The sequence below is a fragment of the Sphingomonas sp. genome, from assembly GCF_017744835.1.
In the GTDB taxonomy this organism is placed as follows: Bacteria; Pseudomonadota; Alphaproteobacteria; order Sphingomonadales; family Sphingomonadaceae; genus Sphingomonas.
Genome location: NZ_JAGIAM010000003.1, coordinates 1 through 113,356, shown reverse-complemented (window position 1 = coordinate 113,356; position 113,356 = coordinate 1). Strand labels below are relative to the sequence as shown.

General features: G+C 67.6%; 106 protein-coding genes and 1 other RNA gene (1 of these 107 cut by a window edge). 41 read left to right on the top strand and 66 right to left on the bottom strand.

Translation table 11 applies throughout. From position 1 onward, the window contains the following. From J7500_RS08395 to J7500_RS08360, 8 genes are all read right to left on the bottom strand, one after another. Positions 1–965 carry the start of a translocation/assembly module TamB domain-containing protein gene (locus tag J7500_RS08395; protein WP_294061257.1) on the bottom strand. Its footprint begins 3,292 nt before the window's first position, so the window shows 965 of its 4,257 coding nt (coding positions 1–965); the start codon lies at positions 963–965; its stop codon lies off the left edge, out of view. Further along, entirely contained in the window at positions 965–3,136 is a 2,172-nt protein-coding gene (locus J7500_RS08390) for an autotransporter assembly complex family protein (RefSeq protein WP_294061256.1), read from the bottom strand. Before J7500_RS08390 ends, J7500_RS08395 begins: the two co-directional genes overlap by 1 nt. 187 nt (positions 3,137–3,323) lie before the next feature. After that, entirely contained in the window at positions 3,324–5,423 is a 2,100-nt protein-coding gene (locus J7500_RS08385; RefSeq protein ID WP_294061255.1) for a malate synthase G, read from the bottom strand. A gap of 75 nt (positions 5,424–5,498) precedes the next feature. Then, complete coding sequence (locus J7500_RS08380; RefSeq protein ID WP_294061254.1) at positions 5,499–5,948, bottom strand: MarR family winged helix-turn-helix transcriptional regulator; 450 nt, start codon at positions 5,946–5,948, stop codon at positions 5,499–5,501. A gap of 223 nt (positions 5,949–6,171) precedes the next feature. Beyond that, positions 6,172–6,405, bottom strand: coding sequence for a hypothetical protein (locus J7500_RS08375; protein WP_294061253.1), 234 nt, complete (start codon positions 6,403–6,405; stop codon positions 6,172–6,174). A 4-nt stretch (positions 6,406–6,409) separates the two neighbouring features. Further along, positions 6,410–7,819 carry a coniferyl aldehyde dehydrogenase gene (locus J7500_RS08370; protein ID WP_294061251.1) on the bottom strand — a complete coding sequence of 470 codons (1,410 nt, stop codon included), beginning with the start codon at positions 7,817–7,819 and terminating at the stop codon, positions 6,410–6,412. A 9-nt stretch (positions 7,820–7,828) separates the two neighbouring features. Then, positions 7,829–8,635 (bottom strand): A24 family peptidase, encoded by an 807-nt coding sequence (locus J7500_RS08365; protein WP_294061249.1) that lies wholly within the window; start codon positions 8,633–8,635, stop codon positions 7,829–7,831. Then, positions 8,625–8,885: a hypothetical protein gene (locus J7500_RS08360; protein WP_294061248.1), complete on the bottom strand. Its 261-nt coding sequence runs from the start codon at positions 8,883–8,885 to the stop codon at positions 8,625–8,627. The genes J7500_RS08365 and J7500_RS08360 overlap by 11 nt, the downstream gene beginning before the upstream one ends. A gap of 358 nt (positions 8,886–9,243) precedes the next feature. Here J7500_RS08360 and J7500_RS08355 point away from each other — a divergent pair, with 358 nt between their 5' ends. Both J7500_RS08355 and J7500_RS08350 read left to right on the top strand, forming a co-directional pair. Next, on the top strand, positions 9,244–10,431 hold the full coding sequence (locus J7500_RS08355) for an acetyl-CoA C-acyltransferase (RefSeq protein ID WP_294061247.1): 1,188 nt from the start codon (positions 9,244–9,246) through the stop codon (positions 10,429–10,431). After that, on the top strand, positions 10,431–10,715 hold the full coding sequence (locus J7500_RS08350; RefSeq protein WP_294061246.1) for a hypothetical protein: 285 nt from the start codon (positions 10,431–10,433) through the stop codon (positions 10,713–10,715). Before J7500_RS08355 ends, J7500_RS08350 begins: the two co-directional genes overlap by 1 nt. A gap of 4 nt (positions 10,716–10,719) precedes the next feature. Here J7500_RS08350 and J7500_RS08345 read toward each other — a convergent pair whose 3' ends face one another. Further along, complete coding sequence (locus J7500_RS08345) at positions 10,720–11,196, bottom strand: SH3 domain-containing protein (protein ID WP_294061245.1); 477 nt, start codon at positions 11,194–11,196, stop codon at positions 10,720–10,722. Positions 11,197–11,286: 90 nt separating this feature from the next. On the opposite strand from J7500_RS08345, the gene J7500_RS08340 reads away from it, so the two are divergent. Both J7500_RS08340 and J7500_RS08335 read left to right on the top strand, forming a co-directional pair. Then, complete coding sequence (locus J7500_RS08340) at positions 11,287–12,285, top strand: D-glycerate dehydrogenase (protein WP_294061244.1); 999 nt, start codon at positions 11,287–11,289, stop codon at positions 12,283–12,285. A 96-nt stretch (positions 12,286–12,381) separates the two neighbouring features. Beyond that, positions 12,382–12,813, top strand: a complete 432-nt coding sequence (locus tag J7500_RS08335) for a DUF6766 family protein (RefSeq protein ID WP_294061243.1) — start codon at positions 12,382–12,384, stop codon at positions 12,811–12,813. A 6-nt stretch (positions 12,814–12,819) separates the two neighbouring features. On the opposite strand, the gene J7500_RS08330 is transcribed toward J7500_RS08335, so the two are convergent. From J7500_RS08330 to J7500_RS08315, 4 genes are all read right to left on the bottom strand, one after another. Then, on the bottom strand, positions 12,820–13,515 hold the full coding sequence (locus J7500_RS08330; protein ID WP_294061242.1) for a glutamine amidotransferase: 696 nt from the start codon (positions 13,513–13,515) through the stop codon (positions 12,820–12,822). Between the two features lie 67 nt (positions 13,516–13,582). Continuing rightward, the gene (locus J7500_RS08325; RefSeq protein ID WP_294061241.1) at positions 13,583–14,986 is read right to left on the bottom strand and encodes a nitronate monooxygenase; all 1,404 of its coding nucleotides are present in this window, start codon (positions 14,984–14,986) and stop codon (positions 13,583–13,585) included. A 64-nt stretch (positions 14,987–15,050) separates the two neighbouring features. After that, complete coding sequence (locus tag J7500_RS08320) at positions 15,051–16,184, bottom strand: glycosyltransferase family 4 protein (RefSeq protein WP_294061240.1); 1,134 nt, start codon at positions 16,182–16,184, stop codon at positions 15,051–15,053. Positions 16,185–16,348: 164 nt separating this feature from the next. Further along, positions 16,349–17,212, bottom strand: a complete 864-nt coding sequence (locus tag J7500_RS08315) for an alpha/beta hydrolase (protein ID WP_294062142.1) — start codon at positions 17,210–17,212, stop codon at positions 16,349–16,351. Between the two features lie 18 nt (positions 17,213–17,230). On the opposite strand from J7500_RS08315, the gene J7500_RS08310 reads away from it, so the two are divergent. The 15 genes from J7500_RS08310 (at position 17,231) to J7500_RS08240 (ending at position 30,359) form a co-directional block, all read left to right on the top strand. Further along, the gene (locus J7500_RS08310) at positions 17,231–18,583 is read left to right on the top strand and encodes a protein adenylyltransferase SelO family protein (RefSeq protein ID WP_294061238.1); all 1,353 of its coding nucleotides are present in this window, start codon (positions 17,231–17,233) and stop codon (positions 18,581–18,583) included. Positions 18,584–18,657: 74 nt separating this feature from the next. Then, complete coding sequence (gene astD / locus J7500_RS08305) at positions 18,658–20,073, top strand: succinylglutamate-semialdehyde dehydrogenase (RefSeq protein WP_294061236.1); 1,416 nt, start codon at positions 18,658–18,660, stop codon at positions 20,071–20,073. A gap of 188 nt (positions 20,074–20,261) precedes the next feature. Beyond that, complete coding sequence (locus J7500_RS08300) at positions 20,262–20,483, top strand: DUF465 domain-containing protein (RefSeq protein ID WP_294061235.1); 222 nt, start codon at positions 20,262–20,264, stop codon at positions 20,481–20,483. An 89-nt stretch (positions 20,484–20,572) separates the two neighbouring features. Further along, the gene (locus tag J7500_RS08295; protein ID WP_294062141.1) at positions 20,573–21,211 is read left to right on the top strand and encodes a Bax inhibitor-1/YccA family protein; all 639 of its coding nucleotides are present in this window, start codon (positions 20,573–20,575) and stop codon (positions 21,209–21,211) included. Positions 21,212–21,214: 3 nt separating this feature from the next. Further along, positions 21,215–21,508 carry a zf-TFIIB domain-containing protein gene (locus J7500_RS08290; protein ID WP_294061234.1) on the top strand — a complete coding sequence of 98 codons (294 nt, stop codon included), beginning with the start codon at positions 21,215–21,217 and terminating at the stop codon, positions 21,506–21,508. 153 nt (positions 21,509–21,661) lie between these two features. Beyond that, complete coding sequence (locus J7500_RS08285) at positions 21,662–22,645, top strand: TerC family protein (protein WP_294061232.1); 984 nt, start codon at positions 21,662–21,664, stop codon at positions 22,643–22,645. 82 nt (positions 22,646–22,727) lie between these two features. Continuing rightward, entirely contained in the window at positions 22,728–24,071 is a 1,344-nt protein-coding gene (locus J7500_RS08280; RefSeq protein WP_294061230.1) for a cellulase family glycosylhydrolase, read from the top strand. 257 nt (positions 24,072–24,328) lie between these two features. Beyond that, positions 24,329–24,685 carry a hypothetical protein gene (locus J7500_RS08275; protein ID WP_294061229.1) on the top strand — a complete coding sequence of 119 codons (357 nt, stop codon included), beginning with the start codon at positions 24,329–24,331 and terminating at the stop codon, positions 24,683–24,685. Positions 24,686–24,759: 74 nt separating this feature from the next. Next, a complete protein-coding gene (cobA, locus tag J7500_RS08270; protein WP_294061228.1) occupies positions 24,760–25,545 on the top strand; it encodes a uroporphyrinogen-III C-methyltransferase in 786 nt (261 codons plus the stop codon). Beyond that, positions 25,542–25,838 carry a DUF2849 domain-containing protein gene (locus J7500_RS08265; RefSeq protein WP_294061227.1) on the top strand — a complete coding sequence of 99 codons (297 nt, stop codon included), beginning with the start codon at positions 25,542–25,544 and terminating at the stop codon, positions 25,836–25,838. Before cobA ends, J7500_RS08265 begins: the two co-directional genes overlap by 4 nt. A 1-nt stretch (position 25,839) precedes the next feature. Continuing rightward, entirely contained in the window at positions 25,840–27,474 is a 1,635-nt protein-coding gene (locus J7500_RS08260; RefSeq protein WP_294061226.1) for a nitrite/sulfite reductase, read from the top strand. After that, on the top strand, positions 27,467–27,892 hold the full coding sequence (locus J7500_RS08255; RefSeq protein WP_294061225.1) for a DUF934 domain-containing protein: 426 nt from the start codon (positions 27,467–27,469) through the stop codon (positions 27,890–27,892). The genes J7500_RS08260 and J7500_RS08255 overlap by 8 nt, the downstream gene beginning before the upstream one ends. Continuing rightward, entirely contained in the window at positions 27,885–28,664 is a 780-nt protein-coding gene (locus J7500_RS08250; RefSeq protein WP_294061224.1) for a phosphoadenylyl-sulfate reductase, read from the top strand. Before J7500_RS08255 ends, J7500_RS08250 begins: the two co-directional genes overlap by 8 nt. Before the next feature lie 111 nt (positions 28,665–28,775). Beyond that, positions 28,776–30,086, top strand: a complete 1,311-nt coding sequence (locus J7500_RS08245; protein ID WP_294061223.1) for an amidohydrolase — start codon at positions 28,776–28,778, stop codon at positions 30,084–30,086. 72 nt (positions 30,087–30,158) lie between these two features. Then, positions 30,159–30,359: a hypothetical protein gene (locus J7500_RS08240; protein WP_294061222.1), complete on the top strand. Its 201-nt coding sequence runs from the start codon at positions 30,159–30,161 to the stop codon at positions 30,357–30,359. Positions 30,360–30,368: 9 nt separating this feature from the next. Here J7500_RS08240 and J7500_RS08235 read toward each other — a convergent pair whose 3' ends face one another. From J7500_RS08235 to J7500_RS08210, 6 genes are all read right to left on the bottom strand, one after another. Continuing rightward, positions 30,369–31,418, bottom strand: coding sequence for a LacI family DNA-binding transcriptional regulator (locus tag J7500_RS08235; RefSeq protein ID WP_294061221.1), 1,050 nt, complete (start codon positions 31,416–31,418; stop codon positions 30,369–30,371). A 33-nt stretch (positions 31,419–31,451) separates the two neighbouring features. Beyond that, positions 31,452–32,957, bottom strand: coding sequence for a tryptophan halogenase family protein (locus J7500_RS08230; RefSeq protein ID WP_294061220.1), 1,506 nt, complete (start codon positions 32,955–32,957; stop codon positions 31,452–31,454). Beyond that, positions 32,954–33,985 carry a cupin-like domain-containing protein gene (locus J7500_RS08225; RefSeq protein ID WP_294061219.1) on the bottom strand — a complete coding sequence of 344 codons (1,032 nt, stop codon included), beginning with the start codon at positions 33,983–33,985 and terminating at the stop codon, positions 32,954–32,956. Before J7500_RS08225 ends, J7500_RS08230 begins: the two co-directional genes overlap by 4 nt. Beyond that, on the bottom strand, positions 33,978–34,697 hold the full coding sequence (locus J7500_RS08220; protein ID WP_294061218.1) for a SapC family protein: 720 nt from the start codon (positions 34,695–34,697) through the stop codon (positions 33,978–33,980). The genes J7500_RS08225 and J7500_RS08220 overlap by 8 nt, the downstream gene beginning before the upstream one ends. Beyond that, on the bottom strand, positions 34,697–36,259 hold the full coding sequence (locus J7500_RS08215; protein ID WP_294061217.1) for a tryptophan halogenase family protein: 1,563 nt from the start codon (positions 36,257–36,259) through the stop codon (positions 34,697–34,699). Before J7500_RS08215 ends, J7500_RS08220 begins: the two co-directional genes overlap by 1 nt. Positions 36,260–36,371: 112 nt before the next feature. After that, a complete protein-coding gene (locus tag J7500_RS08210; RefSeq protein WP_294061216.1) occupies positions 36,372–39,374 on the bottom strand; it encodes a TonB-dependent receptor in 3,003 nt (1,000 codons plus the stop codon). 205 nt (positions 39,375–39,579) lie between these two features. Between J7500_RS08210 and J7500_RS08205 the strand changes: the two genes are divergently transcribed. Together J7500_RS08205 and J7500_RS08200 are read left to right on the top strand one after the other, a co-directional pair. Then, the gene (locus J7500_RS08205) at positions 39,580–41,820 is read left to right on the top strand and encodes a beta-glucosidase (RefSeq protein WP_294061215.1); all 2,241 of its coding nucleotides are present in this window, start codon (positions 39,580–39,582) and stop codon (positions 41,818–41,820) included. 713 nt (positions 41,821–42,533) lie between these two features. Further along, on the top strand, positions 42,534–43,769 hold the full coding sequence (locus tag J7500_RS08200; protein ID WP_294061214.1) for an MFS transporter: 1,236 nt from the start codon (positions 42,534–42,536) through the stop codon (positions 43,767–43,769). Between the two features lie 36 nt (positions 43,770–43,805). On the opposite strand, the gene J7500_RS08195 is transcribed toward J7500_RS08200, so the two are convergent. The 3 genes from J7500_RS08195 to J7500_RS08185 form a co-directional block, all read right to left on the bottom strand. Continuing rightward, positions 43,806–44,756, bottom strand: a complete 951-nt coding sequence (locus J7500_RS08195) for a cation diffusion facilitator family transporter (RefSeq protein ID WP_294061212.1) — start codon at positions 44,754–44,756, stop codon at positions 43,806–43,808. 12 nt (positions 44,757–44,768) lie between these two features. Then, positions 44,769–45,104, bottom strand: a complete 336-nt coding sequence (locus J7500_RS08190; protein WP_294061211.1) for a hypothetical protein — start codon at positions 45,102–45,104, stop codon at positions 44,769–44,771. Positions 45,105–45,237: 133 nt separating this feature from the next. Then, positions 45,238–45,999 carry a Bax inhibitor-1/YccA family protein gene (locus J7500_RS08185; RefSeq protein WP_294061210.1) on the bottom strand — a complete coding sequence of 254 codons (762 nt, stop codon included), beginning with the start codon at positions 45,997–45,999 and terminating at the stop codon, positions 45,238–45,240. Positions 46,000–46,113: 114 nt separating this feature from the next. Here J7500_RS08185 and thpR point away from each other — a divergent pair, with 114 nt between their 5' ends. Continuing rightward, positions 46,114–46,650, top strand: coding sequence for an RNA 2',3'-cyclic phosphodiesterase (thpR, locus tag J7500_RS08180; RefSeq protein ID WP_294061209.1), 537 nt, complete (start codon positions 46,114–46,116; stop codon positions 46,648–46,650). Positions 46,651–46,652: 2 nt separating this feature from the next. On the opposite strand, the gene J7500_RS08175 is transcribed toward thpR, so the two are convergent. From J7500_RS08175 to J7500_RS08165, 3 genes are all read right to left on the bottom strand, one after another. Continuing rightward, complete coding sequence (locus tag J7500_RS08175; protein WP_294061208.1) at positions 46,653–47,174, bottom strand: superoxide dismutase family protein; 522 nt, start codon at positions 47,172–47,174, stop codon at positions 46,653–46,655. A 106-nt stretch (positions 47,175–47,280) separates the two neighbouring features. Further along, positions 47,281–47,925, bottom strand: coding sequence for a histidine phosphotransferase family protein (locus J7500_RS08170; protein ID WP_294061207.1), 645 nt, complete (start codon positions 47,923–47,925; stop codon positions 47,281–47,283). A 78-nt stretch (positions 47,926–48,003) separates the two neighbouring features. Beyond that, on the bottom strand, positions 48,004–48,150 hold the full coding sequence (locus J7500_RS08165) for a lmo0937 family membrane protein (RefSeq protein ID WP_294061206.1): 147 nt from the start codon (positions 48,148–48,150) through the stop codon (positions 48,004–48,006). 100 nt (positions 48,151–48,250) lie between these two features. Between J7500_RS08165 and J7500_RS08160 the strand changes: the two genes are divergently transcribed. Beyond that, the gene (locus J7500_RS08160; protein ID WP_294061205.1) at positions 48,251–49,480 is read left to right on the top strand and encodes an FAD-dependent oxidoreductase; all 1,230 of its coding nucleotides are present in this window, start codon (positions 48,251–48,253) and stop codon (positions 49,478–49,480) included. A 298-nt stretch (positions 49,481–49,778) separates the two neighbouring features. On the opposite strand, the gene msrB is transcribed toward J7500_RS08160, so the two are convergent. The 4 genes from msrB to J7500_RS08140 all read right to left on the bottom strand — a co-directional run bounded on the left by msrB (position 49,779) and on the right by J7500_RS08140 (position 53,139). Further along, entirely contained in the window at positions 49,779–50,270 is a 492-nt protein-coding gene (gene msrB / locus J7500_RS08155) for a peptide-methionine (R)-S-oxide reductase MsrB (protein ID WP_294061203.1), read from the bottom strand. 165 nt (positions 50,271–50,435) lie between these two features. Continuing rightward, positions 50,436–51,698 (bottom strand): reverse transcriptase domain-containing protein, encoded by a 1,263-nt coding sequence (locus J7500_RS08150; protein ID WP_294061201.1) that lies wholly within the window; start codon positions 51,696–51,698, stop codon positions 50,436–50,438. Positions 51,699–52,149: 451 nt separating this feature from the next. Further along, positions 52,150–52,650, bottom strand: coding sequence for an AAA family ATPase (locus J7500_RS08145; protein WP_294062140.1), 501 nt, complete (start codon positions 52,648–52,650; stop codon positions 52,150–52,152). Positions 52,651–52,734: 84 nt separating this feature from the next. After that, complete coding sequence (locus tag J7500_RS08140; RefSeq protein WP_294061199.1) at positions 52,735–53,139, bottom strand: M67 family metallopeptidase; 405 nt, start codon at positions 53,137–53,139, stop codon at positions 52,735–52,737. Between the two features lie 19 nt (positions 53,140–53,158). On the opposite strand from J7500_RS08140, the gene J7500_RS08135 reads away from it, so the two are divergent. From J7500_RS08135 to mtgA, 3 genes are all read left to right on the top strand, one after another. Next, positions 53,159–54,109: an RluA family pseudouridine synthase gene (locus J7500_RS08135; protein WP_294061197.1), complete on the top strand. Its 951-nt coding sequence runs from the start codon at positions 53,159–53,161 to the stop codon at positions 54,107–54,109. A gap of 55 nt (positions 54,110–54,164) precedes the next feature. Further along, positions 54,165–55,070: an RNA polymerase sigma factor RpoH gene (gene rpoH / locus J7500_RS08130; RefSeq protein WP_294061195.1), complete on the top strand. Its 906-nt coding sequence runs from the start codon at positions 54,165–54,167 to the stop codon at positions 55,068–55,070. A gap of 193 nt (positions 55,071–55,263) precedes the next feature. After that, on the top strand, positions 55,264–55,926 hold the full coding sequence (gene mtgA / locus J7500_RS08125; protein WP_294062139.1) for a monofunctional biosynthetic peptidoglycan transglycosylase: 663 nt from the start codon (positions 55,264–55,266) through the stop codon (positions 55,924–55,926). Here the strand turns inward: mtgA and J7500_RS08120 are convergent, their stop codons facing one another. From J7500_RS08120 to J7500_RS08070, 11 genes are all read right to left on the bottom strand, one after another. After that, entirely contained in the window at positions 55,927–56,217 is a 291-nt protein-coding gene (locus J7500_RS08120) for a hypothetical protein (RefSeq protein WP_294061194.1), read from the bottom strand. It lies immediately after the preceding gene. Positions 56,218–56,287: 70 nt separating this feature from the next. Then, positions 56,288–56,608 carry a YbaB/EbfC family nucleoid-associated protein gene (locus tag J7500_RS08115; protein WP_294061192.1) on the bottom strand — a complete coding sequence of 107 codons (321 nt, stop codon included), beginning with the start codon at positions 56,606–56,608 and terminating at the stop codon, positions 56,288–56,290. 1 nt (position 56,609) lies between these two features. After that, positions 56,610–58,256 carry a DNA polymerase III subunit gamma/tau gene (locus J7500_RS08110; RefSeq protein ID WP_294061190.1) on the bottom strand — a complete coding sequence of 549 codons (1,647 nt, stop codon included), beginning with the start codon at positions 58,254–58,256 and terminating at the stop codon, positions 56,610–56,612. A gap of 41 nt (positions 58,257–58,297) precedes the next feature. Next, a complete protein-coding gene (locus J7500_RS08105; RefSeq protein ID WP_294061188.1) occupies positions 58,298–58,588 on the bottom strand; it encodes a type II toxin-antitoxin system RelE/ParE family toxin in 291 nt (96 codons plus the stop codon). After that, on the bottom strand, positions 58,585–58,833 hold the full coding sequence (locus J7500_RS08100; protein ID WP_294061186.1) for a hypothetical protein: 249 nt from the start codon (positions 58,831–58,833) through the stop codon (positions 58,585–58,587). Before J7500_RS08100 ends, J7500_RS08105 begins: the two co-directional genes overlap by 4 nt. Positions 58,834–58,876: 43 nt before the next feature. Beyond that, an RNA gene (gene ffs / locus J7500_RS08095) (signal recognition particle sRNA small type) lies at positions 58,877–58,974 on the bottom strand. Positions 58,975–59,042: 68 nt separating this feature from the next. Then, positions 59,043–59,327 (bottom strand): hypothetical protein, encoded by a 285-nt coding sequence (locus tag J7500_RS08090; RefSeq protein WP_294061185.1) that lies wholly within the window; start codon positions 59,325–59,327, stop codon positions 59,043–59,045. 71 nt (positions 59,328–59,398) lie between these two features. After that, entirely contained in the window at positions 59,399–59,812 is a 414-nt protein-coding gene (locus J7500_RS08085) for a low affinity iron permease family protein (RefSeq protein ID WP_294061183.1), read from the bottom strand. Between the two features lie 38 nt (positions 59,813–59,850). Continuing rightward, positions 59,851–60,186, bottom strand: coding sequence for a 2Fe-2S iron-sulfur cluster-binding protein (locus tag J7500_RS08080; RefSeq protein WP_294061182.1), 336 nt, complete (start codon positions 60,184–60,186; stop codon positions 59,851–59,853). Then, positions 60,183–61,277, bottom strand: a complete 1,095-nt coding sequence (locus J7500_RS08075) for a cysteine desulfurase family protein (protein ID WP_294061180.1) — start codon at positions 61,275–61,277, stop codon at positions 60,183–60,185. The genes J7500_RS08080 and J7500_RS08075 overlap by 4 nt, the downstream gene beginning before the upstream one ends. Then, on the bottom strand, positions 61,274–62,350 hold the full coding sequence (locus tag J7500_RS08070; RefSeq protein ID WP_294061179.1) for an aminotransferase class V-fold PLP-dependent enzyme: 1,077 nt from the start codon (positions 62,348–62,350) through the stop codon (positions 61,274–61,276). The genes J7500_RS08075 and J7500_RS08070 overlap by 4 nt, the downstream gene beginning before the upstream one ends. 92 nt (positions 62,351–62,442) lie before the next feature. On the opposite strand from J7500_RS08070, the gene J7500_RS08065 reads away from it, so the two are divergent. Beyond that, a complete protein-coding gene (locus J7500_RS08065) occupies positions 62,443–63,099 on the top strand; it encodes an alpha/beta hydrolase (protein ID WP_294061177.1) in 657 nt (218 codons plus the stop codon). Positions 63,100–63,148: 49 nt separating this feature from the next. Here the strand turns inward: J7500_RS08065 and J7500_RS08060 are convergent, their stop codons facing one another. From J7500_RS08060 to J7500_RS08050, 3 genes are read right to left on the bottom strand one after another with little or no spacing between them, the layout of a single operon-like run. Beyond that, positions 63,149–63,316, bottom strand: coding sequence for a hypothetical protein (locus J7500_RS08060; RefSeq protein ID WP_294061176.1), 168 nt, complete (start codon positions 63,314–63,316; stop codon positions 63,149–63,151). Then, positions 63,317–63,496: a hypothetical protein gene (locus tag J7500_RS08055; RefSeq protein WP_294061175.1), complete on the bottom strand. Its 180-nt coding sequence runs from the start codon at positions 63,494–63,496 to the stop codon at positions 63,317–63,319. Next, positions 63,496–64,464, bottom strand: a complete 969-nt coding sequence (locus J7500_RS08050; RefSeq protein WP_294061174.1) for a threonine/serine dehydratase — start codon at positions 64,462–64,464, stop codon at positions 63,496–63,498. Before J7500_RS08050 ends, J7500_RS08055 begins: the two co-directional genes overlap by 1 nt. A 152-nt stretch (positions 64,465–64,616) precedes the next feature. On the opposite strand from J7500_RS08050, the gene J7500_RS08045 reads away from it, so the two are divergent. Beyond that, a complete protein-coding gene (locus J7500_RS08045; protein ID WP_294061173.1) occupies positions 64,617–65,807 on the top strand; it encodes a type III PLP-dependent enzyme in 1,191 nt (396 codons plus the stop codon). 237 nt (positions 65,808–66,044) lie between these two features. Then, complete coding sequence (locus tag J7500_RS08040) at positions 66,045–67,124, top strand: deoxyhypusine synthase (RefSeq protein WP_294061171.1); 1,080 nt, start codon at positions 66,045–66,047, stop codon at positions 67,122–67,124. 158 nt (positions 67,125–67,282) lie between these two features. Here J7500_RS08040 and J7500_RS08035 read toward each other — a convergent pair whose 3' ends face one another. Next, complete coding sequence (locus tag J7500_RS08035; RefSeq protein ID WP_294061169.1) at positions 67,283–68,044, bottom strand: SDR family oxidoreductase; 762 nt, start codon at positions 68,042–68,044, stop codon at positions 67,283–67,285. A gap of 106 nt (positions 68,045–68,150) precedes the next feature. On the opposite strand from J7500_RS08035, the gene J7500_RS08030 reads away from it, so the two are divergent. Beyond that, on the top strand, positions 68,151–68,552 hold the full coding sequence (locus tag J7500_RS08030) for a helix-turn-helix domain-containing protein (protein ID WP_294061168.1): 402 nt from the start codon (positions 68,151–68,153) through the stop codon (positions 68,550–68,552). A 34-nt stretch (positions 68,553–68,586) separates the two neighbouring features. On the opposite strand, the gene J7500_RS08025 is transcribed toward J7500_RS08030, so the two are convergent. Beyond that, entirely contained in the window at positions 68,587–69,264 is a 678-nt protein-coding gene (locus J7500_RS08025; RefSeq protein WP_294061167.1) for a L,D-transpeptidase family protein, read from the bottom strand. A 208-nt stretch (positions 69,265–69,472) separates the two neighbouring features. After that, positions 69,473–69,622, bottom strand: coding sequence for a hypothetical protein (locus J7500_RS08020; RefSeq protein WP_294061166.1), 150 nt, complete (start codon positions 69,620–69,622; stop codon positions 69,473–69,475). On the opposite strand from J7500_RS08020, the gene J7500_RS08015 reads away from it, so the two are divergent. The 3 genes from J7500_RS08015 to J7500_RS08005 all read left to right on the top strand — a co-directional run bounded on the left by J7500_RS08015 (position 69,621) and on the right by J7500_RS08005 (position 72,851). Beyond that, positions 69,621–70,220 (top strand): murein L,D-transpeptidase catalytic domain family protein, encoded by a 600-nt coding sequence (locus J7500_RS08015; RefSeq protein WP_294061165.1) that lies wholly within the window; start codon positions 69,621–69,623, stop codon positions 70,218–70,220. The two genes, J7500_RS08020 and J7500_RS08015, sit on opposite strands and share 2 nt — an antisense overlap. 76 nt (positions 70,221–70,296) lie before the next feature. Continuing rightward, positions 70,297–70,800 carry a CinA family protein gene (locus J7500_RS08010; protein WP_294061164.1) on the top strand — a complete coding sequence of 168 codons (504 nt, stop codon included), beginning with the start codon at positions 70,297–70,299 and terminating at the stop codon, positions 70,798–70,800. Then, entirely contained in the window at positions 70,800–72,851 is a 2,052-nt protein-coding gene (locus tag J7500_RS08005; RefSeq protein ID WP_294061162.1) for an NAD(+) synthase, read from the top strand. The genes J7500_RS08010 and J7500_RS08005 overlap by 1 nt, the downstream gene beginning before the upstream one ends. Before the next feature lie 474 nt (positions 72,852–73,325). Here the strand turns inward: J7500_RS08005 and J7500_RS08000 are convergent, their stop codons facing one another. Then, positions 73,326–74,912, bottom strand: coding sequence for a response regulator (locus J7500_RS08000; protein WP_294061161.1), 1,587 nt, complete (start codon positions 74,910–74,912; stop codon positions 73,326–73,328). 249 nt (positions 74,913–75,161) lie between these two features. Here J7500_RS08000 and J7500_RS07995 point away from each other — a divergent pair, with 249 nt between their 5' ends. Next, positions 75,162–77,717, top strand: a complete 2,556-nt coding sequence (locus J7500_RS07995) for a cellulase N-terminal Ig-like domain-containing protein (RefSeq protein ID WP_294061160.1) — start codon at positions 75,162–75,164, stop codon at positions 77,715–77,717. 33 nt (positions 77,718–77,750) lie between these two features. On the opposite strand, the gene J7500_RS07990 is transcribed toward J7500_RS07995, so the two are convergent. The 5 genes from J7500_RS07990 to J7500_RS07970 all read right to left on the bottom strand — a co-directional run bounded on the left by J7500_RS07990 (position 77,751) and on the right by J7500_RS07970 (position 83,971). After that, complete coding sequence (locus J7500_RS07990; RefSeq protein WP_294061159.1) at positions 77,751–78,773, bottom strand: oxidoreductase; 1,023 nt, start codon at positions 78,771–78,773, stop codon at positions 77,751–77,753. Between the two features lie 181 nt (positions 78,774–78,954). Continuing rightward, on the bottom strand, positions 78,955–80,307 hold the full coding sequence (locus J7500_RS07985) for a Gfo/Idh/MocA family oxidoreductase (protein WP_294061158.1): 1,353 nt from the start codon (positions 80,305–80,307) through the stop codon (positions 78,955–78,957). Positions 80,308–80,323: 16 nt separating this feature from the next. Further along, positions 80,324–81,490, bottom strand: a complete 1,167-nt coding sequence (locus tag J7500_RS07980; RefSeq protein WP_294061157.1) for a Gfo/Idh/MocA family oxidoreductase — start codon at positions 81,488–81,490, stop codon at positions 80,324–80,326. Positions 81,491–81,649: 159 nt separating this feature from the next. Then, positions 81,650–82,453, bottom strand: coding sequence for a GDSL-type esterase/lipase family protein (locus J7500_RS07975; RefSeq protein WP_294061156.1), 804 nt, complete (start codon positions 82,451–82,453; stop codon positions 81,650–81,652). 165 nt (positions 82,454–82,618) lie between these two features. Next, positions 82,619–83,971 carry an MFS transporter gene (locus tag J7500_RS07970; RefSeq protein WP_294061155.1) on the bottom strand — a complete coding sequence of 451 codons (1,353 nt, stop codon included), beginning with the start codon at positions 83,969–83,971 and terminating at the stop codon, positions 82,619–82,621. A 271-nt stretch (positions 83,972–84,242) separates the two neighbouring features. On the opposite strand from J7500_RS07970, the gene J7500_RS07965 reads away from it, so the two are divergent. The 3 genes from J7500_RS07965 to J7500_RS07955 all read left to right on the top strand — a co-directional run bounded on the left by J7500_RS07965 (position 84,243) and on the right by J7500_RS07955 (position 87,129). Then, complete coding sequence (locus J7500_RS07965; protein ID WP_294061154.1) at positions 84,243–85,730, top strand: L,D-transpeptidase family protein; 1,488 nt, start codon at positions 84,243–84,245, stop codon at positions 85,728–85,730. A 14-nt stretch (positions 85,731–85,744) separates the two neighbouring features. After that, positions 85,745–86,077: a hypothetical protein gene (locus J7500_RS07960; RefSeq protein WP_294061153.1), complete on the top strand. Its 333-nt coding sequence runs from the start codon at positions 85,745–85,747 to the stop codon at positions 86,075–86,077. Between the two features lie 80 nt (positions 86,078–86,157). Next, complete coding sequence (locus J7500_RS07955; RefSeq protein ID WP_294061152.1) at positions 86,158–87,129, top strand: alpha/beta hydrolase; 972 nt, start codon at positions 86,158–86,160, stop codon at positions 87,127–87,129. 154 nt (positions 87,130–87,283) lie between these two features. On the opposite strand, the gene J7500_RS07950 is transcribed toward J7500_RS07955, so the two are convergent. The 6 genes from J7500_RS07950 to J7500_RS07925 all read right to left on the bottom strand — a co-directional run bounded on the left by J7500_RS07950 (position 87,284) and on the right by J7500_RS07925 (position 95,405). Next, positions 87,284–87,724: a hypothetical protein gene (locus tag J7500_RS07950; protein ID WP_294061151.1), complete on the bottom strand. Its 441-nt coding sequence runs from the start codon at positions 87,722–87,724 to the stop codon at positions 87,284–87,286. A 266-nt stretch (positions 87,725–87,990) separates the two neighbouring features. Then, on the bottom strand, positions 87,991–88,440 hold the full coding sequence (locus J7500_RS07945) for a hypothetical protein (protein WP_294061150.1): 450 nt from the start codon (positions 88,438–88,440) through the stop codon (positions 87,991–87,993). Between the two features lie 427 nt (positions 88,441–88,867). Next, on the bottom strand, positions 88,868–90,361 hold the full coding sequence (locus tag J7500_RS07940; RefSeq protein ID WP_294061149.1) for a tryptophan halogenase family protein: 1,494 nt from the start codon (positions 90,359–90,361) through the stop codon (positions 88,868–88,870). 11 nt (positions 90,362–90,372) lie between these two features. Next, complete coding sequence (locus tag J7500_RS07935; protein WP_294061148.1) at positions 90,373–91,404, bottom strand: cupin-like domain-containing protein; 1,032 nt, start codon at positions 91,402–91,404, stop codon at positions 90,373–90,375. 4 nt (positions 91,405–91,408) lie between these two features. Beyond that, positions 91,409–92,128, bottom strand: coding sequence for a SapC family protein (locus tag J7500_RS07930; protein WP_294061147.1), 720 nt, complete (start codon positions 92,126–92,128; stop codon positions 91,409–91,411). A gap of 130 nt (positions 92,129–92,258) precedes the next feature. After that, positions 92,259–95,405, bottom strand: coding sequence for a TonB-dependent receptor (locus J7500_RS07925; protein ID WP_294061146.1), 3,147 nt, complete (start codon positions 95,403–95,405; stop codon positions 92,259–92,261). Between the two features lie 365 nt (positions 95,406–95,770). Between J7500_RS07925 and J7500_RS07920 the strand changes: the two genes are divergently transcribed. Further along, positions 95,771–96,685, top strand: a complete 915-nt coding sequence (locus J7500_RS07920) for a DMT family transporter (RefSeq protein ID WP_294061145.1) — start codon at positions 95,771–95,773, stop codon at positions 96,683–96,685. Here J7500_RS07920 and J7500_RS07915 read toward each other — a convergent pair. Genes J7500_RS07915 through J7500_RS07900 form a run of 4 tightly spaced genes read right to left on the bottom strand, consistent with a single transcriptional unit; the run spans position 96,679 to position 101,986 of the window. Further along, entirely contained in the window at positions 96,679–98,247 is a 1,569-nt protein-coding gene (locus J7500_RS07915) for a glycoside hydrolase family 28 protein (RefSeq protein ID WP_294061144.1), read from the bottom strand. The genes J7500_RS07920 and J7500_RS07915 overlap by 7 nt on opposite strands. Next, positions 98,244–99,833, bottom strand: a complete 1,590-nt coding sequence (locus J7500_RS07910) for a glycoside hydrolase 43 family protein (RefSeq protein ID WP_294061143.1) — start codon at positions 99,831–99,833, stop codon at positions 98,244–98,246. The genes J7500_RS07915 and J7500_RS07910 overlap by 4 nt, the downstream gene beginning before the upstream one ends. Next, positions 99,830–101,077: an MFS transporter gene (locus J7500_RS07905; RefSeq protein ID WP_294061142.1), complete on the bottom strand. Its 1,248-nt coding sequence runs from the start codon at positions 101,075–101,077 to the stop codon at positions 99,830–99,832. The genes J7500_RS07910 and J7500_RS07905 overlap by 4 nt, the downstream gene beginning before the upstream one ends. Before the next feature lie 12 nt (positions 101,078–101,089). Beyond that, positions 101,090–101,986 carry an amidohydrolase gene (locus J7500_RS07900; RefSeq protein WP_294061141.1) on the bottom strand — a complete coding sequence of 299 codons (897 nt, stop codon included), beginning with the start codon at positions 101,984–101,986 and terminating at the stop codon, positions 101,090–101,092. Positions 101,987–102,163: 177 nt separating this feature from the next. Here J7500_RS07900 and J7500_RS07895 point away from each other — a divergent pair, with 177 nt between their 5' ends. Together J7500_RS07895 and J7500_RS07890 are read left to right on the top strand one after the other, a co-directional pair. Next, on the top strand, positions 102,164–103,630 hold the full coding sequence (locus tag J7500_RS07895) for a Gfo/Idh/MocA family oxidoreductase (RefSeq protein WP_294061139.1): 1,467 nt from the start codon (positions 102,164–102,166) through the stop codon (positions 103,628–103,630). Between the two features lie 105 nt (positions 103,631–103,735). Then, positions 103,736–105,931, top strand: coding sequence for a hypothetical protein (locus J7500_RS07890; RefSeq protein WP_294061138.1), 2,196 nt, complete (start codon positions 103,736–103,738; stop codon positions 105,929–105,931). A gap of 533 nt (positions 105,932–106,464) precedes the next feature. Here J7500_RS07890 and J7500_RS07885 read toward each other — a convergent pair. Beyond that, entirely contained in the window at positions 106,465–106,899 is a 435-nt protein-coding gene (locus J7500_RS07885) for a VOC family protein (protein ID WP_294061137.1), read from the bottom strand. Between the two features lie 161 nt (positions 106,900–107,060). Between J7500_RS07885 and J7500_RS07880 the strand changes: the two genes are divergently transcribed. Then, positions 107,061–107,621 carry a hypothetical protein gene (locus J7500_RS07880; RefSeq protein WP_294061136.1) on the top strand — a complete coding sequence of 187 codons (561 nt, stop codon included), beginning with the start codon at positions 107,061–107,063 and terminating at the stop codon, positions 107,619–107,621. A 162-nt stretch (positions 107,622–107,783) separates the two neighbouring features. Here the strand turns inward: J7500_RS07880 and J7500_RS07875 are convergent, their stop codons facing one another. The 3 genes from J7500_RS07875 to J7500_RS07865 all read right to left on the bottom strand — a co-directional run bounded on the left by J7500_RS07875 (position 107,784) and on the right by J7500_RS07865 (position 112,712). After that, positions 107,784–108,335: a hypothetical protein gene (locus J7500_RS07875; RefSeq protein ID WP_294061135.1), complete on the bottom strand. Its 552-nt coding sequence runs from the start codon at positions 108,333–108,335 to the stop codon at positions 107,784–107,786. Positions 108,336–108,950: 615 nt separating this feature from the next. Further along, positions 108,951–112,016: a TonB-dependent receptor gene (locus J7500_RS07870; protein WP_294061134.1), complete on the bottom strand. Its 3,066-nt coding sequence runs from the start codon at positions 112,014–112,016 to the stop codon at positions 108,951–108,953. A 231-nt stretch (positions 112,017–112,247) separates the two neighbouring features. Next, positions 112,248–112,712 carry a hypothetical protein gene (locus tag J7500_RS07865; protein ID WP_294061132.1) on the bottom strand — a complete coding sequence of 155 codons (465 nt, stop codon included), beginning with the start codon at positions 112,710–112,712 and terminating at the stop codon, positions 112,248–112,250. Between the last annotated feature and the right edge of the window lie 644 nt (positions 112,713–113,356).

The window sequence follows — 113,356 nt, the reverse complement described above, 5'->3', positions numbered from 1 at the left end:
TCGAGCGCGATGTCGAGCCGGGGCGAGGCGAGCCGCTCGACGGGCCCCTGCATCCAAAGGCCAGGATTGGTGGGGCCGCGCAGCTGGAAGCGGCCGTTGCTGGCCAGCACGTCGAGGTTGGCCAGTTCCTTGCCGCCGAGCGTCGAGACCGCGCGGCCCTTCCAGCTCGCCCAGCTCCCCTGCCCCGCCACTGCGAGCGTGATCGGGGTCTGGACGCCCGCGAGGCCGGCGACGAGCCCCTGCGCGGGAGCATCGAGCTTGAGGTCAATGTCGAGCCGGTTCTTCTCGGGCACGGCGTCGAGCTTGAGCGCGAGCCGATCGCCCCCGGCGACGCCCGGCGCGGCGATGGTGCCGGCGTCGGCGACGATCTGCGCGCGCCCGCCCGCGAGATGCACCGTGCCGGCGAGCCGCGCGATATGGTGGCGGCCGGTCACCACCGGCGCGACGTCGATCCGCGCGACCTCGAGCCGGTCTATGTCTAGATTGATGTTGGGCAGCAGCGGGGCGTTGGGATCGGTCGAAGGCTTGAGCGCGGGCAAGCGCAACAAGCGCACTTCGGGGCTGGCGAGCCGGCGGATGTCGACGCGGTTGCGCAGATAGCTCATCGGGCGCCAGTCGAGCTCGATCTGCTGCGCGGTGGCGAACACGCCCTTGGTGTCGCGCACCTCGACGTCGTGGAGCGTCATCCCGCCATAGAGCGAGCCTTCGATCCGGCCGACGCGGAAGTTCAGCCCCGAGGCGAGCTCGAGCCGGTTGATCTGGTCGACGACGAAGCGCCGGCCCATGTCGGTGTTGAGCGCGAGCACGAGCAGGCTGAGCGCCAGCGCCACCGCGCCGATCGTGAGCCCGACCCATTTGACGATGCGCTGCCACAGCGGCGGCTGGACGACGACGTGCCGGACCGGCTCCTCGGCGGGAAGCTCGGCGGGTTCGGCCGGCGGGCCCGAGGGCGGCTCGGTCGCCATCAGAAGGCCTGCCCGATCGAGATGTAGAGCGAGATGCGCGATTCGCCCGGCTTGCGCGCGATCGGGGTCGCGACATCGACGCGCAGCGGACCGAAATTGGTGTACATCCGCCCGCCGATCCCGGCGCCGAAGCGCAGGTTCTGGCCGGTCGGATAAATGCCCTCATAGACCTGGCCGGCATCGACGAAGGGCACGATGCCGAAATTGCCGAAGCGATAGCGCGCCTCGAGCGCGAATTCATTGAAGGCGCGGCCGCCGACCGGGCGTCCGTCGGGCGCGCGGGGGCCGAGCTCCTGATAGCCGAAGCCGCGCACCGACCCGCCGCCGCCGGCATAATAGCGCCTGGACGGCGGCAGATCGTTGCGTGCGATCCCCGGGATCGAGCCGACGCGCGCGCGGCCGGCGATCACGATGCTGCTCGTCACCGGATAATAGGCGGTGCCCTCCACCATCAGCCGGGCATAGGGCCGCGCCGCGCCGCGCACCGATGTTTCAGGGCTGACGTTCCCCTTGAGGCGGAAGCCGCGCGTGGGATTCAGCAGATTGTCCGAACTGTCATAGCCGAGCAAGGTCGGCAGCGCAGCGATCAGCCAGGTGCCGCGATCGCGCTGGTTGGTGTCGAAGTTCCAGCGGTCCTCGTTCGATCCGACGACTTCGGCGCCGTAGAAATAGGTCCATTTCTTTTGCCAGATCGGCGTGGAATCGCGCGACCAGCGCACCGCGAGCGCGCCGGTGTAGGATTCGAACGCGGCGTAATCCTGGTGGTTGAGCTCGGCGTGGATCTGGAAGGTGCGGTCGCGCTGGCCGGCGTTCGAGCGGCGGAAGGTGCCGGCGATGCCCTGTTCCTGCGTCCCCAGGATCGCGCGGCCGATCAGCGCGCCTTCGGGCGGGAAGAGGTTGCGATGCGTCCAGCTGCCTTCGAGGCGGATGCCCTGGCCGGTGCTGTAGCCCGCCTCGCCGGCCAGCGTGCGCGGGCGGCCCGCGTTCTGGCGGACGAGCAGGTTGACCACCTCGGTGCCGTCGGGGCCCGGCTGGTTGGTCCGCACCGGCTCGACCGAGACGGTGGAGAAGAGGCTGGTGGCGATCAGCGCGTCGCGCAGATCGTCGACCATGCGGCTGTCGTAGAGCTGGCCAGGCTTGTAGCGGCGCAGGATGTTGATGTGGTCGACGCCGAACACCGGGCGGCGCCCCTGGGTGACGATCTCGCCGAAGCTCGACCGCGGACCGAGCGTGACCGGCAGCGTATAGTCGCCGAAGTGCGTCTGATCGTCGAGCAGGATGTCGCGGTCGCCGAGCGCGATGAAGGGATAGCCCTGCTGCGGCAGGCGCAGCTTCAGATTGGCTTCGGCGCCCTGGATGCGGATAGCCTCGATCGGGTCGCCGGGATTGAGGTTGAGCTCCTTGTCGAGGAGGCCCGGCGGAACGGTGGGATCGCTGACGATCGACACCGAGCCCAGCCGGTAGAGCGGGCCCGGCGTGGCGCTGATCGTCGCGCGGACATTGCCCGAATTCTTGGGGTTCTGCTCGATCGTCGAGATCGCGGTGCCGTCGTAATAGCCGAGCGAGCGCATCAGCCGCACGGCAAGGTGCTCGTCCTCGCGGGCACGCGCGGCGACCATCGCGGCATTGGCGGCCTTGCCGTCGCCTTCCTCGAGCGCGGACAGGTCGCGGAACTGGTCTTCGAGCCCGATCTTGTCCAGTCCCTCGACCGCGGTGGTGTAGCGGATCTGGGCGACTTTCTCGTCGTCGATGCCTTCGATCTTGACCGGCTCGACCTTGAACTCGCTGAGCGCGGGCAGCGGCTGGGCGAATTCGGGCGCCTCGGGCGGGGGCGCGGCGAATTCGGTTTCCTCGGCGGGGACGGTGGGCGCGCCGGGGATCGGCTGGACCGTCCGGGGCGGCGGGGCCGGCGTGGGAGTCGGGGTCTGGAAGCCCTCGAGCGGCTCGAGCGGGGCGTTGGGATCGTTGCTGAGGCTGGGCAGCGCGGCGTTGAATTCCTGGTCGGAGACGATCGTCTCGTCCTGCGGGGCGGGCGCAGGCGTGGGACCCGGCGCGGACGTGGGGGCGCCCTGCCCCGGCTTGGGGTCCGAAATCTGCGCGAGAGCGACGCCCGGCAGGAACGCCGTCCCCGCGAGCGCGGCAATCCAGACCGCGTTTACCCCTTTGACCACGCGCCTCCTCGGGAGCCGCGTTCACCCCGGCCCTCTCGCAAGCGTAACGACCGAGGCCGGCTTTGGCTCCGTGCCGGGACGAAACGCCCATGATTTCAGCGGCTAGCGCTCGCACTGCCGGGGCGTTCTATCGGATATTCCTTCCGCAGGCGCAACGACTCATGCCTTCGCGCGGTGACGGTAAGAATTACCGCCCCTTCGCCTCCGCGCGGAAGCGGTGGAGCAAGGGTTCGGTGTAGCCGTTGGGCTGGGCCGCGCCTTCGAAGATGAGCGCGCGGGCGGCCTGGAAGGCGAGGCTCGTTTCCTCGTTGCCCGCCATCGGCCGGTAGAGCGGGTCGCCGGCGTTCTGCGCGTCGACCTTGGCGGCCATGCGGCGCAGCGCGGCCTCGACGTCATGGGCAGTGGCGACACCATGGAGCAGCCAGTTGGCGATGTGCTGCGACGAGATGCGCAGCGTCGCGCGGTCCTCCATCAGGCCCACGTCGTGGATGTCGGGGACCTTGGAGCAGCCCACGCCCTGATCGATCCAGCGCACGACATAGCCGAGGATGCCCTGGGCGTTGTTGTCGAGCTCGCGCGCGACTTCGTCCGGGCTCCAGTTGCGGCCGCGCGCGACGGGAATGGTGAGCAGCGGCGCGAGGCCGGGCACCGGCTCGGCGGCGAGCTCGCGCTGGCGGGCGAAGACGTCGGTGGCGTGATAGTGGAGCGCGTGGAGCGTCGCGGCGGTGGGCGACGGCACCCAGGCGGTGTTGGCACCCGCGAGCGGGTGCGCGCCCTTCTGCGCTAGCATGTCCGCCATGCGATCGGGCGCGGCCCACATGCCCTTGCCGATCTGCGCCTTGCCCGAGAGCCCGCAGGCGAGGCCCAGCCGCACGTTGCGGTCCTCATAGGCCTGGATCCAGGCGCTGGACTTCATCTCGCCCTTGGGGACCATCGGGCCGGCACGCATGCTGGTGTGGATCTCGTCGCCGGTGCGATCGAGGAAGCCCGTGTTGATGAAGACGATCCGGTCGCGCACTGCGTGGATGCAGGCGGCGAGATTGGCCGAGGTGCGGCGCTCCTCGTCCATCACGCCGACCTTGATCGTGTGGCGCGCGAGGCCGAGCAGATCCTCCGCCGCGTCGAAGAGCCGGTTGGTGAAGGCGCATTCCTCAGGCCCGTGCATCTTGGGCTTGACGATGTAGATGCTGCCGGCGCGGCTGTTGCGGTGCCTGCCGAGACCGCGCAAGTCGTGGACGCCGATCGCGCTGGTGACGATCGCGTCGAGGATGCCCTCGGGTGCCTGCTGCCCGTCGGGGAGCAGCACCGCGGGGGTGGTCATCAGATGGCCGACGTTGCGGACGAACAGCAGGGCGCGGCCGGGGAGCGCCATGTCGCTAGTCCCCGGGACCTGATAGACGCGGTCGTCGGCGAGGTGGCGAGTGATCGTGCGTCCGCCCTTGTCGAAGCGTTCCTCCAGATCGCCGCGCATCAGGCCGAGCCAATTGGCATAGGCCGCGACCTTGTCCTCCGCGTCGACCGCGGCGACCGAATCCTCGAGATCGACGATGGTCGTCAGCGCAGCCTCGAGCACCACGTCGGCGATGCCCGCGGGATCGCGGTGGCCGATCGGATGGGCACGGTCGATCACGACTTCGATGTGCAGGCCGTTGTGGCGGAACAGCAGGGATTCGCCGTTGTGGCCGACGAACTGGCCGAGATCGGCCAGCGGCAGCTCGCCCGAAGTGAAATCGGCCCAGCGCATGTCCCTGAGCGGCACCACCTCGTCGAGGAAGGCCTTGGCGCGGGCGATCACCTGCGCGCCGCGCTCGGGGTCATAGCCGCCCGGCTTCGCCGCTCCCGGCAGCGCGTCGGTGCCGTAGAGCGCGTCGTAGAGGCTGCCCCAGCGGGCGTTGGCGGCGTTGAGCACGAAACGCGCGTTGAGCGCGGGGACCACCAGCTGCGGCCCGGCCATGCGCGCGATCTCGTCGTCGACGTTGGTCGTGCCGATGACGAAGGGTTCGGGCTCGGGGACGAGATAGCCGATCGAGCGCAGGAAACGCACCTGTTCGACGGGATCGGCGGCGCGGGCGGGATCGTCGGCGCACCAGGCGTCGATCTGCGCCTGGAGATCGTCGCGACGGGCGAGCAGCGCGCGATTCTCGGGCGCGAACCGCGCGAAGATGTCCGCCGCGCCGGTCCAGAAGGCATCGGCCGCGACGCCGAGATCGGGCAGCACGCGCTGCTCGACGAAGCGCGCGAGCGGCTCGGCGACCTTCAGACCGGCACGATCGAGATAAGCGGACATGGATGTTCCTCCTGGCAAGCGTCACTCATCGCCTGGGGAGGGCATCGCCGGATTAGTCCAGCGGGGGCGCCGCGATCAAGCCCCGGCTTCGAGTTGCTTCACCGATTCCTCGATCCGGTCGAGCATCGAGCGGAGCTGGGCGCGCTCCTCGGCGGTGAAGCCGGCGAAGACCCGGCGTTCGAGCTCGAGCGCCTTGGGCGCGACCTGCTTGTAGAGCGCGCGGCCCTCGGGCGAGAGCGTGAGCAGATGCGAGCGCTGGTCGCCCGGATTGCTCGCGCGCACGATCAGCCCGCGCTCGGCAAGCGCGATCGCGGCGCGGCTCACCGTCACCTTGTCCATGCGCGTGCGCCCGCACAGCGCCTGCTGGCTCATCGCCCCGCCCTCGGCGAGGACCGTCACCAGCCGCCATTCGGGGATGCGCAGGCCGAACAACGTGCGATAGGCGGTGGCGACGGCGTCCGACACGGCATTGGACGCGATCGACAGCCGATAGGGCAGGAATTCGTCGAGCTTGAGCGTGGACATGGCCTAGGTGTTTCCTCCTGTTCCTCCTGACGCAAGTGACAACGTTGTAGGTGCACTTTTTGCAATGATAACGGTAACATTTCGCACTTGCAACATAACAGGGCGTGACCCAAATAAGCCCTGCCTTTCAGGCATCCTCTCCTAAAACTTTTCACAGGCCGTCCCCCGGGGCGGCCTTTTTTTTCGTTCCGCTCGCGCCGCGAGGGTGCCGGGCACCGCCGCTCTAATCGAGCAGCTCGCCCTGCCCGGCCTGCTCTGCGCGGCTCTTCTCGTCCTCGACATTTTCCATCGCCTCGCGCTGGGCGGGATCGAGGAATGCGGAGAAGGCGAGGCCGAGCGCCATCGCGACGCCGCCCATCCGTCCCTTGCCGCCCGAGCTTTTCGCCCAGCGGACGATCCACGGCATCGCCGCCAGGAATCCGACGATCAAAACGATCGCGACCAGCCATTCGGTCATGCCCCTACCCCTTCATCTGCCGCTTGATCGTCGCCCAGGTCGCCTTGCCATAGGGCGGCTTCATGCCGGCGAGCTTCGCCACGTCGAGCCGCGACTGGCGAAAGATCGCGCGGGCGTGGCTGAAGGTGCGGAAGCCGATCTCGCCGTGATAGGCGCCCATGCCCGAGGGGCCGACGCCGCCGAAGGGTAGTTCCTCCTGCCCGACGTGGAAGATCACGTCGTCGAGCGTCACGCCGCCCGAGACGGTGCGATCGAGCACGCGGCGGCGCTCGGCTGCGTCGCGGCCGAAATAATAGAGGGCGAGCGGGCGGTCGCGTCGGTTCACTTCGTCGATCGCGTCTTCGATCGCCGCATAGGAGCGGACCGGCAGGACGGGCCCGAAGATCTCCTCCTGCATCACCTTCATGCTGTCGGTCGCGCCGCGGATGATGTGGAGCGGGAGCTTCCGCGAATTGGAGGCGGAGAAGTCTTCGTTGGCCGGATTGACTGCGATCACTTCGGCGCCCTGTGCGCGCGCGTCCTCGATCCAGTCGGTGAGGCGCTGATAGTGGCGATCGTTGATGACGGCAGTGTAATCGGGGTTGGCGAGCAGGCTGGGGTACATCGCCGTGGCGGCGCGGGTCAGGCCGGCGACCGCCGCTGCCTCCTGCTCCTCGGGCACCAGCATGTAATCGGGGGCGAGGCAGATCTGACCGGCGTTTAGCATCTTGCCCATCGCCACGCGCTCGGTCGCACGCGCGACATCGGCCGAGCGGCCGAGGATCACCGGCGACTTGCCGCCGAGCTCGAGCGTGACGGGGACGAGATTGTCCGCCGCGGCGTGGAGGATGTGGCGCGCGATGCCGGTGGCGCCGGTGAAGAGCAAGTGATCGAAGGGCAGCTCGGCAAAGATCTTGCCGACCTCGGGACCGCCGCTGACGAAGGCGAGCTCGTCGGCGGCGAAATAGCGCGGGGCAAGCTCCTCGAACAAGGCGGCGGTGACGGGCGTGAACTCGCTGGTCTTGACCATCGCGCGATTGCCCGCGGCGAAGATGCCGGCGAGCGGCGCCATCACCAGGTTCACCGGGAAATTCCACGGCGCGATCACGCCGACCACGCCCTTGGGCTGATATTCGATGCGGGCCCGCGCGCCGAGCAGGCCGAGCGGGAACATCGTCGGCTTGCGCTCAGGCCGCGCCCAGCGATCGACCTGCTTGCGCGCATGACGGAGCGAACCGACCGAGGCGGCGATGTCGGTGATCATCGACTGCTCGCGGCTGCGGTGGCCGAAATCCTCGCTCAGCGCATCGCAGAAGCGCGTCGCATTGTCGGCGAGCATCGCGGTGGCACGATCGAGCCGATCCTTTCGCACCGCGACCGGCACGGGCAGCTCGGCCATGAACGCCCTGCGCTGGGCCTCCAGTATCTCGCGCATCGCCCTCCCCTATTCCTGATTCTCAGGCACCAGATATATCACTGTTCCCGGCGGGAACCGCGGCGTCGAGGCCTCGGCCAGCCAGACACCGAAAGCCGCGACGGCGAGCATGACTCCGAAGGGCAGCCGCGAGCTGCCGTGCAGCCGCCTGCCGCCGAGGATCAACATCAGCACCGCCGCCAGCCCGACGAAGCAGGCGCCGAGCACCACCAGCGGCAGTGCCTGCCAACCGAGCCACGGGCCGATGCCGCCGAGCATCTTGGGGTCGCCGCCGCCGAGCCCGTGTCGGCCGCGCAGCGCGCGATAGAGCATCGCGACAAGCCAGAGCGTGCCGAAGCCGGCGAGGCCGCCGATCAGCCGGTCGGTGAGCGGCGGCGGCACGTCGGCGAGCAGGCCGACGGCGAGGCCCGTGGCGGCAAGCGCTCCGGTAAGTGCATTGGGAAGCCAGAAAGCGGCGAAGTCGATCGCGGCAAGCGCGAGCAGCAGCCAGCCGAACACCGCGCCGCACGCGCCCTCCACGCCCGGCGCGACCAGCCCCGCACTCACGCCGATCGCGCCGCCGATCAGCTCGGTGACCAGATGCGAGGGCGCGATCGCGGCGCCGCACGCCCGGCAGCGGCCACGCTGGAGGACATAGCTCAGCACCGGCACCAGCTCGCGCGCGCCCAGTCCCTTGCCGCAGCCGTCGCACTGCGAGCGGCCCTTGAGCGCCGAGCGCTCCTGCGGCCAGCGGATCGCGAGCGTGGCGATGAAGCTGCCGAATACGAGCCCGAGCACGCCCAGCAATATCGGCCAGAGCCAGGCCTCAGTCGTCATCGCGCGGGCGACGCTTGCGGATCAGGTAACGATAGACGCCGAAGCAATTGATGCCGAACAGCACGAGGTTCTGCGTCCACAGCGGCTCGTCGTCGGACATCAGCGCGCCGCTGATCCAGCAGATGCTCGACGCGACGAACAAGGCGAAGCCCCAGCCGGTGACGCGGCGACCGAGGTCGAGCGATACCATGAACGCGGCGATCATCCCGCTGATCGATGCGGACCATTTGAGGATGTCGACGAGAGCCATGCGGAACCTTTCATGCGGGCGCGACCCGGCTTTTGCAAACCGTCTCCGCCGATACCAAGGGTCCAGACCCATGAGCGGCAACGGTCATGATTGCCCTGTCGTGTTCGTCCGGCAAGGAGCGACGCGCAGCACGTAGCGGCGCTACGCGCAAGGGCCGCGACGCCGCCGGCGGGCACGACAGGGCAACCGCGAAGCGGCGGGCGGATTTTGGCGCATGGAGGGCGTCGCTCGTCGGTCACGATGCTTCGGCATCGCTCCCTCCTCGCTCCTACCCATGCGCCAAAATCCGCTCCGTCATGACCATTGCCGCTCATGGGTCTGGACCCTAGATCGGGCCCAACACCCGAGAGGAGCCCTTATGTCCGCCGACGACGTCGTGATCGTTTCCTATGCCCGCACCCCGATGGGCAGCTTCCAGGGCAGCCTGGCCGATGCCAGCGCCACCGAGCTGGGCGCCACCGCGGTAGGCGCGGCGGTCGAGCGCGCGGGGCTGAAGGGCGACGCGATCGAGCGCATCTACATGGGCTGCGTGCTCCCCGCCGGGCTAGGCCAGGCGCCCGCGCGCCAGGCCGCGCTCAAGACCGGGCTGCCGCACCACATCGAGGCGACGACGATCAACAAGATGTGCGGATCGGGCATGCAGGCCGCGATCATGGCGGCCGACGCGCTCGCCGCGGGTTCGGCCGAGCTGATCGTCGCCGGCGGCATGGAGAGCATGACCAACGCCCCCTATCTGTCGCTCCGCCACCGCTCGGGCGCGCGGATCGGGCACGACGTGCTCAAGGACCATATGTATCTCGACGGGCTCGAGGATGCCTATGAGCCCGGCCGGCTGATGGGCAGCTTCGCCGAGGAAGTGGCGCAGGAATATCAGTTCACGCGCGCCGCGCAGGACGATTTCGCGATCGCCAGCCTCGAGCGCGCCAAGAAGGCGCAGACCAGCGGCGCGTTCGATCGCGAGATCGTCCCCGTCGAAGTGACGGGCCGCAAGGGCACCACCACGATCGCGCTCGACGAGCAGCCCGCCAAGGGCGATCCCGCCAAGATCCCGACGCTCAAGGCCGCCTTCGCCAAGGACGGGACGATCACCGCCGCCAACGCCTCCTCGATCTCGGACGGCGCGGCGGCGCTGGTTATGACGCGCGCGAGCGTCGCCGAGCGGCTCGGCCTCACCCCGCGCGCGCGGATCGTCGCGCACGCCGCGCACGCGCACCTGCCCGCGCGCTTCACCACCGCGCCGGTGTTCGCGATGCAGAAGGCGCTCGACAAGGCGGGCTGGACGACGGGCGACGTCGACCTGTTCGAAGTCAACGAAGCCTTCGCCTGCGTGGCGATGATCGCGATGAAGGAGCTGGGGTTGAGCCACGACACGCTCAACATCCACGGCGGCGCCTGCGCGCTCGGCCATCCGGTGGGCGCGAGCGGCGCGCGAATCCTGGCGACCTTGATCTCGGCGCTGGAGACGACCGGCGGGCGGCGCGGGCTGGCGTCGCTGTGCATCGGCGGAGGCGAGGCGACCGCGGTGGCGGTCGAACTCATCGACTGATGGTCTGGGACCTTCGAGGCGCGCTGCTCAAGAAGGGCGAAGTCGAGTCCGCGCGCCTCGATGCGTTCGAATTCAAGCTGCGGGCGCGCACGATGCGGCTGCTCGCGCCCGTGCTCGGGCTGGAGGCCGACGCGCTGGTCGAGCGGATCGCGGTCGAGCCCGACGAGGCGATCCTCGGGACGCTGGACGGCGAAGGACAGGCTGCCTGGTCGCGCTGCCGCGCCGAGGCATATCGCCAGCTCGTCGAGGAATTGGGCGACCCGACGCCGGTGAAGCTGGCCTAGGCGCCTAGTCCATCACTTCGCCCGGGGCAGTGCCCCAGAGGTGCGACTGTTCGACATAGCCGCCGCGGTTGCCGACCTGGAACCAGCACCAGCCGGTCGCGCATTTGCTGATCGTGCCGATCACGCCGGGCGCCGCGCGCCAGTTGACGCGGGCGCCGAGATCCGGGGCGGCGCGCATCTCGACGATCGTGCCCGTCACATAGGCGGTGCGCTCCTCGTCGAGCAGGTTGGAAAGCATCCAGCCCTGGGTGCCGCCGGGATCTTCCACCCGCCGCCACTCGCCGAAGACGGTCACCACCTTGAGCGGCAGCCCGCGGCGCTTGTAGAGCCAGGTCGCCGGATAGTTGCGCCCAGGCCCCGCGCGCATCAGCGCCTTGCCGGCCTTGATCGAGACGAAATAGGGCGGCTTGCGCTGCGCCCATGCAGGCGCCGCCAGCCCGAGCGCGAGCGCGCCGAGCACCATCCAACCCCAGAACCGCATGCCTGCCCCTTCCATCCCTGCCCTCTACCGCGCAGCGGCGGCGGGCATCAAGCCGTTGACTGGCGTCGCCGGGACGGCCAATCCGCCATCATGGTACAGGCGCCGCGCCCCTCCCGGCCCCGGGTGATCGTAACCCGCTCGCTGCCCGATCCGATCGAGGCGCGGATGACCGAGCTGTTCGATGTGGTGCTCAGTCCCGACGATCGTGCGATGCATGCCGATGCGCTCGCCGCCGCGATGGCCGACGCGGACGTGCTCGTCCCCACCGTCACCGACCGGATAGACGCCGCGCTGATCGAAGCGGCGCCCGAGCGGCTGCGGCTGATCGCCAACTACGGCGCGGGCGTGGGGCATATCGACCTCAAGGCGGCGCGCGCGCGCGGGATCGTGGTCACCAACACGCCGGGCGTGCTGACCGAGGATACCGCCGACATGGCGATGGCGCTGATTCTCGCCGCGCCGCGCCGGCTGGTCGAGGGCGACAAGCTGGTGCGATCGGGCGAATGGACCGGCTGGTGCCCCACCGGCATGCGCGGGCACCGGATCGGCGGGCGCAAGCTGGGCATCCTCGGCATGGGGCGGATCGGCCAGGCGGTGGCGGCGCGCGCCCGCGCCTTCGGGCTGCAGGTCCATTACCACAACCGCCAGCGCATCCCCGAAGTCGCCGAGGCGCAACTGGGCGCGACCTTCCACGCCGATCTCGATGCGATGCTTGCGGCGGTGGACATCCTCACCATCCACGCGCCGCATACCGAGAGCACGACCGGGCTGATCGATGCGCGGCGGCTCAACCTGCTCGGGCCCGACGGCTGGCTGATCAACACCGCGCGCGGCGAGATCGTAGATCCCGAGGCGCTGGTGACGGCGCTCCAGACCGGGCGGATCGCCGGCGCCGGGCTCGACGTCTATGTGAACGAGCCCGCGGTCGACCCGCGGCTGTTCGCGCTGCCCAATGTCGTGCTGCTCCCGCACCTCGGTTCGGCGACCTTCGAGGGGCGCGAGGCAATGGGGCTCAAGGTAATCGCCAACATCCGCTCCTGGTCCGACGGCCACCGCCCACCCGACCAGGTGCTGGAGGGGTGGCTCTAAAATCCTCCCCCGGCGAGCTCGGGGAGATTAATAACGCCCCATTACGCCTCCGGAACCGCCCCCTCCCCGCCGGGTTCTGCCCGCACGGAGGATGCGATGAAAAAATATGGCTATGCCTGGCTGACGCTGGGCTTTTTCCTGGTCTCGCTGGCGCTGCACTGGGTGTTCGGCTGGAACGCCTTCGTCGACGAGGCGCGCGAGCATGGGCAGGTGGCGGAATTTTCCGGCTATCTAAACGAGATGCTGCGCGACACCTTCGAGAATTGGCAGTCCGAGTTCCTCCAGCTGCTGTGGCAGGTCGTCGGCCTCGCCTATTTCCTCTACGTCGGCTCGCCCTCGTCCAAGGAGAATGACGACCGGATGGAGGCGAAGATCGATTCGCTGCTGCGGCTCCACGCCGGCGTCGACCGCGGTCAGGAGATCATCGACGAACTCGACGACCGTTATCTGCGCGTCGGCGGCCATGCCAAGCCGCACGCGCACGGGATGGACCCGGTGGTCGCCGACGACAAGGAAGACGCCGCCTGAGTTGGGTCAGAGGCCGCGCAGCCACTCCGCGATCATCGCCTGCCCGGCACTGACCGCGGCGGGGCCCTTCGCCGCATGCTCGGCGCGCAGCCGGTCGGGCGTGGTGCCCGCCTCGGCGACGAAGCCGGGGCCGTTCTCGAGCCAGGCCTCGAAGCGCGGGTCCTCGCCCATCTCGGCATGGAACTGGAGCGCGAGCAGCTCGGGGCCGCGGCGGAAGGCCTGGTGGGCATAGGCCGCGGTCGAGGCGAGCAGCTCGACGCCGTCGGGCAGGCCGAAGGTGTCGCCGTGCCAGTGGAGGACAGGCACGTCCGCCACATGGCGAAGCGGCGAGTCCGCGCCCGCGGAGTTGAGCGCCAGCGGCGAGAAGCCGACTTCCTTGACCGGGCCGGGCCGCACCTCCGCCCCCATCGCCGCCGCGATCATCTGCGCGCCCAGGCAGACGCCGAGCGTCGGCAGCCCGCGCGCGATCCGCTCGGCGAGCCGCTCCACTTCGTGGGCGATCCACGGATGCGTCTCGCGCTCGTAGACGCCCATCGGGCCGCCCATCATCAGCAGCAGATCGGGCGCGTCGAAATCGAGGTCGGCGAAGGCGGGATCGGTGACGTCGATGCGATCGAGCACATAGCCCGCCGCCTCGATCGGCTCGCGGAAGCCGGCGATGCCTTCGTACGGGGTGTGACGGATGATGAGACCGGTTTTCATGGGGAGAGCCTAGCCGCGCGATCTCCCATCGCGAGACTAGGCTTTCTTGAATGCGGCCAAGCGGGGCTCAATCCCCAGTCAGGATCCGGTCGACGAGCTGCTTCACCGTCGGGACGAAGCCGTTCGAATAGAAGGGGTCGCGCTTGAAGTTGTAGGCGCCGTGGCCCGCGAACATCAGGTTCTGGTCCACCGGGCCGCCATGCGCGATGTCCTGCAGCGTCTTCTGGATGCAGAAGCTGCGCGGGTCGGCGAGACGGCCGGTCGAGTTGGTCTCGGTGTCCGCCCAGGACGAGAACTGGCACTGGCTGAGGCAGCCCATGCAGTCGGCCTGGTCCTTGCGGATCACGGCCTTCTCTTCCTCGGTCACGAAGACGAGCGTGTTGTCCGGGGTCTTGAGCGCCGAAGTGAAGCCCAGGCCGAACCATTCGCGCGCGCGCAGCAGGTCGTTGCGGGTCACCCAGAAGTTCTTGCCCTTCACGCCCACGTCGAGCTGGAAGGTGTGATCGCCGGCGTGCTCGGTCGAATAGGGGATCTGCCGCTCGCTGCGCGCCTCGAGGCTGCGCAGGAAGGGATTGCGCACCGCCGAGGAATAGAAGCCGGTGGGCGAGAAGCGGTGGAGCAGGATGTCGCCCTCCTCCAGCTTCATCAGCTCGGCCTTCCAGCCTTCGGGGATCGGGCTTTCCTGCGTGAGCAGCGGGCGCGTGCCGAACTGGAAGGCGATCTTGCCCAGCTCGGGATTGTCGATCCAGTCGTTCCAGTCGCGCAGGTACCAGACGCCGCCGGCCATCACGATCGGCACGTCGTCCGAGATGCCGCCCTCGCGCATCGTCGCGCGCAGGTCGCGGACGCGGGGATACGGGTCCTGCGGGACCAGCGGATCCTCGGCGTTCGACAGGCCGTTGTGGCCGCCGGCGAGCCAGGGATCCTCATAGACCACCGCGGCCAGCCAGTCGGCCGCCTTGGAATAGGCGCGCTTCCACAGCGCGCGGAAGGCGCGGCCCGAGCTGACGATCGGCAGGTACGAGACATTGTACGACGCCGCGATCTCGCTGAGCTTGTAGGGCATGCCCGCGCCGCAGGTGACGCCCGCCACCATGCCCTTGGTGCGTTCGAGCACGCCGTGGAGCACGCGCTGCGCGCCGCCCATTTCCCAGAGCACGTTGATGTTGATCGCGCCCTTGCCGCCGGCGATCTCGAACGCCTTCTTGACCTGCTGGACGGCGCCTTCGATCGCGTACTGGATCAGCTCTTCGTGGCGCTCGCGCCGGGTGAGCGCGTGGTACACCTGCGGGATGATCTTGCCCTCGGCGTCGTAGCTGTCGGCATTGACCGCGCTGACCGTGCCGATGCCCCCGGCCGCGGCCCAGGCACCGGCGCTCGCGTGGTTGGTGGCCGCTACGCCCTTACCCCCTTCAACCAGCGGCCAAACCTCACGGCCGTTGTACACGATGGGCGTCAGACCCTTGAACAAATCTACCTCCGGAAAAATTTGCGGGACGCTAGACGCATTGCCCGCAACAAGCGAGACGCAATCGTTATTGCAGTGCGTCAGGGCGGCCCATGGCCTCGCCGTAAAGCCGCGCATAGGACGCGATCATTGCGGCTTCATCGAACAACGCGCGGGCGCGTTCACGGTTCTGCGCGCCGATGTAGTGGCGGGACTCCGCATGGCCGGCGAGCGTCTCGATCCGGTCGCGGATGTCGACTTCGTTGCGGCGGGGGGCGAGGAAGGCGTCGTTCTCGGGCGCGACCATCACCGGTATGTCGCCGACGCGCGGCGCCACCACCGGCAGGCCGGCGGCCATCGCCTCGATCACCGAGATCGGCGCCTGCTCGCTTTTCGACGAGAGCGCGAAGATGTCGAACAGGCCCATATATTTGTGCGGCTCGCTCAGATAGCCGGGGAGGAAGACCTGGTCCTCGATCGCCATGCTCTCGGCGGCGTCGAGGATGTTCTGCCGCTCGGGCCCCTCGCCCAGGATCACCAGCTTGAAGCGTGTGTTGAGCCCGCCGCAGGCACGCACCAGCAGCGGCAGGTCCTTGACCTCGCGAAGCCCGGCGACGCAGCCGATGAATATCTCGCCCTCGCGGCGCTTCTGGAGCGCCGGGATCAGCCGCGGATCGGTCCTGCCGGTATAGAGCGCGGTGGCGACGCCGTTCGGGATGCGCCGCAGCCGCGCGGCGGGCTGGTGCCAGTGCTTGAGCGCGATCTTCTCGAGGATGTGGCTCGGCACCACCAGCGCATTGGCGGCGGGCAGCGCGATGCGGCGGTACATGTTGCGCACCGGGTTGAGGCGCCTGGCCTCGTCCTCGTTGAACCCATCCTCGTGATGGATGACCGGGGGAAGCCCCTTGCCGAACACCCGCGCCGCCATCACCCCGTCGATCGCGCCCCAATTATAGGTGAGGACGAGGTCGAAGCGCCGCATGAACCGCGCGATCTCCTCGTAGCGCCTGACCGAGGGCTTGCCGGTGAGCGGCGGCGGGTTCTGCGCGATCTCGTACTTGATGCCCTTGGCGATCAGGTCGCGCGCGCCCAACTGGTCGGGCATCGCCGAGACGATCGTGTGCCGCGCCTTGTCGCCGAACGCATTCATCAGGCGGACGGCGCGCGCTTCCTTGCCGCCCGGCGCGAAGGTGGAATGGAGGTGAAGGATGTGGATGGGCATTGCGGATCGGTCCGATAGCCGATCACTTGCCGGCCGTCATCCCCGCGCACTACCGCCACCCCGCGCCCCCCAGCCGTCACCCCCGCGAAGGCGGGAGCCCAGAGTCGCGGGCGACACCGCTTGCCATTCCTGGGTCCCCGCCTTCGCGGGGATGACGTGGGAGCCTAGATCTTCCCCAGCAGCCGATCGATCCCCGCCGCGGCCTCGGTTTCCTCGAGCGTGGGCGCGTGGCCGACGCCGGGCACGGTCACCAGCTCGCCCTGGGGCAGCCGCGCCAGCATCTTCTCGGCCGTGCCCGCGCTCAATATGTCCGATCGCTCGCCGCGCACGACCAGCACCGGCCGGCCCTTGAGCGCGTCGATCGTCGGCCACATATCAGGGCCCGCTTCGTTGCCCGGCACGCGGAAGGGCTCGGCGATCTTCATGTCGTAATCGAGCACGATCCGGCCCGAGCTGTTCACGCGATAAAGGCGCTTGGCCATGCGCAGCCAATCCTCGATCGCATAGGCCGGATAGACGTCGCCATTGCCTTCGGCGACGCCGCGCGCCGCGTGCATCCAGGTGGGGTACCAGACCGGCTTGCCGACATAGGTGCGGATCCGCGCCAGCCCGGCGGGATTGAGCTCGGGGCCGACGTCGTTGAGCACCACGCCCGCCAGCCGCTCCGCCCCCGTCGCGGCAAGCAGCATGGTGACGATGCCGCCGAGCGAGGTGCCGACCGCGACGAACCTTCCGATGCCCAGCTCGGCGAGCAGCGCCTCGACGTCCTGCAGATAGGTCAGCGGGACATAGGTCATCGGGTCCTTGGCATAGGCGCTCTCGCCGCGGCCGCGGAACTCGACGCAGAGCACGCGCCACTCGCCCGCCAGCCGCGCGGCGAGCCCTTCATAGTCGCGCGCGTTGCGCGTCAGCCCCGGGAAGCAGAGGATCGGCGGCTTGTCGGCCGGTCCCGCATAATCGCGGTAATGCAGCCGCAGCCCGTCCTTGGACCACCAATAGCCATCACTGTAGTTGCGCCGCTCGCCCATCGGCCCCCATATCGCCGCATGGCCTTCACTCCGCAACAGGCGATCCTCGAGCTCGGCTCCGCCTTCTACGATCCGGTCACGCCGGCACGATTTCCGCAGACGATCCTGCGCTTCCGCAACGACCGCGCGGCGGCGAGCGTGGGGCTCGACGGGCTCAGCGACGTCGAGTGGATCGCGCATTTCGGCCGCTTCGAGCCGCTGCCCGGCAGCCTGACCCAGCCGCTGGCGCTGCGCTATCACGGCCACCAGTTCCGCGTGTACAATCCCGAGATCGGCGACGGTCGCGGCTTCCTGTTCGCGCAGATGACCGATGCGCGCGGGCGGCTGCTCGACCTGGGCACCAAGGGATCGGGGCAGACGCCATACAGCCGCTTCGGCGACGGGCGGCTGACGCTCAAGGGCGGCGTGCGCGAGATCCTCGCGACCGAGATGCTCGAGGCGCTGGGCGTCGAGACGTCGAAGACCTTCTCGCTGATCGAGACGGGCGAGGAGCTCCAGCGCAACGACGAGCCCTCCCCCACCCGCTCGGCGGTGCTGGTTCGGCTCAACCACGGGCATATCCGCATCGGCACCTTCCAGCGGCTCGCCTATCTGCAGGAGCCCGACGCGATCCGGCAGCTCACCGACTATGTGCTGCGCCACTATTACGGCGAGGGACCCGGGGACGACGCGCCGCAGCGGCTGCTCGCGCATGTCGCGGCGCGGACGGCACGGATGGCGGGGCAGTTCATGGCCGCGGGCTTCGTCCACGGCGTGCTCAACAGCGACAATATCAACGTGACCGGCGAGAGCTTCGACTATGGCCCCTGGCGGTTCGCGCCGAGCTGGTCGCCGGGATTCACCGCGGCTTATTTCGACCATGCCGGCCTCTATGCCTTCGGCCGCCAGCCCGAGGCGATCTATTGGGACGTGATGCAGCTCGCCAGCGCGCTGCGGCTGATCGCCGAGGAAGAGCCGCTGATCGAGGCGCTCGACGGCTTCCCGGAGGCATTCCAGCGCGAGGTCGCGGAGGCGCTGCTGTGGCGGCTGGGGGTGACGCCGCGCGGGGCCGAGCATGACCGGCCGCTGGTCCAGGCGATGGAGCGCGCGCTCTCGGGCACCGAGACGCCGATCGACCGATTCTTCTTCGACGCCTTCGGGGGCAGGCTTCCGGCCAGCTATGGCGAGCCTTTCGCCGAGCTTCGCGCGCAGCTGGAGCACTATCGCCCGCGCAAGCGGCGCGCGCATGATTATTGGACGGACGCGAAACCCTGCGCGATGCTGATCGACGAAGTCGAGGCGATCTGGGCGGCCATCGCCGCGGACGACGACTGGACGCCGCTCGAGGCCAAGGTGAACGCGATCCGGCGGATGGGCGAGGCGCTCGCCTAGTCTCGGGGCTTGGCAAGCTTTCCCCATTTCGTGCAAGAGCAGGCAGAGTTTCCCGGGGGTTCAAGACCAAAGCAATGGCGGCACAGGAAATCATCTCGACCGAGCCCGCCACGGGCGCGGTGCTGTGGCGCCAGCAGGTGGGCGACGCCGACGCCGAAGTGGCGATCGCACGCGCGAGCTGGGCCGAATGGGCCGCGCGCCCGCTCGCCTATCGCATCGAGGCGCTGCGCCGCTTCGCGAACGTCGTGCGCCAGAAGGCCGACGCCTTCACCGATCTGCTCGCGCGCGAGACCGGCAAGCCGATCTGGGAAGCGCGAACCGAAGTCGAGACAGTGATCGCCAAGGTCGACATCTCGGTCACCGCCTATTCGGAGCGCACCGGCCAACGCCGGATCGAGGCGCCGATGAACACGCGGCTGGCGCTACGCCACAAGCCGCACGGCGTGCTGGCGGTGCTGGGACCGTACAATTTCCCCGCGCACCTGCCCAACGGCCACATCGTCCCCGCGCTGCTCGCGGGCAATGCCGTGGTGTTCAAGCCCTCGGAGAAGACGCCGGCGTCGGGCGCCTTCCTGGTCGACTGCTTCCGCAGCGCAGGCGTGCCCGAGGGCTGCATCCGGCTGCTGATCGGCGGCCCCGAGCAGGGCAAGGCACTCGCCGGCCATCCCGATATCGACGGGCTGCTTTTCACCGGATCGGCCAACACCGGAATCGCACTCAACCGCCAGTTCGCGACGCGGCCCGAGAAGATCCTGGCGCTCGAGATGGGCGGCAACAATCCGATCCTGGTGTGGGACACGCCCGACCTCTATTCGGCCGCGGTGCTCGTGGTGCAGTCCGCCTTCACCACCGCCGGCCAGCGCTGCACCGCGGCGCGGCGGCTGATCGTCGACCAGAAGCTCTACGATCCGCTGATCGAGGAAGTGAACAAGTTGATCGGCCGGCTGATCATCGGCGAACCGCATGCGGACCCCGCGCCCTTCATGGGGCCGGTGATCGACAACGACACCGCCGACATGTTGACCGAGAGCTTCCTCGCGCTGCTCACGCGGGGCGGCCGGCCGCTCAGGCACATGGAGCGGCCGATCGAGGGCCGCCCCTTCCTCACCCCGGGCCTCATCGACATGACCGAGGCGCGCGAGAAGCCCGACGTCGAGCTGTTCGGCCCGATCCTGCAGGTGATTCGCGCGAACAGCTTCGACGAGGCGATCGTCGAGGCGAACGACACCCGCTACGGCCTCTCCGCCAGCCTGGTGAGCCAGGATCCCAAGCTCTACGACCGTTTCTGGGCGAACATCCGCGCGGGCATCGTCAACTGGAACCGCCCGACCAACGGCGCTTCCTCCGCCGCGCCCTTCGGCGGCGTGGGCTGGAGCGGCAACCACCGGCCAAGCGCCTATTATGCCGCCGACTATTGCGCCTATCCGGTGGTCTCGTCGGAGTCCGAGCAATCGCGCGCAGCGATCGGGCTGGGGTTGCGCGACGCCTGACGCCCCTTGAAAGCGGCGCGAACACCGCCTAATCTCTAGCTGCGGACCGGGCCCCTCTGGCGAGGGCTTACAAAGCCCTCGTGATGTCGGACCGCATCGAGCGCGCTCGGTGCAGGTGACGGCGGCCCAAGCCCAAACTCCCCCAAGCCAGCGCCTCGATCGATGCAACATCGATGACGAGAGGCTTTATGACCCAGATGATCGAACGGCTCATCGCCGCCCACTGGATGCTCAATCGCGAGATCCGGCGCGAACGCGCGCGCCGTACCCCGGACCAGTTCCGGCTGACGCGGCTCAAGAAGGAGCGGCTCGCCGTCAAGGACCGGCTGTTCCGACACATCCCCGACGCCGCCGAGATGCGCCGCATGGCCCGCGCCGTGCTGCGCCGGGCGCGTCCTGCACATGCTTGATGGAGAAAATCATGGCTGACCCGATAAACTACTTCAACGCCCATGCCGCCGCCGGCGCCGCCGCGCGGCACGAAGGGCTGCGCCGCTACATGCTCGGCATCTACCGCAACATGGGGCTGGGCCTGCTGCTCACCGGCGCAGTGGCGGCGCTCGTCGCGAGTTCGCCTGCGCTCGTCGGCCTGATCTTCGGCACGCCGCTCAAATGGGTGGCGATGCTGGCGCCGCTGGCCTTCGTCTTCTTCTTCACCTTCCGAATCGAGAAGATGACGACCGCGGGCGCCTGGACGGCCTTCTTCGCCTTCGCGGGCGTGATGGGCCTGTCGATGGCGAGCATCTTCCTGGTCTTCACCGCCACCAGCATCGCGGGCGCCTTCTTCGCCGCCTCGGCGATCTTCCTGGCGATGAGCCTGTGGGGATATACGACCAAGACCGATCTCACCCGCTTCTCGACCTTTCTGATGATCGGGCTGATCGGCGTGGTGCTGGCGAGCCTGGTCAACATCTTCCTCGGCTCGTCGATGCTCCAGATGGTGCTCTCGATCGCCGGCATCGTGGTGTTCACCGGCCTCACCGCCTGGGACACGCAGCGGCTGAAGAGCGAGTATCTCGCCTATGCCGGCACCCAGGCGACCGAGAAGCTCGCGGTGATGGGCGCGCTGTCGCTCTACTTGAACCTGATCAACCTGTTCCAGCTGCTGCTGAGCCTGTTCGGCCAGCAGGAGGAGTAAGCGATGACCGGCAGTTTCACTTGCCCCGTCGACGGCACCAGGCTGGTGCCGATCGAGCGCGCAGGGATCGAGATCGACCATTGCCCGGCGTGCCGGGGCGTGTGGCTCGACCGCGGCGAGCTCGACAAGATCATCGAGCGAAGCAGCGCGGCAGTCTCGCCTGCTCCGGTGCCGACGGCGCCGCGCGAGAGCTACGGCGCCCCGCCGCAGCCCTATGACGCGCGCGCCTATGGCCAGAAGCACGGCCATTATCCGCACAAGCGGCGCAAATCGTTCCTCGAGGAGCTGTTCGACTAGCCCCCAAGTCCCCCGAACGGCTCCGATCCTGCCCGCCGCCGCGGTCCTCCGGCCCGGCGGCGGGCCATTGTCCCAACCTGATCCGGCCTCCTCCGGCGACGGAGCGAGAAGGCTGCGCTGTGCCTTGCCGCGATCGACTGAAGGTTTCGTCTGATGGATTTCCTGCTCACGGCCTTCCTGGGCAAGCCGCTGTGGATGTGGGCCGCCTTCCTCCTGGTGGTGGCCGCGCTGCTCGCCTTCGATCTCGGCGTGCTTCATCGCAAGAAGCAGGAGATCGGCGTGCGCGAGAGCCTGAAGCTCTCCGCTTTCTACATCGCGGTGGGCCTGGCCTATGGCGGATGGATATGGTGGTCGCTCGGCAGCGGCGCCGGTCTCGACTATCTGACCGGCTTCGTCGTCGAGAAGTCGCTCGCGCTCGACAATGTCTTCGTGATCGCGACGATCTTCGGCTATTTCGCCGTGCCGCGGCAGTATCAGCACCGCGTGCTCTTCTGGGGCATATTGGGCGTGATCGTGCTGCGCGCGGTGATGATCGGCGTCGGCGCGGCGCTCGTCACGCGCTTCGAATGGGTGCTCTACCTCTTCGCCGCATTCCTGGTCTTCACCGGCATCAAGATGCTCGTCCGGCCGCCGGGCGACTATTCGGTCGGCGATCAGCCGGTGCTCGCCTTCGCGCGCCGCAAGCTGCGCGTGACCGAGGGTTTCGAAGGCGGCCGCTTCCTGGTGCGGCGCGTCAGCCCGGAAACCGGGCGCGTCGCGCTCCAGGCAACGCCCTTGTTCCTCGCGCTGGTGCTGATCGAGTTCGCCGACGTGGTGTTCGCAGTGGACTCGGTCCCGGCGATCTTCGCGATCACCACCGACCCGTTCATCGTCTACACGTCGAACATCTTCGCGGTGCTGGGCCTGCGGGCGCTCTACTTCGCGGTCGCGGCGATGATCCACCGCTTCCACTACCTCAAATATGCGCTCGCGGTGCTGCTGGTGTTCATCGGCTCCAAGGTGTTCGTCGCCGGCGCGCTCGACATCGAGAAATTCCCGCCGCTGGTGTCGCTCGGCGCCACCTTCGCGATATTGGGTGCGGGGATCGCCTATTCGCTGCACCGCACGCGGCGCGATGCGAGGCTCGCGGCCGGCTGACCGGCGCGGCTCCCGGCGGCTTCCCAAGCGCCGTGGAGCCGCTATGGTCGGCATTGAATAAAGAAATTCGGGAGCGGGATTGATGGTCACTCGCCGGTCGCTGCTCGGGGCAGGCGGCGCGCTCGCGTCGAGCCTCGCGCTTCCCGCTCCGCTCTTGGCGGCGCCGGCGGGGACCTTCGTCCGGCGCAGCGGCACGGGCTTCACGCTGGGCGGCGCGCCCTATCGCTTCGTCGGCGCCAACATCTGGTACGGCGCCTGGCTGGGCGCCAGCGCCGATTTCGGCGATCGCGAGCGGCTCAAGCGCGAGCTCGACACGCTCGCCGCGATGGGCGTGACCAATTTGCGCATCCTCGCCTCGGCCGAGGAAGGGCCGCTCAAGAATTCGGTCAAGCCGGGCTTCCGCCAGCAGCGCGGGCCATGGAACGCGGCGCTGCTCGACGGGCTCGACTTTTGCCTTGCCGAAATGACCAAAAGGCAAATGAAGGCCGTGCTCTACCTCACCAATTTCTGGGAATGGTCGGGCGGCATGGCGACCTACCTGTTCTACGCGACGGGCAACTATGTCGACATGGGCGACCCCGCCCACCCCTGGCCCGCCTTCCCCAACGCGACCGCGCAATTCTATGCCAACCGCCAGGCGGTGGAGCTCTACCACGACTGGGTTCGCGCGCTGGTGGGGCGCACCAACGCAGTCACCGGCACCCGCTATGCCGAGGACCCGACGATCATGGCGTGGCAGCTCGCCAACGAGCCGCGCCCGGCGGGCTCGGCCGAGGCTGCCGCACCGCTGCTCCCGGCCTTCTATGCCTGGGTGCAGGGCACGGCGAAGCTGATCAAGATGATCGATCGCAACCATCTCGTCTGCACCGGCAGCGAGGGGCTGAAAGGCGCCGTGGAAAGCGCCGACATCTACCTGAAGGAACACGGCTTTCCCGAGATCGACTATTGCACGGCGCACATCTGGCCGCTCAACTGGAGCTGGATCGACGCCAGGAACCTCGCCGGCACCAACGACAAGGGACTGGCGCTGGTGCGCGACTATATCGACCGGCACGTCGCGCTCGCGCGGCAGCTCGGCAAGCCGCTGGTGATCGAGGAATTCGGCTATCCGCGCGACGGCGGCGGCTATGATCCCGAGAGCGCGACCAGCTACAAGGACGCCTATTACAAGCTGATCTACGACGCGGTGGAGAACAGCGTGCGCACCGGCGGGCCGATCCAGGGGAGCAACTTCTGGGCGTGGAACGGCGAAGGCCGCGCGGCACACGGTGACCATCGCTACCAGCACGGCGATCCCTTCGTCGGCGACCCGCCGCACGAGCCGCAGGGCTGGTACGGCGTGTTCGACAGCGATGCGAGCACCCGCGCGGTGATTGCAGCGCATGCCAAGGCGCTCGCGACGGCCGGTCAGCCGATCGCGGCCTGATCCCGGGGCTGGGCAGCCCGCCTGCGCCATGCTAGCCGCGACGCCATGACCATGGCGGAAGCATCATCGAAGCGCGGACGCGGCACTGCCGCGCGCCTCGGTTCGCGCCGCGCGCCGGTCACCCTCCGAATTACCGGCTAGCGCCGACAGGGCATCGCTGGCGCCTTGCGCCGGGCGATTGCCGGTCGTGCGCGGGAGCGGGCTGCGAAGCGCGCTCCCGAACCAGCCCCTGGTTCCGGCAATCCGAAGGTTTTCCAATGGTTCAATCAACCTATCCGGCCGCTGCGGCCCTGCGCCGGGCGTCCCTGCCCCGCTTCGAAGTCCACGCCGATCGCTGCCCGCAGGCACTGGCGAAGATCGTCGGCATGCTCGCGAACCTCGACCTATTGCCCCGCGAGCTGCAGGCCCGGCAGAGCTGCGGCGGCATCTGGATTGCGTTCGAGGTCGAGATCGAGCCGGCGCGCGCCGAACGGCTCGCCGAGCGCTTCCGCGCGCTCACCAGCGTGGCCGCCGTGGTGCTGATGCTCTATCCCGTAGACACCGCGCCGCAGGCGTCGGAGGCGGCCGATGGAGGCATGCAAGTACGGCCGCGGGAAATCGCCACCGTGGCATAGCGATAGCTTCCCTACTCGCCCCCCAAAGCATCCTCCGTTGCCCCGCCGGCAGTCCGGGACCATCTGCGACACCCATGGCAACTCTGCTCGATCCATCCGCGCGTGGGCGCGTGATCCTTGTCGGCGCGGGCCCGGGCGACCCCGGACTGCTCACCGTGCGCGCCGTCGAGGCACTGCGCGCGGCCGACGTTCTCGTCCATGACGGGCTCGTCGATCCGCGCGTGCTCGACCTCGCGCCCAATGCGCACCGCATCTCGGTCGCCAAGAGCCGCGGCCGGCATACGCTGCCGCAGGAGGCGATCAACGCGCTGATCGTCGCGCATGTGAAGACCGGCGCGATCGTCGTGCGGCTGAAGGGGGGCGACCCCTTCATCTTCGGCCGCGGCGGCGAGGAAGTCGAAGCCGTGCGCGAGGCCGGGCTGCCCGTCGAAGTGATTCCGGGCGTCAGCGCCGCGCTGGGTGCCGCGGCCGAGGCGATGCTGCCGCTGACCCACCGCGACTGGTCGAGCGCGGTCAGCTTCGTCGCGGGCCAGTGCAAGGGGCTTTCCGACCAGGATTGGTCCGGCCTCGCCGGCAAGGGCCGCACGCTGGTGATCTACATGGGCGTCGCCAATTGCCCTGCCATCGCCGACAAGCTGATGGCCGATGGCGTGGCGCCCGACATGCCCGTCGCGGTGCTCGAGCGCGCGACGCTGGAGGGCCACCGCGCCCTGCGCACGCTGCTCGCCGATCTGGGCGAGATGGTCGAGCGCGAGAAGGTGCAGAGCCCCGCGATCATCGTCGTCGGCGAAGTCGTCCAGCTCGCCGATGCAGAGGACAAGCTGGCCGCATGGGCCAAGACTGCGGAGACGCTTGCGTGAAGATTCTGACCGGAAACGACCTGCGCACGGGCGCAGTGATCTGGTGGACCGGCCAGGGCTGGTCGATCCATGTCGAGGATGCCGCCGATGTCGGCGATCATGGCGAGGCGATCCTGACAGAGGAAACCGGCGCGCGCCGCGTCAACGGCGGCGTGGTGATCGACGGCACGATGACGCCCGAGGGGCCCCGCCCCGCGCACATCAAGGACCGCATCCGCGCCTATGGCCCGACCGTGCGCCCCGACCTCACGCTCAAACCCGCCGATCCCAATGCCGGCAGCTGGGTGATCTGACATGTACCGCTACGACCAATATGACCAGGCGATCGTCGACGCGCGCGTCGAGGAATTCCGCGACCAGACCGCGCGCCGCATCGCCGGCGCGATGAACGACGACCAGTTCAAGCCGCTGCGGCTCAAGAACGGTCTCTACCTCCAGCTTCACGCGTACATGCTGCGCGTCGCCATCCCCTATGGCACGCTCGACAGCCGGCAGATGCGCAAGCTGGCCGACATCGCGCGCAAGTACGACCGCGGCTATGGCCATTTCACCACGCGGCAGAACATCCAGTACAATTGGATCAAGCTCGAGGAAGCGCCCGACCTGCTCGCCGAGCTGGCGACGGTCGAGATGCATGCGATCCAGACCAGCGGCGAGAGCATCCGCAACATCTCGGCAGACCAATATGCCGGCGCCGCCGCGGACGAGATCTGCGATCCGCGCCCCTGGGCCGAGCTGCTCCGCCAGGCGAGCACCTTCCATCCCGAATTCAGCTACCTGCCCCGCAAGTTCAAGATCGCGGTTATCGCAGCCGACGAGGACCGTGCCGCGCTGCGCTGGCACGATTTCGCGCTGCGCATCGTCAGGAACGAAGCCGGCGAGCAGGGCTTCGAGGTGTTCGCGGGCGGCGGCATGGGCCGTACCCCGATCATCGCCTACCAGATCCGCGAATTCCTGCCCGCGGCGCAGATCTTCTCGTACCTTCAGGCGGTGCTGCGCGTGTGGAACATGCATGCGCGCCGCGACAACATCCACAAGCAGCGGATGAAGATCCTGGTCCACGAGCTGGGCGAGGCGGAATTCCGCCGTCAGGTGGAAGAGGAATTCCAGCATTTCCTGTCGCTGGGCACCGATTTCCCCCAGGCCGAGTATGATCGGATCGCGGCCTATTTCGCGCCGCCGCCGTTCGAGGCGGGCCTCAGCGACGAGATCGATCGCAGCGATCCCGAGTTCGCGCTCTGGGCCGATCGCCAGACCATCGCGCACAAGGCGCCGGGCTATGCGATCGTCAACATCAGTCTGAAGCCCGTCGGCGGCATCCCCGGCGACATCTCGGCCGATCAGATGGATATCGTCGCCGACCTCGCCGAGCAGTACAGCTTCGACGAGCTGCGCGCGACGCATGCCCAGAACCTGGTGCTGCCGCACGTCCGCAAGCAGGACCTCTATGTCGTGTGGCAGGCGCTGCGCGCGGCAGGGCTCGCCGACGCCAACCTCGGTCTGGTGACCGACATCATCGCCTGCCCGGGGCTCGACTATTGCAGCCTCGCCAATGCGCGCTCGATCCCCGTCGCGCAGAAGATCGCGCAGCGCTTCGCCGACATGGATCGCCAGCTCGAGCTGGGCGAGCTCAAGATCAAGATCAGCGGCTGCATCAACGCCTGCGGCCACCACCATGCCGGGCACATCGGCATCCTGGGCGTCGATCGTAAGGGCACCGAGAACTACCAGCTGCTGCTGGGCGGATCGGGTGCGGAGGACATTTCGCAGGCCAAGATCACCGGCCCCGGCTTCGACGAGGACGGCGTGGTCGAGGCGGTCGACAAGGCAACCGGCGTCTACCTCGCGCAGCGCCAGCCGGGAGAGCGCTTCCTCGACACCTATCGCCGGATCGGCATGGAGCCGTTCAAGGAGGCCATTTATGGATAATCTGCTCCGCTTCCGCGACGACGAGGCGCACGAGGAGCCCGCGGTATCGATCGACGCCTTCCTGGGCCAGTCGAACGCCACGGCCGTGCGCATCGAAGCCGGCGAGGATCCGCGGCTGCTGATCCCGCATCTCGATCGCCTCGCGCTGGTCGAGATCGACTTCCCGCGCTTCCGCGACGGGCGCGGCTACAGCTCGGCGCGCATCCTGCGCGAGGCGGGCTACAAGGGCGAGATCCGCGCCTCGGGCGACGTGCTGGTCGACCAGATGCTGTTCATGCGCCGCTGCGGCTTCGACAGCTTCGCGCCCGACGCGCCGATCGACCCGGTGGCGCTCGAGGGCGCGCTGGGCCGATTCCCTTATGTCTACCAGCACGCCGCCGACGATGCGGTGCCGGTGTGGAAACTGCGCCATGGCTGAAGCGGCGGCCCGCAAGGTCGACCGGATCGACGTGGCGCCGCGCTTCACCGAGGCGGACGCGATCCGGCTCAACAATCTGTTCCGCGGCAACTCGACGCAGGAGATGCTCAAGGCCGTGCTCGGCGAGCATATGGTCGGCGACGTCGCGGTGGTCTCGTCCTTCGGCGCCGAATCCGCGGTGCTGCTGCACCTGGTGGCGTCGATCGACCCATCGGTGCCGGTGCTGTTTCTCGATACCGGCAAGCATTTCGCGGAGACGCTCGCCTATCGCGACCAGCTCGTGGCGCGGCTCGGCCTGAAGGACTTCCGCGTGCTCCAGCCGAACGCGCAGGTACTGGCCGAGCGCGACGCGAGCGATCTGCGCTGGTCCTACGACCCCGACGGCTGCTGCGAGATCCGCAAGGTGGAGCCGCTCGCCCGCGGGCTGGCGGGCTTCGACGCGAGCATCACCGGGCGCAAGGCGTTCCAGGCGAAGACGCGCAATGCGCTTCCGCGCTTCGAGCTCGACACGTCGGACGCGCAGGGCCGGCTCAAGGTCAACCCGCTCGCCGACTGGACCCGCGCCGATATCGACGCCTATTTCGTCGAGCACGACCTGCCGCAGCACCCGCTGGTCGCGCAGGGCTATCCCTCGATCGGCTGCGCGCCGTGCACCAGCATGGTCAAGCCCGGCGAGGACCCGCGCGCGGGCCGCTGGCGCGGCTGGGACAAGACCGAGTGCGGCATCCACACGCCCGTTCCCGACGGCGACCCGGACCAGCCTTCGTTCTGATTTCCAACCACCATCAAAATTCCTCCCCTCCCTGAAAGGGAGGGGAGCCTGGACGTTTGACAGGCCCCCTCCCCTTCGCGACACTCCCCGGACCATGACACGGGAAGCCGCATGCTCCGCACTCTATTGCTCGCCGCCACAGCCATGACTCTCGCCGCGCCCGCATCCGCCGATCCGGTGCGCGACGCCACGCAGCGGGCGCTGCCGCAGCTCATGGAGTTCTACCGCGATTTCCACACCAATCCCGAGCTCAGCCTGCACGAGGTCAAGACCGCGGCGAAGCTGGCTGAGGAGGCGCGAAAGGCCGGGTTCGAAGTCACCGAGAAGGTCGGCGGCACCGGCGTGGTCGCGGTGCTGCGCAACGGCGCCGGGCCGGTGGTGCTGATACGCGCCGACATGGACGGGCTGCCCGTGGTCGAGGACACCGGCCTGCCCTTCGCCTCCAAGGTCCGCGCCACCACCGACGAGGGCCAGGAAACCGGCGTGATGCACGCCTGCGGGCACGACACGCACATGGCCTCGTGGATCGGCACGCTGCGCAACCTCGCCGCGATGAAGGACAAGTGGAAGGGCACGGTCGTGATGATCGGCCAGCCCGCCGAGGAGCGCGGCATGGGCGCGCGGATGATGCTCGAGGACGGACTGTTCACCCGCTTCCCCAAGCCGCAATACGCCCTCGCCTTCCACGACGCCGCGTCGCTCCCCGCCGGCACGATCGGCATCCGCTCGGGCTATGCGCTCGCCAATGTCGATTCGGTCGACATCAAGGTCCCCGGCGTCGGCGGCCATGGTGCCTATCCGCAGACCACGCGCGATCCGATCGTCCTCGCCGCGCGCATCGTCGGCGCGCTCCAGACCTTGGTCAGCCGCGAAGTCGATCCGCAGAGCCCGGCGGTGGTCACCGTCGGCGCGATCCATGGCGGCTCGACGCACAACATCATCGGCAAGGAAGTGACGATGCTGCTCACCGTGCGCAGCTACACACCCGAGGTCCGCAAGCAGCTGCTCGACGGCATCGCCCGCATCGCCAGGGGCGAGGCGATCGCCGCGGGCATGCCCGAGGATCGCATGCCTGTCGTCACCGTCCGCAACGAAGGCACGCCCTCGACCTTCAACACCGAGCCGCTCACCGGCCAGCTCCAGGCGCTATGGACCACGCGCTTCGGCAAGGACCGCGTCGTCGACACGCCCGCGGTGATGGGCGGCGAGGATTTCGGCCGCTTCTACCTCGCCGACAAATCGATCCAGAGCATGATCTTCTGGGTCGGCGGCGTGCCCAAGGCCAGGTGGGACGCGGCGCAGGCGGGCAAGGAGTCTCTGCCCTCGCTGCACAGCGCCTATTGGGCACCGGACGCCGAAGCCGTGGTCGGAACGGCCACCGAAGCCATGACCGCGGCGGCGCTTCACATCCTGAAACGCTGAAAGCGGCGAATCGAATGGCACGAATCCCCCCGATTCACGTTGGTGCCACAAGAGTTTCGCCGGAGATGCTAGTTGGCGCAGGAGCGTATCGTCGCGGTCGGCTTACTCACGACACGCGACCTGGACAGATTGGGGGAAGGCTTCAAGCGCTGCTTTCCCGTATCGGACGACGGCAAATTCGAGGACCTTCTGAAGGCGATCGACGAAGCCGATTCGGCCGCGGAACTGCGCAAGAGCCGCAGCGACGGCAGCGGCACGCCCGCGCGCGCCTGAGGCCCCAACCTAGCGCGGCGGCGCGGTAGAGCTGCGCAACACCAGATTGGCAGGCACCACGATCGGCCCCTCGGGCACCGGCTTGCCCGCGAGCTGATCAATGATCAGCTCGACTGCGCGCGCCGTGGTCTCGGCGATCGGCTGGACGATCGAGGCGAGCGGCGGATGGGTGAAGCGCACGCTCGGCGCATCGTCGAAGCTGATCAGCGACAGGTCGCTCGGCACCGCCAGCCCGCGCGAGCGCGCGACGTCGAGCGCGGCGATCGACATGCGGTCGTTGCTCGCGATGATCGCCGTAGGCGGCGCGGGGCCGTCGAGCAGCTGCGCCGCGGCGCGCCGGCCCGAGGGCGAAGTGAAGTCGCCCTCCGCGAGCAGCCCCGTCGTATCGAGCCGCGCCGCCGCCATCGTCGCGCGCCAGCCGTCGACGCGCCAGCCGCTCAGCGCATAGTCCGAGGGGCCGGCGATGAAGCCGATGCGGCGATGGCCGAGCGCGATCAGATGCTCGGTCGCCAGGCTCGCCGCGCGCTCGTCGTCCATCGTCAGCGCGAAGCCGGGGCCCGGCGTCAGCGAGCCGATCCGCGCGAAGGCGATACCATGCTCCTCGAGCAGCCGCGTGATCAGCGGGTTCTCCGAGTGCGGCGGCGTCAGGATCACGCCGTCGGGCCTCAGCGCCCCCAGCGCCGCGAGCAGCTCGCGCTCGATATGGTCGCTGTGGGTGTCGATCAGCTCGACGAGCAGCCGATAGCCGTACTCGGCGCATTTCAGCATGCCCCCGAGCATCATCTGGTCGACCCAGTCGGTGCCCTGGCGTTCGCGCCAATCGTCGATGGTGCGTTCGCGATCGTTGAGCGTGAGGATCAGATAGGAGCGCGACCCGCCCATCCGCTGCGCCGCGATCGAGGGGACATAGCCCAGCTTCTCGATCGAGGCCTGGACGCGCCGCATCATCTCCGGCCGGACGTTGGGCTCCTTGTTGATGACCCGGCTGACCGTCTGGAGCGAAACCCCTGCATCCGCCGCGACATGCTTGATCGTTACTGCCTGCTTCCGGCGCGCCATTCGTTGATCTTCCCCCGGGACCCCGGACCCCGCTTAGGCGGCTTGCGCGTCGGATGCACCGCAATATTGCGCAACATACGCCCCATGCTCGGGCAGGCGGGCGACCGTGCTGGTGACGTTCTCGCGGATCGTGGCGAGCAGCCGTTCCAGCTCGTCGTCGCGCAGCTTCTCGGCGATCGGGTGCCAGGCGCGTGGCATGATCCCCTGCCCCATCATCACCTGCACCCAGCTGTTCTCCGCGAACAGCTCGTCGTTCTTGCGGAAGACGCGGCCGGTCTCGCGGAACAGCGCGATCTTGTGCGCCAGGCTGTCGGGGATCGGCATGTCCGCGCACTGGCGCCAGAACGGGCTGTCGCGGCGCTCGGTGGCCTTGTAGTGGAGGATCAGGAAGTCGCGGATCTGGAGCATGTCCTGATCCTGCTGCTCGTTGAACTCGGCCACGTCGTGCCGGCTGATCTCGCGCAGCGGCAGCAGGCGGACGAAGCGCAGCACCGAACGCTGGATCAAGTGGATCGCCGTCGATTCGAGCGGCTCCATGAAACCGGCGGCCAGGCCCACGGCGATGCAGTTGCGGTGCCATTGGCGCCGCCGCGTGCCGGCGGTGAAGCGCAGGAAATTGGGCTGGACCAGAGTCTGCCCCTCGATGTTGCCGAGCAGCCGCTCGAGCGCCGCGTCCTTGTCGAGATAGCGACTGCAATAGACCAGCCCGTTGCCGACGCGGTGCTGCAGCGGAATGCGCCACTGCCACCCTGCGTCGTGCGCCATGACGCGCGTATAGGGCATCGCCGGTCCCACGCTCGCGGTCTGGATCGCGATCGCGGAATCGCAGGGCAGGTAATGCGACCAGTCGTCGAAGCCGGTGTGCAGCGCCTGCTCGATCAGCAGCGCACGGAAGCCGGTGCAGTCGAGGAACAGGTCGCCTTCGATCCGCTCGCCCGATTCGAGCAGCAGCGCGGCGATGTCGCCGCTTTCGCCGTCGAGCTCGACCCGCGCGATCTTGCCCTCGATGCGCTTCGTCCCGTCTCCCTCGGCCATTGCGCGCAGGAAGCGGGCATAGAGCCCGGAATCGAGCTGATAGGCATAGTTCATGCGGTCTTCGGGCAAGTGCCCGAACTTGCCCTGCAGCGCCGCGATCAGCTCGAGGCAATACTCGTCATAGGGCTGCCGATGCCCCTTCGACCGGGCGTAGAGCCAGAAATGCTGGAAGCCCGCGGACCAGTGATCCTTCCCGGTCAGACCGAACGAGTGGAAGTAGCGCGAGCCGACGTCCTTCCAGTCGTCGAAGAGGATGCCCAGCTTGAAGGTCGCCTGGGTCGCCCGCATGAAATCGGCTTCGTTGATGCCGAGCAGCCGGTTGAAATTGACCAGCGGCGGGATGGTGGATTCGCCGACCCCGATCGTGCCGATCGCCTCGGACTCGACCAGCGTGACATCGACGGTGCGCCCCAGCGTCCGCGCGATCGCCGCCGCCGCCATCCATCCCGCAGTGCCGCCGCCGGCGATGACGATGCGACGCAGGCGCTTGTCGTCGCCGGTCATCGGCTGAGCTGCCGCAGCAGGAACGCGCGGATGCGCCCCGCGGCCTCGGGAGTGAGCGGTGCGAGCACGCTGCGTCCTTCCTCGGGAATATGGGCGACGGTGTCGTCGCCGTTCTGGAAGACATAATAGTCGAACAGGTCGCGCCAGTGCCGCTTCTCGTCCTCGGGCAAGTCGCGGATCGCCATCATCGCATGGTTGAGCGCGTCCTGCGGCTGGCCCATCCAGCGCGGGGTGTCGCGCCACCAATAATTGACCAGGATGTTGAAGGGATCGAGCCCCTCGACATGGTGCCACCACATCGACGGGATGAAGATCGCGTCGCCCGCTTCCAGCTCGGCCACCTGCGCGTGGCGCAGCGCTTCGCGGAAACGCGGGTGACGGGCGAAGTCGGGCGCGTGGAAATCGACCATGCTCACCGCGCGGCCCGCGGGCGTGTTGTCGACCGGCCCCAGGTAGAGGTTGCGGAACTGCTCGCGCGGGAAGAGCGTGAAGCGGCGGCGGCCCACCGCGACGCAGGCGAGATTGTCCGGAAAGTCGTTGTGCGCCGCGATCCGCGTGCGCGTGCCCATCCAGATGCTGGCGAGGCACGAGCGCTCGCCCAGATCGACATGGTTGGCCTCGTGCAAGCCGTTGAAGAAGTCATGCACGTCGATCGAGGCGAGGTAGATCGGCGGCGCGTCCTCGCGGTTCTCCACGGCATCGATCTGCGCGAAGATGTCGGGGAGCTTCGCGCGGGTCGTGCGAAAGTTCATCCCCATCGCTTCGTCGTAGAACAGCCGCCCGCCGCTTTCGGGCGTGCCGACCGCGACGGTGAACAGCGTGTCGCGCCGCAGCCGCAGCAGATAGTCACGCGCCTCGCGGCCCGAGCGGCGGCCCGCCTGGACCAGCGGCCAGTCCGCCACCAGCCCGCGCACGACGAAGGGCTGCTCCGCCTCGCGCAGCAGCGCGTCGAGCGCCTGCGGCCCCTCGACCGCGACCTCGCGGATCGGGCTCGCCGCCGCGAAGACGCCGGGATCGGCCTCAGCCATGGCCCAGCCGCCGGTTCTTGCGCGCGATCAACGCCCCCAGCTTGGAGATCGAGGCGACGGCCATGAAGATCGGCATCAGATGCCCCTCCCCGTGGAGCTCGGCCACCGCCGCGGGCTCGAGCGCCTGGAGCTTGGCCTCGTCGATCACATGGAAGCCGACCAGCCGATTGGTCGAACCGTCGTCGAGCGTCACTTCGAGCGTCAGCGGCTCGAGCAGGTCGTAGCGGCGCAGCGCCGCGAAGAATTCGGCGGAGCCGCGATAGCCGGCGTCGAGCGCACCGAGCTGCCCCGCGATCGTCTCCAGATAGGGGGTGGGCCGGCCCTGCTCGTCGAACACCCGCGTCCCCTCCCCGCCCTCGGCGATGCGCGGGCTGGCGAGGTCGACATGGACCTGCGCGGTCTCGCCGCCGGGCGCCGGGGCGCCGATCAGGAAGGGCTGGATGTCGACTGCGAGCGGCACGTAGCGTGCGTCCCAGCGGCCGCCCTCTAGGAACAGGTTCTCGCCATTCTCGAAGCCGAACATCGCCAGCGCCATGAACTCGTCGCGCTCGGCGCTCCGGCGGAAGAGGATCGGATATTCGTCCTGCACGCGGCGGAACTCGTCGGGCACGGTGATGCAGCACATCACCGCATCGCCGAGCTCGGGCGCGCGATCGGTGCGGACGCGCAGCTCGCGATGGACTTCGGACGTGAGGAGAGCGTGCTCGGTCATCAGTGGGTCAGTTCCATGGGGCTGGCCGCTGCGGCGCGCAGCGCATCTAGATAGGTCCGGTTGGAAGGCAGGCCGGCGGCCAGCGCACGCGCGCGCTGCTCGACCTGGCGGAGCGCGGTGGCCGAAGCGTCCACGCCTTCGATCCGCACCGGACCGGGGGCAGGCGCGGCAAAGCCCATGCCGTAGAGCACATATTGGTAGCTCGCCGCGGGAAAGATCTCGTCGACGCTCGGCAGATCGGCGGTCGAGGGCGGCTGGTGGCGCCAGATCGTCAGCAGCTCGGCGAGCCGATCGGGTACCGAGGCGGCGTCGCGATGCGCCCGCCAATAGGGCTCGTCGCGGCCGCTCAGCACATAATGGAGCTTGAGGAACTCGACGATCCGGTCCCAGCGATAGCGGAACAGCGCATTGAAGCGGCCCGCGTGCGCATCCATCGCGCTGCGCGTCACCGGGAAATTGTCGAGCAGCGCGTCGAGCGACAGCTCGATCAGCACGATCGCCGAAGCCTCCAGCGGCTCGAGGAAGCCCGCCGACAGGCCGACGGCCAGGCAGTTACGCTCCCAGAAGCGCTCGCGATGCCCCGAGCGGAAGGTCAGCCGGCGAAAGGCGGCCGCATCGACATCGGCTTCCGGTACGGCGCGGCGGACATAGGCCTGCAGTTCCTCCGCCGCTTGCTCGTCGCTGGCATGCGCCGAGGAATAGACGCAGCCGACGCCGCGCCGCGTCGGCAGGCCGATGTCCCAGATCCAGCCGGCCGCATGTGCCGTGGCGTTGGTCAGCGACCCGATCGGGCTGCCGGGCGCGACCGGCACCTGCACTGCGAGCGCGCGGTCGTTGAACAGCACGTCGCTGCGATCGACGAAAGGCACGCCGTAGCGCCCGCCGATCAGCAGCGCGGCATGGCCGGTGCAATCGAGGAACAGATCGCCTTCGACCGCGCCATGGTCGCGCGTGCGGACCGCGGCAACGTCGCCGTTCTCGGCCAGGTCGGTGGCCAGGACATGGTCGCGGATGTGCCGGATGCCGAGCCGCGACACGCCGTGGCGCGCGAGCAGTGCCGCCAGCTTCGCCGCGTCGAGGTGATAGGCATAGTTCAGCGCGCCGGCATAATCGGGCATCGCGCGCTGACGGGGCGCGAGATCGAGCGCCGTGACATGGGCCTGCGCCGTCGCCGCCTCGGCGAAGCTGCGATCGGCGAAGCCGGCGCGCCACGCCTCGACCAGTGCCTGCGCGCTACCCTCGGGCGGGGGCGTGAAGGGGTGGAGGTAGAAGTCCCCGGCCGCGCCGGTGCGCCAGGCCTCGAAGCGCGAGCCCTGCTTGAACGAGGCATCGCAGGCGAGCAGGAAGTCGCCCTCCGCGATGCCGATCCGTTCCAGAGTGCGGCGCATCGTCGGCCAGGTCCCCTCGCCCACGCCGATCGTCGGCACGTCGGGGGATTCGACCAGCGTGACGCTGAGCGGCGTCTCGGCGGCGCGATTGGCGCGGGCGGCGATCGAGCAGGCCGCGAGCCAGCCGGCGGTTCCCCCGCCGACGACCACGATCCTGCTGACTGGCCTCTCCACGTGCTTTCCGCCCTTCACCCGCGTCCGCAGCTTGCCGAACCGGAGCGGAAAAAGCCACCCTCACAAGAGGATGGCTCTTCCCATCGGCCCCGCCCGGCAGCGGCGGCGCGGTTCAGAAGTTGAACCGGATGCCTGCCGAGTAGCGGGCATAGCCCGGCGACGCGAACGTCACGTTGTTGTCGTGGCGCAGATGGCCGCGCCTGCCTTCGCCGGTGAGGTTGATGCCCTCGACGAAGGCGGTCAGCCCCTTCACGAACTCGTAGCTCGCGCTGGCGTCGATCTGCCAATAATCCTCGACATAGAAGGGGTTGGGACCCGCTGCCTGCAGGAACTGGTCGCGCCAGTTCCATGCGACGCGCGCCTGGAGCCCGCCCTTGTCGTAGAAGGCCACGGCATTGGCGCTGTCGCTCAGCCCGGTCAGCGCGAACTGCGTGACGCTCGACGGCTGGGTGTTGTCGTAGGTCGCGTCGCCGTCGACGATCGTATAGTTCAGGATCACGCCGAAGCCGGTATCCCAGAAGCTGTGCTGGAGCGCGAACTCCCAGCCGTGGAGATTGGCCGTCTGGTCGCTGTTGACCGGCGTGTTGATCAGGAAGGGCACCAGCGGATCCTCGGGCAGCGCGAAGATCTTGCCGGTGATGTAGCCCGCCGGATCCACGCCCGTCGGCGCCGTCGAGGCGGGGAAGTGCGTGAAGATGTACTGGCGGATGTCCAGCGCCCCGGCGTTTGGCCCCAGCGCGGCGATCGCCGCCTGGTAGCGCGGGCCGCCGGCCACGGTGCGCAGCCCGAACGCATTCTCGCTGACGCGGTCCTGCGAGATGAAGTTGGACACGTCCTTGTTGAAATAGCCCACCGAGACGTAGCTCGCCGGCCCGTAATACCATTCGGCCGAGAGATCGATGTTCTTCGACTTGTACGGCAGCAGCGCCGGGTTGCCGCGGCTACCGGTGCCGTTGGCGATGCGGAACTGCGAGTCCAGCGTCAGGCCGCCCTGCAGGCTGGCATAGTCGGCGCGAGTGATCGTGTGGCTATACGAGGCACGCAGCTTGACGTCGCGCATCGGCGAGATGTCGAAGTCGATCGCGGGCAGCCAATTGTCGTACTCGCCCTTGAAGCGCGAGAAGTCCGACTGGCCCGAATAGGCGATGTAGAACTCGTTCGCCGCATCCCACGACGTGCCGTTGGGGATCGGCACCAGCGCCTTGGAGTCGACCACGGTGTGCTCGTAGCGCACGCCGGCGACCAGGTGGCCGGGGTTGCCGAACAGGTCGAACACGCCCGCGACCTGGAGATAGGGCGCCAGCGTCTTCTCGGTGGTGCGCCGGTCGACGGTGAAGTCGGCAAGGCAGCTGCCCGGCGCGGCCGAGCCGGTCTGCGGGTTGCTGCAGGTGCCGTACAGCCCCTCGATCAGGTCGACCATCCGCTCGAAGTCGAACTTGTAGAAGCTCTGGATCATCGCCGGATTGTCGGCGCCCGAGACGCCCTGGAACTTGTCGGGCAGGCTGACGAGCGAGAAGATGTCGTCGGGGATGTCCGATGCCGGGCCCGCGCCGCTCCACGTCTCGTTCTGGATGAAGCCATAGGCCGAACGGATGCCGTTCTCGACATAGGAGGCACCGAAGTCGATGCTGTCGAGGAAGCCGCCGTCATGGTCGTAATGGCCACGCAGCTGCACCTGGTCGATCTGGTTCTTGAAATAGGCGTTGCGGAACGCATTGCCCGTCGGCGTGATCAGCGACCGGTCGAGCGGGTCGATCCCCGGGTGCATCGCGTAGGAGATGACCGGCAGGTCATCCTCGAAGTTGATCGTCTGGCTCGCGACCCCGAACACCGCATTGCCCACCGAGACGCTCGAGCCATAGTCGTTGACCGGCTTCGATTCCGCGGTCGAGTGGTGGTAGTCGAGGTCCACCGTCACGCCGCCCGGCGCTTCCCACTTCAGGTTCGCGCCCAGCGACTTGTTCTCGCTGCGATTGGCGGTCAGCGCGCCGCTGTACGACAGGTCCTTGCGCTCGTTCGCGCCGAACCGCTCGGTGTAGAAGAGCGGGCCCGCGACCGGGCCGTCGGTCCAGGCGCTCGACGTGTCGTTGTGGTTGAACCAGATGCCGACGTTGCTGTTCCGCACCTCCACGGTGTTGCGCGAATAGGTGTAGTCGACCGTCGCGGTCAACGCGTCGACCGGGCGGAATTGCAGCACCAGCTGGCCGTTGATGCGCTCGCGGTTGATGTCGTTGAGGTCGTAGGAGGCGTTCTGCGCGACCTGATAGACGTCGTTGCCCTCGGGCCGGTTCTCGATGTTGGCGTAGCGCGGATCGCCCGGCTGCGCGAGCGAGCCCCAGTTGTTCTCGCTACCCAGATAGCCGTCGCGCCAGCCGACGTTCGCCTGGTTCACGCTCGCCTTGCGCTTCTGGTACGAGCCGGTGACCAGGATGCCGAAATTATTGTCCGCGCCGAAGGTCGCGCTGAAGATGCCCGAGACCTCAGGCGTGATCGGATCCCCTTCGTTGCGCGACGAATCATACACTGCCTTGGCCGAGATGCTGCCGCGCATCCCGGGCCGGTCGAGCGGCCGCGGCGTGAGGATGTTGATCGACGAGCCGATGCCGCCCGATGCGACTGTGGCGCGGCCGGTCTTGTAGACCTGCACGCCCGCCACGCCTTCCGAGGCGAGGTTGGCGAAGTCGAACGAGCGCGACGAGGGCGGGCTGGCGCCGTCGCCGAGCGACGAAGTCGGCATCTGGCGGCCGTTGAGCGTCACCAGGTTGAACTCGGGGCCGAAGCCGCGGACCGTGACGAACGAGCCTTCGCCGTTCGAGCGATCGATCGACACGCCGGTCACGCGCTGGAGCGATTCCGCCAGGTTGGTGTCGGGGAACTTGCCCATGTCCTCGGCGGAGATCGCGTCGACCACGCCCTGCGCGTCGCGCTTGATGTCCATCGCCTGCCGGAGGCTGGCGCGGATGCCGGTGACGACGATCTCTTCGCCGCCCTCTTCGGGCGCGGGCGCCGGGGCCGGCGTCTCCTGCGCCAGGGCGATGCCCGGCACGCTCGCGATCGCAAGCGCCGAAACCCCGAATGCAATGTGCGAGAGCGAACGAGCCTTGAAGCTCCGCATGGTCTCCTCCCCTTTTCCGTTCCTGCGGCGTGTCTAGGATTCCGCCGTTGAGAACGTTCACTTGCGCTCCTCCCCGGGGAGTGTCAACCCTTTCCTGTCAACGTTGACGTGCACATTGTGAACGTTCTCAAATTATGCTGTTGAAAAGACACAGCGCGCCCGGCCACGGGAGTCGCGCAACGGGTGAACCGGGGAAAGGATGAGGATGCCGACGAAATTCAACGCCGCGCTGCTGGGCGCATCGATCATTGCGCTGGCCGCGGTGGCGTCGCCCGCAGCGGCCCAGACCGCCAGCAGGGACGCCCGCGCGCGCGCCGAGGCGATCGTCGCCAAGATGACGCCCGAAGAGAAGATCACGCTGGCCCACGGCCTCTTCCCGCCGATGGCCGCGGGCAAGACCCCCAACGAGCTGATCCCCTCCGCCGGCCATATCGACGGCGTCCCCCGCCTCGGCGTGCCGCTGGTGCGCGAGAGCGATGCCTCGCTCGGCGTCGCCAACCAGGTAGAGCAGCGCAAGGGCGACGTCGCCACGGCGCTGCCCTCGGGCCTCGCCACCGCCGCCAGCTTCGATCCCGAGATCGCCCGCGCGGGCGGCGCGATGATCGGCTCGGAGGCGCGCTCGAAGCGCTTCAACGTGCTGCTCGCCGGCGGGGTCAACCTGACGCGCGACCCGTGGAACGGGCGCAACTTCGAATATCTGGGCGAGGATCCGCTGCTCGCCGGCGAGCTGGCCGGCGCGCACATCGCCGGCGTCCAGTCGAACCGCATCGTCTCGACGATCAAGCATTTCGCGCTCAATGCGCAGGAGACCGGCCGCACCGTCGTCGACGCCCGGATCGGCGAGGCGGCGCTGCGCATGAGCGACCTGCTCGCCTTCCAGATCGCGATCGAGAAGGGCAATCCCGGCTCGGTCATGTGCTCGTACAACAAGGTCAACGGCGACTGGGCGTGCGAGAACGACTTCCTGCTCAACCAGGTGCTCAAGCGCGACTGGGGCTATCGCGGCTGGGTGATGAGCGACTGGGGCGCGGTGCACTCCACTGCCAAGGCCGCCAATGCCGGGCTCGACCAGGAATCGGGCCAGGAGCTCGACGAGGCGATCTACTTCGCCGAGCCCCTCGCCGCCGCGGTCGGCGCGGGCGAAGTGTCGCAGAAGCGGCTCGACGACATGGTCGCGCGCTATCTCACCGGGCTGATCGAGACCGGCGCCTATGACGCGCCGATGCCCGCCAGCGCCGAGACGCCCGACTATGCCGCCCATGCCCAGGTCGCGCAGCGCGCGGCCGAGGCGGGCATCGTGCTGCTCAAGAACCAGGGCAACCTGCTGCCGCTCGCGCGCACCGCCAAGCGCATCGCGGTGATCGGCGGGTCGGCGGATGTCGGCGTGCTCTCGGGCGGCGGATCGAGCCAGGTGCGCTCGGTCGGCGGCGCCCCCGTCGAGATCGCGCTCTCGACCGGCGACGCCTCGTCGTTCGCGCGGATCACCTATCACGCTTCGTCGCCGCTCGCCGCGCTCAAGGCGGCGCAGCCCGACACCGAATTCGTTTTCGTCGACGGGCGCAACCTCAATGCCACGGTGGAGGCGGCGCGCTCGGCCGACATGGCGATCGTCTTCGCAACGCAATGGACCACCGAGGCGCAGGACGTCCCGGACCTGCGGCTTCCCGACCATCAGGACGCGCTGATCGCCGCCGTCGCCGCCGCCCAGCCGAAGACCGTCGCGGTGCTCGAGACCGGCGGGCCGGTGCTGATGCCGTGGATCGACAAGGTGCCCGCGATCGTCCAGGCTTGGTATCCCGGCCAGCGCGGCGGCCAGGCGATCGCCAACATCCTCACCGGCAAGGTGAACCCCTCGGGCCGGCTGCCGATCACTTTCCCCGCAACCGCCGGCCAGCCGCCGCGGCCCTATCCGATGGGGCTCGACACCAAGAATGCGCTCGAGGCCAAGGCCGCGGCCGACCCGGCCAACGCCGCGCAATATCAGTTCGGAACCTTCCCGGTCGATTATGCCGAGGGCGCCGACGTCGGCTATCGCTGGTACGAGAAGCAGGCGCTGACCCCGCTGTTCCCCTTCGGCCACGGGCTCAGCTACACCAGCTTCGCCTATCGCAACCCGGTGGTGAAGGGCGGCAAGACGCTCAGCGTGTCGTTCGACGTGGTCAACACCGGCGACCGCGAGGGAGCCGACGTGCCGCAGCTCTATGTCGCGCGCGACGGCGCGGGCGCGCCGATGCGGCTCGCAGGGTTCAAGCGCGTGACGCTCAAGCCCGGTCAGTCGCAGCGTGTCACCCTCACCGCCGAGCCGCGCATCGTCGCCGACTATGACACCGCCCTGCCCGGCTGGCGCATCCCCGGCGGCCGCTACCGCGTCGCAATCGCCCACGACGCCACCGATCGCGCGCTCGTGCAGACGGTGGACCTGAAGCCCGCGACAATGAAGCCCTGACACTCGCGCCCCCCTTCCGTCATCCCCGCGAAGGCGGGGACCCAGAGTCACGCGGGGCGTCGCTCGGGATTCTGGGCCCCCGCCTTCGCGGGGGTGACGGGTCGGCTTCGGGATCGTGTTTTCTCACGCGGAGACGCGGAGACGCGAAGAGGTCGGCCTGAGCCGGATTCGCTGGAACGGCCGACCCGGCAATCATGCTGGCCCCGGGGATCCCTGCCGCGCTCGCGGCGGCGGGCTCTCCGCGTCTCCGCGTCTCCGCGTGAACAAAAATCGAGCCCGCCCCTCCCCGTCGCCAATCGCACGCTGGGTCCTCACGGTGGGTTTGTAGCGAGCGACGATGAAGCCCGACACTCGCGCCCACCCCTTCGTCACCCCCGCGAAGGCGGGGGCCCAGAATCGCGAGCGATGCCCCCTGTGACTCTGGGTCCCCGCCTTCGCGGGGATGACGGGAGGGCTTCGGGATCTTGTTTTCTCACGCCGAGACGCGAAGAGGGCAGCCGTCGCGACAGCGACTGGAATCTTCGAGGCCAGCAATGGCTGCCGCTCGCGCGGGCTCCCGTCATTGCAGCCGGGGAAAACCCCTTTGCGCCTTTGCGCCTTTGCGTGAACAAAAATATCCCGAAGCCCGATCGGGAATTCCGCCTTCGCGGCAAAGCCCGACAGCCGTTGCCGATCCCGTCGCAAGCGGGCAAGCTTCGGGCAGGATCAGCCGCATGCACGCCCCCGCCCCTTCGCCTGCGGCCGCACCGCACCCCAGCGCCGAGCCGGCGGAGCGTCGTTCGCTCGGCTTTCTGATCGCCGTCGCGCTCGCCTATGCCGGCGGGACGATCGGTTTCCTCCCGCTGCTCTCGCTGCTGCTGCCGATGAAGATCGAGGCGATGGCCGGCGACGGGCGGATCGCGCTCTTCTCGGCGACGGCGATTGCGGGTGCGACCTGCGCGAGCCTCTCCAACATCCTGTTCGGCTGGCTGACCGACCGCTCGGTGGCGCGCGGCGGCGGGCGGCGCGGCTGGATGGCGGCGGGCATCGTCGCGACCGCGGCCTCCTATGTGCTCGTCGCCGCGGTGACGTCGCCGGCAGGGATCGTGATCGCCATTGCGCTCTTCCAATGCGCCGTGAACCTGCTGCTCGCCCCGCTGCTCGCGATCATGGCAGACGAGATACCGGACTCGCAAAAGGGCATTGCCGGCGGCCTGCTCTCGGTCGCGAGCCCGCTCGCCTCCGCCGTCGCCGCGGGCGTAGTGAGCGCCGGCCTGCCCGACGAGGCGAGCCGGCTGGCGGTGGTCGCAGGCGCAATGGCGGCGTGCACGCTGCCGCTGGTGCTGCTGCGCGCCCGTCCGCTGCCGCCGCCGCCCGAGGCTCCCGCCGAGGCGCAGGTGCTGCGTCGCGACCTGCTGATCGCCTGGATTGCGCGTCTGCTGCTGCAGATCGCGGGCAGCGTCCTGTCGCTGTACCTCCTCTATTATTTCGAAAGCGTCGTCCCCGGCGCCCCGCCGCTCGAGCTCGCCGCGCGCGTGAGCCACATCCTGATGCTCGCCTTCATCGTCCCGTTGCCGATCGCCGTGCTCGCCGGGCGGCTGTCGGACCGGGTGGGGCGCCGCAAGCCCTTCCTGTTCGGCGCGGCGGGGATCGCGGCGGCGGGGCTGGTGATGATGGCGTTCGCGCGCGACTGGCCCGCCGGCGCGATCGGCTTCGGCGCCTGGGCGATCGGATCGCAGGTCTTCCTCGTGCTTCACGCCACCTTCGCGATGCAGCTGCTGCCGAGCGCGCGCCATCGCGGCCGCGACCTGGGGCTGGTCAACCTCACCAACACGCTGCCTGCGCTGATCGGCCTCACCCTCACCTGGTCGCTCGCCACGCCGCACGATTTCGGCGTGCTGATGCTGACCCTGGCCGCCATCAGCCTCTGCGCCGGCGCCACCGTCCTCGCGATCCGCGGCCGACGGTAGGGAGCGCACTCCCCTCTCTGAAAGGAAGGGGAATGATCAGCCCACCGCCGCGATCGGCTGCGCGTCCTCGGCCTTCTCCGGCCGGATGTAGATCGACGACAGCGCCGGCATCCGCGCCTTGAGCTCGTGCTCGATCGTCTCGATCAGCGCCTCGCCCGCCCCCATCGGCAGCGCGTCGTCGAAGTCGGCGCTGATCGCGACGAAGATCCGGTCGGGCGCGGTGTGGATCGTGCGGACGTGGTTCACGCACACGATCTCCGGCCGCTGCGACAGCAGCTCGCGGACGCATTCGATCACTTCGGGATTGGCGCGCTCGCCGATCAGCAGCCCTTTGGCCTCGCGCGCGAGCAGCACTGCCACCGCGCCCAGGATGCAGCCGATCAGGATAGAGGCCAGGCCGTCGATCCGCGGGTCGTCGAGCGCATGGCTCAGGCTGATGCCCACCGCCGCGATGACGAGCCCGGCGAGCGCCGCCGAATCCTCGAACAACACGGTGAAGCCGGCCGGGTCCTTGGACTCGCGCACCGCCGCCCACCAGCCGCTGGTCCCGCGCCCGCGATCGAACTCGCGCAGCGCCACCAGCCACGATCCGCCTTCCATTGCGAAGGCGATGCCCAGCACGATGTAGTTGACCAGCGGATCGCGCAGCGGCTCGGGATCGAGGATGTGCAGATAGCCCTCGTAGATCGAGAAGCCGGCGCCTGCTCCGAAGATCAGGATCGCGACGACGAAGGCCCAGAAATAGAGCTCGCGGCCATAGCCGAAGGGATGCTCGCGGTCGGGCGGGCGCTTGGCCTGGCGCTGGCCGTAGAGCAGCAGCAGCTGGTTGCAGCTGTCGACCAGGCTGTGGACGCCCTCGGTGAGCATCGACGAGGAGCCGGTGATCGCCGCCGCCACGAACTTGGCGACGGCGATCCCGAGATTGGCCGCGAGCGCGGCGAAAAGGACGATGTTGGCGCGCCAGCCCGACGCGGGGGATGCAGCCACCGGGCGGGCCGCTTAGTCCAGGCCCAGCTTCGACAACACCCTTCCGACGAAGCCCTTGTCGCCCGCCGCGAGCTTGCGCTCGGCCGCGGGGTCGTAGCCCGAGCTTTCGGGCAGCTCGTGATTGTGGATCGGCTGGGTGGTGGCGGGAGGATCGGAGGCGTCCATCGACTCGTCGAGCGCGCGATCGAGCCGGGCGTCCTTGCTCTCCGGGTTGCGTTCCAGCCGCTCGGCGATCGAGGTGTCGGTACCGGCATCGGCCGATCCGACGGGCGCGGGGCGCTCCTGCTCGTCGGGGTTGGGCGGGGCGACCGACATCCTGTCCAGCGGCGTCTCGGTCGTATTTACCATCGGGGCTCTCCTTGAGCGTTGCCCCTATGTAACGATCGTCGCCGCGGCGGCGTTCCCGCGCGGGCCCCACGAAGAAGGCCCGCCGGGTCTCCCCGACGGGCCTTGCTGGAAGCTTCCGCTACCCTGCCGTGCGTCAGTTGCGCGAGCTGCCGAACAGGCGGAGCAGGAACAGGAACATGTTGATGAACGCGAGGTAGAGCTGCAGCGCACCCATGATCGCGACCTTGCCCTGCGCCTCGGTGCCCGCGACATAGGCGTAGAGGCTCTTGATGGCCTGCGTGTGATAGGCGGTCAGGCCCGCGAAGATCAGCACGCCGACGACGCTGAGCACCAGGCTGAACGTGCCCGACTGGACGAACAGGTTGACCACCATCGCGACCAGCAGGCCGACCAGGCCCATGATCAGGAACGAGCCGAAGCCCGACAGATCCTTCTTGGTGGTGTATCCCCACAGGCTCAGCGCGCCGAAGCCGGCGGCGGTGCCGAAGAACACCTGCGCGATCGAAGTGTCGGTATAGGCCAGGAAGATCGTCGAGAGCGACGCGCCGAGCAGGCCGGCATAGGCGAAGAACAGCGTCTTGAGCGTGCTCTCCGACAGGCGGTTCTGGCCGAAGCTCATCGCGAAGACGATCGCCAGCGGCGAGAGCATCACCACCCAGCCGAGCAGCGACGGGCCATAAGCGACCCCGCGGGCGGTTTCCTGGATCGTGAAGAGAAGATTGATCAGGCTGGTCTTGGCAAAGACCAGCGCGACGATACCGGTCAGCAGCACGCCCGAGAGCATGTAGTTGTAGACCGACATCATGTAAGCCCTGAGCCCCGCGTCATACGCTTCCGCGCGCGTGGCCGTCGTCGCATAAGGCGCCGTGCCAGTCCGGGGATCCCAATTCGCCATTTCAAGCTCCTTTGCCCGGCCATCTGCCGGATGCCCTGAATATCATCGCTGGAGCGGGTCTTTTCAAGCGAAACCGGATCGCGCGCCGCCGCCCTTTTGGTTAAGGAGGGCGCCATGCATCGCCTCTTCGTGGGCCTTCGTCCGCCGGCTTCGATCCGCGAGCGGCTCCTCGCACTGATGTGCGGCGTGCCCGGCGCGCGCTGGCAGAGCGACGAGCAGCTCCACATCACGCTGCGCTTCGTCGGCGAAGTCGAGCGGCCGCTGGCCGAGGACGTCGCGCTGGCGCTGTCGGGCGTCCGCTTCCCGCCGCTCGAGATCGCGCTCGACGGCGTCGGCGAGTTCGGCAGCCGCGGCCGCCCCAACGCGCTCTGGGCCGGCGTCCGCCCGCATGACCGCCTCGCCGAGCTTCACAAGAAGATTGATCAGGCCGTGGTCCGCTGCGGCCTGCCCCCCGAGCGCCGCGCCTATCTGCCGCACATCACTCTCGCCCGGATGAATTCGCGCGCCGGCCCCGCCGACCGCTTCCTCGAGGCGCAGTCGGGCCTGTCGAGCCCGCCCTTCGCGCTCGATCATTTCATCCTGTTCGAGAGCCACCTCGGCCATGAGGCGGCGAGCTACCAGGTCGTCGAGCGCTACCCCTTGCGGGGGTAGTCTCACATCGACTGGAACACCCCGCAGGCGATCCGCGCCCCCGAATTGCCCGAGGGATCGGTCTTGTAGTCGTCCGCCGTGGCATGGATCACCAGCGACGCGCCGTCCTGGTCCATCAGCTGCTCGAAGGTGCCGATCGGCAGCACGAAGATCGTGCGGTCGGCGCCGCTCTCGCCCACGTCGAGGTTGGGCATGTCACCCGCGTGCGGGCCGGCCGGATTGTCCTTGCCGTGCTGGTGCTGGGTCGGGTTCCAGTGCGGGCCGGCGCTGGCGAAGTCGGGCGCCTCGCACTTGCCGACGGTATGGACATGCGTGCCGTGGACGCCCTTGGGCAGCCCGGTCGCGTCGACGATCACGCGGATCTTGCCGTCGATCTCCTCGGCCACCGCCTTGCCCACGTCCCGCCCGTCGGCGGTGCGCAGGTCGGCCTGGGCGCGGAAATGCCCGGCCATGTAGCGCGCGTCCTGCTGCGGCGTCGCGCACCCCCCCGCCGCCAGCGCCAGCGCGCACCCGGCCGAAGCCATCCAAAACCGCATGCCGGTCATGGGCCTGTCCTCCCTCGATTCCATTCTTGCCACGTAATGGCGTGCCGCGGCGCCCGTTCCAAGAGGGCGCGCGGCGAAATTCGGCTCAGCTCACCCGGAACGACGCCCCGAACAGCAGCACGTCCGAATCCGGCGGCGACACCTGCAGCTCGCCTCCGCCCTGCGTCACCAGCGCATGGACCAGATAGGCGGCCGCCGCGCGCGGAGTGATCGGCAGCTCGTCGCGCCCCCCGGCAAGCGCGCTGCGCAGCTCGGGGTCGAGCACGATGCGCGGCCCGTCGGCGCGCACCACGATCTCGATATGGCCCTCGACGATCTCCGCGCCGATGTCGAGCTGGCCGCCGCGGACCAGCGCATCGCCGCCGATCAGCGCCAGGTTGAGCAGCACCTTGATTGCCTGCTTGGGCAGCACCGGGTCCTCGACCATCCAGCCGATCTTCACCCGGTGGTTGTCGCCGAACAGCCCTTCGATCGCCGCCTGCGCCTCGCGCGTGTCGACCGTCTCGCCGAAGCCGCCCGCGGCGCCGAAGGCCAGGCGGAAGAACTTGAGCTTGTTCGCAGAAGCCTTGGCGCTCTCGCTCAGCAGCTCGAGGCAGCGCGCGCGCATCTCGGGGTCATGCTCGTCGGCGAGCAGCTCGAGGCCGTTGTTGAGCGCCCCCACCGGGCTCAGCAGATCGTGGCACAGCCGCGAACAGAGAAGGCTCGCGAAATCGGTGGGGCTGATGTTCAAGATAATGGCTCCGGCTAGCGGGCCCCTCTTTGGCGCAGCGCGCCCGGGCCTGCAAGCCGGAGCCTTCCCGGCAGGCGGCTATACCACCTTGCGGCCCGAGAAGAGCTGGATCAGCCCGACGACCAGCGCCACGACCAGCAGGATGTGGATCAGGCCGCCGGCGACGTGGAGCGAGAAGCCCAGCAGCCAAAGGACCAGCAGGATGACGACGATCGTCCAGAGCATGGGAAAATCTCCGTGTTGGGGAGCCTCTGAACGTGTTGCACAGCCGGAACGTTCCCGCCCTGCGTCTTGCATCCCCGTCCCAGCCATTTAGGGGTGCGCCATGCAGTCTTACGATGTGGTCATAGTCGGCGCGGGCCATGCGGGCGCCCAGGCGGCGATCGCGCTCCGCCAGCAGGGCTTCACCGGCAGCATCGCGCTGGTCGGCGACGAGCCCGAGCTGCCCTATGAGCGCCCGCCGCTCTCCAAGGAATATCTGCTCGGCGACAAGAGCTTCGAGCGCATGCTGATCCGCAATGCCGCCTTCTGGGAAGAGCGGCAGGTGACGCTCCTCCCCTGCCGCCGCATCGCCGCGGTCGATCACGCCGCGAAGACCGTCGCCGACGAACAGGGCGAGATCCTCGGCTATGGCGCGCTCGTCTGGGCCGCGGGCGGCGAGCCGCGCCGCCTCGCCTGCCCCGGCGCCGACCTGCCCGGCGTCCATGTGCTGCGCACCAAGGCGCATATCGACGCGATCCTCGCCGCCCTCCCCCAGGCCGAGAAGGTCGCCGTCGTCGGCGGCGGCTATATCGGGCTCGAGGCCGCCGCGGCGCTCACCAAGTTCGGCAAGCAGGTCACCGTGATCGAGGCGCTCGACCGCGTCCTCGCCCGCGTCGCCGGCGAACCGCTGTCGCGCTTCTACGAGGCCGAGCACCGCGCGCACGGCGTCGAAATCCTGACCAACGCCGCGGTCACCGCGATCGAGGAACGCGACGGCCGCGCCGCCGGCGTCCGCCTCCAGGACGGCCGGCTGGTCGAGGCCGATCTGGTGATCGTCGGCATCGGCATCGTCCCCAGCGTCGAGCCGCTGCTCGCCGCTGGCGCGCAGGGCGCCAACGGGGTGACGGTGGACGAGAGCTGCCGCACCAGCCTGCCCGACGTCTATGCCGTCGGCGACTGCGCGCTCCACAGCAACGGCTATGCCGGCGGCGCGCTGGTCCGGCTCGAATCGGTCCAGAACGCCAACGACCAGGCAAGCACCGCGGCGGCGACGATCGCCGGCAAGGAGGCGCGCTACGAGGCGGTGCCCTGGTTCTGGTCGAACCAGTACGACCTCAAGCTCCAGACGGTCGGCATCTCGACCGGCCATGACGCGACGATCCTGCGCGGCGATCCCGCGGCGCGCAGCTTTTCGCTGATCTATCTGCGCGGCGGCAAGGTGATCGCGCTCGATTGCGTCAACGCCACCAAGGACTATGTCCAGGGGCGCAAGCTGCTGCTCGTCCCGGGCGTCGACACAGCGAAGCTCGCCGACACCAAAGTGCCGCTCAAGGAGCTCGTACCGGCGGAATAGGATTTGGCCCGCCTGGCTTCCCACTTTTCCCGCGTTTTCGGAAATGTTGTTGCGCTCCTGCGCAAGGAAATTTCCTTGAGCGCAGTCGGGCGCACCGGCGGAAGTTGACGAACACGACAGCTTCCACGGGGTTTTCGGCTGTCCAGCCAGCCTCGGACTTCAAGCAAGTCGAGGCAGTCGAGCGTTCCGGCTCAGGGCTCCACGGATTCAAAGAACGCCGTCGGCACGGCCGGCGGACTGCCAGCCAAGCAGGCGAAATCCTGCATTGCAAGGACGCCGTCGCCCGCCGTCGGCCGCTCTAGGCAGGCACGAAGCGCAGCGCGGCGCCGTTCATGCAATAGCGCAGCCCGGTCGGCCTGGGGCCGTCGTTGAAGACATGACCGAGATGCCCGTCGCAGCGCGCGCAACGGACTTCGGTGCGGACCATGAACAGGCTGGTGTCGCGCTTCTGCGTGACGGCGTCGGGCAGATGCGTCCAGAAGCTCGGCCAGCCGGTGCCGCTGTCGAACTTGGTGCGCGCGGCGAACAGAGGCAGCGCGCAGCCGGCGCACAGGAAGGTGCCGTTGCGATGCTCCGAATTGAGCGGACTGGAGAAGGCCCGCTCGGTCGCCCCCCGCCGCAGCACCGCATAGGCCTGGGGCGAAAGCCGCCGCCGCCATTCGGCATCGCTGAGGCGCAGCGGCGTCGGCGAAGCGGCGAGCGCCGGCCCGGCCAGCGCGGCGCCGGAGGCGCCGGCCAGCGCGAGGGCGCCGGTGGCGAGGAGGGTTCTGCGATCCTGGGTCCGGGTCATGGGTGGTCATCCGGGTCGCGCGCGGCGGTTGCGCTGCGGGGGCAGGATAGGCGCTGCGGGTGGGGGCCGTCAAAGGCGTTTGCGGGCTAAGAACCAAGGCCCATCTTATCTCCAGGGCCGTGCGCCTGTTCGCCGCCCTTTTCAGTCCGGGGATGCATCTTGCGTCTAAGATAGGCCCTCTGCCGATGAAAGCGTTGCGGCAAATTTCCTGTCGCGCTCTGCCCGCCGCGTGCCGATTGCCGGAAAATTGAAAGGTTCGCGCGCGATGTAGCGGAGTTCAGAAATCCCCAGCATTCGCTGGTGGCTTGTCGTAGCCGTCTCGGCACGGATTGCCGTATATTCACCGAGATAGCGGCGGATGCTTTCGCTTATCTTTACGTCTAGATTTAAGAAAGCCTGCGTATCATTGCAGAACCAATAGTGCTTTCCCCAGCCATCAATCATCCCGTCAACGCGCCTCAATGTGCTTGAAAGCGAGCTTGTGCGATCGAGAGTTTGGCCGTGTCGGATGCCACGCAATGCTTTGAGACTTTCCTCAAAAGCCAATTGTACGGAACGTAGTATCTTGGCTTGGGCCTTCGCCCCCGGTCGGACCGCACCGAGGCAAAGATTGACACCTAGAAAGTCGAATCCATCGTCGATTGATGTGCCGCCCTTTGAGCTTTTCTCGGGAGAAAGCTCCATGCCGAGCGCCTTGAGCATATTCGCGGCTTTCCGAAGGCGCGCCGTCGCAGCCGCCTTGGATGGCGCTAATATGATGAAATCGTCGATATATCGAATGCACCTACAATCACCCTCGTTCATTTCCCGATCGAAGTCGGCAAGAACGATATTTCCGAGGAGTGGCGAAAGGGAATTGCCTTGAGCGACACCAATATCCTCGATGGGGAAATCGACCGCTTTATCTCTGAGCTGCGCCATATTGGATAGCTCAACATCAATGGCTTGACGAAAGAGCGCAATTAGCTCGCCATCATTGATGGCGGCCGCGATGATTTGAGTGACTGCGTCCTTCGAGATTCGCGTGAAGAATGACCGGATATCGGCACTTGCGACAAATCTGGCTCCGGCGCCTATCTCGTCGAGAACCGCCTTGATCGCAGCCGGTACCGCCGAAATAGATTCGGAGCGGGCTAATCTCTCGACTTTTCGTCCGCGCTCGCCTCTGATGCCCCCGAAACTGTAAGGGGTCTGAACAAACGGCTTCAGTGTAGGAACATCGAGCAGCACGTTGAGAATCGCCCTCTGAACGACACGGCTCTCAACCGGCGCAAGTACTATCGGTCTGAACTTACCAGTCTTTTTTCCTCGCCCATCGAGCTTCGGAATGGGAACACCCTTAGCAGGTTCAAACTTGAACGAATTGTGTCCGAGGCGAGATTGGATCGATCTTAATTTGGCCGACGCATCTTCGGCGAAAACCTCCAATTCGAGCCGAACCTCTTCGGATGTCGATGTGCGCCCGTTTCGTTGGATCACGCCCCACGCGTGTTCCAAGTTCCTCAGGTTCCGGACCGCTCTTGTAAGATCTGATGCCAAGCGTCTTTGGGGTCCTGTCGATCAACCTCACCCGCCTGACGGAGCGCTGAACTCAGCAGCGGAACCTTTCGGCCCTTGCCGCTCAATCGGGGTGACGACTTGCGCCGTCGCCTCGCCGTAGCAGGTTCGCTCGCTCTCGACGGTTATCCCGCCAGCCGCGCTTCCTGCCAGAGATCAACGCGAACAGGATAGGAACAACTTCATTGCCGCGTCAATCGATATTGGTGTTCAAAGTCGAGACAGCTCGCCAACTGCCACGCACATCCAATAATAGCATCGCTGACAATTAGGCGCAGCCACTAAGATCGATAGCAAGACACCCCGGAGCCGCTCGTATCCGCTATACCCGAAGCTGGCTCAGGACAAAGTCAGCACGAGCCGATACTGTGTCGCGCGGCAGCATTATGGGAGCATACTCCGCGTTCAGGTAAGCCTGCTGCACGCGTCCATAGTCCTGCAAAGCCTTGTCCAAGCTGTGCCGGCGGTCTTCATCGTTCACATAAATCTCGGGCCATGGCGGCGCGAGGAAAACCCGATCGTAGCGGATGGAATCGATTACTGGCGCTGGATAGTCACCGCCGGTCGCAACGATCGCGACCGCCGCGTCCACGACGCCGCGGTCAAAGAAAGTGAGACCGCGGGCCGCCTCGAAATCACTGACGGACATCTCAAGGGCGCGTCGAGCAAATGCAGCCGCATCGATCCATGGAAGCGTGCGACCATCTCCGGCACGCGCCTCGGCGATGATGCGCCGCCCGGGCTCCGCGACAACGGCGTACCCGCGCCGTTCTAGTTCCGAAAGCAGAGTCGACTTCCCCCCGCCCGAACACCCTGAAATCATCACGAACAAAGCTTCACTCCGCTAACGGTCTGCGTCCCGGTGGACCCCGGCACAAGGCCGGGGTGACGGAAGGGCCTGAGGCCCTCACCCAACCACCACCCCCACCTCCCGAAACCGCCCATGCACCGGGCCGCCTTCCTCCGCCCGCCACAGCCGCGCCGCCGCCCCCGCCACGATCAGCCACAGCTTGCCGTCCGCCGCCGCCATCGCCGCGTCGGTGGCCGAGGGGGTGGCGTCGCCGCTCGGGTGCGAGTGCCAATAGCCGGCGATGCGGGGGCCGCCTGCGCGCTCGGCCCTGAGCGCCGCGAACAGCGCGGCGGGCGCGATCTCGAACCGGCGCTCGGGGTTTTCGGCAACATTCTCAACCACCTGCCAATCGGTGATTTCGGCCGGTCCGCCGAACAGCAGCCCGCATGCCTCCCTGGGCGCAACGATCGCGGATTCCCGCCGGATCGCGTCGAGCAGGCTGGTTGAAATCCTACACTCCATACCTATCTACCGGTACAGAATGGTTCCGGGGGTTTCCATCATTGAAGCGCGTATTTCGGAGGGTGCCGACGGCTGGCGCCTCGACCGGGCGCTTGCGGATGCGGTCCCCACGCTCTCGCGCGAGCGGCTGAAGGCGTTGATCTCGTCGGGAGCCGTGACGGGGCCCGAGGGCCTCGCCCGCGATCCGGCGCGCAAGGCGCTTGCCGGCACGCTGTTCAGCGTCGCGGTGCCCGAGCCCAGGCCGGCGCACAACGAGGCGCAGGAGATCCCGCTCCAGGTCGCGTACGAGGACGAGCATCTGATCGTCATCGACAAGCCCGCGGGGCTGGTGGTCCATCCGGCCGCGGGCAATCTCGACGGCACGTTGGTCAATGCGCTGCTCCACCACTGCGCCGGTCAGCTTTCGGGCATCGGCGGCGTGGCGCGGCCGGGGATCGTCCACCGGATCGACAAGGACACCTCGGGCCTGATGGTCGCGGCCAAGACCGACCGCGCGCATGAAGGGCTGGCGCGCCAGTTCAAGGCGCATTCGATCGACCGGCGCTACAAGGCGATCGTTTCGGGCCGGCTGCTCAAGGCGGAGGGGACGGTGAACGCGCCGCTCGCCCGATCGGCGACCAACCGCAAGAAGATCGCGGTGGTGCGCGAAGGTCAGGGCAAGCACGCGATCACGCATTGGCGTACACTTCGCCCGCTGCGCGGCGCGACTCTGGTCGAGTGCAAGTTGGAGACGGGCCGGACGCATCAGGTCCGGGTCCACATGGCCTCGATCGGCCACCCGCTGGTCGGCGATCCGGTCTATGGCCGTGTGGGCAATCTTCGGGAAGTTCTGGAAACCTTGGATTTCCGACGCCAGGCCTTGCACGCGGCGCATCTGGGGTTCATTCACCCCATCAATAGCCACGCTTTGGCCTTCGAAAGCGAAATGCCTGCGGACATGCAGGAACTGTTCAACCACCTTAACGTATGAGTTTCCGTGGCGCGACGCCTACGGCATCGTGCCCAGTGAAAGGGAGAATGTGATCATGGCAAGCGGAAGCAACGTCCCAGCGACGATCCCCGCGCTCGGCGGAGAGGCGAGCCTCAACCGCTATCTGGCCGAGATCAAGAAGTTTCCGATCCTGGCGCCCGAGCAGGAATATATGCTCGCCAAGCGCTTCCAGGAGCATGGCGACCCTGACGCCGCGGCGCAGCTGGTCACGTCGCACCTGCGACTCGTGGCGAAGATCGCCATGGGCTATCGCGGCTATGGCCTGCCCGTCTCGGAGCTGATTTCCGAGGGGAACATCGGCCTGATGCAGGGCGTCAAGAAGTTCGAGCCCGATCGGGGCTTCCGCCTCGCGACCTATGCGATGTGGTGGATCCGCGCCTCGATCCAGGAATTCATCCTGCGCTCGTGGAGCCTGGTGAAGATGGGCACCACCGCCGCGCAGAAGAAGCTGTTCTTCAACCTGCGCCGGATGAAGGCCAAGCTCGACGCGTTCGAGGACGGCGACCTGAGCCCCGAGCATGTGGCGAAGATCGCGACCGACCTGGGCGTGACCGAGGAAGAGGTCACGTCGATGAACCGCCGCATGGCGATGGGCGGCGACACGTCGCTCAACGTGCCGATGCGCGAGGACAGCGAGGGCCAGTGGCAGGATTGGCTCCAGGACGAGGGCCCGCTGCAGGACGAGCGCGTCGCCGAGGCGCAGGAGGCGGACGTCCGCCACGAGATGCTGACCGAGGCGATGGACGACCTCAACGAGCGCGAGAAGCACATCCTCGCCGAGCGTCGCCTGACCGACGATCCGAAGACGCTCGAGGAGCTGAGCCAGGTCTATGGCGTGTCGCGCGAGCGCGTCCGCCAGATCGAGGTCCGCGCCTTCGAGAAGCTCCAGAAGGCGATGATGCGCCTCGCCGGCGAGAAGCGGCTGCTGGCGGCGCATTGAGCATAGCGCGCGCAGCCGCCGGTTCGCCTTGCGCGCGGCCGGGCCTGCGGGCATGAGCGGCGGCGGGCACGACCTTCGCCCGCTGTCCGCCCCTGCCGTGATACCGACGCCCGACACCATGCCCCAAGCCGCCGCCCGCCAGCCACGATCGCCCAAGGCCCGATCGTCCAAGCCCCTGGGGCGCCGGCTGCTGATGCTGCTGGTGAAGGCCGTGCTCGCCTTCCTGATCGGCTCGCTGCTCTGGGTGCTTGCCTATCGCTTCGTGAACCCGCCGATCACCTTCACCATGATCGGTGACGTGGTCGCCGGGCACGGCGTCACCAAGCAATGGATGCCGCTCTCGCAGATCGACCGCAGCATGCCGCGCGCCGCGATCGGCGCCGAGGACTCGCGCTTCTGCCAGCACGACGGCTTCGACTACAAGGCGATCGCCGCGGCCGCCGCGCGCAACGCCACCGGCAAGCAGCACATTCGCGGCGGATCGACGATCAGCCAGCAGACCGCGAAGAACGTCTTCCTGTGGCAGGGGGGCGGCTATTTCCGCAAAGGCCTGGAGGCCTATTTCACGCTGCTCATCGAGAATATCTGGGGCAAGCGGCGGATCATGGAGGTGTACCTCAACGTCGCCGAGACCGGCATCGGCACCTATGGCGTGAATGCCGGCGCGATGCGCTATTTCAAGCACGACGCCTCGCGCCTCACCGACCGCGAGGCCGCGCAGATCGCGGCGGTGCTGCCGCTCCCGAAGAAGCGCGCCGCGATCGACCCCAGGGGCTTCACGCGGCGCTACGGCAATTCGATCAACCGCCGGATCGGCGTGGTGGCAGGCGACGGCCTCGACGGCTGCCTGCGCTGATTACTGGACCTTCTTGGCCGCGTCCTTGGCAGCGCCGCCGACATCCTTGGCGGCATCCCCGACGCTGTCCGCAGCGCCGGTGATCGCGTCGGTCTTCACTGCTTCGCGGTTGTTCTGGTTGATCAGATAGATCGCGCCGATCACCACGAGGATCAGCACCGCCAGTCCGATCAACAATCCACCGCCGCCTCCGCGACGCTCCACGACCGTGGTGCCCGCAGGCGCGGTCGAGGTTTCGGTCACGCGCTCCGACGTGTTGCCGTCGGTACGCTCAACAACTCGATCGACCATGGAATTCCACTCCTTCAATTGCACGGGTAGCAACCGAGGAGCGCAGCACATGGTTCCGGCGCAACCGTCCTCAGAAGGGAAGCTTGAAACCCGGCGGGAGCGGCAGGCCGCTGCTCATCTTGGACATTTCGGCCTGAGCGACCGCATCGGCCTTGGCGCGCGCGTCGTTGAAGGCGGCGGCGACGAGGTCCTCGACCATGCCCTTCTCGGACGGCTGAAGCAGCGACTCGTCGATGTCGACGCCGATGATCCGCCCCTTGGCGGACGCCTTGACCTTCACAAGGCCGCCGCCCGAGACGCCCTCGACTTCGAGCGTGTCCAGATTCTCCTGCGCCTTGGCAAGCTCGGCCTGGACGTTCTGCGCCATGGCCATCATCTTCTCGAGATCCATATCAACTTCCTGTCTTGGTCCAGCCGATCAGCTCGGCATCGGGAAAGGCCTGCATCGCAGCGGCGACCATCGGCGAGGCCAGCACTGCGTCGCGCTCGGCCGCGTCGTTCGCCGCCTGCTCTTCGCGTAGCGTGAGCGCCGTCGCGTCTTCAACGCACTTGAGGCGCCAATTGACGCCGGTGCTCTCGCGCAACGCCGCGCCGAGCTCGCGCTCGAATTCCTCGGGCATGGCGCGCGACACGCCATAATCCATTTCCGATCCCTCGAACCGGACCGGGCGGAGATAGTCGCGCACCTGCTGCGCGAGCAGGATGCGGCGGTTCGCCTCGAGATGTGCGACGAGCTCGGCCATGCTCGCGGGCAGGCTCGGCCCGGCGGCGGGCGCCTCGGGGGCGGCCGGAGCGGCGGCGGGCGCGGCAGCGGCGGCGGCAGGCGCGGAGACCTGCACGGCGCCGCTCGCGATCTGCCGCGCGAGCTCGCCCGGATCGGGAAGCTGCGAGGCGTGGATCACGCGCAGCAGCGCCATTTCGCACGCCTCGATCGGCAGCGCGGCCTTGGCGACTTCGTCGTGCCCGCGCAGTAGCAGCTGCCACAGCCGGTGGAGCACGGGGAAGGACAGCGAGGTCCATTCGGCGAGCGCCGCCAGCTCCTCGGCCGACTGACCCGCGCCCGGCGTGCTGCCCAGCTTGGCGAGCGTCACGCCGTGCACCGTTTCGAGCAGCGTGCGCAGCACGGCCTGCGGATCGACGCCCAGGTCATATTGGCCGCGCAGCGCCTTGAGCGCGCCCGGCGCATCGCCGGCGAGCAGCAGGCCGAACAAAGCGCGGATCGCGCCGCGATCGGAGAGGCCGAGCATCTGGCGCACGGCCTCGGCACGCACGCCGCCGCCTTCGAGGCCGGCATGCGCGATCGCCTGGTCGAGGATCGACAGCCCGTCGCGCGCCGAACCCTCGGCGGCGCGCGCGATCAGTCCCAGCGCTTCAGGCTCGGCATCGACGCCCTCGGCCTCGACCACGCGCGTAAAGTGCGCCGCAAGCGTCTCGGCGGGGATGCGCCGCAGGTCGAAGCGCTGGCAGCGCGAAAGCACGGTGACGGGCACCTTGTTCACCTCGGTCGTGGCGAACAGGAACTTCACATGGCTCGGCGGCTCCTCGAGCGTCTTGAGCAGCGCGTTGAACGCGCTCTTCGACAGCATGTGGACTTCGTCGATGATGTAGATCTTGTAGCGCGCGCTGACCGCGGCGTAGCGCGACGCCTCGATAATCTCGCGCACGTCGTCGACGCCGGTGTGGCTCGCCGCGTCCATCTCGATCACGTCGATGTGGCGGCCTTCCGCAATCGCGCGGCACGGCTCGCAGACTCCGCACGGATCGATCGTCGGCCCGCCCTGCCCATCCGGCCCGATGCAGTTGAGCGCCTTGGCGATCAGCCGCGCAGTGGAGGTCTTGCCCACCCCGCGGACGCCGGTGAGCAGGAAGGCGTGCGCCAGCCGGTCGCGCTTGATCGCGTTGCCCAAGGTCTGGACCATCGCATCCTGCCCGATCAGCTCGGAGAAGGTCTGCGGCCGATATTTGCGAGCGAGCACGCGATAGGCTTCGGCCTTCGCGGGCTGTGGCGGTTCGTCGAGGCCAAGCAGGGAATCGGACATCAGGGTCTATCTAGGCGCGGCAAATCGCTTTGTCGAAGCGATCAGCTCAGATGACGCACTGCGTGCATGCGCACGTGCAGCACACGCTCGACACGCAGCACGTCAGCGCGAATGCGATAGAAGATGAAATGGCTCCCCTGCCTCAGCCGCCGATAGCCGGCAGGCGACCCGGTCGCCGGCAGACCGCGCCCTGGGTCGCGCGCCACGGCCGAAAAAGCATCCCACAGCTCGTGCACATAGCGATCCGCCTGCTCCTCGCCCCATTGGCCGCGCGTGTAGTCGTAGATCGAGTCGAGATCGCGGCCGGCTGCCGCCGAGACGACGAGCTTCACGCCCGCCAGCGTTTCCGGGCATCGGCCAATATGTCTTCCAGCGAGCGCGAATCGACGCCGCTCGATTCTCCCTCCTTGAGTGCAGCGGCCAGCTCGGGAGTCATCTCCCAGCTTTCCTCCTGCACCAGATCGGTTTCGATCAGGTCGCGCACATAGTCCTCGATGGTCGCATGCGCGCTCTCTCGCACGCGCGCCTCGAGTTCGCGCTTCACGCTGTCGGAAAGATCGAGCCTGATCGTGATCACGGCGGGAGTCTCCCGCGCCAGCGGAAACTTGTCAACGCTATGGCGGGGTGGGAGCCGGAACGACCCGCAACGAAATCGTTACGGCTGCTTCCTTCCGGACCTGACCGGGTTGGCGACGGCTGCGTCCGCCCGACTCCCGCGGCGCATATGGGGGAAGCTTTTCCCGGAGGCAAGCCGGGAGCGGGCTTTCGCGCGCTCCCGGCCGAAATTCACCGCCAGACGCGCACCTTGCGGCAGACCCGGACGCGGTGGCCATGGCGCCACTGGCGCGTGCAGACCGTCTTCCAATGCGCGCGGCGATGGCGCCGGTCGCGATAGCGACGGTTGTCATGATAGCGGCGGTCGTTGCGATCCCAGCCGCGTTCCTGCGCCCCGGCTGCCACGGTGCCATAGGTCGCCTCCGAAAGCGAAACGGCGGGGATCGGGGCTGCCGATGCCGCCGGGGTCGCCAGGACCGCCGCTGCGGCCGCTGCCGCCAGTACGAGTATCTTCATAGCCTCTCTCCTGATTGTCCGGGATGACCCTGTTGCTGCAGGGAAATGGCAGGCCGGAGCATTGGTTCCGGCTATGCCCGCTTGGCAGCACGCTTGGGGTCCGCCTTGCGCTCCTCGAGCACGCCCTCGGCCTCTTCGCCGGTGATGCGCAGCGCCTCGAGCTCGGCCTCGCTCTTGCCCTCGATCCCCATGACCTCGTCGCGCGCGCCCTTCATCGCATGGATCAGCTCGTCGATCTTGAGGTGGAGCGCGGCCTCGTGCCGCTTCTGCTGGTTGAGCACCATCTGGGTGAGCGTGATCGCGAGCACCGAGAGCACCAGCGTGAGCGCCGCGGTGGCATCGTCGCCGAGCGGGAGCAGGAACCAGGCGAGACAGAAGATCACCACCCCGATCTGGGCCATCGGATGACCGGCGATGTTGGCGACTGTCTCCGACACACGGCATCCGGCGTCGTACAGCATCTGGCTCAGGTTCGGTTTCGGCACGGCAGTGAAACGTTCACTGCCCCGCCCCGTTCCCGGAGCTAGCGCCCCTGCATGTCCCGGTGCTCGGGTGGGATGCGGACGGTGAGGCCGTCGAGCTCCGGCGTGAGCAGGATCTGGCAGGCGAGCCGGCTGGTGCGCGTGGCGGCGACGGCGAGATCGAGCATGTCCTCCTCCTCCTCGCTCGCCGGCGGCAGGCGCTCGAAATCCTCGGGCGCGACGATCACATGGCACGTCGAACAGGCCATCTGCCCCTCGCACGTGCCTTCGAGCGGCTGGCCGTCGTTCTGAGCGACATCGAGCAGGATCGCGCCCTCGGCCGCCTCGACCTCGCGGGTTTCCGTCTGGTCGGCGCTGACGAACCGGACACGGATCATGCCGCCACCTTCTGCGCGCGCGCGACGGCATCGATCCGGTCGAGCGCCGCCATCAGCTCCTCTTCGGTCGTGTAGCGGCCGAAGCCGATGCGGACGCTGGAGCGCGCCTGGGCATCGGTGAGGCCGATCGCGCCCAGCACATGGCTGGGCCTTCCCGATCCGCTCGCGCAGGCCGAGCCCGCGGAAAAGGCGATGTCGCGCAGGTCCGACATCAGCCGCGCGACGTCGAGCCCTTCGCGGCGCAGGTTGAGGTTGCCGTGGTAGCGCTCTTCCTGCGAGCCGTTGAGAGTCCAGCCCATGCTCGCCATCCGCGCGAGGCCGGCGCGGAAAAGCTGCTCGGCATGGGCATGATCGGCGCCGAAACGCTGCTTGGCGAGCTTGGCGGCGGCGCCGAAGCCAGCACAGAGCGCCGGAGAGAGCGTGCCCGATCGGCCCGGCTTCTCCTGCCCGCCGCCGTGGAGCAAAGGCTCGAGCGCCACGCCGTCGCGCACCCAGAGTGCGCCGATCCCTTTGGGCCCGTGGATCTTGTGCGCCGAGATGGCGACCAAGTCGCAATTGTCCGGGATCAGCTCGCGGCCATAGCCCTGTACCGCGTCGCACAGGAAGCGCGCACCGGCTTCATGGGCGAGGCGCGCGAGTTGCTCGACCGGCTGGATCGTGCCGATCTCGTTGTTGACCAGCATCGCCGCGACCAGTCCGACGCCGGGGCGGATCGCCTCGCGCGCGGCGGCGAACTCCACCAGGCCGTCGCTGCCGACCGGCAGCACCGTGATCTTGCGGCCGCGCCGCGCCTCGGCCTCGACGGTGTCGAGCACCGCGGCGTGCTCGGTGGCGATGGTGACGATGTCGCCGGTCGTGCCCTTGATCGCCCAGTTGAGCGCCTCGGTCGCGCCGCTGGTGAAAACGAGCGTGCCGCCGGTCGGCATCAGAGCGGCGACCTGGTCGCGCGCCGCCTCCACCGCCGCCTTGGCCGCGCGGCCGGCGGGGTGCGCCGAATGGGGATTGGCGAAATTGTCCTGGAGCCAAGGCAGCATCGCCTGGAACGCCTCGGGCGCGAGCGGAGTGGTCGCCTGATAGTCGAGATAGATCATGCAGCCCTCGTACGCGCTTCGGAGGCGATAGTGCGCCACAATTCGGCGAAGCGGTCGATCTCATCCTCGCTGGTGGTGCGGCCGAAGCTCACGCGGACGACCTCGCGCAGCTCGGGCTCGCTCCAGCCCATCGCGGTGAGCACGTGGCTGGGGCGCATGCTGCCGGAGGAGCAGGCGCTGCCCGCCGAGACCGAGATGCCGGCAAGGTCGAAGCGGATGAGCTGCGCGGCGGACGATACGCCGGGCATGCGATAGGCGCCGATCAGCGGGCTGCGCGGGGTTGCGGCGCCGACGATCTCGCCGCCCGCCGCGCGGATCGCATCCTCCAGCCGAGTGCGCAGCGCGGCCATGCGGGCAAGGTCCTCGGGTTCGGCGACCGCGGCGGCATAACCGAGCGCGCCGGGCAGGTTCTCGGTGCCGGCGCGATAGCCCTTCTCCTGTCCGCCCATCGGCAGCAGCACGCCGAAGTCGCGGACGAGCAGCGCGCCGATCCCCGGCGGGCCGCCGCGCTTGTGCGCCGAGACCGCGACGAGATCGGCGTGGCGCAACACTGCGTCGTCGGCGCGCGCGGGCATCTGGGCGGCATCGACGAGCAGGATGCCGCCCGCGGCGTGGACGATCTCGGCGATGGCGGCGACCGGCTGACGGACGCCCGTCTCGCTGTTGGCCCATTGGACGCAGAGCAGCGTCCGCCCCTTGCCCTCCAGCGCGCGGGCGAGCGCGTCAAGGTTCACCATGCCGTCGGCGCCGACGGGCAGCACGCTCGCGCCCTCCGAATGGCGCAGCACCGAATCATGCTCGACTGCCGTGATCAGCCGCTGCCCGGCCATCGAACGGCCCAGCGCGAGGTGGAGCGATTCGCTGGCGCCCGAGGTCAGCACCAGCTCGTGCGCCCAGCCATAGGCGGCGGCGATGCGGGTGCGCGCGTCCTCCAGCGCGGCGCGGGCGGCGCGTCCCTCGGCGTGCGGCGAAGAAGGGTTCGCCCAGGCCCGCATGCCCTGCTCGACCGCGGCGATCGCGGCGGCCGTCATCGGCGTGGTTGCGGCGTGATCGAGATAGATGCGGTCGGCCAAGTTGGTTCCAATTGCGTGAAGGGCGGCGGTGCCTATATAGCGCGCAACTCCCCGCGCTCCACCGCGCGCGCCCATTCAACAGGTAGAGAACCTTGCCCGAAGTCATCTTCCCCGGTCCCGAAGGGCGCCTCGAAGGCCGTTTCGCTCCCGCACCCAAGCCGCGCGCGCCCGTCGCCATGATCCTCCACCCGCACCCCAATGCGGGCGGCACGATGAACAACCGGATCGTGCAGGAGCTCTACAAGACCTTCCAGCGCCGCGGCTTCGCGACGCTGCGCTTCAACTTCCGCGGCGTCGGCAAGAGCCAGGGCACGTTCGACAACGGCATCGGTGAGCTTTCGGACGCGGCGAGCGCGCTCGACTGGGTGCAGAGCTTCCATCCCGAGGCGCAGACCACCTGGATCGCAGGCTTCAGCTTCGGCGCCTGGATCGGCATGCAGCTGCTGATGCGCCGGCCCGAGATCCGCGGCTTCATCTCGATCGCGCCGCCGGCGAACATGTACGACTTTAGCTTCCTGGCGCCCTGCCCCTCCTCGGGCATCATCATCCAGGGCGAGGCCGACGAAGTCGCGACTCCGGCCGCGACCCAGAAGCTGGTCGACAAGCTGCGCACGCAGAAGCACATCACCATCCACCACGACACCATTCCGGGCGCGAACCATTTCTTCGAGCATGAGATGGACCAGATGATGGGATCGGTGGACCGCTATCTCGACATGCGGCTCGACCCGAACTGTCCGATCCGCTGAGGACACCAACCGTCGTCCCCGTGAAGGCGGGAACGACGGTTTATTGCGGTCAAATCTGCCAGATCAGCAGGTTCCCCAGGATCACCAGCGCGCAGACCAGCATCAGCGCGCCCTTGAGCCGGTCGCTGCGGAAGGTGCGCACGCCGCCCCAGACGAGCGCGAACATGGCGAGGACCGCGATGCTGAGCATCAGCGGATTGAGCGACGGGTCGAGCATTCAGGACACCAGCAGGATCAGCAGCAGGACGAGCAGCGCCGCGCTGCCGGCCAGGATCGCGATCGCGCGCGGGTCGCGGCGATAAGCGGCGAAGGCCACCACGAACAGGAACAGCCCCAGCCCGCGTGTGGCGAGGCTGAGCACCTGCGCGAGCAGGCCGCCGAAGCGTGTCTCGTGCATCAGCCCTCCGATCCCAGCACGGCGGCATAGGCGTCCGGATCGGCATTGCCGCCCGAGAGGATCACGAGCGTTCCGGGGCGCGGCTGGACCTTGCCAGCGAGCAGCGCCGCGAGCGCGACCGCGCCGCCGGGCTCGACCACCAGCCGCAGCTTGGCGGCCGCCCAGCGCTGCGCGTCGCGCACGTCCTTCTCGCTCACCGCCACGCCGGTCACCCCGCGGCGGCTGAGCACGTCGAAGGTGAGCGGCGACACTTGCTTGGTCTGCAGCGCGTCGCAGGCCGTGGCGGGCGGACTGTCGCCGACCGGCTCGATCCATCCGGCATCGAGGCTGCGGCGCATGTCGTCCCAGCCCTCCGGCTCGACCACGATCATCTCGACATCGGGAAGCGCCAGCGCGATCCCCGCCGCCAGCCCGCCGCCGCCGCAGGGCACGAGCACCTGCGATGGATCGGGCAGCTTCCTCTCTACCATCTGGCTCACGGCCTCGATGCCGGCGCTCCCCTGCCCCTCGATCACCCAGGGATCGTCGAAGCTCGGGACCAGCACCGCGCCACGGGCGTGCGCAAGATGCGCGGCGATCTTCTCGCGGCTCTCGGTCGCGCGGTCGTACTTCACCACTTCGGCACCGAGCGCGAGCGTCGCATCGATCTTCACCTTGGGCGCATCGGCCGGCATCACGATCACCGCCGGGATGCCGAGTCGCTTCGCCGCCCAGGCAATGCCCTGCGCATGGTTGCCGGACGAAAAGGCGACGACGCCCTTCTCGCGCGCGGCGGCGTCGAGCGCTGTCAGCCGGTGCCAGGCGCCGCGGATCTTGAAAGCCCCGATCGGCTGCAGCGATTCCGCCTTGAAGCAGACCGGAACGCCGCGAATTTCCGCTGTAAACAGAGGGGTTTGCGGCAGGATGGCCACCAGCTTCGCCGCCGCGTCGCGCACCCCTGCGCGGGTCGGCTGTCGCACAATCGTCACAGTTTAACCCCGCCGTACATTTCCGGGCCTCGAATCACTTTACATGGGGGGACCGCGTCCCTAAATGCCGCCTTCCGCTGCCCCATGGGACTTCCAACCGCAAGGCAGCTTTTCGTCAATGTTTGCCGCAAGGCATTTGGAGGTCCCTTGAATTGCACAAGCACCATAGCGCGCTGGGGCTAGCTGCCGCCCTTCGACCGGTAGCCCCGGTCACGCTCACCCGTCCGCACGCCGCATCGCGTGCCGCCCGCTTCTTCGTGGAGAAGTTTCCGGGCCGCTCGATGTATGCCGTGAAGGCCAATCCCTCGCCGGATCTGCTGCAGATCCTGTGGGATAGCGGGATCACGCATTTCGACGTCGCCTCGATCGCCGAGGTACGGCTCGTCGCCAAGACGCTGCCCGAGGCCACCCTGTGCTTCATGCACCCGGTGAAGGCCGAGGAAGCGATCGAAGAGGCGTATTTCGAGCATGGCGTGCGCGTGTTCAGCCTCGATTCGATCGAGGAGCTGGAGAAGATCGTCCGCGCCACCAAGGGCGCGGAAGACCTGACGCTGTGCGTCCGCCTGCGCGTCTCTTCGGACCATTCGAAGCTCAGCCTCGCCTCCAAGTTCGGCGTGGGCCCGGGTGAATCGAAGGAACTGCTGATCGCAGCCCGCCAGGCGGCGGACGCGCTCGGCATCTGCTTCCACGTCGGTTCGCAGGCGATGGCGCCCGAAGCCTATGCCAATGCGATGGAGCGCGTGCGCTCGGCGATCGTCGAGGCCGGCGTCACCGTCGACGTGATCGACGTCGGCGGAGGCTTCCCCTCGTCGTACCCGGGCATGGAGCCTCCGCCGCTCGAGCATTATTTCGCGACGATCCACCGCGCGTTCGAGAGCCTGCCGATTTCCTATTCGGCCGAGCTCTGGGCGGAGCCGGGCCGCGCGCTGTGCGCCGAGTATAGCTCGCTGATCGTACGCGTCGAGCGGCGCCGCGGTTCGGAGCTCTACATCAACGACGGCGCGTACGGCGCGCTGTTCGACGCCGCGCACATCGGCTGGCGCTTCCCCGTCCGTCTCCTCCGCGAGCCGGATTCGAACGCCCGCGACGTGGAGTTCAGCTTCTACGGCCCGACGTGCGACGACCTCGATCATATGGCAGGCCCGTTCCTGCTGCCCGCCGACGTGCAGGCCGGCGACTATATCGAGATCGGCATGCTCGGCGCGTACGGCGCGGCGATGCGCACGGCGTTCAACGGTTTCGGCGCAACCGAGACCGCGATCGTCGACGACGAGCCGATGACGTCGCTCTACCTGGGCGAAGCCGCGGAACGCGCGCTGCCTTCGAACGTCGTCAAGCTGTAACGGCTGAACGCTAGCCGCCTTCGCTCCCCTCCCGCTTGCGGGAGGGAGTATCAGGTCGATCGTCCCCCGGACGATCTGAAATGGCCGGGGGCCATTTCACCTGATACTGGGAGGGCATGGCTTTCGGGGAAGGCTGTTGCAGCCCCTCCCCTAACCCCTCCCGCAAGCGGGAGGGGAACTTACGGGTTTCCGCGTCCCCTTGAATGACGGCGGCCATTGGAAAGAATGGGAGTTCCCATGTCCGACACCCTCACCAAGACCGCGGCGGCAAACCCGCCGATCAACGACACCCGCAAGGCCGAGCTTCTGTCGAAGGAAGTGAAGCACATCGACATCACCAAGTTCGATGCGCGCCCGATCGTCGACGCGATGGCCGACATGAGCTTCACCAGCCGCGACCTCGGCCGCGCGACCAACATCTACAACCAGATGCTGGCCGACAAGGATTGCACGATCTTCCTGGTGATCGCGGGCTCGACCTCGGCCGGCGGCTGCATGGACCTCTATGCCGAGCTGGTGCGCAACAACATGGTCGACGGCATCGTCGCGACCGGCGCGACGATCGTCGACATGGATTTCTTCGAGGGCCTCGGCCACAAGCATTATCAGGCGCTCGAGATCCCCGACGACGACACGCTGCGCTCGCTCTACATCGACCGCATCTACGACACGTACATCGACGAGGAAGACCTCCAGCACGTCGATCACACGATCTTCGAGATCGCCGAGAGCCTCGAGCCGGGCGCCTATTCGTCGCGCGCCTTCATCCGCGAGATGGGCAAGTATCTGGTCGAGCATGGCAAGAAGGAGAACAGCCTCGTCAAGCTCGCCTACGAGCATGACGTGCCGATCTTCTGCCCGGCGTTCGTGGACAGCTCGGCCGGCTTCGGCCTCGTCAAGCATCAGGTCGACGCTGCCAAGGCCGGCAAGCCCTACGTCATGATCGACGCGGTCGCGGACTTCCGCGAGCTCACCCAGATCAAGATCGAGGCCGGCACCACCGGCCTGCTGATGATCGGCGGCGGCGTGCCGAAGAACTTCATCCAGGACACCGTCGTCTGCGCCGAGATCCTCGGTCACGAGGACGTCGCGGTGCACAAGTACGCGGTCCAGATCACGGTCGCCGACGTCCGCGACGGCGCCTGCTCGTCCTCGACGCTGCAGGAAGCCGCCTCGTGGGGCAAGGTCAACACCGGCATCGAGCAGATGGTCTTCGCCGAGGCCGGCTCGGTGATGCCGCTGCTGGCGTCGGACGCCTATCACCGCGGCTATTGGAAGGACCGCGCCAAGCGCGGCTGGGCGAAGCTGTTCGGCTGAGCCTCTATTTCCCCTCCCTGCAAGGGAGGGGATCAAGGGGTGGTTAGAAAAGGCCGGGCTCGATGCCCGGCCTTTCTTTTTTCACCGCATCTCGTTGGGCTCGCCTTCGGCTCGCACCCACCCTCAGCCCCTCGCCGCAGGGAGGTGAGCTTGCAGCCCTATCCCCGCGCCTCGCGGGCCGACTGGTTGAGCTGCGCCAGCGTCGCCTCGAACCGCCCTTCGGCTTCCGCATTGCGCAGGAACTTCACGCGCTCGACCAGTATCTCCGCCGGCGTCGGCTGCTGGCCGAACAGCGCCATCACTTCGTCGATGAAGTCCTCGAGCGGCAGATAGCCGGGCCGGCTCTCCTGCCCCGGCGTGAGCCCGGTCTGGACCGCGGGCGGGACGAGCTCGATCACTTCCACCTTGCCCCGCAGCGCCTCGCGCAGCGACACGGTGTAGCTGTGGATCGCGGCCTTGGTGGCATTGTAGGTCGGCGTATCGACCAGCGGGACATAGGCGAGCCCCGACGAGACGTTGACGATCGCCGCGTCCGCCTGTGCGGCGAGGTGATCGACCAGCGCATTGGTCAGCCGGATCGGGCCGAGCAGGTTGGTGGTGATCGTCGCCTCGGCGTCGGCGAGGTCGCGGCGCGTGTCGAGCGCCTCGAAGCGCATGATGCCGGCGTTGTTGACCAGCACGTTGAGCTCGGGATGCTCGGCGAGCACGCGGCGGGCGAAGTCCTCGACGCCTTCGGCGCTCTCGACGTCGAGCTGCATCACCGCGATGCCCGGCCGCCCCTCCGCCGCACGTTCCAGCGCATCGAGCCGGCGTCCGGCGATGATCACCTTGTTGCCCAGGTCATGGAAGTGGTGCGCCAGCGCTTCGCCGATGCCCGATCCGCCGCCAGTGATGAGGATGGTGTTGCCGTTGGTCTTCATCTGCCGTCTCCCGTTTCTGCGGTTGATGGCTGCCCATATATCGCTACAGTATCGTATCGAAAGAAGGCACCCGAAAGATTTATACTTACCATTTGGAGAGTGTGAGATGACCGCGGTCTCGCCCAAGCCATGGCCGGACGCCGATCCACGCGTCGATGCGCTGGTGAACGACGTGATCGGCCGCGTGGCCGACAAATGGACGATGCTGATCCTCGAAGTGCTCGCGGATCATGGCGAGCTGCGCTTCACGCGCGTCGGCAAGCTGGTGCCCGGGATCAGCCAGAAGATGCTCACCCAGACGCTGCGCCAGATGGAGCGCGACGGGCTGGTGGTGCGCACCGTCCATCCGGTGATCCCCCCGCGCGTCGAATATCGCCTTACCGAGCTGGGGCTGAGCCTGGGAGCGGCCTTCTGCGGGGTGTGGACCTGGGCGGAGGATAATCTCGAACGGATCGAGACGGCGCGGCGCAGCTTCGATGCGCGGCAGGACCTCCTCACCCCTCCGTGAAATGGAGAGGCAAGGGGTGGGTGTAGGGCCGGGCTTAGGGCTTGGCTTCGCCCGCGACCCAGGATGCCGGGCTCGCGGCGGGCGTGTCCGCCGGCGGGTTGCCGCTCATGGTGAGCCGGTCATAGGCCTGGCCGCCCAGCCCCTCGGTCTGCGCATTGATCTGCGGCGGAGCATAGGGCTCGGCGGCCTCGAGCAGATCGTAGACGATGGTCACCTTGCTGCCGACCGGCGTGAGATCGAAGAGCTGGCGGGCGAACTTGACCGGCAGCCGCACGCAGCCATGCGAGGCGGGACGCCCGGGAATATAGCCGCCGTGCAGCGCGATCCCGTCCCAGGTGAGCCGCTGCATGTGCGGCATCGGTGCATCGCTGTAGAGGTTCGAACGGTGGAAGGCCTGCTTCTGCAGGATGGTGAACTCGCCGGTCGGCGTGTCGTAGCCCGGTGCCCCGGTCGAAACCGTGGTCTCGGCCAGCAGCCGCCCGCCGCGATAGAGATAGGCACGCTGCGCGACCAGGCTGACGACGAGCGAAAGCGGCTCCGTGGCGGTGCTCGCGGCGATCTGCGCGGGCTGCTCGTGCCAGACGAACTGGCCGGGCTTGAGCGGGTGGGTGTCGGGCTGCACGGTTCCCTCCGCGGCTTGGGCCACGGCGGGCGTGGCGGGCAGCGCGGCAAGCAGCGCAAGCGCGATCAACGCGCTCGGGCCGGTTCTCATTTTCCTTCTCCGTCAATCGCTTGGGCGGGCGCCCGTTTCACGGGATTCAACGTAGCTGGGCGCAGTTGGTGCCCTGACCGACTCAAAGCCCGGGCGCGAAAGCTTTCCGCGCCCCGAACCGCGCAAGTCTCGGTGAAATGGGCACAAGCTGCGGTGAGTGACGGAAATATACGGTATTGTTCAAACATCGTCAGGAACCATTTTGCTATTAGGTAGCAAATAGAGCAGCGAAGCGGGCAACGGGTTTGGTGAAGGACAGTCTCGATACGGTGCACTCGCGCCGGGCATTGCTGAGATCGGCATTGGCCATCGCGGGTGGCGCAACGCTTTCCTCGTGCGTTTCCAGTTCGGTGGACATGGCCGCGGCTCCGATTCCGGTCCCGCCGCCCGCACCCGTTCCCATCCCCAAGGCCCCGCAGGTCGCGAAGGCACGTGCCGTTCCAGCCGGCGTCCGGCCCGAGCTGTTCAAGAAGGCCGTGGCCGCGCTCGACCGGCACTCGTTCCGGATTCCGTCGCACGACCGCATCGCGATCGCCGACTTCGCACGCCCCTCGGCGGACGCACGCTTCTACATCGTCAACATGGGCACCGGCGAAGTGCAGAGCTTCCTGGTAGCGCACGGCATCGGCTCGGACCCCGAGCACACCGGCATGCTCCACCGTTTCTCGAACGACATGGGTTCGGAGGCGACCTGCGAAGGCGCGTTCCTGACCGCCGACTATTATGTCGGCAAGCACGGCGATTCGCAGAAGCTGATCGGCCTCGATCCGACCAACAGCAATGCCTATGACCGCGCGATCGTCGTCCACTCCGCCTGGTACGCCAACCCCGAGGTCGTGATGCAGCACGGCAAGCTCGGCCGCAGCCAGGGCTGTTTCGCGGTCGGCGAGCGTGACCTCGCCAAGGTGTTCGAGCGCCTGGGCCCCGGCCGGATGATCTATTCCGCCAAGGCCTGATCCGCCTCCCCTATTTGGGATCGATCGGGGTCCGCCGGGGTTGGCACTGAGCCCAACCCCCGGCTAGGACCATTGCATGACCGAAACGCTTTCTCCCGCGCTTCCCGACGAGGTGGATCGCGCCGCACGGAAATTGCTCGAGGCGGCGTGCGACAAGGAGCTCACGCTCGCGACGGCGGAAAGCTGCACGGGCGGGCTGCTCGCCTCGCTTCTCACCGACGTCGACGGCGCCAGCCATGCATTCGAGCGCGGGTTCGTGGTCTACACCAATGAAGCCAAGTCCGAGCTGCTCGGCATCCCGCTCGACCTGATCGAGCGCGAAGGCGCCGTGAGCAAGGTCGTGGCGTGCGCGATGGCCGAGGGGGCGCTCAAGGGCAGCAAGGCCGACATCGCCATTTCCGTCACCGGCTTCGCAGGACGCGGGGCACCGGAGGACGAACCCGGCCTTGTCCATTTCGCCTGCGCGCGCCAAGGCCGGCCGACCGCGCACCGCGAGGCGCATTTCGGCGACATCGGCCGCGGCGGGGTGCGCGTCGAATGCCTGCGCACCGGACTGGAAATGCTGGCGGAGGCGCTTTGATGGCGAAGTCCCACCCCTTTTACGCGCTCCACCGCCACGGGATGATCCGGGCGGGCGTGTGCACGCCGGCGACCGTGGTCGCAGATCCCGCCGCCAACGCGCGCGCGACGATCGCGCTGGCGAAACAGGGCGACGCCGAGGGCGCCGACCTGCTCGTCTTCCCCGAGCTCAACGTCACCAGCTATGCGATCGACGACCTGCATCTGCAGGACGCGGTGCTCGACGCGACCGAAGCGGGGATCGCCGCGATCGCCCAGGCGAGCAAGGGGCTCAAGCCCATGCTGCTCGTCGGCGCGGCGCTGCGGCGCAACGGGCGGCTCTACAATTGCGCGGTGGCGATCGCGCGCGGGCGCATCCTGGGGGTGGTGCCCAAGCAATATCTCCCCAACTACCGCGAATATTACGAGAAGCGCTGGTTCGCGAGCGGCATCGGGCTCACCGGGCTGGAGATCACGGTGGCCGGCCAGACCGTGCCCTTCGGCGCCGACCTGGTCTTCGCCGCGACCGACCTGGCGGACTTCGTCTTTCACATCGAGATCTGCGAGGATTATTGGGCCCCCGTCCCGCCATCGACCGAAGGCGCGCTCGCCGGCGCGCTGGTGCTGTGCAACCTCTCCGCCTCCAACATCGTCATCGGCAAGGGCCGCGAGCGCGAGCTCTATTGCGCCGCCCAGTCGGCGCGCACGCTATCGGCCTATGTCTATTCGGCCTCGGGCCCCGGCGAGAGCACGACCGACCTCGCCTGGGATGGCCAGGGGCTGATCTATGAGTTGGGCGAGCTGCTCGCCGCCTCCGAACGCTTCGAGCTGACCACCGAGATCGTCTATTCGGACCTCGACCTCGAGCGGCTGCGGCTCGAGCGGATGCGCAACGGCACGTTCAACGACAATGCCCGCGCCGCCAATCACCCCGAAATGCGCTTCCGCCGCATCGGCTTCGAGCATGCACCCGATTTCGCCGATCGCGGGCTGGTCCGGCGTCTCCGCCGCTTCCCCTTCGTGCCGAACACGCCCGCGCGGCTCGAGGAGGATTGCTACGAGGCGTTCAACATCCAGGTGGAGGGGCTGCGCAAGCGGCTCGAAGCCACCGGCAGCAAGCACATCGTCATCGGCGTCTCGGGCGGGCTCGATTCCACCCATGCGCTGATCGTCGCGTGCAAGGCGATGGACCGGCTCGGCCGCCCGCGCTCGGACATACTCGGCTTCACCATGCCGGGCTTCGCGACCGGCGACGCGACCAAGTCGAACGCCTGGGCGCTGATGCGAGCTCTGGGCGTGGCCGGCGAGGAAATCGACATCCGCCCGAGCGCGCGGCAGATGCTCACCGACCTCGGCCATCCCTTCGCCGAGGGCGAGCCGGTCTATGACGTGACCTTCGAGAACGTCCAGGCGGGGCTGCGCACCGACTATCTCTTCCGCCTCGCCAACCAGCGCCAGGGCTTCGTGCTCGGCACCGGCGACCTGTCCGAGCTGGCGCTCGGCTGGTGCACCTATGGCGTCGGCGATCAGATGAGCCATTACGGCGTCAACGCCGGCGTGCCCAAGACGCTGATCCAGTATCTGATCCGCTGGACGGTGAAGACCGGCCAGTTCACCGGCGAGGCCGCCGACGTGCTCACCGCGATCCTCAACACCGAAATCTCGCCCGAGCTGGTCCCCGCCGATGCAGAGGGCAGGATGCAGAGCACGCAGGACCGGATCGGGCCCTATGAGCTCAACGACTTCTTCCTCCATTATGTCGTGCGCCACGGGCTCAGGCCGTCGAAGATCGCCTTCCTCGCCTGGCACGCGTGGCGCGACGCCGCGGCCGGGCTGTGGCCGATCGACTTCCCCGAGGCCGGCCGCAACCAGTATGATCTGGCGACGATCGCGAAGTGGCTCGAATCCTTCCTGTTCCGCTTCTTCCAGACGAGCCAGTTCAAGCGATCCGCGCTGCCCAACGGCCCCAAGGTCTCGGCCGGCGGCGCGCTGAGCCCCCGCGGCGACTGGCGCGCGCCGTCCGACAGCGTGGCGACCGCCTGGATCGAGGAACTGCGCGCGGCGCTGCCCTGAGCCGGAACAGCGTGAGCTAGGTTGTATCGCATTCATCTCCCCTTCCCTTCAGGGAGGGGAGCGCGTTACGCTATCGCGCCGCCCCGCATCCTGCGCGACCAAAGGTCACACCAAGGTCACACTATCGCGGCGGTTCGAGCGGGCCTGACCATCGGCCGATCCGGCGGGGCGATGCCGGAAGTGGACACGGCGGAAGTGGACAAAGTGGAGACCCCAACGCGGGCGCATGCGCGTGCGTACGTGCCTGCGCGCGTGCGCGTGCGTGTGCGCGCGAAACGCCGATTATATTCAGATTGAGAAAGAGCGTTCCCGTTTTGTTTCAGGCCAAATCCTATTTTGCAAGCGGCAAGATTTTGCGCCGGGAAGCTGGGTTGTCTCGACATTCGTCTCCCCTCCTCAAAAGGGAGGGGAGCGCGTTAGGATGAACGTCGATACGCCCTGGCTTCCCTCCCTTTCAGAAAGGGAACACGAGGTTCAGCGATCCAATATGTCCGCCACGCGGCGGAGGAGCTCGTGCGATTCGAAGGGCTTCTTGAGCATCTGCAGATGCGGCCCGGCGAGCGCCTCGAGCTGGCTCGATTCGGCGAAGCCGGTGACGACGAGCACGTCGAGGTCGGGATCGGTCTGGCGGACCTCGCGCGCGACATCGGCGCCGCTCATGCCCGGCATCGCGAAATCGACGATGACCAGGTCGGGCTTGCGCGCGCGGATCAGCTCGAGCCCTTCGGCGCCGTCGCCGGCCTCGCGCACTTCGGCCCCGGCTGCCCGCAGCATCTCCACCAGCGTGGTGCGCACCTCGGGGTCATCCTCGATCAGCGTGATCCGGCAGTCCGATAGATCGATGCGCTGGTCGCTGCGGGCGTCGTCCTCCACTGCGCGGCGAGGCTCGACGCGGGCCACGCGCAGGAACAGCGTAACCGCAGTGCCCTTGCCCTGCTCGCTTTCGATCTGCAGCCCGCCGCCGCACTCGCGCATCACGCCATAGGCCATCGACAGCCCCATGCCGGTGCCCTTGCCCACGCCCTTGGTGGTGAAGAAAGGCTCGGCCGCGCGCGCCAGCACTTCGGGCGACATGCCGGTCCCCGTGTCGCGGAGCGTGAGCGCGACATAGTCGCCCGGCGCAAGATCGGGCGCGACCTGGCCGCTGCGCCGTTCGGCCGAGATGGTCAGCGTGCCACCCTCGGGCATCGCATCGCGCGCGTTGAAGGCGAGATTGAGCACTGCGAGCTCGACCTGCAGCGGATCGGCCTCGACGTTTAGCGCCGGATCGATCGGCTTGATCTGGACGTGGCTGAGCGGCGCGACCGCGCGCTCGACCAGGTCCTTCACGCCGCCGATCAGCTCGACCAGCCGGACCGAGGCCATGTCGAGCCGCTGCTTGCGCGAGAAGGCAAGGAGCTGGCCGGTCAGCGCACGCCCGCGTTCGACGGCGTTGAGCGCGCTCGCGCTCCAGCGCACGACGCGGTCGCCGTCGTCGGGCTTGCGCGCGATCAGCTCGAGATTGCCGGCGATTGCCTGGAGCAGATTGTTGAAGTCGTGCGCGATGCCGCCGGTGAGCTGGCCGACCGCCTCGAGCTTCTGCGACTGGAGCAGCGCGGCCTCGGCATGCTCGCGCTGCGCCGCCTGCGCGCGCAGATCCCCGAGCGCGGCGTCACGCTCGCGCACGCGCTCTTCGAGCTCGCGGTTCGCTGCGTGCAACTCGGCGGCGGAGGGAAGCGTGAACGCCTTGGGCAACAACAACCACAGCGCGATGGCTGCTGCGAGCGACACCGCTGCCCCCACGAGCTTCACCACTGCCTGCAGCCCGAAGGCCGGGTGCCACAAGCCCAGGATATTCACCGCATGGGCGAGGCCGCACACCGCCAGGAAGGCCGCGAAACACCAGAAGGCCCAGCCATAGGAAAGCTCGGTGCGGCGGCGGACCAACACGAACAGCGCCACGGCGATCGCGACATAGGACAGCGCCGACACGGCGTCCGCCACGGCATGAGTCCAGACCAGCCCCATGCTCGCGTCGGGTGCAAGGCCGTCATTCCAGAAAGCCGCGAGCAGGCTGTGCATCGAAAATCCTCAAAGTCGCGGCGCTACCGCGGGTAGTTTCGCATATCGAAAACGGAGTACGCCTGAACCTACGGAAAAAGCCTGTAACTCGCCGGCACCGGAACGAAGTTTCCGGACGCGTGGCGAGCGCTAGCGCACTGCCCCGGCATCGCTGGCCGCAGTCATCGGACAAAAAGCGCCCGACAGCGTTGACCGGGCCGCATTCCCGCGCCACCCTCGCCTCAAACGATCCTTCGCAAGGAAGGAAACATGAGAGGGGACGCAATGCGGATCGGCAGGTTGTTGATGCTGGGAGTGGCGCTTCCGGCGCTCATCGCGGCGGGCCCGGCGAGCGAGGGCCTGCACCTGGGCGACAAGGGCTATCTGACCACGCCCGGGCTCGACGTGTTCGTCTTCACCGACATCTATCCCGACGGCCACCAGACCGGCGTGACCGTGATCCAGCACGGCGTCCGCGTCGCCGCCAACGGCGACCTGCGGCTGGAGCCCGCGCCCGGCCAATGGTCGCCGATGCCCGCCTCGGGCGAGCGGCACGTCGATTCCGCCACAGGAACGATCACCCAGACGCTCAGCTATCCCGATCCCACCAAGGATTCGAAGGGCTTCAATCCGATCTACTATCCCGACCTGAAGCTCGGCTACGCAGTCCATGTCTCGCCCGCGGGCGGCAACAGCTTCCGGATCAGCGTGGATCTGGACAAGCCGCTGCCGCCCGAATGGACGGGCAAGGTGGGCTTCAACCTCGAGCTGTTCCCGACGCACCTGTTCGGCAAATCCTGGCTGATGGATGGACAGACCGGCATCTTCCCGCGCCAGCCCAATGGCCCCGTCGAACGGCTGGCCGGCGGCAAGGTTCCGGAGCCGCGCAACGCCCAGGCCAACGGGCCGGTCCAGTCGCTGAACGGCCAGGCGCTCGCCGCGCCGCTCGCCACGGGCAAGACGCTGGTGGTCGCGCCCGAGGAGGACAAGCAGCGGCTCTCGATCCAGAGCCGCACCGGCGAGATCGAGCTGATCGACGGGCGGCTGCCGCACAACAACGGCTGGTTCATCGTCCGCGGCAAGGTGGCGCCTGGCGCGACGAAGAATGCTATCGAGTGGATCGTCACGCCCAACGTCGTCTCGGGCTGGCGCTACGAGCCGGTGATCCAGGTCAGCCAGGTCGGCTACGCCCCGGCCCAGCCGAAGCGCGCAGTGATCGAGCTCGACGCCGCGACCGACGCGCTCCAGCCCGCGACGCTCTACCGCCTCGGCGCCGAGGGCCGCACCGAAGTGATGCGCGCCGCGCCCCGGCCCTGGGGCAATTTCCTGCGCTATCGCTACGCCACCTTCGACTTCAGCCAGGTGCGCGAGCCGGGCATGTACGTCGTGCGCTATGGCGATAAGACCTCGCAGGCCTTCCGCATCGCGCAGGACGTCTATGCGCGCCACGTCTGGCAGCCGACGCTCGAATATTTCCTGCCGGTCCAGATGTGCCACATGCTGGTGCGCGAGAAATACCGCATCTGGCACGGGCTCGATCATATGGACGACGCGCTGATGGCGCCGAGCCCGCTCAACCATTACGACGGCTATGCGCAGGGGCCCTCGACGCTCACCAAGTTCAAGCCGGGCGAGATCGTGCCCGGCCTCAACGCCGGCGGCTGGCATGACGCGGGTGACTACGACCTGCGCGTGGAATCGCAGATCGGCACCGTCTGGCTGCTCTCGCGCATGGTCGAGGAATTCGGGCTCGACTATGACGCGACCCGCATCGACCAGAAGCGCAACCTAGTCGAGATCCACGATCCCGACGGGAAGAACGACGCGATCCAGCAGATCGAGCATGGGCTGCTCTCGGTGCTCGGCGGCTATCGCGCGATGGGTCGGCTCTATCGCGGCATCATCGATCCGTCGCTGCGCCAATATGCGATGCTCGGCGACGGATCGCTGCAGACCGACAATGTCTTCCGCAAGCCGGTCGAGGGCCTGGGCGTCGACAATAACGGCAACCCCATCCGCTGGGACGATCGCTGGGTGTTCACCGAGGACAATCCCGACCGCGAGCTCTACACCGCCGCCGGCCTCGCCGGTGCCGCGCGGGCGCTCAAGGCGAGCAACCCGGCGCTGGCGGCCGAGGCGCTCGCCGCCGCACGCGACCTGACGACCAGGGCGATCGACCGCGGCAAGGCCGAAAACCGCGTGTTCGCGCTCGCCGAGCTGATCCATGCGACGCACGACCGCGCGCTGGTGGCAAAGCTGGTGACGCTCGAGAACGACATCGTCTCGCAGATCGACAAGACCGGCTGGATGCTCGCCTCGATCCTCGACCAGCTGCCGCAGGGCTTCCGCGACAATGTGACGCGCGCCGTGACGGCCTATCAGGCCAGGGTGACGGCCGAGGCGCGCACCGACTCCCCCTATGGCGTGCCCTACAAGCCGCAGATCTGGGGCGCGGGCTGGGACATCCAGCGGCGTGGGGTCGAGCAATATTTCTTCCACAAGGGCTGGCCCCAGGCGACCTCGACCGACAGCTACATCAATGCGCTCAACTTCGTGCTGGGCGTGCATCCGGGCGAGAACACCGCCAGCTTCGCCTCGGGCGTAGGCGCGGTCTCGGCGACGACCGCCTATGGCGGCAACCGCGCCGACTGGTCCTACATCCCGGGTGGAGTGATCTCGGGCACCAATCTCGTGCGCCCCGACCTGCCCGAGCTCAAGACCTGGCCCTATTTCTGGCAGCAGACCGAATATGTGATGGGCGGCGGCGAGACCAACTACATGTTCCTCGCGCTGGCGGCGGACGCACTCTACCGGAAATCCCAATAACCGTCATCCCCGCGAACGCGGGGATGACTGACATTAGACGGCCAGCCGCCGGCCCTCGGTGGCGCTGCGGCGGGCGAGTTCGATGATGCGCAAGCCGGCGAGCGCATCCTCCGCGGCGACCGGCGGCGGGCTGCCCGTGGCGATCGCCTCCACGACGCCCGCGTAGAAGCGCCGATAGTCGCCGCGCTCGGACGCGATCACTTCGCGCGTGCCGTCGCCCAGCGTCAGCGTGCCGTGGATCTCCGGATCCTCGCGCCCATGCTCGGGATCGCTCGCCTTGCCCCCGGCGCGCGCGGCGTTCTCCTGCGGGTCGAGGCCATATTTGACGAAGCTCCCCAGCCGCCCGTGGATGCCGAAGCGCGGGCGCGGCGCGGCGACCAGGCGCGACGAGGACAGCACTACGCGGCGCGCGCCATAGTGGAGCGTCAGGTCGAAATAATCGTCCACCGCCCCGCCCTCGCGCTGCACCGCCAGGTCGGCGCTGAGCGCCTCGGGCATGCCGAAGAGCAGCAGTATCTGGTCGATCATGTGCGGGCCGAGGTCGGGAAGCTGGCCCGATCCCGCCTCGACCGATTCCTTCCACGGCTGCGCAAGCGCGGGGCGGAAGCGGTCCCAATGCGCCTCGAACAGCATGATCTCTCCCAGCCGCCCGCTGTCGAGCAGCTTGCGCACGGTGAGGAAGTCGCTGTCCCAGCGCCGGTTGTGGAAGGGGATGGCCAGCCGCCCGCGCGCCGTGGCGAGATCGATGAGCTGCTGCGCCTCGTCGGTCGAATTGGCGAAGGGCTTGTCGATCACGACATGCTTGCCCGCCTCCAAGGCGGCGCGGGCGAGCGGGAAATGCGTGTCGTTGGGCGTGGAGACGATGACCAGGTCGATCGCGGGATCGGCGATCAGCGCCTCGGGCGTGGTGGCGCGCGCCCGCGGATAGGCCGCGGCCACCGCCTCGGCCTTGCGCGTAGCGACGGCGACCAGCTCGAGCCCGTCCACCGCCTCGACCAGAGGTGCATGGAACGCGGTGCCGCCGAGCCCGAAGCCGATCAGTCCGGTGCGGATCATGCGTTGCTCCTTTCTCGTTCTCCCCTCCCTGCCTGCAGGGAGGGGTCGGGGGTGCGTGCGCGCGTCTGCGCGCCAAGAGAAACTCAACGGCAGCCAGCAAAGCGCCGGTCGAGGAATCGAGCCTCACCTGCCACTACGCCCACCCCTTGCTCCTCCCTTTCAGGGAGGCGAAGTAGAAAATCTACACTGCGTATCTGGCGCGCTGGGGACGGCTGAGCATCGCGTTCGCCGCGTCGTCGCCCAGGAAGCGTTCGGCCTCCGGGTCCCACTTCAGCCGCCGCCCCGTCTTCATCGCGATATGGTGGACGAGGCAGGTCGAGCAGGCGCGGTGGCCGATCTCGGCGGGCGCGCTCACCGGCACGCCGGTGCGGATCGCGTCGAGCCAGTTGCGATGCTGCTCGGGAGTCTTGGGGATCTGGACTTCGCTCGGCCCGATCACGCTGGTCAGGATCTTCGGATCGCTCGCCTGGAGCGGATCGATCTGCGGGCCCGCGGGATCGCTCGACGTCACCGGGCCGCTCCGCGTCACGAACACCCAGCCCTTGTCGCCGATGAACTTGATCCCGTTGGGCAGCGCGCCCGAGATCGTCATCGTCATGCCATTGGCATAGCGCGCGTGCGTCTCGAAGGGGCCGTGGACGTCCCACAGGCCGCTGGCGGGGAACTCGGCCTTACCCCAGACTTCGACCGGGCCCGAATGCTCCATGTCCATGCCCCAGTGCGCGACGTCGACATGGTGCGAGCCCCAGCCGGTGATCATTCCCGCGCCGAACTGCTCCATCCGCAACCAGCCGGGGCGGTTCTCGAACGAGTCCTGCGGATGCACCCGCGTCTCGGTATAGTAGACCTCGGGCGTGGTGCCGAGCCAGGCGTCGTAGTCGAGGTTGCGGGGGATCGGCATCACTGGCGCCTCGGGCCCCGAGGGGTCGCCCGGCAGCCCGACCTCAACGTGCTTGATCCGCCCGATCCGGCCGTTGCGCACCAGCTCGACCGCGCGCCGGAACTGCGGCCAGGGCTCGGACCCGCGCTGCTGCGAGCCGATCTGGAGGACCTTTCCGCTGCGCTCGACCGCGTCGGCCATCTTGCGCCCTTCGGCGATCGTCAACGATGCGGGCTTCTGGAGATAGACATGCTTGCCCGCGCGGACCGCATGGATCGCCATCGGCGCATGCTGGTGGTCGGGCGTGGAGATCAGGACGGCGTCGATGCCCTTGTCCGCGAGCAGCTCGTGGAAATCGGTATAGCCCCTGGTGCCCGAATAGTCCTTGCCCGACTTGGCGGCGTAGCGGCTGTCGACGAGCTGCATGCCCGCGCCCAGCCGCTTGGTGTCGACGTCGCACACCGCGACGATCTGCGCGTCGTCGTGGCGGTGGATCTCCTTCATGTCGTGGCTGCGGCTGATCCGCCCCGCGCCGATCGCGCCCACCGCGATGCGGTTCGACGGCGCGTTTTGGCCGAACACGCTCGACGGCACGATCACGGGCGCGGCGACCGCGGCGCCGATCTGGATGAGCTTGCGTCTGGAAAGCTCCATGGTCCCCCTCCCTTGCTCAGGCCAGGATCGGCCGGGTGGCATTCTTCTGCGCGGTCAGTACCAGCTCGGCGGCGAGCAGCGCCTGGTCCTGATCCTGCGCGACCGAACTGCGCTCGACCACGTCGGCAATGAACTGCGGCCCGAACGGCAGATGCACCTTCGAGCAATCGACATATTCGACGCCCTTCTTGTCCGCGACGAGCAAGTGGTTGCCGCCGGGCCGCCCGGCGATGTCGACATATTTGCGCAGCTCGATATAGCCCTCGGTGCCGAGCAGGAAGAGGCGCCCGTCGCCCCAGGTCGGCAGCCCATCGGGGGTGAACCAGTCGACCCGCACATACCCCGTGCCCCCGTTGCCGGTGGCGATCATGTCGCCGAAATCCTCGAATTTCGGTCGGTCCGGGTGGCGGAGGTTGCCCGTCTGCGCGGCGACGACCTGCGCGCTGGTGGTCTTGGTGTAGTAGAGGAACTGGTCGGCCTGATGGCTGCCGATGTCGGTGAGGATGCCGCCATAGCGCGCCTTGTCCCAGAACCAGTCGGGCCGGCTCGCAGGGCTGACCCGATGCGGCGCGAGGTTGACCGTCTGGATCACCTTGCCGATCCGTCCCTGGTCGACGAGCTGCCCGGCATGGACCGCAGCGCGTACTTCGAGCCGCTCGGAATACAGGATCGCGAACTTGCGCCCGGTCTCCTTCACCGCGCGGCGGACCTCGGCGAGCTGGTCGAGGCTGGTGATCGCGGGCTTGTCGCCCAGATAGTCCTTGCCCGCGCGCATCGCCCGGATGCCCAGCGGCGCGCGCAGATCCGGGACCGGCGCCCCGACGATGAGCTTGATCGACTTGTCGGCGAGAATTTCATCCTCGCTCCGCGCCAGCCGCACGCCATTGCCATAGCGCTTGCGGAAGGTGGCGATCTGCACCGGGTCGGTCGCGAAGAACGCTGTGGGCGTGCCGCCGCCGCGGATCATCGCGTCGGTCATGCTGTAGATATGCGCGTGGTCGAGCCCGATCACGCCGAAATCGATGCGGTGCTTCACCCCCGGCTCGGGCCCGGCGGGCGCGGCCGATTCCGACACCGCATTGCCCTGCGCGGCCGACTGGCCGAACGCCCCGGCGGGAAGACCCGCCGCCAGCCCGGCGATTCCGGTCCCCATCAGTATCGCGCGGCGGTCGAACGGGTCCATGCGGCTTCCTCCCTCTTGCGTCAGTCCTTCGGCGTGGCCGGGTCTTCCAGTTGATGACGTGATAGGTGGCGGGCGTGTCCCCCACGTTGCGCAGGTCTCGCCCGAAGCATTCGGAAAGCTAGCGCAAATTCGGCCGCCGGGAAGCGCCGATCCGCAGCGTCACACGCCTCGCGCGCGCAGCAGCGGCTCGAGCACCGTTTCCATCGCGGCATAGCCCGCCTCGGTCGGATGCACTCCGTCATAGGCGAGCCCGGGCTTCATGCCTCCGGCGGCATCGGCGAGCACTGGCGTATAGTCGACGAAGCTCGCCCCTGCCCGCCTGGCATAGTCCTTCAGCCAGGCGTTGCGCGCGCGGATCGGCTCGACCGTCTCCAGTCCCGGCCGCCACGGAAAGCCGTTCGCCGGCGGCACCGATGCGAGCAGCACCTTGATGCCGTTCGCCTGCGCCAGCTCGGTCATCATGCGATAATTGTCGAAGCTCTGCTCGATCGTCATCGGGCCGGTATTGCCCGCGATGTCGTTGGTGCCGGCCATGATGTGGACGAAGCGCGGCCCCAGCGCGATGACGTCGGCCATCATCCGCAGCACCATCTGCGGCGTGGTCTGACCGCTGATGCCCCGCCCGGCGCGGCCGGGCTTGAAGAAGGCCGGCCGCTTCTCGCGCCAGCCCTGGGTGATCGAATCGCCCATGAAGACGATGTGGGTCTTCGCGCCGGATGCGCGCAGCTTGGCGTTCTCGTCGCGGTAGCGGCCGAGCATCGGCCAGTCCTCGCGCAATTCGCGGGCCCAGCGCTGCTCCCACGTCTCCTGCTGCGGCGTGCCCTGCGCGGAGGCGGCAAAGGGAAGCATCAGCCCCGCGGCAAGCAGGCCGCGGCGGAAGGGATCGGTCATGGTTCCTCCGGAAACGAGCGGGTCGGGTTCGCGCACCTGGGCATCCTGCGTCACGCCGCCGCGATCGATCAAGGCCGCACCTCGAAGCTCTGATCGGCGACATTCCACCCACGCAGCGTGAGGCGCGGGATGTCGCGTGCATTGGCGGGGTAGCGGACTTCGGTGGTCAGGCTTTTCGCCCGGCAGATTTCGTTTACTGGCCCGCGCAGGCGCCTTCGCTTCGCTCAGACTCCGCCCTCAGTGGATCGAGGGGCCGACCTCGTCCTCGCGCCGCAGCACCCGCGCCCGGCCCGCGCCGATCGCGAACAGGCAGAGCACCAGATAGCAGGCCGCCGGCACGATCAGCGCCGCCGAATAGCTGCTCGCATCCGACACGCGGCCGACCAGCAGCGGCAGGAAGGCGCCGCCGATGATCGCGGTGCAGAGCAGCCCCGAGGTCGCCTCCTCGCTCGCGCTCGAGCGTTCGAGCGTCAGGGTGAAGATCACCGGGAACATGATCGAGTTGAACAGACCGATGCACAAGGCGACGAAGCCCGCGGTCACCCCGCCCACCGCGACGACATAGAGGCACATCGCCGCCGCCACGGCGGTGAACAGCGCGAGCAGCGCCGAGGCGCGGACCCGGGCGAGCAGCGCGGATCCGATCGCGCGCCCCACCATCGCGCCGCCCCAATAGAAGGCGACCGCCTTGCCTGCCTCCTGCAGCGACACGCCATGCACCCCGTCGCTGCCCATCGCGAAGCCGAGCAGCGGCACGCCGAACGGCGCGTCGCTCTGCCCCCACACCGCATCCGAATTGAGGAACAGCGCCATCTGCGTGCCGATCGACACTTCGGCGCCGACATAGAGGAAGATCGCCAGCCCGCCGAACAGCGCCCAGCGCGACGAGAAGGCGTCGGCGATCAGCGCGCCGATGCTGCCGCGCGCCTCGGCCGAGGACGGCGGCGCCGCCTCGGTCACCACGCGGCGGCTGAGCCAGAAGAACACCGCCAGCGCCGCGATCAGCCCGCAGATCCAGAAATAGGCGGAGTCGATGCCCGCCAGCGCGTCGGCGCGCACCGCGTCGGTGATCGCCGCGCCTTCCTTCACTTCGACGCCCTTGAGAAACAGATGCGCGCCGAGCAGCGGCCCCAGGAAGGTGCCGAGCGAATTGAAGGTCTGGCTGAGCGTCAGCCGCAAATGGCTGTAGCGCGGATCGCCCAGCGCCGCCGCCAGCGGGTTCGCCGCCACCTGCAGCACGGTGATTCCGCTCGCCAGGATGAACAGCCCGAGCAGCACCAGCGTGAACACCGCGGCGTTGGCCGCGACCAGCATCACCAGGCACCCCGCGATCATCATGCCCAGCGCGATCAGGATCGTCGGGATCGACTTGACTCGCGCGAGCAGCGCCGCCGCCGGGAACGACATCACGCCATAGGCGATGAAGAAGGCGAACGCCGCCGCCTGCGCCTGGAAATTGGTGAGCGTGAAGACGCCCTTCACGGCCGCGACCAGCGGGTCGATCAGCGACGTGATGAAGCCCCAGGCGAAGAACAAGGTGGTGACGGCGGCATATGCCAACGTTGTCTGAGTGGATCGCGTGCTGGCCAAATCTGCTCTCCCTGGGACGCTCGTTATGAAGCTGTCGCCGCATACCTCTGTCGGGCAGCGCCTGCGGCCGGCGGACTGCCCTTCGTGCGCGAACATGCCGGCTTTCGCGGCGGTTGAGAAGCGGCGCCATCGCATTTTCACGGTGCTGCGAAAGGCGCCGCGACCGGCCCCGAGCGCCTTCCGGTTCATTCCCCGCTCGCACTCCGCGCGAGAATTCGCATATTAGGGCATGATTCAGGCGGCATCGCCGTCCGAGCGGGAGAAGTATCCAGTGCGTTTGAGTTTGGCACCGCAGGGCCTCGCCCTGGCAATCGGCGCGGGGCTGATCACGGCCCCCACGCTTGCACAGCAGGTCCCCCAGCAGCAGGTTCCGCCGCCGGCCCCCGTGCCTGCGCCGGTCCAGGCAGTGCCCGTGCCCGCGCCGGTCCAGCCGATCGCGCTGCCGAAGCTCAACGCCACCCAGGCCGCGCAGCTCACCCAGATGCTGGCCGACGCCTCCTTCGCCCAGGGCCTGCGCCACGACGGCAGCGCGCAGCCCCCGATCCGCGACAACGACGCGCTGGTCCGCGCCGCGCTCGACTATGCCCGCGCGGTCCATTCGGGCCGGCTCGATACCAGCGACTTCCAGGAGAATTGGGGCCTCCGCCCCCAGCCCTACGACCCGCTGCCCGGCTTCGCCGACGCCGTGAAGCGTGACCGGATCGCCCAGTGGATCCGCGCGCTCCCCCCGCCCTATTCGGGCTATGACGCGCTCCAGAAGGGACTCCAGGCCTATCGCAAGATCGAGGCGGCGGGCGGCTGGCCGACCATCCCGGCCGGCCCCGACATGGGGCTCGGCGCCACCGGCGCGCGCGTCGCGACGCTGCGCAAGCGCCTCGCGGTCGAGGACAGCGCAGTCGATCCCGCCGGCACCAAGTTCGATGCGCCGCTCCAGGCCGCGGTCCAGCGCGCGCAGCGCCGCTACGGCCTCAATCCCACCGGCGTGGTCTCCACCGGCACGCTCGCCGCGCTCAACGTGCCCGCGGGCGACCGCGTGCGCCAGATCATGGCGAACCTCGAGCGCTGGCGCTGGCTTCCGGCGACCCTCCCGGCGAAACGCATCCAGGTCAACATCGCCGCCGCGGTGATGACGGTGTTCGAAGGCGACGAGGCGATCTTCTCGATGAAGGCAGTCACCGGCCGTCCGGGCAACGAGACGCCGATGCTCCAGTCGAAGATCCACTCGATCGTGCTCAATCCGCCGTGGAACGTCCCCGCCGGCATCGCCGCCAAGGAGCTGTTCCCGAAGGGCGAGGCCTATCTCAAGCGCAACAACTACAAGATCATCGGCACCGGCCCCAATCGCCGCATCCAGCAGCAGCCGGGGCCGAGCAGCGCGCTCGGCCGCTACAAGTTCGACTTCAACAATCCCTATGCGGTCTATCTGCACGACACGCCCAGCCAGACCACCTTCTCGCGCTTCAGCCGGCTCGAGAGCCATGGCTGCGTGCGGCTGGAGAAGCCGAGCGAGCTCGCCCAGCTGCTGCTGCGCAACGATCCCGAATGGCAGCCGCCGCAGATCCAGGCGGCGATCGACGCGGGCAAGACGCTGCGCGTGCCGCTGAAGGACCAGGACCAGGTGGCGGTCTATCTGCTCTACTGGACCGCCTATGCCAGCGCCAACGGCACGATGAACTTCCGCGCCGACCCCTATGGCTGGGACAAGACGCTGGCATCCAAGATCGAAAACCGCTCGGCCGTGACCGCGGCGCAACGCTGAAAAAGGGAAAGACCATGACCATCAAGCGCATCGCCGTGCTGGCGACCCTCGCCCTCGCCCCGCTCGGCCTCGCCGCATGCGGCGGCGGCTCGAACGACGAGCAGCCCGCGCCGGCCGTCAACGCCACCGACACCATGCCGATCCCCGACGCGACCAACATGACCGAGCTGCCCGCGGACGAAGCGCCGCCCGCCGCGCGCGTCGACAACACCACTGCCGAGACCATGGCGGCCCCCGCCCCCGAGATCGCCCCCAGCGAACAGACCCAGGACGACGCAGACGCCACCGGCATGACCGCCCGCGTCTCGCGCGACGAAGGCGCCAACGAAGCCCAGCCGGCGCAGTAAGGCCGCGCGCCTGGTCCTGCCGGCGACGCCCCCGTCCCTCGGCGGCAGGCCGCCTCCGACAGGGGAATGGACAGACGCTGATGCTGAATCGTCGCGAAGCCTTGCTGGCTGGAGTGACTGCAGGGTTGCTGAGCGCCCCTGCGCGTGCTGCGCAGCAGTCCGGCGCCTGGCCTGCCTTTCCGGCGGAGGAGATCGAGCTGTGGCCCGGCATTCCCCCCGGCGCGCCGCCGATCTTGCCCGTCGAACAGGTGATCGAGACCGGCAATGCCCAACGCCACGGCCGCATGGTCAAGGGCATCGCCCGCCCCCGCATGAAAGTGTTCCGGCCGTCGAAGCCGAACGGGGCGGCGCTGCTGGTGACGCCGGGCGGCGGTTACTCGGTGATCGTCATCGACGTGGAAGGCTATCAGATCGGGCCCTGGCTCGCCGAGCGCGGCTGGACCGTCTTCGTGCTCTATTATCGTCTGCCGGGCGAGGGCTGGGCCAACCGGGCGGATGTGCCGCTTGCAGATGCGCAGCGCGCCATGCGGTTGATCCGTGCGCGCGCGGCGCAATATGGCGTCGATCCGGACAAGGTCGGCGCGCTCGGCTTTTCCGCCGGGGGCCATGTCTGCGGTGATCTCGCCACCCGGAGCGAGGCGCGAGTCTATGACCCCGTCGATGCCGCCGATCGGCTGAGCGCGCGGCCGGCGATCGCGGCGCCGATCTATGCCGTCCAGTCGATGCGCCTGCCGCTCGCGCACCAGGGCTCGCGCGACATGCTGCTGGGCCCGGAACCGTCACCCGATGTGCAGCGAGCGCACAGCCCTGCGCAGAATGTCAGCGCCGCCACCCCGCCCTGCTTCCTGGCCCATGCCGAGGACGACACCGTCGTTTCGGTCGAAAACACCCTCGAGATGCGCGCCGCTCTCAAGGCGGCCGGCGTGAAGGTGGAAACGCACCTGTTCACCGCCGGCGAACATGGCCTCGGACTCCCCGGTCCGGCAGGGGAGCCCGCACGGCGCTGGAAGGAACTCTTCGTCGCGTGGGCGCGGGCGCAGGGTCTCGGCTGAGATGCTCGCGCGCCCGATCGCCTCCTTGGAAGACGCCGCGCGCGATCCCGGGATTCCGCCTGCCTGGTTCCCTGTCCATCGGATCGGCCTGCGCTCTTTGAACAGCGAGCGGGCGCGAAAAGCGGACCGGCAGCAAGCGCCCCGATAGCTGCCACTATCGTCTGAGGTTGCTGAGCTCGGTGATTTTTACCGAGAGTGGGCCGATTTTGTCGAAGCCAGGGTTCAAATGTTCGAGCTTCAGTGCTCCGGATGTTCGCTCACGCCAAATGCTGCGGCAACGACTCCCCTCGAACCAGTGGGCCACGATCGCGCGTCGGTCAGGGCTGACACACAGTTGATTGCCCACAACTGACCAGCGGCCGGAAAAGGGGATTGGCCCGAATGAGTAGTAGATCCCCTTCCAAATTCCCTTTTCTTGGAATTCCTCGTGGATGCCGGCGTCTGCCCAGCCCTTCGGGCCGTAGGCAATGACCTTGCCGCTTAGCGCTGCGCGAATCTCGGCTGCGCCGAGCAATCGGTCCTGCACATCTGCTGAGTCGGCCTGAGCACTGACGCAAAGCAACGTCGAAACCAGCACGAGCGATTTAATCAGCAAGGCGTGGCTCCCTAACAGCCAATCGTCCCAGTAATGCGCCCGCGCCTGTTAACGACAGCTTTCCACCCGGTGACCGACGTCCGGCAACCGGCCGCCCCGAGCTTGCAAAATAGGATTTCGCTTGCTTGGCTGGTGCTGCGCCGGCTCCGGGCGGCGCTGCTCTTTGAACCGTCAGCCATTGGGCGCGAAACCCCTCGCACTCTCGCTTTCGTCAGGCTTCGACCGCCCTATCCCGCCAGCAGTAGAGGGTTTTCAACCGCCTCTTGCTAGCGCGGATCAATGGGCGAAGGCGACGGAATGAACATGATCGAGAGGAAAAGCGCGGAAAACGCCATGGCCAGGATGAGGCTGACGATCATCTGCTGGCGCACCGCACGCTGATGGTCGTCCGTAACGCGATAGGAGACGATCCGCGCGGCTAACATGATGGTTGCGTCGGGCAAGCCAAAGAACAGTATGTCTCCCTTCGACGCCGGCAGGCGGGCCAGCGGCGAGAAGAACAGGCCCAGGTTGAACAGCAGCGCTATCAAGAGCCCGATCCAAGGCCACCGCTCCCCCGGATAATCTGATCCGAATTGGGCGATTATATAGAGACACGCACCCGCGCATGCCACGCGATAGGTCACGGCAAACGGAACGCCGAGGTAGTTTTCCAGCCCGATGCCGATCGTCACGAATGCGATGATCCCCAGAAACGCCAGGCAGAGCAGCTTCAATCTGGATTTCAACGCTCGTCCCTAGATGCTTCAGGCTTCGAAAATGGGAATAGCTTTCTTCCACCAAGCGGCAATAGCCGCGACTCCTGCCCTATCAAGCCGACGGGCAGCTAATCGCGAACGTTCGGCGAGACACAACCCTCCATCCCTTGCAAAATAGGATTTCGCTTGCTTGGCTGGTGCCGCGCCGGCTCCAGGCGCCGCTGCTCTTTGAACCGTCCGATCCTGTGCCGAGACATTCTCGACGAACTCCACCCCGCGCCGGTCGCGCGCCGCGCAAGCGAAAAAACGAACGAAAAACCCCGCAGAGGGTGTCAACTTTGTCCACTTCCGGCGAATGTCCCTGCGCCGCGTCAACACCAGCCGCAAGTAATAACCTTACGCGAGCGCGCAACCTTATTGCCGAAAACGCGGGAAAAGTGGGAAGCTAGGCGTCCGGCGCGGCGCAATAGCTCCGCAGGAATTGCTCGTGGCTCGGCATGCGCGCGACCCTGGCGGCGATGTCGGCCTTGATCGCGTCGAGCGCCCCCCGCAGCTCCTCCGCCGGCATCATCCGGGCGAGCTGGTGGAAGCTGCGCGGCTCCAGCCGCTGGCCGAGCAGCACCTGCACCCAGCTGTCGATGCGGAACAGGTCGATCGAGTCCTGCCACGCCTGCGCGCCGTCGCGGAACGCCTCGATGCGCTCGGCGAGCGAGTCCGGGATCTCGAGCTCGCGGCAGCTCTTCCAGAAGGGCGAATCGTCGCGCTGGTTCATGTGATAGTGGAGGATGATGAAGTCGCGGATGCCCTCCAGCTCGCCCTGCGACATCGCGTTGTAGCGCTCGGCCACTGCCTCGGTCACGCCGCCGAAGGGGAAGAGGCTGATCAGCCGGGTCACGCCGATCTTGAACAAGTGGATGCTGGTCGATTCGAGCGGCTCGATGAACCCGCTCGACAGCCCCATGGCGATGCAGTTGCGTTTCCACGCCTTGCGCCGCCGGCCGGTGCGGTAGCGGATCAGCCGCGGATCGAACAGCGGCTCGCCCTCGATGTCGCGGAGGAACTGGGCCTTGGCGTCCTCGTCGGACAGGTAGCGGCTCGAAAAGACGAAGCCGTTGCCGACGCGGTGCTGCAGCGGGATGCGCCAGCGCCAGCCGTTCGCGTGCGCGATCGCGCGGGTATAGGGGACCGCCGGCCCGGTCGAGCGCGTCTGCACCGCATAGGCGCTGTCGGTGGTCAACCAGTGCGACCAGTCCTCGAAGCCGGTCTGGAGCGTCTTCTCGATCAGCAGCGCGCGGAAGCCGGTGCAGTCGATGAACAGATCGCCTTCGATCCGCTGGCCCGATTCGAGCGCGAGCGCAGTGATGAAGCCGGTCTCGGCGTCCTGCTCGACCGTCGCGATCTTGCCCTCGACGCGCTTGACCCCCGCCGGCTCGGCCAGCCCGCGCAGGAAGCGCGCGTAGAGCGTGGCGTCGAGGTGATAGGCGTAGCTGATCTCGGCGTCCTTGCCGGTGGCGAACTTCTCCGCCTCCGACGCCTGGAGCTCGAAGCAATAGTCGCCGAGCTCGCCGCCGAAGCCCTGCGCGCGCGCGTGCATCCAGAAATGGTGGAAATCGGCCATCCAGGTCGACTTGCGCCCGATCTGGCCGAAGCTGTGGACGTAGCGATCGCCCTCGCGCGCCCAGTTCTCGAAGACGATGCCCAGCTTGAAGCTCGCCTGGGTGGCACGCATGAAGGCCTGCTCGTTGATGCCGAGCAGCGTGTGGAAGCTGCGCGAGGTAGGGATGGTCGATTCCCCTACCCCCACGGTGCCGATCTCGTCGGATTCGACCAGAGTGATGTCGAGGAGCGGCCCCAGGTGCCGCACCAGCGCGGCCGCGGCCACCCATCCCGCGGTGCCGCCCCCGGCGATCACCACCCGCTTCACCACCTGTCCTTCCACGGGCCCTCCCCTCAGCGGTTGAGGCGCTGCAGGATCTGCGCGCGCAGCCTCCGCGCCTTCATTTCGTCCATCGCGCCCAGAGCGCCGCGCGCCTCCTCGGGCAGATGCGCACCGGCCTGTTCGCCCGGGCCGAAGACGTAATAGTCGAACAGCGCCTTCCAGCCCGCCTTCTCATGCTCGGGGCGGTCGCGCAGGCTCAGCAGCGCGTGGAGCAAGGTGATCTGCGGCGTGTCCATGAAGCGCGGCGCCGCGTTCCACCAGTAGTTGATCATCGCGTTGAAGGGATCGAGCGCCTCGACCTGGTGCCACCACAGCGCCGGATAGATCAGCGCGTCGCCCGGCTCCATCTCCGCCACCTCGGCTGCCGCCAGCGCTTCGGCGAAGCGGGGATGGCACGCGAGGTCGGGCGCGTCGAAATCGACCATCGAGACGACCTGCCCGGCGGGCGTGAGGTCGAACGGGCCCGGATAGAGGTTCGCGGCCTGATCGGGGGGAAACAGCGTGAAGCGGCGGCGCCCGACCAAAGTCACGGCGATGTTGTTCGACATGTCGTAATGCGCCGACGCGATCGTCCGGTTGCCGATCCAGATGCTGACCAGCGGCGGATGCGCCACCAGCTCGGGATCGCCGAACGGCAAAGCGGCCTGCTCCCGCAGGCCGGGCAAATACTGGTCGATATCGGTCGAGCCGATGTAGATCGCCGGCGCGTCGGGATTGCCGATGTCGCCCAGTATCTGGTCGAGATAGGCGGAGAGCGACCCGCGCTCCCGGGCGAAGTTGAGCGCAGTGCAATCCTCGGCATAGCCGAAGCGCCCGCCGATCGCCGCGTCCCCGACATAGGCGGTGACCGGGCGGCCGCCGTCGAACTGCTTGAGCCACGCGACTGCCGATGCCGGCCCCTCCACCCCCGCAGCGACCAGCGGCACGTCGCGCGCGATCCCGCGCAGGATCGCCGGACGGCCCTCGGCGATCAGTTCGGCGACCGGAAGGCTGGAGGCCTTGGCTCCCTCGATCACGCGCGTGCGGCGAGAGACGACCGGCATGGGTTCAGCCGTTTGCGCCGAGCAGCGCTTGCTTGCGTGAAATCAGCTGCTGCACGTTGCCGAGAGAGGAAGCTGCGAAAATGGCGAGCCGCAGCGCACCCGATCGGTGCAGCCGCTCCAGCGGCTCGCCCGCGAGCCCGGCAAGTCGCTCGATGTCGACCACGAGCACGTCGGGAACCGTGTAGCGCCGCTCTTCGCTCACATCGATGCTGAGTGTGACCGGCGCGAGCAGCTCGGCTTCGTCGAGCGCGGCGTAGAAGGCCGGGGCCTTCTCCATCTCCTGATAGAGCAGCCGCAGCACCCCGGACATATGGTCCAGATAGGGCGCGTTGCCGCCGTGTTCGAGGAAGAGCGGCAGGCCCTCGCTGTCGCCGACGCGCGGATCGTCCATGTCGAGATGGACCATCGGCTCGCCGGCCTCGCCGTCCTCCGACCGGGCAATGCCGATCGAAAACGGGCCCCTTCGAAGCGTCGCGGGCACATAGCGACTGGCCCAGTGCTCGCCGGCCAGGAACAGGTTTTCGTCGCGGTCCAGACCCAGCAGCGCATAAGCCTGAAGCCCGGTCTCGCGACGGCGGAATATGATCGCGAACTCGCGCTGCAGCTCTTCGAACTCGGCGGGGAAGACCAGTGCCTGATTGGTGGCGTCGCCGAACGCCGCGCCGGCGCGCGGGCTGACGCGAAGCTGCGCATGGTCGATATTGTTGATCTGAACGGGATTCATTCGCCGCGGTCCTGTTTTCTCAGGTCTAGCAGTGCGGTGGAGACGGGCAAAAGAAAAAGGCCGCCGCACAATGCGCGGCGGCCTCTCTCCCCCTTTGTCGGGAGTGCGCCGAAGCGCACCTTCGATCCGATCAGAAGCGGTAGCGTGCGCCGAGCCAGAAGCGCGGCTTGAGCTCCTGCACGTACACCAGGTTGGTCTCGGTGCGGGCGTACTGACGGAACGGCTCGCTCGTCAGGTTGACCGCCTCAAGCGACACCGCGAAGTTGTCGGTGACGTCGTAGCTGATGTTCGCGTCCAGCGTTCCGAAGCTGTCGGTGAACAGCGGGTTGCGATTGCCGCCCTGGTTCACGCCCGACAGATACTTGTCGCGCCAGTTGTACGACACGCGGGCCGAGAGGCCGTTCTTGTCGTAGATCGCGGTCAGGTTCGCGCTGTCGCCGAGGCCAGTCAGCGCGAAGACGTTGACGTTCGGATCCGCATAGGGGTCCACGTTCACGTTGCCATCCACCTTGGTGTACGACGCTGCGAAGCCGAAGCCCGAGTTCCCGAAGAAGTGCGTCCAGGCGACCTCAAAGCCGTGGATGTTGCCTTCACGGTTGTTGATCGGGCCGCTGATCGCGAAGTTGACCAACGGATCGGTGGAGTCACCGAGGACGTCCACAGCGGCTGCCAGGCTGTTGTAGAACGCGGTGCCCAGCCCGACGCCCGGCGTGTAGTTCGCCTGGAACTGTGCCGTGGCGGCCGCCTGGTTGCCGTTGTTCTGCACCAGAAGCGCCGTGTAGGCGAACAGATTGATGTCGCTGATCGGGATGTTGTTGTCGCGCAGATAGGCCAGCGCGACGCCCGACCGCGAACCCGCCGCGCCCGAGCCCGGATCCCGCAGGCCGAACAGGTTGCCGTTGGTGACCTGGGTACCGATGAAATTGCGAACGTTCTTGTTGAAGAAGCCGATCGAGACGAAGCTCGAGGGCTTGTAGTACCACTCGACGGAGACGTCGAAGTTATCCGACACCAGCGGCAACAGGCCGGGATCCTGGCGGCTTGCGCTTGGCAGTGCCGCACCGAGCGCCGTCGGGCGGTTCGGCGCACCGGCAGTGACCGATGCGAACAGGTTGCTGTAATCCGCACGCGCGAGCGTCCGGCTGAACGAGGTACGCGCAACCACGTTGTCGACGACTTCGATGTTGAAGTCGAGCGACGGCAGCAGATTTTCGTAGCTTGCCTTCACGGTGAGGGCGTCACCGGCAGGCCCGCCGTCCACGAGGAAGTCGTTGTCCGACTGCCACCGCATCGCCGCCGGAACCGACTGAATGGCGATCGAAGTGACGTCGGTCTTCTCGTAGCGGACGCCGATCAGGGCGTTCGCCTTGCGCCCGGCGATTTCGCCGGCCCAATTCATCTGGCCGAAGACCGCCCAGGTCTTCTCGCCCACGGTGTCGTCGGACGCCCCCTGGTTCATGACCCCTCGGCCAGCGATCCCGCTGTTCGCATAATAGGGCCCGAACACGTCGAGGAGATCGACGGCGTTACCGCGGAACGCGACCAACGCCGATCCCGTCGAAGCCGGATCATATTTGTCGAACTTGCAGGTCATGCAGTAGGTCTTGACCAGATCGCCGGCCATCTGGCTGACGATGCCGGTGTCGGTGATGCCCCAGTCACCCAGCATCTGCTGCGTGTTGGACGTCACCGAGCGCATCTTCGAGTCGACATAGTTGCCGCCGAAGCTGAAGCGGCTCCCCTCGCCCAGATCCCAGCCGAGTTCGGCGGTGTACTGGTTGATGCGTGCTTCCTGCTCCGAGTAGATGACACGCGCGATCTGCGTGCCCATGTCGCCGATGTCGAGCACGCCGTTGCAGTTGCCGCCGCGGCCGCCGTTGGTCGCAGGGCAGTCGTTGATCGTTTCCGACTGCTGCGGGAAGCCGGTGGTGAAGTCGAGCCGGTGCGTCGCACGGACCGGGGCACCGATCGAGACCGTCGTCGCGGACGAGCCGTTCGAATTGTCCGGGTTGGTCTTCGACTTCGAGTGGTTGGCGTCGAGGGTCAGCGACAGGTTATCGGTGAAGTTCCACTTCAGGTTGCCGCCGATCGAGTAGAGCTCGGTGTCGGTGGCGAACCGCTGCTGCTCATATCCCTTGTCCGCCTGCACGGCCTCGGCGAGGATGACCGCGCTCTGCATCTGCGTGTTGTCGTCGAAGGTGACGTCGGTGAACGGCCGCTGGAACCAGTTGGTCTGCTCGCTGCGCTCGTCACTCAGCTTGTTCCGGGCATAGAGACCGTCGACCGTGATCTCCAGGCTGTCCGTCGGCTTGAACTGAACCACGGCCTGGCCGTTCAGACGCTCGCGGCGGTTCTCGGAGAACTGGTAGCGGCTGTCGTTCGGGACCTGGACGAAGGGCGTCGTCGGCCGATTGGTGATGTTCGTCGTCGGGGTGATGTACGGACCCGCCGTGTTCAGGAAGTCGGCCAGCGGCACGATGTTCCAATAGTTCGGGTTCGACTGGATCGAAGTCGATTCACGCAGCTGATAGCTGCCGAACACGGTGACGCCGAAGGTCTCGGCCTCGTTCTTCCAGTTGACCAGCCCGGAGACTTCCGGCGTGATCTTGCTCAGATTGCCCTCGGCATCCTCCACCGAGAGGTCATAGAGCGCCTTGGCGCCGATCGAGCCGGACAGGCCGTCCTCGCTCGCGTCGAGCGGGCGGCGCGTGACAATGTTGATCGACGCACCGATGCCGCCCGACGGGATGTTGGCGCGGCCGGTCTTGAAGACTTCGAGGCGGCTCACGCCTTCCGACGCGAGGTTCTGGAAGTCGAACGAGCGGCCGGTACCACGCGCAAAGGCGTTGCCGGTGCTCGTGTCGATGTTGGTGGAGGGGAGCTGGCGACCGTTGATCGTCACCAGGTTGAAGCCGCCGCTGAAGCCGCGGACGGCGACCTGCGAGCCTTCACCATTGGCGCGCGTGATCGAGACGCCGGTGATGCGCTGCAGCGATTCCGCCAGGTTGGTATCCGGGAACTTGCCGATATCCTCGGCAGAGATCGCGTCGACGACGCCGGCGGAGTCACGCTTGATCGCGATCGCCTGATCCAGCGAAGCGCGGATGCCGGTGACGACGATATCGTCGCCCGTGTTCTGATCGTCCGCGGCCGGCGTACCAGCCTGCGCCTGGGCACCGGCATCCTGTGCAAATGCCACGCCGGGCATCAGGAAGCAGGCCGCGAGGGCAATCGCCGACGTCGAACGCGTGAAAACTGGTGTACGTGAGCTTCTCATCTGTCCCCTCCTCATCGACGCGCCAATAAGGGTCTGCGTCGTAATTCGCATGGATACGGAGCGACCTTTCGCTTCCCGATGTTAACGCTATCAGGCTGTCTTACGTTGTCAACCGTATTGCGCTTGCCGCGGCGGGAATTCGAGCATTGGATTTTTTTGCGTATTTTCTTGGACTTACGACAGCGAGGTTCCCGATTTCACACGCTTGGTGTTGCACCCACAACACAGCGCCCGAGGAGTGCAATTTCAGCAATTATTCCGCATTCTGGGAGTAACCGTTTTCATGTTCCCAGCACGAGATTCGCGAGTCCTTGGAGAGTCCTTCCCTCTCGCTTTTGCCCACGTAGTTGCGCATTGGGCCCGGAATGATCCGTCTGCGCCCGCAAACCGCCGCCTTTCTCATGCTCGCGCTCGTCATGCTGCTCTGGGCCGGCAACTCGATCGTAGCGCGCGCGACCCGCGACGAAATCCCGCCGCTCACCTTGGCGCTGCTGCGCTGGACCGGCGCGCTGCTGGTGGTGCTTCCCTTCGCCTGGCGGCACCTCGTCGCAGAGCGTGCGGCGATCGCGCGCAACTGGGCGCGGGTGTTGCTGCTCGGCTTGCTCGGCGTGGCCGCGTTCAATGCCTTTCTCTACACCGGGCTGCACTATACCACCGCGAGCAACGGGCTGCTGCTTCAGGCGATGATCCCGGCCCTGGTGCTGGTGATCGACCTGGTGATCTTCCGAGTGAAGCCCCGCGGGATGGCGGTTGCGGGCGTGCTCCTTTCGACGCTCGGCGTGATCTTCATCGTCTTCCATGGGCACCTGACGGCGCTGGCTGACGTCGCGTTCAATCGGGGCGACGCACTGATCCTGTGCGGCGTGGTCGCCTGGTCCTTCTACACCTCGCTGCTCCGGCTCCGTCCCGCACTGCATGCGCTGAGCTTTCTGGGAGCCACCTTCGCGATCGGCGTGGTCGCAATGCTACCACTCGCCGCCACGGAATGGCACGAGATACTGCGCATCCGCTGGACGCCCGAAGTGATCGGCGCGATCGCCTATGTCGCGGTGCTGCCCTCGGTGGTCGCCTATGCGCTGTTCAACGCCGCGGTGGCCTCGATCGGCCCGGCCAAGTCGGGTCAGGCGATCACGCTGATGCCGCTGTTCGGCGCCCTGCTGGCGGCCGCCATCCTGGGCGAGCCACTGCACGGCTATCATCTCGCCGGGATGGCGCTGATCCTCGCCGGGATCGTCGCGCCCGTTGTCAGCGAGGCGCGCGCCGCGCGCGCGGCTCAGTAGGTCGCCAGCTCCGCCTTCGCGACCAATACGTCGGCGCGGCCCGGGCTGCCGAACACGCGAAAGCCCTCGACTTGCTTGAGCGAGAAGGCCGGGCCCTTGGGGGTGCGCACGCGGAAGAAGTCGGCGCCCTGTACGTCCTCGAGCCGGAAGGCCGGGCGGGGATCGGGCGTCTCGACCCCAACCTCGATGTTGCTCATCTCGAGGTTGCGCGCGCAACGCACGAAGAAGCCGGTGGCGGGCAGATCTCCGAACATGTTGGGTTCGGGATAGGCGAGTTCGGCGAGGGGCGGCACGACATGCGCCATCGCCTCGGGCGCGCCGCCGCGCTGGCCGAGGTAGACGTCGCTGATCTTCACGTCCTCGATCGGCCGCTCGTGCAGCCCGGCGATGATGGAAGGCAACAGCGGCCCGCCAGAGCTGGTGAGGTTCTGGATGAGGATGCGCTTCATCGTACCGATCGGCCGCCCCGCGGGGCCGCGCATCCGCTTGCCCAGCCGCAGGAACAAGGGCGAGCTGAAGTTAGCGCGCATCGTGATGTTGCTGATCACGACATCCTCGAACACGCCGCCGTCGACGGTCTCGAGCGCGAGGCCCTGGCTCTGGTCGAACACGCAGTTGGTGATCGCGATGTTGCGGAAGCCGCCGTTGGTCTCGGTGCCGAACTTGATGCGGCCATGGACGTTGGGCGCGAACTCGCGCGGCATCGGCTTCCAGCTGCCGTCGAGCACTGAGCCGACTTGGTAGTTGCCGGTGACGAAACAGTCCGAGATCGTCAGATTCTCGGTGATGCGCGGATAGCCGAGCGCGAAGCTGCTCTTGGGGCAGATGCCGTCGTCCCACGGCGAATTGACCGTGCAGCGCGTGACGCGGACATTGCGGCAGCAGTCGATGTCGAAGCCGTCGCGGTTGGTGTCGACCAGCAGATTGTCGATCGTCATGTTGTCGACGCCGGTCGCCAGCAGCGCGAACCAGCCGCCTTCGAGCACGCGGAAGTCGCGCAGCAGCACGTTGCGGCAATTCTTGAGCGCGATCGCCTTGTTGCCGGTGCCGGGGCCGGTCGGGTCCTTGAGCCAGTTGTCCTTGCCGTCGCCGCGGCCCAGCCCTTTGCCCCAGATCAGCCCCTCGCCGGTGATAGCGATGTCGTGGAGCCCCTCGCCCCAGATCAAGCTGTTGCGCCAGTGGCTGTGGCCATAGTCCTGATAAGTGGCGACCACCGGATCGATCGGATCGGCGAGGTCATAGCCGCCGCGTCCGTCCTGCGGCGGCGGCGCGGCCAGGATCGTCGCGCCATTGTCGAGATGGAGCGTGACGTTGCTCTTCAGCCGGATCGTGTAGCAGGCATAGGTTCCCGCCGGAAAGAACACCGTCCCGCCGCCGCGCGCGGCGGCTTCGTCGATCGCCTTGTTGATCGCCGGCGTGTCAACCGTCCGCCCGTCGCCCTTGGCACCGAAGCGCCGGACGTCGAGGAAGCCCAGCCGCGGATCGGCCCAGGCGGGGAGCGGCAGCAGCGCGGAGGCGAGCCCCGCCCCGCCCGCCAGCATCAGCGCACGGCGATCGATCATTGCGCCTCGTGCTCCACCCGGAACCAGTCGACGTCGACGAACCCGGCGGGCGCCGGGCCGCGCGTGAAGCTGAACAACGCCGGCCGCGAGCCCTTCCACCAGGAGAAGCGCGCCAGCCAGGTTGGCACACCGAACGCGGCGAAGCTGCGCCCTTCGTCGAGGCTGTAGGAATAGCGGACCACCTGCCCCTCGCTCACTTCGGCGCGCAAAAGCACGGCCGCATTGGCGAGCACGGGGCCAGTTGTCTCGCGGCCTTCGGTCGCGAAGGTCAGCCGGTTCTGCGCGCCTGTGTGCACCACGCCCACCCAACTCGGCCGCACGCCGAACAGCGAGAGGCCCACGCGCTGGCCGTCGGAGAGGTTGCGCACATCGATCCGCGTGGTGATCCGCGTGCGCGGCCCCTGCAGGATCTGGGTGAGCGTGTTGCGGGCCGTGACGAGGTGCTCGGCGGGCATCGCCGTCAGCCGCAGCCAGCCCGGACGCGCGGAGAGACTCCAGGCGCTGTCCTGTGGATTGTGGTTCCACTCCCATTGCAGGCCGAGCCGGGGCCGATCGAACTCGTCGCTATCCTGAATGCGATCGCTGGGGGGCGGCGCGCCGGTATCGGGCATCGCATGGCTGAGCACCGGCTGGCCGGATGTCTTGCCCGGGATCGGGTCGCCCATGACCGGCCAGTCGTCTACCCATTGGACCGGCTGGAGATGCACGATCCGGCCGAAGGCGCCGGTCTGATTAAAATGCGCGAACCAGCCCTGGCCCGAGGGCGTCTCGACATAGCCGCCCTGATGCGGCGCCTGCACCGGGGTGGTGCCCGCCTCGAGCACCACGCGCCACTCATACGGCCCCTCGATGCTGCGCGCGCGGCCCACGGCCTGGGGGCCGGTCCCCACCCCCCCGATCGGCGCGAAGATGTAGTACCAGCCGTTCCGCTTGTAGAGCTTGGGACCTTCGAGGACCGGGAGCTTCTCCTTGTCCTCGGCGATCACCTTGCCCTCGTCGAGCAGTCGCGTGCCGTCAGGGCTCATGCGGTGCAGGATCAGCGGCCCTGCCCCCACCTTGCCATGAACCAGCCAGGCGGTGCCGTCATCGTCCCAAAAGGGGCACGGGTCTTCGTAGCCGGGCCCGGCCTTCACCGTCACGGGCGTGCTCCACGGTCCCGCCGGATCGGTGGCGGTGGCCATGAAGATGCCTTCGTCCGGCGTGGACCAATAGACGTAGAACTTGCCTTCATGGTGACGGATGCACGGCGCCCAGACGCCGCTGGCATATTTGGTGCCGCCGATCGGTTTGGAGATGGTGTCGTCGAGCGTGTGCGGGCCCGGCATGTCGTAGAGCGGGCCGAAGGGCAGCCGCGGCAGGACATGACCGACGATCGTCCAGTGGACGAGATCGCGCGACTTCAGCACCGGGATGCCAGGCGAGAAATGGAAAGTCGAGGCGACCAGATAATAGTCGGCCCCGACGCGGATCACGTCGGGGTCCGAATAGTCGGCGAAGAGGATCGGATTGGTGTAGGTCGCCTGCTGCGCCGCGGCCGGAGCCGCGACGCCCATGGCCAGCGCGAGGAGCAGGCGACGCACCCTCACGCCGCCCGCCGCTCGGCGTCGATCTGTTCGAGCGACTTGCCTTCGTTGCGCGGCGCCCAGATCAGGCCGATCACGCCCGACGCAATGAGGAAGCCGGTCAGGATCCAGGCGAGCAGGGTGAAGTTGCCCGCAGCGAGTGCCGGCACCGCGAGGCTCCAGATGCCGAGACCGATGCGCACGATCGCAAAGGTGGCGCCCTGTGCGGTCGAGCGGATCGCCGTCGGGAAGAGCTCGGCCGACCAAAGCTGGAAGAAGCTCTGCGCGCCGAAGCCGCCCGCGATGCCCATGATGACGATGTGCGCGATCACGATCTCGAGCTTGAAACCGAAAATCGCGAGCAGCGCCATGCCGAAGACATGCAGGGCTGCTGAGATGCCGAACAGGAGCCGCTGGTTCACCTTGTCCGACAGCGTCATGAAGATGCCCAGGATCGAGAACATGCCGATCAGGAAGTAGCTCGCCGGCAGCATCGTCGCGGTCCAGGCGGGCAGGTTGTTCTGCTCGATCAGATAGGGCGTGAAGAAGCCGTTATAGCCGGCCCAGAGATTCCAGAAGCCGTACATTGCGGCGAGGAAGACGACCGAGCCCAAATAGCGCGGGCTGAACAGCTCGCGCCAGTTGATGCTGAGCGCCTGGCCGGCGGTCGCTGCCTTGGCCTCTTCCCAGCGCTTCGATTCCTCCATGCGCGAGCGCAGGAAGGTGAGCGCGATCGCCAGCACCGCAAGATGGACGAACAGCCAGCGGACGCCCGCGATGCCGAAGGGCTGGAGGAAATAGCCCGCCACCAGTACTGCGACCGGGCCCAGATACCAGAGCAACTGCGCCACGCCCGAATGGGCGCCGCGCTTCTTGTCGGGCGCCTGCTCGGCGATCAGCGACCAGGACGCGGGAATGTCCGCCCCCACTGCCAGGCCGACGAGAACGAAGCCGAGCACGATCATCCAGGGCGCGTTCGCGAACACCAGGAACATCATGCCAAAGGCATAGAAGAGCATATCGTACTGGTAGATCTTCTTCCGCCCGAACTTATCGCACAAAATCCCACCGACCAGCGCGCCGATACCCGCCGAGATGGCGTTGGCGCTGAACGCGCCGATCAGGCCAATGAAGGCGTCGCTCAGCCCATATTCGTGCTTCCACAGCGCAAGCGCGACCGACCCGGCGACGATCGAGCCGGCATCGATGTAGTTGGCCAACCCCGCGAGGATGGTGTTGCGCCAGTTGTTCTCCTGACCAGCGGTCAAAATCCTGTCTCCCTAGACGTCCAGCCCGAGCCGGTAGATGCGATTGGCATTGCGGGCGAAGAGCGCGCGGCGCTCGCCCTCGGTGAAATCGGAAACGGCATCGGCGAGCATCGACAGCGTCTCGTCGAAGCCGCCGAACAGCCGGTCGGTGGGGAAATCGCTGGCGAACATCGCGCGATCGATGCCGAACAGGTCGATCGCGGCGAGCGTGCGTGCGCGCACCGCCTCGGCGTTAAGCGGCCGGAAGACGAAGCCCATGCCGGAGATCTTCACCGCGACATTGGGCAGCGCCGCGAGCGCGTCCATGCCCTCGCGCCAGTCCGCCTCGCCGTCCACGCCCATGCCCGTGTGGTTGATGATCACGGGGATGTCAGGATGGCGCTCGATCAGCGCCGCGAGCCCCGCGAACTGCCCCGGATAGGCCTGGAGGTCGAACGAGAGCCCGTGCTTGCCGAGCAAAGCGAAGCCTTTCTGCCAGGCCTCGTCGCGCGTCACGTCGCGCGGGGTGTAGGTGCGGCGCGGATCGGCATGCCAATTGACTATGTGGCGGATGCCGCGGACGTTGCGGCGGCGCACATGGTCGTAGAGCAACGCGTCGACATTGGGATCGTCGAGCGCGGCGAAGGCGACGATGCCGGTGGGCATGCCTTCGCGGTCCGCCATGTCCTGCAGCCAGTCGGTCTCGTCGAGCGCCTGGGCCGCATCGGCGCCGGCATCGACATGCACCATGCCAACGACGTTCCAGCCCGCCGACTCGCGGCGATAATCATCGAGCAGATAGGTCGAAGCGATCGGCTCGACGCTCCCGTTGGGGCCGTCGTCCGAGAAGGGCGGCGTCAACCAGGCGTAGCGGATGCGAGCGAGGTCCCACAGATGGACGTGCGCATCGATGAACGGCAGCCGCTCCATTCCCCCTCCTTCGCTTCGTGTTCTACATTCTGGAACTACGTGTTAAGGGTTGAGAAGTTGGTCGTCAAACCCCGAAACGGCCCTTCTCCCATCATGTGACGAGCAATTGCGCATGTTGGACCGGGTGATACATTTGGTCCGGACGGGCCGAACGCCCGCGATGCGAGAGGGTAGAGGATGAAGGCTTTGGAGGGAACGGCCGTTGGCCGTCGCGACGTGATGAAGGGGCTGGCCGCGGGCACGGCGGTGGCAGCGGCGCTGGAAAGCGTCCCTGCAAGCGCTGCCGCGGGCGGGCGCAAGCGCTATGTCGCCGTCGGCGTGGGCAGCCGCAACCGCATGTACCAGGACGCGTTGTGGGGCACGCACAAGGCGAACGGCGAGCTTGTCGCGGTGTGCGACGTCAATCCGGGCCGGCTCGACCATGTCGCCGCGCGCGCGATCCAGGCCGGCGCCAAGCCACCCAAGCCCTATCTCGCCAGCGACTTCGACAAGATGCTGCGCGAGCAGAAGCCCGACGCAGTGATCGTCACCCCGCCCGACGCCTTCCACGACGGCTATATCGTCCGCGCGCTCGATGCCGGCTGCGACGTCATCACCGAGAAGCCGATGACCATGACCGCCGAGAAGGCGCAGCACATCCTCGATGCGGTCAAGCGCAGCGGCCGGCACATCCGCGTCACCTTCAACTATCGCTATTCGCCCTTCCGGAGCCAGGTGAAGCAGCTGCTGATGTCCGGCGTGATCGGCGACGTGCTCTCGGTGGACTTCCACTGGCTGCTCAACACCGTCCACGGCGCCGACTATTTCCGGCGCTGGCACTCGAACAAGGCGATCTCGGGCGGGCTGATGGTGCACAAGGCGACGCACCATTTCGACCTGGTCAACTGGTGGCTCTCGGACATGCCGGTGTCGGTTCAAGCGGTGGGTAAGCGCGACTTCTACACGCCCGAGATGGCGAAGCGCTTCGGGCTCCAGGGCGCGCACCAACGTTGCCACACCTGCCCGGAGAAGGACAAATGCACCTTCTTCTTCGACCTTGCCGCCGATCCGGGGCTGAAGGCGCTCTACCTCGATAACGAGAAGTACGATGGCTATTTCCGCGACCAGTGCGTCTGGCGGCCCGAGATCAGCATCGAGGACACGATGAACGTCATCGTCAGCTATGCCGGTGGCGCCACGCTCAGCTACAGCCTCAATGCGTTCAACGCCTGGGAGGGCTATCATGTCGCCTTCAACGGGACCAAGGGCCGGCTCGAGCATAGCGTCATCGAGCAGGGCGGCGTCGCGGGGGCGAGCAACGAGCGCGACGAGGACCGGATCAAGACGCGGATCATCCCGATGCGCGGCGAGGCGCAGGAAATCACGCCCGACACGGGCGCGGGATCGCACGGCGGCGGCGATGCCGTGATGCTCGCCGACATCTTCGATCCCGACGCCCCCGAGGACCCGCTGCTGCGCGCTGCCGACGAGCGCGGCGGCGCAGCCTCGTGCCTGATCGGCATCGCGGCGAACAAATGCTTCCAGACCGGCCAGCCAGTGAAGATCGCCGATCTGGTCACCGGGCTCGACCTGCCCGTGCTCCCGCCGATGCCCGGCCACAAGACCCCGGTGCCGATGCCGATGCGCACCGGCAAGCTCGGCTGAGGGATGTGCGCCCATAACCCGTCATCCCCGCGAGGGCGGGGACCCAGAGCCTCGAAGGGCATTGCTCGCGACTCCTGGGCCCCCGCCTTCGCGGGGGTGACGGGGTTGTTGATTGCGCTCGCCTCCCCTGCCCTCGCCCAGCGGATCGACCGGCACGCGCTGGTGGCGCGCCACGACGTCGAGCTCAGCCGCGTCGATCCCCATGCGCCGCTGATGCTGGGCAACGGCAACCTGGGCTTCACCGCCGACATCACCGGGCTCCAGACCTTCCCCGAGCAATATTCGCCGATCGCCCCGCTGCTGACGATGGCGCAATGGGCATGGCACAGCTTCCCCAACCCGGCTGGCTTCACCGAGGCGGACGGGATGGTGATGGTCCCCGTCCCCGGCCGCGGCGAGCAGCCCTATCCCTGGATCCGCGACTGGTCCGAGATCGAGAAGCGGCCCGCGCTGCAGTGGCTGCGCGAGAACCCGCACCGCTTCTCGCTCGGCCGTCTGGGGCTGGCGCTGCTCCGCGTCGACGGAAGCCAGGCCGCCTTCAGCGATATCACCAGCCCGCACCAGCGGCTCGACCTGTGGACGGGCACGCTGACCAGCCGTTTCGTCTTCGACGGCGCGCCGGTGACGGTGGAGACGCGCGTCCATCCCGACCGCGACATGGTGATGGTCTCGATCCGCTCGCCTCTGGTCGCGCGCGGGCGGATCGGCGTGGACGTGCGCTATCCGGGCGTGTCGGCCAGGCTCAACCCGGACCCTTCCGATTGGAGCAACGACGCCGGGCACCACACGCGGGTGCTCGCCCATAGCCCCGGGCGCCTCGAGATCGAGCGCACGATCGATTCCACCCGCTATTATTCCGCTATCGCCGCCCCCTCGGCCGGCATCGCCGAGACCGGTCCGCACCGCTTCCGCGTGCTCGCGCGGCAGGGCGACCGGCTGACCGTCACGGTCAGCTTCGACCGCGCCCGCCAGACGCCTGGCGCCTATGATCCCGCCGCCACGACCCGCCACTGGCGCGACTATTGGTCGAAAGGCGGGATGATCGACTTTTCGGGCAGCGCCGATCCGCGCGCCGCCGAGCTGGAGCGCCGGGTGGTGCTCTCCCAATATCTCGCCGCGATCAACCAGGCCGGCGAGTATCCGCCGCAGGAGGAAGGGCTGTTCTCGAACAGCTGGAACGGCAAGTTCCACCTCGAGGTCCAGCCGCTCCACCTCGCGCACTGGGCCGCCTGGGGCCGCCCCGCCCCGCTCGAGCGCAGCCTGCGCTGGTATGTCTCGATGCTCCCCCGCGCCCGCGAAGTGGCGGCGCGGCACCGCGTCGTGGGCGCCTGGTGGACCAAGATGTCGGGTCCCGAAGGCTGGAACAGCCCCAGCACGGTCAATCCCTTCATCATGTGGCAGCAGCCCGCGCCGATCTACATGGCCGAGCTGGTGTGGCGCGCCCGCGGCGACCGCGCGACGCTCGACCGCTATGCCGAGCTGGTCGACCAGACCGCGCGGCTGCTGGCGAGCTGGCCGCGGCACGAGGGCGGCCGGCTGGTGCTCGGCCCGCCGATCATCCCCGCGCAGGAGAACCACCCGCCGCTCACCACGGTGAACCCGGGCTTCGAGCTCGAATTCTTCCGCTGGGGGCTGGAGACCGCGCAGCGCTGGCGCGAGCGGCGCGGATTGAAGCGCGAGGCGAAGTGGGACGAAGCGATCGCCGCGCTCACCCCGCCGCCGCAGCGCGACGGGCTGTACCTGCCGGTCGAGACCGCGCCCGATTTCTGGACCCGGGCAATGTCGCGCGCGTGCAGCGGCCGTGCGAGGTCGCCCGACTGCCTCAACCGCGACCATCCCTCCTTCCTGCTCGCCTGGGGGCTGATCGGCGGGAGCCGTACCGATCCGGCGACGATGCGCCGCACGCTGCGCGCCACCGAGGCGCATTGGGACCTGCGGCAGACCTGGGGCTGGGACTTCCCCACCGTCGCGATGACCGCCGCCCGGCTCGGCGAGCGCGACAATGCCGTCGACTGGCTGTTCCGCGACCTGCCCAACAACCGCTGGGGCGTGAGCGGCATGACGCCGCGCGTGCATCTGGAGGAAGAGAAGCAACTCGTCGGGCCGGCGGCGGCGCAGGCGGGCGTCGGTCCCGATGGCCCCGGCTTTGCGCGGGCGGCGGAGACCTATTTCCCGTCCAACGGTTCGCTGCTGCTTGCAGTGGCGATGATGAGCGCGGGGTGGGGCGGGTCGCAGGGGGCGGCGCCTGGGTTTCCCAAAGGCTGGAAGGTGCGCGTGGAGGAAGTGCGCGCGGTTCCGTGAGTGGGGGAAGTAGCGGCGCGCCGGGCTAACTTCCCACTTTTCCCGCGTTTTGGGCAATTTCGTTGCGCCGGAACGCAAGAGAATGTCGCGAGACGGAGACCGCGCGCTTGTCGCATGTCCGCTGGAAGTTGACAAAGTTGACACCTTCCGCGGGGTTTTTCGCCATCCTCGGAAGATGGTCCACCATGCCCGACAGTTCAAAGAGCGCCGCCGACCGAGACCGGCGGACGACCAGCCAAGCAAGCGAAATCCTACTTTGCAAGAAGCGCGTTGTGGGCGGACGCAGGGAATGGCCCTCGCGCGGATGACCTCCCCGCCCTGGTTGGGACATTAAATCCCTCTCCCCGTGGGAGAGGGTTGCGCAGACTTAGGTCCGGCGAAGCGGGGCCTTAGTCGGAGCTGGGTGAGGGTGTCCCGCTATCGAGAGGGGATCCCCTCATCCAAGCTCCGCTAGGCAGCGAGCTGCCAAGCTGCGCTATCCTTCTCCCTCCGGAGAAGGTTTGAACGGCCGTTTTCCACCCACTAGCCCCCCATCACCCCGGCTTTGACGGCGTCCAATCCCCATCGGCCGAGCCGTCGGGGCTCGACAGCACGACTCGGTAGCCGTCCGGGTCGGTCAGCCAGATTTCCCAGTGGTTGGGCCCGCCCTCTTCCGGCGGCGGGGGATTTCGGTGCACGGGCAGGAAGACCTCCGCCTTCATCGCTTCGCTCCGCCGGACCGCCTCGTCGAAATCATTGACTTCGAACCACAGCAGGACGCCGTTGCCGAACGGGCGGTCGTCGGGGTCGCCTATCGCCCCATGATCGTGCTCGACCTCGAAGCTGTGAAGCTGAAGGACGAGCTCGCCGTTCGACACCAGGCGCTCATAGGCCGGGCCGCCATGATCGCTGCGGCAGCCGAGCAGTTGCTGGTACCATCGGCTGCTCGCTTCGACATCGGCGACGGCGATCAGCGGTTGTGCGCGCATGATGCTTCTCCCGCGGCGGGTTCGCGACTCGGCCGCGGATCGTAGCAGCCGGCGCGCTCCCGCCAATGGGTGGAAGTGGCGGCCACCGGACATTCGAAGTCGTGCGCCAATCCCTTAACGCTTGCCGCTCTACGACGCTCGTTTGGAAATCGCATCGAGGGATGATCGGGTTGAGGGGCAAGATATTGGGCGCGTGCGCGCTGCTGACCGCAAGCACGGCACAGGCGGAACGAGTCAGCGAACCCTATGCCATGGTCGGTGATTGGCGAATTACCGCCGAGAATCATCGGATGTGCGTGATGGGGCGCGAGTACGCCAGCCCTGTCCCGGAGGATGCCCAGGGGCTGATCGTCGTCTACGACGCGCAGCGACAGATTGTGTCGCTCAACTGGGCCGCTCGCAAACCCAAGCTCCCCGTGCTCACTGACTCGCTCGACTTCCGTCTGGCGTTCCTGAAAGGGAAGTCGATGGACGAGTCATGGGGCAGCCAGCCTTTTCAAATTCAGAAGAACGACGGCTATCTCTTCACCCATTTGTTTACGGGTGGGCCGGACGTTCAGCACATCCTCCGGGACCTCGCGTCCCACGATATCATCACGCTGTTCTTCGGCCCGTTGGTGACGACGAGCCTTTATCTCAATGCGTCTGACGCCGTGGCAAAGCTGCGCGAATGTTCGTCGAAGCTCGCCGAAACTGCTCCTGCGGAGCCCGTGCAGAAATAGGTCTGCTTGGGGTTTGCAGGGTCGGCGGCCGCAACCCGCGCATTGACGCTCGTCCGCTTCCGGCGCCCAATTTGGGGCAGCGGCGAAAGGCCGAAATCGGGTGGAATACGGAATGGCAGCTTTCAGCTGGCACTAGGTGCAGTCGCGCCATCGCGTACGGTCTTATCTCGTCTTCGGTGCCGTCCAAAGGGCCTCGTGGGGAAAAGGCAGCCGAATGCTGGCCGCCCATTTATGGCCGTCGATTTCGACGGCGCCCTTTTCTTTCCGAGTTGCCAGAAAGGCCTTCAATGCGGGTAGCTCGGACGACGGCAGGAAGATGCTGTAAGAATCGCCATCCTTCCGCGTAGTGGGAGCCTTCAAGCCCGGCCAACGCTCGGGCCAGAAAATCGACCGGTCAGGGGCGTACTCGTACGGCCACACCATAACCTCAACTACACTCGGCAGCCAAGCTCGTGCATTTGAAGAGGAAAACTTAATCAATCGATCAAAGGAAACGACAACTGCCTCCGGCAACTTGAGTCTTACAGATTGGTTCTCCAGAGACCCATACACGCTTATATAGAACGGCGTATCGCGATCATATATAAGTAGATCGTTGCCTGGTTGATCCGTAGCATCATCAGCCTCATATCTGCCAGACAGGTTTCTCAACTCACGACGGTCGAATGCATCGAAAAACGTCTTTAATTGACGACCGTCGAATTTTGTCGACATGTACCCCGTCGTGGTTGCGAAGATAGCAGTCCCATCACTGTAGAGCGCGAACCTCGGTGAATCGGAACCGACAACGCTGAGCCATGGATCAGACGCCAGCATAACTATCAGAGGGGTTGGTATTGAAGAAGCTCGTGCGTCGGCCAGAGCCACAGGCCGGTCGAAGAAAGCGACCTGAGCTTTATCTGGCTTCAAGACGCGGTTCTGGATGGGGGGCGTGGCACCCTCGCAGCCGGCTACCATAACCGAGAGTGAGCAGGCCGAAGCTAGCGCCACATGACGAGGTGAGCCGCTGACCATCGCGGATGGATGAACGAACGACAGCTTTGAAGCAAGACGTCGGTAGGCGCAAAGGTCCGAAAACGGGGCGTTAGCCGCCATCCAAACCTTCTCCGGAGGGAGAAGGATACCGCAGCTTGGCAGATTGCTGCCTAGCGAAGGTTGGATGAAGGATCGCTGGTGGCCGAGCGGATCGACGATAGGGTGATCCCCTCACCCAGCTCCGACTAAGCCTCCGTTACGCGAAGACCAAGTCTGCGCAACCTCAGCGTTTCGAGCCCCAAAAAAGGGACGCAGCCGAAGCTGCGCCCCCTTCTCCAATCTTGGCCCAGTGCCTCAGAACTTTAGCACCGCGCCGATGTAGAACTCCTGCCGCAGCACGTCGTAGGTCGCCGGATAGGTGTTCGAGCGGATCTGCGGGGAGCCGACGATCGGGGGCTCGTTACCGGTCAGGTTGTTGACGCCGCCGTAGATCTGCATGCCCTTGGCGAAGTCGTAGCTGAGCGACAGGTCGAAATAATGCTGCGCCTTCAGCACCGGATAGACCAGCGTATTCAGCGCCGGCGCGGTCGCCGAGCCTGCGCGGGTCGGCAGGATGTAGCGATCGTTGGTGACGCTGCCGATGTAGCGGTGCCGCAGGCTCGCGCTGAAGTCGCCCGCATCCCAGGTGATGCGGCTGTTGCCGCGCCAATTGGGGAGCGGCTCGCCGCAGGTGCTGCCGAACGATCCCGCGCAATAGTTCTTGATGTCGGGCATCGCCTGGAGCGGCGTCAGCGTGAACTCATAGGTGTAGGTCCAGTCGGTGGCGAAGGAGAGATTCCCGCCGCCGAGCGGCACGCTGTAGCGCGCGGCGATATCGATGCCCGAGGTCTTGAGCGCGCCGGTGTTGGCGTTGCGCACCTGCACCGCGAAGGGATCGCGGATCTCGCCGTTGGCGGGATCGCGCTGCACGGCGCGACAGAACTCGCTGCCCGCGTCCTGGATGACGTTGTAGCAGAGGTTGAGCGTGTTGCTCAGCCCGCCGCCCAGCGCCGCGATCGCGCCTTCGAGCTCGATGTTGAAATAGTCGACGCTCGCCCGGAAGCGCGGCAGGAAGCTGGGCGTGAAGACCACGCCCGCGGTCCAGGTGTCGGACTTTTCCGGCCCCAGGTTCGGGTTTCCGCCGAAATCGGTCGGGATGATCGTGTTGGGCTGGATCGCGCCGAAGATGTTGCCGGCCGGCACGCCGGTGGCGGCGCACACTGCGCGGACCGCGTCGGTGCGCTGCGCGGCGGGCTGGCGGTCCGAACAGGGATCGATCGCGCTTTCGAAGCTGCGGCGCGTGCCCCCGTAGAGCTCGCCGACGTTGGGCGCGCGGATAGCGCGCTGATACTGGCCGCGGAAAGTGACGTCCCGCACCGGCCGCCATTCGAGCCCGCCCAGATAGGTCCACTGGCCGCCGACGCCCTCGAGGTCATAGTCCGAGTAGCGGAAGGCGCCGTTGACGACGAGGCTGTCGATCATCGGCGTGTTGTGGATCAGCGGCACGCGGACTTCACCGAACACTTCCTTGGCGCTGACGCTGCCGCCGGTCGGCAGGCCGGGGTTGAAGCCTGCGACGTCGCCCGATGCGAGGAAGGAGTCGGGGGTGAACACCGCCTCGGTCCGCCGCCACTCGACGCCGGCCGAGAAGCCGACCTGGCCGGCGGGCAGGCGGAAGAGATTGCCCGAGATGTTGCCCGACGCCACCTGCATCTCCGCGACCGTGGTGTTGGTGGCAGTGACGCGGATGGCGTTGGCGCAGGCATCATCGATGCTGAGGCCGAAGATATTGCACACCGGCGCCGCGCCGCCTGCGCCGCGCAGCACCGACGCCTGGATGCGGCTGCGCGAGATGGCGTTGCGCAGGATCGTGGTCTCTTCGCTGCGGGCGTAGCTGTAATAGACGTCGTAGGAGAGATCGGTGAGGAAGTTCTCCGACGCGCTGCCCAGGTCGCCGCGGAAGCCGGTGGCGACGCGGAACACGTTGCGGCGCATGTCCGCCATGCGCGGGCCCACTTCGCTGTAGCGCTTGCCCGCGGTCAGCACCGCGCGGCCGTCGCCGGGCGTGGTGGTGTAGCTCGCCGAGCCGGCCGAGACCGTGGTCGTCCCCGTCTCGCGCAGGTCGAGCTGGCGCAGCACTTCCTGCATCGCGGGGGTGAGATAGGGATTGTTGACGTCGAACAGCGTCGGCACGCCGAGGTTGCTCGGCGCGAGGCGCGCGTTGACGCGGTTATTGCTGAAGTGGAGCTCGACGTATCCGGTCAGCGCGTCGTTGAAGTCGTAATGGCCAAAGCTGTTGATCATCCAGCGTTCCTGCGGGATGATCAGATAATTGTCGGGGCCGAGGTTGAAGCGATCGGCCGGATCGACTGCGGGGCGCACCGCGCTGCCGGCTTCGTCGAAGGTGAAGCCGAACGAGCCCATGCCGGTGAGACCCGCGCCGGCATAGGCGGCGTTGAGGCCCGCGTTGGACTGTGCCGATCCGGGGAGCGGAATGCCCGAGAAGCGGCCGGTGGGAATGTCGCCGCTGCCGCCCGCGCGGAAGCCGAGCTCGCCGCCAGCCGCGGTGCACGCCGCGCCGGTCGCGCTCGAGAAGCTGGTGCCCGCGCCATTGGGGCTGCCCGACCCGGGCACGATGCAGCCGTCCTCGAGCGAATCGAACGCCCAGGCGCCGCGCTCGCCGCGGGTGATGCCCTTGCGCTTGAGATAGCCGGCCGAAACGGTGACGTTGCCGCGGCCGTCCGAGAAATTGGTGCCGAGCGTCAGGTCGGCGCTGTAGACCGGAGTCCAGGTGGCGGCATCGGTGCGGTATTGCGCGCGCGCCTCCACGCCCTCGAAGTCCTGGCGCAGGATGAAGTTGACGACGCCGGTGATCGCGTCCGAGCCATAGACCGCCGAGGAGCCGCCGGTGACCACTTCGGTCCGCTCGATCAACGCGGCGGGGATGGTGTTGATGTCGGTGACCTGCTCGGGCCCGAAGATCGCGAAGCGGCGGCCGTTGACGAGCACCAGGTTGCGCGTGTTGCCGAAGCCGCGCAGGTTCACGTCGGCGGTGCCGCCGGGGACGGTGTTCGAGCTGGCGCCGCCGTTGGTCGAGGGGACGAACTGCGGCGTCTCGCTGAGCAGCTCCTCGACATTGACAGTGCCGGTGCGAGTGACTTCCTCTGCGCCGACGACCGAGACCGGTGTGGAGGCGTCGAAGCCGTCGCGCTTGATGCGCGATCCGGTGACGACGATCGGCTCACTCTCTCCGCTTTGCTGCACCGCCGGTTGGTCGGTCTGCGCTTCCTGCGCCTGCGCCGCGGTCGCAAGCAAGGTCAGGCACGCGGCGGCGACGCTCGTGGTCGACAGAAGCCCATGCCGCGAGATCATGCGAATCATCCTCATCCCCTTGTGGTTCGTTGCCGGACGTCGAGGGACGAGATGGTGTTGGCCGCGCGGCCTGTCTGGCCGTCTGCTGCCGCGTAACGCCGGCCCAGTTCCGCAGCTGGGCAACCTCCCCCGGGGAGCCTCTCGGCTTCTCCCATATTATGGAACGCAATTCTCTCAGATGAGAGGATCGGCGTCAACGCGTTTGTTTCGGGCTTGTGTCGAAATATCGCGCGTGGGGGGTCAGATCACCGAGCTGCGGTTGGTGAGGCGCGAGCGGAAATGGAGGCCGATTGCCAGCCGGGCGTCACCGTCGTTGCAGGCGGCGCGGAGGGCCGGGAGGTGGTCGAGTACCGCGGCGCGGACCGCCTCTTCGGAGCGGGCGCGCCAGGCGGGGCCGGCAATCGCATAGCATTCGACGTCGATGCGGACCGTGGGGACGGCGCCCGGCTCGACATGGATCACGAACTGGGGGCGCGGGATCTTGGGGACGAAGCCGAAGCCGTCGAGCGCCTCGCGGATCGGGACCGAGGGTACGCTATGCGGCCTCCCCTGCCGGTCGCGGAAGCGCACCAGGTCGCGCGTGCGGCCGAGCATCTCGAACTCGGGGAAACCGTCCGCGCCCGGGCCGATCCAGCGGCCCCAGTCGCCATTCTCGTAGCGCAGCAGCACCGCGGCACGGTGGAAGGGCCAGGTGCCGCTGAGCACGATCCGGCCCTCCCCACCGGAGCCGACCGGCGCGCCGGTGTCGGGGTCGACTGCATCGTCGCCGCGTCGCAGACGAGCGTGATGATGCTCATGCCGACCTGACGGACCTGTTTGGTGAACTCGAGCCGCGTGAAGCCCGACCAGCGCAGCACCGGCGTGTCGTTCTGCACGTCGGCGCCGAGGACGTTGAACCAGATGTCGGTTCCTTCCTCGCCGGCGCCGCGGCCGAAGAGGATCACCGTCCCCTGGAAATTGATCGAGACGAGCTGCTTGAAACCGGCCACCCCGCGCACTCCCCTTCGTCGGCGATGGGGCTGCTATGCACGGGCGCGGCGACGCGGCTCCAATCGATCCCCGTCCCTTTCGGAGGCGATTGTCGGGCCGGAATGCGGATTGCGCCGCGCGCAGACGCACGAATGGCCCGCTCAGGCCAAGGGCCAGGCGGGCAATCGGTGTTCCGGCGAAATCGGAGCAATCTGCGGCGGCATGCCGCGCTTCCTCGGCCAGGTGGGCGGAGGAAGACGATCGTGAATGGGTTTTGGTCCAACGTGCGAGCTAACGCAGGCTGCAATGCCTGGCGGCGACCTACTCTTCCATCGCTTAGGCGATAGTACCATCGGCGCTGTCTGGTTTCACGTCCGAGT

Excerpts from the sequence above, each read along its gene's own strand:
- J7500_RS08010 (WP_294061164.1), top strand. The coding sequence starts at position 70,297 with ATGACCGAAACGCTTTCTCCCGCGCTTCCCGACGAGGTGGATCGCGCC.
- J7500_RS08035 (WP_294061169.1), bottom strand. The coding sequence starts at position 68,044 with ATGAAGACCAACGGCAACACCATCCTCATCACTGGCGGCGGATCGGGC.
- J7500_RS08000 (WP_294061161.1), bottom strand. The coding sequence starts at position 74,912 with ATGCACAGCCTGCTCGCGGCTTTCTGGAATGACGGCCTTGCACCCGAC.
- J7500_RS07925 (WP_294061146.1), bottom strand. The coding sequence starts at position 95,405 with ATGAGAAGCTCACGTACACCAGTTTTCACGCGTTCGACGTCGGCGATT.
- J7500_RS08275 (WP_294061229.1), top strand. The coding sequence starts at position 24,329 with ATGGTTCAATCAACCTATCCGGCCGCTGCGGCCCTGCGCCGGGCGTCC.
- J7500_RS08370 (WP_294061251.1), bottom strand. The coding sequence starts at position 7,819 with ATGCGCGAGATACTGGAGGCCCAGCGCAGGGCGTTCATGGCCGAGCTG.
- J7500_RS08300 (WP_294061235.1), top strand. The coding sequence starts at position 20,262 with ATGACCCAGATGATCGAACGGCTCATCGCCGCCCACTGGATGCTCAAT.
- J7500_RS08355 (WP_294061247.1), top strand. The coding sequence starts at position 9,244 with ATGTCCGCCGACGACGTCGTGATCGTTTCCTATGCCCGCACCCCGATG.
- J7500_RS08290 (WP_294061234.1), top strand. The coding sequence starts at position 21,215 with ATGACCGGCAGTTTCACTTGCCCCGTCGACGGCACCAGGCTGGTGCCG.
- J7500_RS07870 (WP_294061134.1), bottom strand. The coding sequence starts at position 112,016 with ATGATTCGCATGATCTCGCGGCATGGGCTTCTGTCGACCACGAGCGTC.
- J7500_RS07990 (WP_294061159.1), bottom strand. The coding sequence starts at position 78,773 with ATGATCCGCACCGGACTGATCGGCTTCGGGCTCGGCGGCACCGCGTTC.
- J7500_RS08075 (WP_294061180.1), bottom strand. The coding sequence starts at position 61,277 with ATGATCTATCTCGACTATCAGGCGACCACTCCGCTCGCGCCCGAGGCG.
- J7500_RS08315 (WP_294062142.1), bottom strand. The coding sequence starts at position 17,212 with ATGGGCGAGCGGCGCAACTACAGTGATGGCTATTGGTGGTCCAAGGAC.
- J7500_RS07920 (WP_294061145.1), top strand. The coding sequence starts at position 95,771 with ATGATCCGTCTGCGCCCGCAAACCGCCGCCTTTCTCATGCTCGCGCTC.
- msrB (WP_294061203.1), bottom strand. The coding sequence starts at position 50,270 with ATGACCCGGACCCAGGATCGCAGAACCCTCCTCGCCACCGGCGCCCTC.
- J7500_RS08310 (WP_294061238.1), top strand. The coding sequence starts at position 17,231 with ATGGCCTTCACTCCGCAACAGGCGATCCTCGAGCTCGGCTCCGCCTTC.
- J7500_RS07985 (WP_294061158.1), bottom strand. The coding sequence starts at position 80,307 with ATGGAGCTTTCCAGACGCAAGCTCATCCAGATCGGCGCCGCGGTCGCC.
- J7500_RS08255 (WP_294061225.1), top strand. The coding sequence starts at position 27,467 with ATGGATAATCTGCTCCGCTTCCGCGACGACGAGGCGCACGAGGAGCCC.
- rpoH (WP_294061195.1), top strand. The coding sequence starts at position 54,165 with ATGGCAAGCGGAAGCAACGTCCCAGCGACGATCCCCGCGCTCGGCGGA.
- J7500_RS08375 (WP_294061253.1), bottom strand. The coding sequence starts at position 6,405 with ATGACCGAATGGCTGGTCGCGATCGTTTTGATCGTCGGATTCCTGGCG.
- J7500_RS08360 (WP_294061248.1), bottom strand. The coding sequence starts at position 8,885 with ATGGCTCTCGTCGACATCCTCAAATGGTCCGCATCGATCAGCGGGATG.
- J7500_RS08190 (WP_294061211.1), bottom strand. The coding sequence starts at position 45,104 with ATGGTAAATACGACCGAGACGCCGCTGGACAGGATGTCGGTCGCCCCG.
- J7500_RS08160 (WP_294061205.1), top strand. The coding sequence starts at position 48,251 with ATGCAGTCTTACGATGTGGTCATAGTCGGCGCGGGCCATGCGGGCGCC.
- mtgA (WP_294062139.1), top strand. The coding sequence starts at position 55,264 with ATGCTGCTGGTGAAGGCCGTGCTCGCCTTCCTGATCGGCTCGCTGCTC.
- J7500_RS08055 (WP_294061175.1), bottom strand. The coding sequence starts at position 63,496 with ATGCACGAGACACGCTTCGGCGGCCTGCTCGCGCAGGTGCTCAGCCTC.
- J7500_RS08025 (WP_294061167.1), bottom strand. The coding sequence starts at position 69,264 with ATGAGAACCGGCCCGAGCGCGTTGATCGCGCTTGCGCTGCTTGCCGCG.
- J7500_RS08090 (WP_294061185.1), bottom strand. The coding sequence starts at position 59,327 with ATGAAGATACTCGTACTGGCGGCAGCGGCCGCAGCGGCGGTCCTGGCG.
- J7500_RS08200 (WP_294061214.1), top strand. The coding sequence starts at position 42,534 with ATGCACGCCCCCGCCCCTTCGCCTGCGGCCGCACCGCACCCCAGCGCC.
- J7500_RS08145 (WP_294062140.1), bottom strand. The coding sequence starts at position 52,650 with ATGATTTCAGGGTGTTCGGGCGGGGGGAAGTCGACTCTGCTTTCGGAA.
- J7500_RS08110 (WP_294061190.1), bottom strand. The coding sequence starts at position 58,256 with ATGTCCGATTCCCTGCTTGGCCTCGACGAACCGCCACAGCCCGCGAAG.
- J7500_RS08295 (WP_294062141.1), top strand. The coding sequence starts at position 20,573 with ATGCTCGGCATCTACCGCAACATGGGGCTGGGCCTGCTGCTCACCGGC.
- J7500_RS08220 (WP_294061218.1), bottom strand. The coding sequence starts at position 34,697 with ATGACCGAGCACGCTCTCCTCACGTCCGAAGTCCATCGCGAGCTGCGC.
- J7500_RS08285 (WP_294061232.1), top strand. The coding sequence starts at position 21,662 with ATGGATTTCCTGCTCACGGCCTTCCTGGGCAAGCCGCTGTGGATGTGG.
- J7500_RS08330 (WP_294061242.1), bottom strand. The coding sequence starts at position 13,515 with ATGAAAACCGGTCTCATCATCCGTCACACCCCGTACGAAGGCATCGCC.
- J7500_RS08335 (WP_294061243.1), top strand. The coding sequence starts at position 12,382 with ATGAAAAAATATGGCTATGCCTGGCTGACGCTGGGCTTTTTCCTGGTC.
- J7500_RS07980 (WP_294061157.1), bottom strand. The coding sequence starts at position 81,490 with ATGGACCCGTTCGACCGCCGCGCGATACTGATGGGGACCGGAATCGCC.
- J7500_RS08340 (WP_294061244.1), top strand. The coding sequence starts at position 11,287 with ATGGTACAGGCGCCGCGCCCCTCCCGGCCCCGGGTGATCGTAACCCGC.
- J7500_RS08080 (WP_294061182.1), bottom strand. The coding sequence starts at position 60,186 with ATGATCCGTGTCCGGTTCGTCAGCGCCGACCAGACGGAAACCCGCGAG.
- J7500_RS07915 (WP_294061144.1), bottom strand. The coding sequence starts at position 98,247 with ATGATCGATCGCCGTGCGCTGATGCTGGCGGGCGGGGCGGGGCTCGCC.
- J7500_RS08185 (WP_294061210.1), bottom strand. The coding sequence starts at position 45,999 with ATGGCGAATTGGGATCCCCGGACTGGCACGGCGCCTTATGCGACGACG.
- J7500_RS08225 (WP_294061219.1), bottom strand. The coding sequence starts at position 33,985 with ATGGCTGAGGCCGATCCCGGCGTCTTCGCGGCGGCGAGCCCGATCCGC.
- J7500_RS08250 (WP_294061224.1), top strand. The coding sequence starts at position 27,885 with ATGGCTGAAGCGGCGGCCCGCAAGGTCGACCGGATCGACGTGGCGCCG.
- J7500_RS08135 (WP_294061197.1), top strand. The coding sequence starts at position 53,159 with ATGGTTCCGGGGGTTTCCATCATTGAAGCGCGTATTTCGGAGGGTGCC.
- J7500_RS08165 (WP_294061206.1), bottom strand. The coding sequence starts at position 48,150 with ATGCTCTGGACGATCGTCGTCATCCTGCTGGTCCTTTGGCTGCTGGGC.
- J7500_RS08175 (WP_294061208.1), bottom strand. The coding sequence starts at position 47,174 with ATGGCTTCGGCCGGGTGCGCGCTGGCGCTGGCGGCGGGGGGGTGCGCG.
- J7500_RS08115 (WP_294061192.1), bottom strand. The coding sequence starts at position 56,608 with ATGGATCTCGAGAAGATGATGGCCATGGCGCAGAACGTCCAGGCCGAG.
- J7500_RS07995 (WP_294061160.1), top strand. The coding sequence starts at position 75,162 with ATGAGAGGGGACGCAATGCGGATCGGCAGGTTGTTGATGCTGGGAGTG.
- J7500_RS08030 (WP_294061168.1), top strand. The coding sequence starts at position 68,151 with ATGACCGCGGTCTCGCCCAAGCCATGGCCGGACGCCGATCCACGCGTC.
- J7500_RS08205 (WP_294061215.1), top strand. The coding sequence starts at position 39,580 with ATGCCGACGAAATTCAACGCCGCGCTGCTGGGCGCATCGATCATTGCG.
- J7500_RS08345 (WP_294061245.1), bottom strand. The coding sequence starts at position 11,196 with ATGCGGTTCTGGGGTTGGATGGTGCTCGGCGCGCTCGCGCTCGGGCTG.
- J7500_RS08350 (WP_294061246.1), top strand. The coding sequence starts at position 10,431 with ATGGTCTGGGACCTTCGAGGCGCGCTGCTCAAGAAGGGCGAAGTCGAG.
- J7500_RS08005 (WP_294061162.1), top strand. The coding sequence starts at position 70,800 with ATGGCGAAGTCCCACCCCTTTTACGCGCTCCACCGCCACGGGATGATC.
- J7500_RS08120 (WP_294061194.1), bottom strand. The coding sequence starts at position 56,217 with ATGGTCGATCGAGTTGTTGAGCGTACCGACGGCAACACGTCGGAGCGC.
- J7500_RS08365 (WP_294061249.1), bottom strand. The coding sequence starts at position 8,635 with ATGACGACTGAGGCCTGGCTCTGGCCGATATTGCTGGGCGTGCTCGGG.
- cobA (WP_294061228.1), top strand. The coding sequence starts at position 24,760 with ATGGCAACTCTGCTCGATCCATCCGCGCGTGGGCGCGTGATCCTTGTC.
- J7500_RS08280 (WP_294061230.1), top strand. The coding sequence starts at position 22,728 with ATGGTCACTCGCCGGTCGCTGCTCGGGGCAGGCGGCGCGCTCGCGTCG.
- J7500_RS08385 (WP_294061255.1), bottom strand. The coding sequence starts at position 5,423 with ATGTCCGCTTATCTCGATCGTGCCGGTCTGAAGGTCGCCGAGCCGCTC.
- J7500_RS08015 (WP_294061165.1), top strand. The coding sequence starts at position 69,621 with ATGGCCGCGGCTCCGATTCCGGTCCCGCCGCCCGCACCCGTTCCCATC.
- J7500_RS08060 (WP_294061176.1), bottom strand. The coding sequence starts at position 63,316 with ATGCTCGACCCGTCGCTCAATCCGCTGATGCTCAGCATCGCGGTCCTC.
- J7500_RS08020 (WP_294061166.1), bottom strand. The coding sequence starts at position 69,622 with ATGTCCACCGAACTGGAAACGCACGAGGAAAGCGTTGCGCCACCCGCG.
- J7500_RS08380 (WP_294061254.1), bottom strand. The coding sequence starts at position 5,948 with ATGTCCACGCTCAAGCTCGACGAATTCCTGCCCTATCGGCTGTCGATC.
- J7500_RS07875 (WP_294061135.1), bottom strand. The coding sequence starts at position 108,335 with ATGTCGACAAAATTCGACGGTCGTCAATTAAAGACGTTTTTCGATGCA.
- thpR (WP_294061209.1), top strand. The coding sequence starts at position 46,114 with ATGCATCGCCTCTTCGTGGGCCTTCGTCCGCCGGCTTCGATCCGCGAG.
- J7500_RS07955 (WP_294061152.1), top strand. The coding sequence starts at position 86,158 with ATGCTGAATCGTCGCGAAGCCTTGCTGGCTGGAGTGACTGCAGGGTTG.
- J7500_RS07930 (WP_294061147.1), bottom strand. The coding sequence starts at position 92,128 with ATGAATCCCGTTCAGATCAACAATATCGACCATGCGCAGCTTCGCGTC.
- J7500_RS08210 (WP_294061216.1), bottom strand. The coding sequence starts at position 39,374 with ATGCGGAGCTTCAAGGCTCGTTCGCTCTCGCACATTGCATTCGGGGTT.
- J7500_RS07880 (WP_294061136.1), top strand. The coding sequence starts at position 107,061 with ATGATCGGGTTGAGGGGCAAGATATTGGGCGCGTGCGCGCTGCTGACC.
- J7500_RS07960 (WP_294061153.1), top strand. The coding sequence starts at position 85,745 with ATGACCATCAAGCGCATCGCCGTGCTGGCGACCCTCGCCCTCGCCCCG.
- J7500_RS08235 (WP_294061221.1), bottom strand. The coding sequence starts at position 31,418 with ATGGCGCGCCGGAAGCAGGCAGTAACGATCAAGCATGTCGCGGCGGAT.
- J7500_RS08040 (WP_294061171.1), top strand. The coding sequence starts at position 66,045 with ATGTCCGACACCCTCACCAAGACCGCGGCGGCAAACCCGCCGATCAAC.
- J7500_RS07935 (WP_294061148.1), bottom strand. The coding sequence starts at position 91,404 with ATGCCGGTCGTCTCTCGCCGCACGCGCGTGATCGAGGGAGCCAAGGCC.
- J7500_RS08245 (WP_294061223.1), top strand. The coding sequence starts at position 28,776 with ATGCTCCGCACTCTATTGCTCGCCGCCACAGCCATGACTCTCGCCGCG.
- J7500_RS07885 (WP_294061137.1), bottom strand. The coding sequence starts at position 106,899 with ATGCGCGCACAACCGCTGATCGCCGTCGCCGATGTCGAAGCGAGCAGC.
- astD (WP_294061236.1), top strand. The coding sequence starts at position 18,658 with ATGGCGGCACAGGAAATCATCTCGACCGAGCCCGCCACGGGCGCGGTG.
- J7500_RS08230 (WP_294061220.1), bottom strand. The coding sequence starts at position 32,957 with ATGACCGGCGACGACAAGCGCCTGCGTCGCATCGTCATCGCCGGCGGC.
- J7500_RS08320 (WP_294061240.1), bottom strand. The coding sequence starts at position 16,184 with ATGCCCATCCACATCCTTCACCTCCATTCCACCTTCGCGCCGGGCGGC.
- J7500_RS07895 (WP_294061139.1), top strand. The coding sequence starts at position 102,164 with ATGAAGGCTTTGGAGGGAACGGCCGTTGGCCGTCGCGACGTGATGAAG.
- J7500_RS07900 (WP_294061141.1), bottom strand. The coding sequence starts at position 101,986 with ATGGAGCGGCTGCCGTTCATCGATGCGCACGTCCATCTGTGGGACCTC.
- J7500_RS08260 (WP_294061226.1), top strand. The coding sequence starts at position 25,840 with ATGTACCGCTACGACCAATATGACCAGGCGATCGTCGACGCGCGCGTC.
- J7500_RS08140 (WP_294061199.1), bottom strand. The coding sequence starts at position 53,139 with ATGGAGTGTAGGATTTCAACCAGCCTGCTCGACGCGATCCGGCGGGAA.